The organism is Rhizobium fabae, from assembly GCF_003985135.1.
Lineage (GTDB): Bacteria > Pseudomonadota > Alphaproteobacteria > Rhizobiales > Rhizobiaceae > Rhizobium > Rhizobium pisi.
This window is the reverse complement of sequence record NZ_ML133647.1, coordinates 343,482-457,668: the sequence shown is the minus strand read 5'-3', so window position 1 is coordinate 457,668 and position 114,187 is coordinate 343,482. Positions and strand designations below refer to the sequence as shown.

110 protein-coding genes, 1 pseudogene and 1 riboswitch (2 of these 112 only partly in view) are annotated in these 114,187 nt (G+C 61.0%); of the genes and pseudogenes, 57 read left to right on the top strand and 54 right to left on the bottom strand.

The features are described 5' to 3' along the window. The 3 genes from EFB14_RS08080 to EFB14_RS08070 all read left to right on the top strand — a co-directional run. Positions 1-155: the final stretch of an ABC transporter ATP-binding protein gene (locus EFB14_RS08080; RefSeq protein WP_126824336.1), read on the top strand. 661 nt of this gene lie to the left of the window's left edge; only the last 155 of its 816 coding nucleotides appear in the window; its start codon lies beyond the left edge, outside the window; it ends in the stop codon at positions 153-155. Next, positions 152-1,072: an ABC transporter ATP-binding protein gene (locus EFB14_RS08075; RefSeq protein ID WP_126824333.1), complete on the top strand. Its 921-nt coding sequence runs from the start codon at positions 152-154 to the stop codon at positions 1,070-1,072. Before EFB14_RS08080 ends, EFB14_RS08075 begins: the two co-directional genes overlap by 4 nt. 80 nt (positions 1,073-1,152) lie before the next feature. Further along, positions 1,153-3,174: a beta-N-acetylhexosaminidase gene (locus tag EFB14_RS08070; protein ID WP_126824330.1), complete on the top strand. Its 2,022-nt coding sequence runs from the start codon at positions 1,153-1,155 to the stop codon at positions 3,172-3,174. A gap of 100 nt (positions 3,175-3,274) precedes the next feature. Here EFB14_RS08070 and EFB14_RS08065 read toward each other — a convergent pair whose 3' ends face one another. Then, entirely contained in the window at positions 3,275-3,736 is a 462-nt protein-coding gene (locus tag EFB14_RS08065; RefSeq protein WP_125845560.1) for a winged helix-turn-helix transcriptional regulator, read from the bottom strand. Between the two features lie 90 nt (positions 3,737-3,826). Here EFB14_RS08065 and EFB14_RS08060 point away from each other — a divergent pair, with 90 nt between their 5' ends. Both EFB14_RS08060 and EFB14_RS08055 read left to right on the top strand, forming a co-directional pair. After that, a complete protein-coding gene (locus EFB14_RS08060; protein ID WP_126824327.1) occupies positions 3,827-4,642 on the top strand; it encodes an oxidoreductase in 816 nt (271 codons plus the stop codon). Positions 4,643-4,691: 49 nt separating this feature from the next. Further along, positions 4,692-5,693 carry an NADP-dependent oxidoreductase gene (locus EFB14_RS08055; protein ID WP_126824324.1) on the top strand — a complete coding sequence of 334 codons (1,002 nt, stop codon included), beginning with the start codon at positions 4,692-4,694 and terminating at the stop codon, positions 5,691-5,693. Positions 5,694-5,823: 130 nt separating this feature from the next. Here the strand turns inward: EFB14_RS08055 and EFB14_RS08050 are convergent, their stop codons facing one another. Continuing rightward, a complete protein-coding gene (locus EFB14_RS08050; protein WP_483475589.1) occupies positions 5,824-6,687 on the bottom strand; it encodes a helix-turn-helix domain-containing protein in 864 nt (287 codons plus the stop codon). A gap of 154 nt (positions 6,688-6,841) precedes the next feature. Between EFB14_RS08050 and EFB14_RS08045 the strand changes: the two genes are divergently transcribed. Continuing rightward, positions 6,842-7,750 (top strand): DMT family transporter, encoded by a 909-nt coding sequence (locus EFB14_RS08045; protein ID WP_126824321.1) that lies wholly within the window; start codon positions 6,842-6,844, stop codon positions 7,748-7,750. A 59-nt stretch (positions 7,751-7,809) separates the two neighbouring features. Here the strand turns inward: EFB14_RS08045 and EFB14_RS08040 are convergent, their stop codons facing one another. The 5 genes from EFB14_RS08040 to EFB14_RS08020 all read right to left on the bottom strand — a co-directional run bounded on the left by EFB14_RS08040 (position 7,810) and on the right by EFB14_RS08020 (position 12,450). Beyond that, positions 7,810-9,012, bottom strand: coding sequence for an ROK family transcriptional regulator (locus EFB14_RS08040; RefSeq protein ID WP_126824318.1), 1,203 nt, complete (start codon positions 9,010-9,012; stop codon positions 7,810-7,812). A 57-nt stretch (positions 9,013-9,069) separates the two neighbouring features. After that, positions 9,070-10,308 (bottom strand): MFS transporter, encoded by a 1,239-nt coding sequence (locus EFB14_RS08035; protein ID WP_126824315.1) that lies wholly within the window; start codon positions 10,306-10,308, stop codon positions 9,070-9,072. Between the two features lie 65 nt (positions 10,309-10,373). Continuing rightward, entirely contained in the window at positions 10,374-11,150 is a 777-nt protein-coding gene (locus EFB14_RS08030) for an SDR family oxidoreductase (protein WP_126824311.1), read from the bottom strand. Between the two features lie 25 nt (positions 11,151-11,175). Further along, positions 11,176-12,039, bottom strand: coding sequence for a MurR/RpiR family transcriptional regulator (locus EFB14_RS08025; protein ID WP_126824308.1), 864 nt, complete (start codon positions 12,037-12,039; stop codon positions 11,176-11,178). Between the two features lie 21 nt (positions 12,040-12,060). Then, a complete protein-coding gene (locus EFB14_RS08020) occupies positions 12,061-12,450 on the bottom strand; it encodes a RidA family protein (protein WP_126824305.1) in 390 nt (129 codons plus the stop codon). Positions 12,451-12,561: 111 nt separating this feature from the next. On the opposite strand from EFB14_RS08020, the gene EFB14_RS08015 reads away from it, so the two are divergent. The 3 genes from EFB14_RS08015 to EFB14_RS08005 are packed head-to-tail and all read left to right on the top strand — an operon-like array spanning position 12,562 to position 15,651. After that, entirely contained in the window at positions 12,562-13,044 is a 483-nt protein-coding gene (locus tag EFB14_RS08015; protein ID WP_126824302.1) for a hypothetical protein, read from the top strand. 30 nt (positions 13,045-13,074) lie between these two features. Beyond that, complete coding sequence (locus EFB14_RS08010; RefSeq protein WP_126824299.1) at positions 13,075-14,550, top strand: M81 family metallopeptidase; 1,476 nt, start codon at positions 13,075-13,077, stop codon at positions 14,548-14,550. Next, a complete protein-coding gene (locus EFB14_RS08005; RefSeq protein WP_126824296.1) occupies positions 14,551-15,651 on the top strand; it encodes a D-TA family PLP-dependent enzyme in 1,101 nt (366 codons plus the stop codon). A 356-nt stretch (positions 15,652-16,007) separates the two neighbouring features. Here EFB14_RS08005 and EFB14_RS08000 read toward each other — a convergent pair whose 3' ends face one another. From EFB14_RS08000 to EFB14_RS07965, 8 genes are all read right to left on the bottom strand, one after another. After that, positions 16,008-17,867, bottom strand: coding sequence for a DUF3732 domain-containing protein (locus tag EFB14_RS08000; protein ID WP_126824292.1), 1,860 nt, complete (start codon positions 17,865-17,867; stop codon positions 16,008-16,010). After that, complete coding sequence (locus tag EFB14_RS07995; protein WP_245438218.1) at positions 17,864-18,340, bottom strand: three component ABC system middle component; 477 nt, start codon at positions 18,338-18,340, stop codon at positions 17,864-17,866. The genes EFB14_RS08000 and EFB14_RS07995 overlap by 4 nt, the downstream gene beginning before the upstream one ends. Continuing rightward, complete coding sequence (locus EFB14_RS07990) at positions 18,307-19,521, bottom strand: hypothetical protein (protein ID WP_126824289.1); 1,215 nt, start codon at positions 19,519-19,521, stop codon at positions 18,307-18,309. Before EFB14_RS07990 ends, EFB14_RS07995 begins: the two co-directional genes overlap by 34 nt. Before the next feature lie 546 nt (positions 19,522-20,067). After that, complete coding sequence (locus EFB14_RS07985; RefSeq protein WP_126824286.1) at positions 20,068-21,201, bottom strand: ABC transporter ATP-binding protein; 1,134 nt, start codon at positions 21,199-21,201, stop codon at positions 20,068-20,070. Between the two features lie 196 nt (positions 21,202-21,397). Further along, positions 21,398-22,603: an ABC transporter substrate-binding protein gene (locus tag EFB14_RS07980; RefSeq protein WP_126824477.1), complete on the bottom strand. Its 1,206-nt coding sequence runs from the start codon at positions 22,601-22,603 to the stop codon at positions 21,398-21,400. 73 nt (positions 22,604-22,676) lie between these two features. Then, positions 22,677-23,534, bottom strand: coding sequence for a carbohydrate ABC transporter permease (locus EFB14_RS07975; protein WP_125845573.1), 858 nt, complete (start codon positions 23,532-23,534; stop codon positions 22,677-22,679). Next, positions 23,531-24,415 carry a carbohydrate ABC transporter permease gene (locus tag EFB14_RS07970; protein ID WP_125845574.1) on the bottom strand — a complete coding sequence of 295 codons (885 nt, stop codon included), beginning with the start codon at positions 24,413-24,415 and terminating at the stop codon, positions 23,531-23,533. Before EFB14_RS07970 ends, EFB14_RS07975 begins: the two co-directional genes overlap by 4 nt. A gap of 13 nt (positions 24,416-24,428) precedes the next feature. Further along, positions 24,429-25,586, bottom strand: coding sequence for a Gfo/Idh/MocA family protein (locus tag EFB14_RS07965; protein ID WP_125845575.1), 1,158 nt, complete (start codon positions 25,584-25,586; stop codon positions 24,429-24,431). 330 nt (positions 25,587-25,916) lie between these two features. Between EFB14_RS07965 and yghX the strand changes: the two genes are divergently transcribed. After that, positions 25,917-26,804: a YghX family hydrolase gene (gene yghX, locus EFB14_RS07960; protein WP_126824283.1), complete on the top strand. Its 888-nt coding sequence runs from the start codon at positions 25,917-25,919 to the stop codon at positions 26,802-26,804. Positions 26,805-26,867: 63 nt separating this feature from the next. On the opposite strand, the gene EFB14_RS07955 is transcribed toward yghX, so the two are convergent. Both EFB14_RS07955 and EFB14_RS07950 read right to left on the bottom strand, forming a co-directional pair. After that, positions 26,868-27,308, bottom strand: coding sequence for a DMT family transporter (locus EFB14_RS07955; protein ID WP_126824280.1), 441 nt, complete (start codon positions 27,306-27,308; stop codon positions 26,868-26,870). Continuing rightward, the gene (locus EFB14_RS07950) at positions 27,305-27,787 is read right to left on the bottom strand and encodes a DMT family transporter (RefSeq protein ID WP_126824277.1); all 483 of its coding nucleotides are present in this window, start codon (positions 27,785-27,787) and stop codon (positions 27,305-27,307) included. The genes EFB14_RS07955 and EFB14_RS07950 overlap by 4 nt, the downstream gene beginning before the upstream one ends. 509 nt (positions 27,788-28,296) lie before the next feature. Between EFB14_RS07950 and EFB14_RS07945 the strand changes: the two genes are divergently transcribed. Continuing rightward, positions 28,297-28,515 carry a hypothetical protein gene (locus EFB14_RS07945; RefSeq protein ID WP_126824274.1) on the top strand — a complete coding sequence of 73 codons (219 nt, stop codon included), beginning with the start codon at positions 28,297-28,299 and terminating at the stop codon, positions 28,513-28,515. Positions 28,516-28,762: 247 nt separating this feature from the next. On the opposite strand, the pseudogene EFB14_RS33345 reads toward EFB14_RS07945, so the two are convergent. After that, positions 28,763-28,977 (bottom strand): annotated as a pseudogene (locus tag EFB14_RS33345) (Curdlan synthase); the annotation flags it as partial. A 94-nt stretch (positions 28,978-29,071) separates the two neighbouring features. Continuing rightward, positions 29,072-29,272 carry a hypothetical protein gene (locus EFB14_RS07935; RefSeq protein ID WP_126824271.1) on the bottom strand — a complete coding sequence of 67 codons (201 nt, stop codon included), beginning with the start codon at positions 29,270-29,272 and terminating at the stop codon, positions 29,072-29,074. Positions 29,273-29,916: 644 nt separating this feature from the next. Here EFB14_RS07935 and EFB14_RS07930 point away from each other — a divergent pair. Next, positions 29,917-31,059, top strand: coding sequence for an AraC family transcriptional regulator (locus tag EFB14_RS07930; protein WP_126824269.1), 1,143 nt, complete (start codon positions 29,917-29,919; stop codon positions 31,057-31,059). 220 nt (positions 31,060-31,279) lie between these two features. Here the strand turns inward: EFB14_RS07930 and aspA are convergent, their stop codons facing one another. The 12 genes from aspA to EFB14_RS07870 all read right to left on the bottom strand — a co-directional run bounded on the left by aspA (position 31,280) and on the right by EFB14_RS07870 (position 45,407). Further along, positions 31,280-32,707: an aspartate ammonia-lyase gene (gene aspA / locus EFB14_RS07925; protein WP_126824266.1), complete on the bottom strand. Its 1,428-nt coding sequence runs from the start codon at positions 32,705-32,707 to the stop codon at positions 31,280-31,282. 109 nt (positions 32,708-32,816) lie between these two features. After that, the gene (locus tag EFB14_RS07920) at positions 32,817-33,911 is read right to left on the bottom strand and encodes an asparaginase (protein ID WP_126824263.1); all 1,095 of its coding nucleotides are present in this window, start codon (positions 33,909-33,911) and stop codon (positions 32,817-32,819) included. 74 nt (positions 33,912-33,985) lie between these two features. Continuing rightward, positions 33,986-35,458: an amino acid permease gene (locus EFB14_RS07915; protein WP_126824260.1), complete on the bottom strand. Its 1,473-nt coding sequence runs from the start codon at positions 35,456-35,458 to the stop codon at positions 33,986-33,988. A 162-nt stretch (positions 35,459-35,620) separates the two neighbouring features. Continuing rightward, entirely contained in the window at positions 35,621-36,328 is a 708-nt protein-coding gene (locus EFB14_RS07910) for a FadR/GntR family transcriptional regulator (RefSeq protein ID WP_126824257.1), read from the bottom strand. Between the two features lie 53 nt (positions 36,329-36,381). Then, positions 36,382-37,101 carry a FadR/GntR family transcriptional regulator gene (locus tag EFB14_RS07905; protein ID WP_126824254.1) on the bottom strand — a complete coding sequence of 240 codons (720 nt, stop codon included), beginning with the start codon at positions 37,099-37,101 and terminating at the stop codon, positions 36,382-36,384. A gap of 175 nt (positions 37,102-37,276) precedes the next feature. Then, positions 37,277-38,098, bottom strand: a complete 822-nt coding sequence (locus EFB14_RS07900) for a bifunctional allantoicase/(S)-ureidoglycine aminohydrolase (RefSeq protein ID WP_126824251.1) — start codon at positions 38,096-38,098, stop codon at positions 37,277-37,279. 84 nt (positions 38,099-38,182) lie between these two features. Next, positions 38,183-40,015, bottom strand: a complete 1,833-nt coding sequence (locus tag EFB14_RS07895) for an ABC transporter ATP-binding protein (protein WP_126824248.1) — start codon at positions 40,013-40,015, stop codon at positions 38,183-38,185. A 21-nt stretch (positions 40,016-40,036) separates the two neighbouring features. Next, on the bottom strand, positions 40,037-41,233 hold the full coding sequence (locus tag EFB14_RS07890; protein ID WP_126824245.1) for an aminotransferase class V-fold PLP-dependent enzyme: 1,197 nt from the start codon (positions 41,231-41,233) through the stop codon (positions 40,037-40,039). A gap of 68 nt (positions 41,234-41,301) precedes the next feature. Then, positions 41,302-41,814, bottom strand: a complete 513-nt coding sequence (locus EFB14_RS07885) for a RidA family protein (protein WP_126824242.1) — start codon at positions 41,812-41,814, stop codon at positions 41,302-41,304. A gap of 33 nt (positions 41,815-41,847) precedes the next feature. After that, positions 41,848-42,717 (bottom strand): ABC transporter permease, encoded by an 870-nt coding sequence (locus EFB14_RS07880; RefSeq protein ID WP_126824239.1) that lies wholly within the window; start codon positions 42,715-42,717, stop codon positions 41,848-41,850. Then, the gene (locus tag EFB14_RS07875; protein WP_164737503.1) at positions 42,717-43,658 is read right to left on the bottom strand and encodes an ABC transporter permease; all 942 of its coding nucleotides are present in this window, start codon (positions 43,656-43,658) and stop codon (positions 42,717-42,719) included. Before EFB14_RS07875 ends, EFB14_RS07880 begins: the two co-directional genes overlap by 1 nt. A 222-nt stretch (positions 43,659-43,880) precedes the next feature. Further along, the gene (locus EFB14_RS07870; protein WP_126824236.1) at positions 43,881-45,407 is read right to left on the bottom strand and encodes an ABC transporter substrate-binding protein; all 1,527 of its coding nucleotides are present in this window, start codon (positions 45,405-45,407) and stop codon (positions 43,881-43,883) included. Positions 45,408-45,636: 229 nt separating this feature from the next. Between EFB14_RS07870 and EFB14_RS07865 the strand changes: the two genes are divergently transcribed. Beyond that, a complete protein-coding gene (locus EFB14_RS07865) occupies positions 45,637-46,221 on the top strand; it encodes a DUF1349 domain-containing protein (RefSeq protein WP_126824233.1) in 585 nt (194 codons plus the stop codon). Here the strand turns inward: EFB14_RS07865 and EFB14_RS33940 are convergent. Continuing rightward, positions 46,218-46,442: a MafI2 family immunity protein gene (locus EFB14_RS33940; RefSeq protein WP_483475588.1), complete on the bottom strand. Its 225-nt coding sequence runs from the start codon at positions 46,440-46,442 to the stop codon at positions 46,218-46,220. The two genes, EFB14_RS07865 and EFB14_RS33940, sit on opposite strands and share 4 nt — an antisense overlap. 580 nt (positions 46,443-47,022) lie before the next feature. Between EFB14_RS33940 and EFB14_RS07855 the strand changes: the two genes are divergently transcribed. From EFB14_RS07855 to EFB14_RS07795, 13 genes are all read left to right on the top strand, one after another. Further along, a complete protein-coding gene (locus tag EFB14_RS07855; protein WP_126824230.1) occupies positions 47,023-48,687 on the top strand; it encodes a S8 family peptidase in 1,665 nt (554 codons plus the stop codon). An 8-nt stretch (positions 48,688-48,695) separates the two neighbouring features. Further along, positions 48,696-50,021 (top strand): hypothetical protein, encoded by a 1,326-nt coding sequence (locus EFB14_RS07850; protein ID WP_126824227.1) that lies wholly within the window; start codon positions 48,696-48,698, stop codon positions 50,019-50,021. A gap of 88 nt (positions 50,022-50,109) precedes the next feature. Next, positions 50,110-50,206, top strand: a riboswitch (TPP riboswitch). A gap of 49 nt (positions 50,207-50,255) precedes the next feature. Then, positions 50,256-51,059, top strand: coding sequence for a hydroxyethylthiazole kinase (gene thiM, locus EFB14_RS07845; protein WP_126824224.1), 804 nt, complete (start codon positions 50,256-50,258; stop codon positions 51,057-51,059). Then, positions 51,056-51,691: a thiamine phosphate synthase gene (gene thiE / locus EFB14_RS07840; protein WP_126824221.1), complete on the top strand. Its 636-nt coding sequence runs from the start codon at positions 51,056-51,058 to the stop codon at positions 51,689-51,691. Before thiM ends, thiE begins: the two co-directional genes overlap by 4 nt. Next, positions 51,688-52,497, top strand: coding sequence for a bifunctional hydroxymethylpyrimidine kinase/phosphomethylpyrimidine kinase (gene thiD / locus EFB14_RS07835; protein ID WP_126824218.1), 810 nt, complete (start codon positions 51,688-51,690; stop codon positions 52,495-52,497). The genes thiE and thiD overlap by 4 nt, the downstream gene beginning before the upstream one ends. A gap of 218 nt (positions 52,498-52,715) precedes the next feature. Beyond that, positions 52,716-53,195: a GNAT family N-acetyltransferase gene (locus EFB14_RS07830; RefSeq protein ID WP_126824215.1), complete on the top strand. Its 480-nt coding sequence runs from the start codon at positions 52,716-52,718 to the stop codon at positions 53,193-53,195. 24 nt (positions 53,196-53,219) lie between these two features. Continuing rightward, positions 53,220-54,242: a glycoside hydrolase family 3 N-terminal domain-containing protein gene (locus EFB14_RS07825; RefSeq protein ID WP_126824212.1), complete on the top strand. Its 1,023-nt coding sequence runs from the start codon at positions 53,220-53,222 to the stop codon at positions 54,240-54,242. A gap of 41 nt (positions 54,243-54,283) precedes the next feature. Beyond that, a complete protein-coding gene (locus EFB14_RS07820) occupies positions 54,284-55,930 on the top strand; it encodes an ABC transporter substrate-binding protein (protein WP_126824209.1) in 1,647 nt (548 codons plus the stop codon). Between the two features lie 58 nt (positions 55,931-55,988). After that, positions 55,989-56,966 carry an ABC transporter permease gene (locus EFB14_RS07815; protein ID WP_126824206.1) on the top strand — a complete coding sequence of 326 codons (978 nt, stop codon included), beginning with the start codon at positions 55,989-55,991 and terminating at the stop codon, positions 56,964-56,966. Position 56,967: 1 nt separating this feature from the next. Continuing rightward, positions 56,968-57,846 carry an ABC transporter permease gene (locus EFB14_RS07810; RefSeq protein WP_126824204.1) on the top strand — a complete coding sequence of 293 codons (879 nt, stop codon included), beginning with the start codon at positions 56,968-56,970 and terminating at the stop codon, positions 57,844-57,846. Continuing rightward, a complete protein-coding gene (locus EFB14_RS07805) occupies positions 57,843-58,646 on the top strand; it encodes an ABC transporter ATP-binding protein (protein ID WP_126824201.1) in 804 nt (267 codons plus the stop codon). Before EFB14_RS07810 ends, EFB14_RS07805 begins: the two co-directional genes overlap by 4 nt. Beyond that, complete coding sequence (locus EFB14_RS07800; protein ID WP_126824198.1) at positions 58,643-59,542, top strand: ABC transporter ATP-binding protein; 900 nt, start codon at positions 58,643-58,645, stop codon at positions 59,540-59,542. Before EFB14_RS07805 ends, EFB14_RS07800 begins: the two co-directional genes overlap by 4 nt. Before the next feature lie 71 nt (positions 59,543-59,613). Further along, positions 59,614-60,291, top strand: coding sequence for a spermidine synthase (locus tag EFB14_RS07795; RefSeq protein ID WP_126824196.1), 678 nt, complete (start codon positions 59,614-59,616; stop codon positions 60,289-60,291). A gap of 146 nt (positions 60,292-60,437) precedes the next feature. Here the strand turns inward: EFB14_RS07795 and EFB14_RS07790 are convergent, their stop codons facing one another. From EFB14_RS07790 to EFB14_RS07780, 3 genes are all read right to left on the bottom strand, one after another. Then, a complete protein-coding gene (locus tag EFB14_RS07790; protein ID WP_126824193.1) occupies positions 60,438-61,232 on the bottom strand; it encodes an HpcH/HpaI aldolase family protein in 795 nt (264 codons plus the stop codon). A gap of 62 nt (positions 61,233-61,294) precedes the next feature. Next, entirely contained in the window at positions 61,295-61,495 is a 201-nt protein-coding gene (locus EFB14_RS07785; protein WP_126824190.1) for a hypothetical protein, read from the bottom strand. A gap of 91 nt (positions 61,496-61,586) precedes the next feature. Beyond that, a complete protein-coding gene (locus EFB14_RS07780) occupies positions 61,587-62,492 on the bottom strand; it encodes a choline sulfate utilization transcriptional regulator (protein ID WP_126824187.1) in 906 nt (301 codons plus the stop codon). A gap of 95 nt (positions 62,493-62,587) precedes the next feature. Between EFB14_RS07780 and betC the strand changes: the two genes are divergently transcribed. Beyond that, positions 62,588-64,102 (top strand): choline-sulfatase, encoded by a 1,515-nt coding sequence (betC, locus tag EFB14_RS07775; RefSeq protein WP_126824184.1) that lies wholly within the window; start codon positions 62,588-62,590, stop codon positions 64,100-64,102. 8 nt (positions 64,103-64,110) lie between these two features. Here the strand turns inward: betC and EFB14_RS07770 are convergent, their stop codons facing one another. Next, on the bottom strand, positions 64,111-64,971 hold the full coding sequence (locus EFB14_RS07770; protein ID WP_126824181.1) for a sugar phosphate isomerase/epimerase family protein: 861 nt from the start codon (positions 64,969-64,971) through the stop codon (positions 64,111-64,113). Positions 64,972-65,036: 65 nt separating this feature from the next. Further along, entirely contained in the window at positions 65,037-66,407 is a 1,371-nt protein-coding gene (locus EFB14_RS07765; RefSeq protein ID WP_126824178.1) for an amidase, read from the bottom strand. Between the two features lie 273 nt (positions 66,408-66,680). Between EFB14_RS07765 and EFB14_RS07760 the strand changes: the two genes are divergently transcribed. Further along, entirely contained in the window at positions 66,681-66,959 is a 279-nt protein-coding gene (locus EFB14_RS07760) for a hypothetical protein (RefSeq protein WP_126824471.1), read from the top strand. Between the two features lie 71 nt (positions 66,960-67,030). After that, entirely contained in the window at positions 67,031-67,468 is a 438-nt protein-coding gene (locus EFB14_RS07755) for a DUF1810 domain-containing protein (RefSeq protein ID WP_126824175.1), read from the top strand. A 48-nt stretch (positions 67,469-67,516) separates the two neighbouring features. Here EFB14_RS07755 and EFB14_RS07750 read toward each other — a convergent pair whose 3' ends face one another. After that, positions 67,517-67,705 carry a hypothetical protein gene (locus tag EFB14_RS07750; protein ID WP_126824171.1) on the bottom strand — a complete coding sequence of 63 codons (189 nt, stop codon included), beginning with the start codon at positions 67,703-67,705 and terminating at the stop codon, positions 67,517-67,519. A 66-nt stretch (positions 67,706-67,771) separates the two neighbouring features. Continuing rightward, positions 67,772-68,395, bottom strand: a complete 624-nt coding sequence (locus EFB14_RS07745) for a TetR/AcrR family transcriptional regulator (RefSeq protein WP_126824167.1) — start codon at positions 68,393-68,395, stop codon at positions 67,772-67,774. 127 nt (positions 68,396-68,522) lie between these two features. On the opposite strand from EFB14_RS07745, the gene EFB14_RS07740 reads away from it, so the two are divergent. Together EFB14_RS07740 and EFB14_RS07735 are read left to right on the top strand one after the other, a co-directional pair. After that, entirely contained in the window at positions 68,523-68,738 is a 216-nt protein-coding gene (locus tag EFB14_RS07740; protein WP_097616360.1) for a hypothetical protein, read from the top strand. A gap of 292 nt (positions 68,739-69,030) precedes the next feature. Continuing rightward, complete coding sequence (locus EFB14_RS07735; protein ID WP_126824468.1) at positions 69,031-69,879, top strand: IclR family transcriptional regulator; 849 nt, start codon at positions 69,031-69,033, stop codon at positions 69,877-69,879. A gap of 22 nt (positions 69,880-69,901) precedes the next feature. On the opposite strand, the gene EFB14_RS07730 is transcribed toward EFB14_RS07735, so the two are convergent. Both EFB14_RS07730 and EFB14_RS07725 read right to left on the bottom strand, forming a co-directional pair. Then, a complete protein-coding gene (locus EFB14_RS07730) occupies positions 69,902-71,119 on the bottom strand; it encodes an amidohydrolase/deacetylase family metallohydrolase (protein WP_376772341.1) in 1,218 nt (405 codons plus the stop codon). Between the two features lie 262 nt (positions 71,120-71,381). Beyond that, the gene (locus tag EFB14_RS07725) at positions 71,382-72,251 is read right to left on the bottom strand and encodes a sigma-70 family RNA polymerase sigma factor (protein WP_126824161.1); all 870 of its coding nucleotides are present in this window, start codon (positions 72,249-72,251) and stop codon (positions 71,382-71,384) included. Between the two features lie 108 nt (positions 72,252-72,359). Between EFB14_RS07725 and EFB14_RS07720 the strand changes: the two genes are divergently transcribed. Continuing rightward, positions 72,360-72,818: a carboxymuconolactone decarboxylase family protein gene (locus EFB14_RS07720; protein ID WP_126824158.1), complete on the top strand. Its 459-nt coding sequence runs from the start codon at positions 72,360-72,362 to the stop codon at positions 72,816-72,818. A gap of 51 nt (positions 72,819-72,869) precedes the next feature. On the opposite strand, the gene rhaI is transcribed toward EFB14_RS07720, so the two are convergent. Both rhaI and EFB14_RS07710 read right to left on the bottom strand, forming a co-directional pair. Then, positions 72,870-74,162 carry an L-rhamnose catabolism isomerase gene (gene rhaI, locus EFB14_RS07715; protein WP_126824155.1) on the bottom strand — a complete coding sequence of 431 codons (1,293 nt, stop codon included), beginning with the start codon at positions 74,160-74,162 and terminating at the stop codon, positions 72,870-72,872. A gap of 194 nt (positions 74,163-74,356) precedes the next feature. Further along, positions 74,357-76,453: a bifunctional rhamnulose-1-phosphate aldolase/short-chain dehydrogenase gene (locus tag EFB14_RS07710; protein ID WP_126824152.1), complete on the bottom strand. Its 2,097-nt coding sequence runs from the start codon at positions 76,451-76,453 to the stop codon at positions 74,357-74,359. Positions 76,454-76,652: 199 nt separating this feature from the next. Here EFB14_RS07710 and EFB14_RS07705 point away from each other — a divergent pair, with 199 nt between their 5' ends. From EFB14_RS07705 to EFB14_RS07670, 8 genes are all read left to right on the top strand, one after another. Further along, positions 76,653-77,465: a DeoR/GlpR family DNA-binding transcription regulator gene (locus EFB14_RS07705; RefSeq protein WP_125848447.1), complete on the top strand. Its 813-nt coding sequence runs from the start codon at positions 76,653-76,655 to the stop codon at positions 77,463-77,465. A gap of 47 nt (positions 77,466-77,512) precedes the next feature. After that, positions 77,513-78,508: a rhamnose ABC transporter substrate-binding protein gene (rhaS, locus tag EFB14_RS07700; RefSeq protein ID WP_126824149.1), complete on the top strand. Its 996-nt coding sequence runs from the start codon at positions 77,513-77,515 to the stop codon at positions 78,506-78,508. Between the two features lie 72 nt (positions 78,509-78,580). Further along, complete coding sequence (locus EFB14_RS07695) at positions 78,581-80,116, top strand: sugar ABC transporter ATP-binding protein (protein WP_126824146.1); 1,536 nt, start codon at positions 78,581-78,583, stop codon at positions 80,114-80,116. A gap of 10 nt (positions 80,117-80,126) precedes the next feature. Continuing rightward, positions 80,127-81,116: an ABC transporter permease gene (locus EFB14_RS07690; RefSeq protein ID WP_126824141.1), complete on the top strand. Its 990-nt coding sequence runs from the start codon at positions 80,127-80,129 to the stop codon at positions 81,114-81,116. Then, positions 81,113-82,138: an ABC transporter permease gene (locus EFB14_RS07685; RefSeq protein ID WP_126824139.1), complete on the top strand. Its 1,026-nt coding sequence runs from the start codon at positions 81,113-81,115 to the stop codon at positions 82,136-82,138. The genes EFB14_RS07690 and EFB14_RS07685 overlap by 4 nt, the downstream gene beginning before the upstream one ends. Further along, positions 82,135-82,455, top strand: coding sequence for an L-rhamnose mutarotase (rhaM, locus tag EFB14_RS07680; RefSeq protein ID WP_126824135.1), 321 nt, complete (start codon positions 82,135-82,137; stop codon positions 82,453-82,455). The genes EFB14_RS07685 and rhaM overlap by 4 nt, the downstream gene beginning before the upstream one ends. Continuing rightward, positions 82,452-83,831, top strand: a complete 1,380-nt coding sequence (locus EFB14_RS07675; RefSeq protein WP_126824132.1) for an FGGY-family carbohydrate kinase — start codon at positions 82,452-82,454, stop codon at positions 83,829-83,831. The genes rhaM and EFB14_RS07675 overlap by 4 nt, the downstream gene beginning before the upstream one ends. Positions 83,832-83,907: 76 nt before the next feature. Then, a complete protein-coding gene (locus tag EFB14_RS07670; RefSeq protein ID WP_126824129.1) occupies positions 83,908-84,669 on the top strand; it encodes a fumarylacetoacetate hydrolase family protein in 762 nt (253 codons plus the stop codon). A 21-nt stretch (positions 84,670-84,690) separates the two neighbouring features. Here the strand turns inward: EFB14_RS07670 and mmsB are convergent, their stop codons facing one another. From mmsB to EFB14_RS07635, 7 genes are all read right to left on the bottom strand, one after another. Further along, positions 84,691-85,572 (bottom strand): 3-hydroxyisobutyrate dehydrogenase, encoded by an 882-nt coding sequence (gene mmsB / locus EFB14_RS07665; protein ID WP_126824126.1) that lies wholly within the window; start codon positions 85,570-85,572, stop codon positions 84,691-84,693. A gap of 10 nt (positions 85,573-85,582) precedes the next feature. Further along, on the bottom strand, positions 85,583-87,178 hold the full coding sequence (locus EFB14_RS07660) for a GMC family oxidoreductase (protein WP_126824123.1): 1,596 nt from the start codon (positions 87,176-87,178) through the stop codon (positions 85,583-85,585). 132 nt (positions 87,179-87,310) lie between these two features. Next, positions 87,311-88,300, bottom strand: a complete 990-nt coding sequence (locus EFB14_RS07655; RefSeq protein WP_126824120.1) for a branched-chain amino acid ABC transporter permease — start codon at positions 88,298-88,300, stop codon at positions 87,311-87,313. Between the two features lies 1 nt (position 88,301). Further along, positions 88,302-89,189 carry a branched-chain amino acid ABC transporter permease gene (locus tag EFB14_RS07650; RefSeq protein ID WP_126824117.1) on the bottom strand — a complete coding sequence of 296 codons (888 nt, stop codon included), beginning with the start codon at positions 89,187-89,189 and terminating at the stop codon, positions 88,302-88,304. A 4-nt stretch (positions 89,190-89,193) separates the two neighbouring features. Next, positions 89,194-89,895, bottom strand: a complete 702-nt coding sequence (locus tag EFB14_RS07645) for an ABC transporter ATP-binding protein (protein WP_126824114.1) — start codon at positions 89,893-89,895, stop codon at positions 89,194-89,196. Further along, a complete protein-coding gene (locus tag EFB14_RS07640) occupies positions 89,895-90,677 on the bottom strand; it encodes an ABC transporter ATP-binding protein (RefSeq protein ID WP_126824110.1) in 783 nt (260 codons plus the stop codon). The genes EFB14_RS07645 and EFB14_RS07640 overlap by 1 nt, the downstream gene beginning before the upstream one ends. 5 nt (positions 90,678-90,682) lie before the next feature. Further along, positions 90,683-91,888: an ABC transporter substrate-binding protein gene (locus EFB14_RS07635; RefSeq protein WP_126824107.1), complete on the bottom strand. Its 1,206-nt coding sequence runs from the start codon at positions 91,886-91,888 to the stop codon at positions 90,683-90,685. 174 nt (positions 91,889-92,062) lie between these two features. On the opposite strand from EFB14_RS07635, the gene EFB14_RS07630 reads away from it, so the two are divergent. Continuing rightward, the gene (locus EFB14_RS07630; protein ID WP_126824104.1) at positions 92,063-93,016 is read left to right on the top strand and encodes a LysR family transcriptional regulator; all 954 of its coding nucleotides are present in this window, start codon (positions 92,063-92,065) and stop codon (positions 93,014-93,016) included. Here the strand turns inward: EFB14_RS07630 and EFB14_RS07625 are convergent, their stop codons facing one another. Then, positions 93,017-93,355, bottom strand: a complete 339-nt coding sequence (locus tag EFB14_RS07625) for a cupin domain-containing protein (RefSeq protein WP_126824101.1) — start codon at positions 93,353-93,355, stop codon at positions 93,017-93,019. It abuts the gene before it with no gap. A gap of 174 nt (positions 93,356-93,529) precedes the next feature. On the opposite strand from EFB14_RS07625, the gene EFB14_RS07620 reads away from it, so the two are divergent. The 5 genes from EFB14_RS07620 (at position 93,530) to EFB14_RS07600 (ending at position 99,532) form a co-directional block, all read left to right on the top strand. Next, on the top strand, positions 93,530-94,717 hold the full coding sequence (locus EFB14_RS07620) for an acyl-CoA dehydrogenase (RefSeq protein ID WP_126824098.1): 1,188 nt from the start codon (positions 93,530-93,532) through the stop codon (positions 94,715-94,717). A gap of 240 nt (positions 94,718-94,957) precedes the next feature. Then, positions 94,958-96,931, top strand: coding sequence for an acyltransferase family protein (locus tag EFB14_RS07615; protein WP_164737501.1), 1,974 nt, complete (start codon positions 94,958-94,960; stop codon positions 96,929-96,931). Between the two features lie 183 nt (positions 96,932-97,114). Next, positions 97,115-97,576 (top strand): DUF4126 family protein, encoded by a 462-nt coding sequence (locus tag EFB14_RS07610; protein WP_126824091.1) that lies wholly within the window; start codon positions 97,115-97,117, stop codon positions 97,574-97,576. Continuing rightward, positions 97,573-98,940 carry an FAD-containing oxidoreductase gene (locus tag EFB14_RS07605; RefSeq protein WP_126824088.1) on the top strand — a complete coding sequence of 456 codons (1,368 nt, stop codon included), beginning with the start codon at positions 97,573-97,575 and terminating at the stop codon, positions 98,938-98,940. Before EFB14_RS07610 ends, EFB14_RS07605 begins: the two co-directional genes overlap by 4 nt. A gap of 22 nt (positions 98,941-98,962) precedes the next feature. Next, a complete protein-coding gene (locus tag EFB14_RS07600) occupies positions 98,963-99,532 on the top strand; it encodes a DedA family protein (protein ID WP_126824085.1) in 570 nt (189 codons plus the stop codon). Positions 99,533-99,547: 15 nt separating this feature from the next. On the opposite strand, the gene EFB14_RS07595 is transcribed toward EFB14_RS07600, so the two are convergent. Beyond that, entirely contained in the window at positions 99,548-100,591 is a 1,044-nt protein-coding gene (locus tag EFB14_RS07595) for an NAD(P)-dependent alcohol dehydrogenase (protein ID WP_126824082.1), read from the bottom strand. A 498-nt stretch (positions 100,592-101,089) separates the two neighbouring features. Here EFB14_RS07595 and EFB14_RS07585 point away from each other — a divergent pair, with 498 nt between their 5' ends. The 8 genes from EFB14_RS07585 (at position 101,090) to EFB14_RS07545 (ending at position 110,629) form a co-directional block, all read left to right on the top strand. After that, the gene (locus EFB14_RS07585) at positions 101,090-101,452 is read left to right on the top strand and encodes a copper resistance CopC family protein (RefSeq protein WP_126824076.1); all 363 of its coding nucleotides are present in this window, start codon (positions 101,090-101,092) and stop codon (positions 101,450-101,452) included. A 312-nt stretch (positions 101,453-101,764) separates the two neighbouring features. Next, positions 101,765-101,854, top strand: coding sequence for a K(+)-transporting ATPase subunit F (locus tag EFB14_RS07575; protein ID WP_003547774.1), 90 nt, complete (start codon positions 101,765-101,767; stop codon positions 101,852-101,854). Positions 101,855-101,922: 68 nt separating this feature from the next. Then, the gene (kdpA, locus tag EFB14_RS07570; protein WP_126824073.1) at positions 101,923-103,626 is read left to right on the top strand and encodes a potassium-transporting ATPase subunit KdpA; all 1,704 of its coding nucleotides are present in this window, start codon (positions 101,923-101,925) and stop codon (positions 103,624-103,626) included. A 209-nt stretch (positions 103,627-103,835) separates the two neighbouring features. After that, complete coding sequence (gene kdpB, locus EFB14_RS07565) at positions 103,836-105,896, top strand: potassium-transporting ATPase subunit KdpB (protein ID WP_126824070.1); 2,061 nt, start codon at positions 103,836-103,838, stop codon at positions 105,894-105,896. Positions 105,897-105,932: 36 nt separating this feature from the next. After that, the gene (gene kdpC / locus EFB14_RS07560; protein ID WP_126824066.1) at positions 105,933-106,502 is read left to right on the top strand and encodes a potassium-transporting ATPase subunit KdpC; all 570 of its coding nucleotides are present in this window, start codon (positions 105,933-105,935) and stop codon (positions 106,500-106,502) included. A 217-nt stretch (positions 106,503-106,719) separates the two neighbouring features. Next, positions 106,720-109,428, top strand: a complete 2,709-nt coding sequence (locus EFB14_RS07555) for a sensor histidine kinase (protein WP_126824063.1) — start codon at positions 106,720-106,722, stop codon at positions 109,426-109,428. Beyond that, the gene (locus EFB14_RS07550; RefSeq protein WP_126824060.1) at positions 109,425-110,117 is read left to right on the top strand and encodes a response regulator; all 693 of its coding nucleotides are present in this window, start codon (positions 109,425-109,427) and stop codon (positions 110,115-110,117) included. Before EFB14_RS07555 ends, EFB14_RS07550 begins: the two co-directional genes overlap by 4 nt. A 56-nt stretch (positions 110,118-110,173) precedes the next feature. After that, positions 110,174-110,629: a PTS sugar transporter subunit IIA gene (locus tag EFB14_RS07545; protein WP_126824057.1), complete on the top strand. Its 456-nt coding sequence runs from the start codon at positions 110,174-110,176 to the stop codon at positions 110,627-110,629. A gap of 58 nt (positions 110,630-110,687) precedes the next feature. On the opposite strand, the gene EFB14_RS07540 is transcribed toward EFB14_RS07545, so the two are convergent. Together EFB14_RS07540 and EFB14_RS33740 are read right to left on the bottom strand one after the other, a co-directional pair. Then, positions 110,688-111,704 (bottom strand): porin, encoded by a 1,017-nt coding sequence (locus EFB14_RS07540; RefSeq protein WP_126824054.1) that lies wholly within the window; start codon positions 111,702-111,704, stop codon positions 110,688-110,690. 108 nt (positions 111,705-111,812) lie between these two features. Beyond that, positions 111,813-111,947: a hypothetical protein gene (locus EFB14_RS33740; RefSeq protein WP_281015387.1), complete on the bottom strand. Its 135-nt coding sequence runs from the start codon at positions 111,945-111,947 to the stop codon at positions 111,813-111,815. Positions 111,948-112,064: 117 nt separating this feature from the next. On the opposite strand from EFB14_RS33740, the gene EFB14_RS07535 reads away from it, so the two are divergent. The 3 genes in view from EFB14_RS07535 to cysW are tightly spaced (at most 8 nt apart) and all read left to right on the top strand, a layout consistent with a single transcriptional unit that may run on beyond the window. Then, on the top strand, positions 112,065-113,090 hold the full coding sequence (locus tag EFB14_RS07535) for a sulfate ABC transporter substrate-binding protein (RefSeq protein WP_126824052.1): 1,026 nt from the start codon (positions 112,065-112,067) through the stop codon (positions 113,088-113,090). Between the two features lie 8 nt (positions 113,091-113,098). Beyond that, positions 113,099-113,956 carry a sulfate ABC transporter permease subunit CysT gene (cysT, locus tag EFB14_RS07530; protein WP_126824049.1) on the top strand — a complete coding sequence of 286 codons (858 nt, stop codon included), beginning with the start codon at positions 113,099-113,101 and terminating at the stop codon, positions 113,954-113,956. Continuing rightward, on the top strand, positions 113,946-114,187 hold the 5' portion of the coding sequence (cysW, locus tag EFB14_RS07525) for a sulfate ABC transporter permease subunit CysW (RefSeq protein WP_126824046.1). 631 nt of this gene lie beyond the right edge of the window; the window shows 242 of its 873 coding nt (coding positions 1-242); the start codon lies at positions 113,946-113,948; its stop codon lies beyond the right edge, outside the window. The genes cysT and cysW overlap by 11 nt, the downstream gene beginning before the upstream one ends.

The window sequence follows — 114,187 nt, the reverse complement described above, 5'->3', positions numbered from 1 at the left end:
GCCAGCGCATCGGTGTCATGCTGAAGGGTGAACTCGTCGAAGTGGGAGACGTTCGCCAGGTCGCCCAGGCGCCGCGGCACGAATATACGAAGAAGCTCTGGAATGCCATTCCGCAGCTTCCCGGCAATCCGCATCTATCGGGAGTCGTGGCATGAAAGCGGAGGCAAGTCCCGTCGTCGCCGAAGCCGTGATCCGGCTTGAGGACATCACGCGCAATTTCGGCCCGGTACGCGCGCTGAAAGGCGTATCCTTCTCACTCGTTCCCGGTCGGGCCTTGGCGCTCGTCGGTGAATCCGGCTGCGGCAAGACGACCTGCGCCCGCATCATCGCCCGTTTGGACAAACCGACAGGCGGCAGGCTGTTTTTCCGCGGGCAGGAGCTCCGCGGCGAGGCGAAAGACGAGCATCGGTACCGCCGGGAGGTGCAGATGGTCTTCCAGGATCCGTTCTCCTCGCTCAATCCGGCCTTCACGGTCAGCCATCATCTGGCGCGGCCTCTACAACTGCATCGACAGAGCGGCTCCAGGGCGGATCTTGCCGGAGAGATCGCCCGCCTGCTGGCAAGCGTCGGGCTGGAGCCTGATCTGACCCGGCAGAAATTCCCGCATGAACTTTCGGGTGGGCAGCGCCAGCGCGTCAACATCGCCCGTGCGCTTGCCGTAGCACCCAGCGTGTTGGTTGCCGACGAACCGACCTCGATGCTCGATGTCTCTATCCGCAAGGATATTCTCGATCTGCTCGCCAGAGTGAAACGCGAGAACGATCTCGCCATGCTCTACATTACCCACGACATCGCAACGGCAGCGCATGTGGCCGAGGAGATCGTCGTCATGTTCGCCGGCCAGATGGTCGAATGGGGCGACACCGATACGGTTCTCTCCGATCCCCGCCATCCCTATACGCGGCTGTTGCTTTCCGCCGTTCCCGACGGCAGCCGGCCGTTCGTGACGGGCGGGAGCGCGCGTTTCCTCGAACAGGCGGAAAAGGTACGCTCGCTGAGCCGTCCTGAATCGACCGTCATCGAGCAGCTCGGCCCCAATCATTTCATACGCGCGCTCGGCGTTCCCGGTTGAAGGATGCCGGAATGCTCAAAACCTGACTTTCAAAGGACCCGATCGTCCAAAGGCCCAATCTTCAAAAGGAAAGAGTGACCATGTCCACACCGCGACCGAAAGCCCTGCGGCTTGAAACCCTTTGGAACCCGCCTGTTGACGGCAAGGAATTTTCCTATGTGCTGCGCCTCAAGAACCTCGGCGCCGAGCCGCTTTCGAATTTCTCCCTCTGCGTGAGCGGCCCGGGTCGCGTCGATCCGGCCGGGCGGGTCGAAGGCGCCAGCGTCTCGCAGCGGCTGTCGAATTTTACCGAATTCCAGCCCCCCGCCAATTTCGTTCTCGGCGCCGGCGAGACCTGGACAATATCGGTCTATGCGCTCAGCTGGCAGTTCCGCCACTGGACGGACGGTGCGACGAGCGCCTATCTGGCACTCTCCGACGGCAGCACCATCGTTCTCTCCATCGAGCCGACGCGATCCTCGGTCAGCAACGCGCCGCTGAAGCGTGGTGCCGAAATCTATCCTGTTCCCGCCAATGCGCCGGTTCAGGTGTCGATCGTTCCCTGGCCGAACCGCGTGGCGGTCGCCTCGCGCCGGCCGTTGCCGGCCGGTTTTGCGCCGCAGACGCAGAGCACCGAAGGGGAGGCCGCAGCCCGAAGCTTCGCGGCTCTGGTGAATCATCTCTTCGCCGTTGAAGGCATCGTGCGGGACGAAGCGGAAGGCGCTGTTCGGGTTACTCTGAAAGATGCCGCCAGCTTCGGGCCGGAAGCCTATCGGCTGAGCTTCGACGAAGAAACGATCGCGATCGAGGCGAGTAGCCGGACCGGCTTCCTCTACGGTCTCGTGACACTCGGCCAGATCTGGCGCGGTGCAAGGCTGCATCCTGGGGTCTTCCAGTTTCCCGGCTCCGGCGAGATCGTCGACCAGCCGTCGATGGGCTGGCGCGGGCTGCATCTCGATGTCGCCCGCCAGTTCTATGCCGCGGCCGAAGTCAAGAAGCTGATTGCGGTGCTTGCCTGGAACAAGCTCAACCGCTTTCACTGGCATCTTTCCGATGACGAAGCCTGGCGCGTGGAAATCGAGGCCTATCCAGCGCTGACGGAGATCGGCGCCTGGCGCGGCCACGGCCTTGCCGTTCCGCCGCTCTTAGGCTCGAGCCCGGCCCGGACGGGCGGTTATTACACCAAGGCCGCCATCCGCGACATCGTCGCCTATGCAAAGGGCCTCGGCGTGGAGATCGTGCCCGAGATCGACATGCCCGGCCATTGCTACGCCATGCAGAAGGCCATACCGGAGCTGCGCGATCCTGATGAAATCGGCAGCTACTATTCAGTCCAGGGTTTTCCCGACAATTGCATCAATCCGGCCCGTGAAAGGACTTACGAGATCGTCGAGACGATCCTTTCCGAGCTTATCGAACTTTTTCCGTTCAAGACGATTCATCTCGGCGCCGACGAAGTGCCTCTCGGCGCATGGTCGGGTTCGCCGGAAGCGCTCAGCCGCCTGCGCGCCGTCGCCGGCGACGAAGTTGCCGATGCGCATGCCAAACGGCTGAACGTCGTGACCAATACCCACGGCGCCGACGACATTCACGGCTCGGGCGCCGCCATCCTGCAGGCGGAGTTCCTGAACCGCGTCCAGCGCTTCCTTGCAAGCAAGGGCTGTGTCACCGGCGGCTGGGAAGAGGCGGCCCACGGCGACGTCATCGACAAGGCGAAGAGCTATCTCTGCAGCTGGCGCAATGTCGAGGTCTCGGCTGAACTCGCCGAGCGCGGCTACGACATGGTCGTCTGCCCCGGACAGGTCTATTACCTCGACATGGCACTCAGGCCCAACTGGGATGAACCCGGCGCCAGCTGGGCAGGAACCTCCGACGCGGAAAAACTCTACAATTTCGACCCGGTCGGCGGTTGGACGGCGGCGCAAAAACAGAAGCTCCTCGGTATCCAGGCCTGCATCTGGTCTGAACCGATGACGGATCGCGCCGTTTTTGACCGCCTCGTCTTCCCGCGCCTTTCGGCCCTTGCCGAAACGGGCTGGACGAAGCCGTCATCCAAGTCGTGGGAGCGTTTCAAGGCGCTCGCAGGGCTGATGCCGCTGCTCTACGGGCTGCAGGAGTCGTAAGACTTTGATTTGAGTATCATCCCTGCCATCGCCGAAGGCGGTGATGGCAAGGATACTCAGTCGCTTTAAGCTACCCCGCCAAACAGGCCTGCACCCGGCGTCAGTCCTGCTGATCCTGTGGCGGGGCGGCACATCCGGGTTCGGCGATGCGAATGGGGCGGGTTCCCACAGGAGCGCCGGTCGCGCGGTCGATGGTCACCGGATCGATCTCGGTTCCGGTCTCGGCGTCGAAGAACCGGGTGACTTCACCGCCGCCGCGATGCTTGCGGCCCCAGGCGCCGATCGCAAACAGGACCGGCAGAAAGTCGCGGCCGGCCTCCGTCAGTACATATTCGTCGCGCGGCGGGCGCTCGGAATAGCGGCGTTTTTCCAATAGCCCTTCCTCGGTCAGCGATGACAGCCGCCCCGTCAGCATCGTCGGGGCGATGCCGAGGCTTTTTCGAAAATCATCGAAGCGGGTCAGCCCCGCATGGGCGTCGCGCATGATCAGCATGCTCCACGCATCGCCCACGAGCGCCAGGCTGCGGGCGATCAGACAGGGCTGGTCCGAAAGATTCTTCATGTCGATATCTTTTTAATAGTGACTCGCTATCAATTTGATAGTAACAGGATGCGCATGGATGTTCCATGCCAAAAACGAAGGCAGATATTGATGAGCAAGAGAGAACGCGGCATTGCCCTGGTCACCGGGGCTTCATCCGGCATCGGGCTGGTGACGGCGAAGGCGCTGCGGCGCGATGGTTACCGTGTGTTCGGCACCAGCCGAAAGCCGATGCCGGACACCTCGGATGGAATCACCATGCTGGTCTGCGATGTCATTGACGATCAATCCGTGCAGGGCGCCGTCGACGAGGTTCTGAAACGCACGGGACGGATCGATCTTCTCGTCAACAATGCCGGGATCGGTCTGCTCGGCGGCGCCGAGGAATCGACGACGGCACAAGCCAAAGCCGTATTCGACGTCAACGTCTTCGGCACCATACGGATGACGAATGCGGTACTGCCGGTGATGCGACGCCAGCGCAGCGGCCGGATCATCAACCTGAGCTCGATCCTCGGGCTGATCCCGGCGCCCTTCAACGCGCTCTACGCCGCGACCAAACACGCGATCGAAGGCTATTCGGAATCCCTCGACCATGAAGTGCGCACGCAGGGCATCCGCGTCGTGCTCGTCGAGCCTGGCGTCACCCGCACCTCCTTCGAGGAGAACATCACGCGGCCGGACCGGCCGCTCGCCATCTATGATACGGTACGTGCCGACGCCGAAAAACTGATGCGTGAAATCGTCTCGAAGGGCGATGCACCCGAAGTGGTCGCCGCAACTGTCGTCCGAGCCGCCAATGCGCCATCGCCGAAGAGACGCTACACGGCCGGAAAAGCTGCAGGACAGGTCCGCTTCATCCGCCGCTTCCTGCCCGAGTCCTTCGTCGACAAGAACCTCCGGAAATTCAACAGGCTTCCCGACTGAGCCTGCCTTGCCGCTGCGCCGGCTCACCACAGAAACGAAAGTTCGTCCCATGAAAGCATTCCTGATCGATCGCTACAAGAAAGGCGGCGCCCTCAGGCTCGGCCACAGCCCAGAACCGCAACTGCGTGAAAACGACGTGATGGTCGAGATCCATGCCACCAGTGTGAACCTGCTGGATGCCAAGATCCGGGATGGCGAATTCAAGCTCATTCTGCCCTATCGGCTTCCCCTAGTGCTCGGCAATGATGTCGCGGGCGTCGTGGTCCGGGTCGGAGCGAATGTCCGGCAGTTCAAGCCGGGCGACGAGGTCTACGCGCGGCCTGGCCAGGATCGCATCGGGACGTTCGCCGAGTATATCGCCATCGATGTGGCCGATGTCGCACTGAAGCCCGCCAATCTCAACATGGAAGAGGCCGCATCGATTCCGTTGGTGGCGCTGACCGCATGGCAGGTTCTGGTCGAGCGTGCCAAATTGCAGAAGGGACAGAGGATACTGATCCACGCGGGCTCCGGCGGCGTCGGAACGGTCGCGATCCAGCTTGCCAAACATCTCGGCGCCCATGTGGCGACGACCACGAGCACTGTTAACATCGATCTGGTGAAAAGCCTCGGCGCCGACGTGGCGGTCGACTACAAGAAGGACGACTTCGAAAAGGTACTGAAGGGCTACGATGTCGTGTTGAACAGCCTGGGCAAGGACACGCTGGAGAAATCGCTCGCCGTTCTGAAGCCGGGCGGCAAGCTGATCTCTATATCAGGTCCGCCCGATCCTGATTTCGCCAAGGCGAATGGCTCGGGCTGGCTGCTGCAGCAAGTCATGCGCCTTTTGAGCTTCGGCATCAGGCGGAAAGCGAAACGCCGGGGGATCGGCTATTCTTTCCTCTTCATGACCGCAAACGGCGCTCAGCTCGGCAAGATCACCTCGCTGATCGAGGCAGGCGCCATCCGCCCCGTCATCGACCGGGCCTTCCAATTCGAGAAGACCAACGAGGCGCTGAACTATGTGGAAACGGGACGCGCGAAAGGCAAGGTCGTCATCGCGGTGAAGTGAGGTCTGGAAGGCCGAAGAGCCCTCGGTTTAGCCGAGCGGCTTTTGCAGGCGTCGAGGCCAGCATTATCGGTCAGATGTCAGGGCTGTCGTCCCGCCTACAACGAACAAACGTTTATCGAGCGAAGGTACTTCATTGTCGTTGCCGGTAGACAGAGGGTGTGACGCCTGTGCCGAGCTTAAATGCCCGTGTCATGTGGCTCTGGCTGCTGAAGCCGCAGGCCGAAGCGATCTCTGCGATTGAGTCCGTGCCGCACAACATCGATTTGGCGCGCTCGACACGCCGGTGGGCCACCCAGCCATGCGGGGAAACGCCATAGCTTGCCCGGAACATCCGCTGAAAATGAAAGGCGCTGAGCTGCCCGATCGCCGCCAGATCCTGCAAGCGGATTGTCTCATCGAGATGGGCCTCGATATATTCCAGACTCCGCCGCCGCACATGAGGGGCAAGCCCGCCGCTGATTACGCAGGGACGCATCCCGCCATAACGCGGATCAACGAAGAAATCATTGATCGTCTGCGTCATCGCTTCTTCAGCCTGCAGATGACTGCCCGCCACCATCGCTTTCGTCATCTGCCAAAGCCTGCGCGCCAAGGCGGGTGCCTCTGCGAAGGTCACTTCGGGAAGAGCCATAAGCCGGGCATCGCGGTCAAACGTCTCCGCAAACATCCGGCGCATCTGATCATCGGGAACATACAGATGGGCGAATTGGGAGAAGTCGGTGATTTCCCATTCGGACGAATGCTCCTGTGGCATGATGCACAGGACTCCCGGACGGCCGCGCGCGGCGGGGTTGCCATCCAGACGACGCGTTCCAGCGCCGCCCCTGAGATAAAGACTGAACGTGTGACCGTTCGGCCGCTGATAGCTCATCCTGTCGTGTGCATTGCTCCAGATAGCAGCTGATCGCCCGAACCCCAAATCGATGGACTGCGACATCCGCGCGGTGGGAGATGCGGACAAAAATCTGAAAACCGAGGGGTGACTATATTTCACCAATTCTTCCCCACACCTGACCATGCCGTGCGAACAATACCGGCGGACAACCCTCATGGCGAGCCGGAAGTCCGGGCAGATCGATTTCATAGCAAGAATCTGCAAGAGGCCTGCTCACGGTTCGCCTATTGGTCGGGAAAACGAGGATCACTCCATGGCAAATGCCGCTCTCTTCATCGCGACCGTCCTTATATGGGGGACGACTTGGATCGCCATAGCGATGCAGGTCGGTCCCGTACCGGTCTTGGTCTCGGTCTTTTACAGATTTGGGGTCGCGGCAGTAATCCTCGTCGCCATTCTGGCTGTCATGCGGCGGCTCAAGCTCCCAGCCTTGCGCGATCAGCCTTTCATCCTTGCGCAAGCGCTCTGCCTGTTCAGCCTCAATTTCATCTGCTTCTACAACGCAGCCGCCTCTATCCCGTCCGGGCTGATCTCCGTGATCTTCTCGCTCGCAACGATCTACAATGCCGTCAATGCGCGTCTCTTCTTCGGCGACCGCATTACAGGCCGCACGCTTCTCGCAGCCGCGCTCGGAGCAACCGGCCTTCTCCTGCTTTTCGGACAGGATGTTGTCGTCGATTTCGATATGGGCACGTTGAAAGGGATCGGGCTCGCAGCGCTTGGCACGCTGTTCTTCTCGCTGGGCAATATGGCATCGCGTCGAAACAGCGCGGCCGGAATCTCACCGCTGACCGCCAATGCCTGGGGGATGACCTATGGCGCGATCATCCTCCTCTTCCTCATTGCCGTGACGAAAACGCCGATCGTGGCGCCGCCCGACATCACCTATCTTGCCGCCCTGATCTATCTCGCGGCGATCGGATCGGTGATCGGCTTCACCACCTATCTCATGCTGGTGTCGCGCATCGGCTCCTCACGCGCGGCCTATGCCACCGTCCTGTTCCCGATCGTCGCCCTCTCGCTATCGACTGTTTTCGAGGGGTACCATTGGAGCGGTCTAGGTCTGATCGGCCTGGCGCTGACGCTTCTCGGGAACGTGGTCATCTTTGCCCGACCTCTGGCCCGTCGCCCGCAAGCCGATGCGGGGCTGTCTGCCTCCTGAGAGGCAACATCTTCTTTTCGAGCGGAGTTAGGACGGTGACGTGACCCGTGAGCCGCGGCTCAGCCGAGCGGCTTTTGCAGAACGTCAAAGCGCGGATTGGTTTCGGAAAAGATCGGCAGGGCGGCGGCGCCAAGGATGGCCGTATCCTTGCCGGTCATGCCGATCATGACGCGGGGAATGGTCCGCTTCTGGCTGGGGTCGATCGGGATGTGCAGCGGCTCCAGCCGCTCCGCGAGCCGCTGCATCAGGGGTGTCGATATGCTGCCACCGAGCACGATGGTCTGTGGATCGAAGGCCAGTTCCAGAAAGTCGACGGTCTGCCGCAGCGGCTGGACGGCCTGATCGAGCCAGGCGTCCAGACCTTCGCCGCCCTTGGCAACCAGCGCATCGAGATCGTCAGGCGAAAGCTCCTCGGCATTCGCAATGCCCATGAATTCGTAGGCGACCGTCAGCGAGATGTAGCGGTCCAGGCAGCCGCGTTTGCCGCAGCTGCAGAGCTTGCCATGCGGCTCGACGATGATATGCCCGATCTCGCCGGCATTGTTGCGGCTGCCCTTGTAGAGGTGGCCGTCGAGGAACATTCCGGCGCCAATGCCGCCGCCGCCCGCGAGGAAGAGATAGACGAAGCTGGCAAAACCGCGGGCGACGCCGTGAAGGCGCTCGCCGATTGCTGCCGCCGTCGCATCGTTCTCGACGAGCACCGGCACCTTCACCCGCTGTTCCAGCTCTTGCCCGACAGGAAAGCCCTGCCAGCCCGGCAGGTTCAGCGGACTGAGGGAGGTGGTGCCGCCGTCGGCATAGCGGCCGGGCAGGGCCATTCCGACGCCGAGCAGCCTGTTTCGGTCGAAGGCGAAGGCCTGCTGAAGATCTTCGACGATGGATTGCAGCACCGGCATGGCCCGTTGCGGATCGGGGTGCTCGACGTGGCGCTCGATACGTGCACAGACCACGCCGGAAAGATCCGTCAGGACTCCGCTGGCGCGCTGCCGTCCGAGCTCCAGGCCGATCGAATAGGCGCCGCGCGGATTGATGCTGTAGGGGATGATCGGCTGGCCCCGCGCCAGCTTCTGCGCCTTGGCCGCAACGAGAAGGTGCGACCTCTCCAACTCCTCTACGATGTTGGAGACGGTCTGGGCGGTGAGCGCCGTCATTCGGGCGATCGCGGCGCGCGACAAAGGGCCGTTCGTACGCACAGCCTCGATCACCACACGCCGGTTGTGAGACTTGGCCTGTTCGAGATTCGTGCCGGAGATCGCCTTCATGTCGCCTTCAAAGGAAATGGTGCATCACCCTTGTCACAAGACGAACGCTGAAGAAAGCTACATTCTTCGTTGCGCCTCATTTGCGATGGCGTCAGCTCGGCGGACATTGCGTCTGTGCAGGAAGCCGAGAATCGTGATCCCGGACAGGCCCGCAACGGCGCTCAGAATGGCGGTTCCGGAATAACCCGTCATGAACGTGCCGCCGGCAAAGATCAGCGCGCCGATACCGGCGCTCGCAAAGATATTGACGGAGATGAGCGCACTGCCGAGGCCCGGCCGGTCGGCGATGAGATCCTGCAGATAGGTGATCGGAATGCTGATGATCGCGGCCGCGCCGATACCGGCGATCAAGGTGAGGGCGTAGAGGTGCCACGGCTCAGAGGCAAAGCCGAGAAGGCTGAGGAACACGGCGTAGATGATGGTGCCGGCGGCAAGCGCCGTCATCTGGCCGGTTTTCCGCGCAATGCGCGACCAGACGATGATGAAGACGACCTCGAGCAATGCGACGATGCCGACGAGGATGCCGACATCGCTCAGTGCTCCATGTGCCGCGCCGGTGGCGATCAGCGGCAGAAGGGCGTCGTTGAGATGAAGCGTGCTGGTGATGAGCGCCACCCCGCAGATATGCGTCGAAATCCGCGGCGAAACCACCTGGCGAAGGGCGCCGAGATAGCTGAGATGGTGAGCCGCGGCCATCTCCTTTGCTGCCCGTCTTGGCAGGGCGAAGACGATGATGCCCTGGCATATCAGGCACGAGATGCCTGCAAAGAGGTAGGCCGGCAGCATGCTCGCCCCACCCGAGAGCAGCAGGCCGGTGACGCCGGGGATCAGCACCCAGGAGAGCGAGATCATGGCGCGCACGCCGGAGTTGGCCGTCACCATCTCGCTTCGGCTCATGCCGTGCATCGCCGCGCGCGCATTGGCAAACAGCAGCGAGTTCAACGCCCCGTAGATCGGCAAGGGCAGCAATCCGCTGATGATGAAGACGGCCGCTGTGGGAAAGGCGTAGACCATGCCGTAGCCGACGATGCCGAAGAGGCAGGCGCCGATCATCGTCGACCGGTACTCGCCGAGGCGATCGGCGAGATTGCCGAGCAGGACGCTGATGACCACGTTCACCGCCGCCGAGACGAAACTCAGAGAGGAATAAAGGCCGTCGCTCAACCCCAGTTCACGGATGCCGATAACCGAACGGTAGGGTGCGGTCATCGCCCCCGCCATTCCAAAGGTGAAAATGGCGATCATGCTGGCGCGGATCGCCGGATTGCGGAAGACGTCGGGAAAGAGGCGGCTCATGCGGTCAATCAATCGTCAGGGAAATTGGCAAGAGCGGCCGGGACGGGCAAGTCCTGCAATGATTTTCAGTAATGTTCCGATTGGGAGAAAGTCCGCGCAAGCTCGGCCTGACCTGCCGTGAGGCCGCAGTCGACGGGCAGGCAGACACCTGTAATGGCTGCGGCCAGCGGACCTGCAAGGAAGGCCACGGCATTGGCGACGTCCTTGGGATCGACCACGCGCTGCAGCGGATACCAGCGGCGCGCCTCCTCGAAAACATTCGGATTGGCGGCGGCGCGCGCTTCCCAGGCCTGCGTCTTCACCGTGCCGGGCGCGACGGCATTGGAGCGGATGCCGAACTTCCCGTATTCCACCGCGACCAGCCGAGTGAAGTGCAGCAGGCCCGCCTTGGCGGCGCTATAGGCCGGGTGTCCGAAGACATGCAGGCCGTTGACCGAGGCGATGTTGATGACGGAACCCTTCGAGGCCTTCAGCATGGGCTCGAAGGCCCGGAAACATAAGAATGCCGCTTCGAGATTGAGCGCATTGTCCGCCCGCCAGATATCGGGCGTCGTATCGTGCAGGCTGGTCGCGCGGGCAGCACCGGCATTGTTGACAAGGGTTCGGACCACGCCGATATCCGCGGCGCGTTTCGCCAATTCGGCAATGCTCGCCTCGCTGGTCACATCGCAGCCGACGGCCACGAAGCGATTGTCCGGTCCGAGCTTCGAAGCCACGGCGGCTGCGGCTGCCGCATTTATGTCGGCGAGCAGCACGACATCATGGTCATCTGCGAGCCGGGCGGCAATCGCTGCGCCAATATCGCCTGCGGCGCCCGTCACGATGGCTGCCGATTGGGTCATTTGCTGTCGCTCCCGTTCATGAGATTCAATCTCCAAGCAATTGCCGGTCGTCGCCGTCCCGGTGAATGACGAGCTGCTGCTTGATGCGCCGAAGCGTGGTCGTCGCCTTCGGCTGAACGGCGTAGGCGACCAGGCTCGACAGGATATCGACCGTCGCGATGTAGGCGATGCGCGTTGAGGTCGGGCGATAGATGTTGCTGCCTTCCGGAAGATCGATCGGCACGACGACTTCGGCGGCCTTGGCAACCGGGCTTGCCGTCTGGGTCAGAGCGATCGTCTTTACCTTGGTGTCGCGGGCCAGCTCGAAGGCTCGCACCAGCTCCATGTTGCGCCCGGAGAAGGACGAGCCGATCAACACGTCGCCCGGCTTTGCCGCGGCGGCCATCATCAGCTGCATGCTGTGGTCGGAGCTTGCCGTGATGCGCAGCCCAAGGCGAAAGAGGCGGTTTTGAAGCTCGTCGGCAATCATCGACGAATTGCCGCCGGAGCCGAAGGCATAGATCATGTCGGCCTTGGCGATATGCGAAACGGCGGCTTCGATCGCGGCAAGATCGAGCGACCTGTGCAGGAGAAAGAGCGCGTTCTGGGCCTTGGTGATAATATCCTGGGCGACATCGGCCGGATCGGTGCTTTTCGATTCCGGCTTCAGATAGCGCACGCCGATATGGGCGGTCCGGGCGAGCTGCACCTTGAAATCGGAAAAGCTCTCGCAGCCCAGGCGGCGGCAAAAGCGCGTGACGGTCGGCGGCGAAACCTCGGCCCGTTCGGCAAGTTCGATGATCGAGGCATTCACGGCAAATTCGAAGTCGTTGACGATGATCTCCGCGATGCGGCTCTCGGAGGGAGAGAGCCGGCCCTTGTCTTCCTGCAATGTCGAAAAGATATCCAAACCCGTCCCCCCGATGGCTCTCTATCCATCCTTCTTCTTATAGGCCACACAGTCGATCTCAACCTTGCAATCGACCATCATCGACGATTGCACACAGGCGCGTGCCGGCGGATGTTCGCCGAAATACTCCTGATAGATCTTGTTGAAGGTCCAGAAGTCGCGCGGGTCATCCAGCCAGACGCCGACACGCACGACATCCTCGACGCCGTATCCGGCCTCCTCGAGGATCGCCAGAACATTGGCGATCGTCTTGTGGGTCTGGGCGATAATGTTGCCGTCGATGATCTCGCCATCTTCCATTGCAACCTGTCCGGAAACATAGAGCCATCCGTCAGCTTCGACGGCGCGCGCGAAAGGCAGCGCCTTGCCGCCGGCGCCCGTTTGAACAGTGCCATAGCGCTTGATAGGCATTCTCAAGTCCTTGCAAATTATTTTCTTGATAAGTTGACAAGTGACCATAGAAAGCAGAATTTGACCAGTGAAAAACGTGTTTTATGAAAAGAATTTCAATCCGGGGCTGACATGCGCGATCCCTTCAAGAATCCTTTCCCCTCCGACAGCGCCCGCCACGCCATCTGGGAAATGCTCGTTCCCCGCGATATCGATGCCTTTCTCGCCGCCGATTGGTCGATGGTGGAGCATGACTTCGTGGAAGAAGGTTTCATCGGCATCGACGGCCGGAAGGAAGTCAGCCCCGACAAGTGGCGCCTGGCTTTCCCGACACTCTCGGCCTATCGCCAGGAATGGCTGAGGCAGGCCAAGGATTTCGGCGAACAGAGTTTCGCGGAGGATGCGCGCGCAGCGATTTTCACCACGACGACGCTTGAGGATATCGAGATCGAAGGCGACACGGCGCTCGTCCGCAAGAAATTCGACGGCGGCATTACCAAGAGCGACGGCACCCGCGACGTCCTGCAATGGCAGACGCTCTATTATTGCAGACTTCACGAAGGACGCTGGAAGATCTCCGGTTTCACCGGCTACCTGCCGAACCCCATGGGTTGAAGCGGGGCCGATAAGAAGAAGGCCACTTTCTTGCGCATTTTCACGGCAGCACTGGCGACCGAGACCAACACATTCTCCCCGATCTGCGTGGATCGCCGCGCATTCGAAGCCTCGCTTTATGCTCCGCCCGGCCAGCATCCGGAAACACCGACGCTCTGCACCGCGCCGATCACCGTCGGAAGGCGCGTCGCCGCGGAAAAGGGCTGGGAGCTGATCGAGGGAACGGCCACCTGGGCCGACCCCGCCGGCCTCGTCAACCGGGCGACGTACGAGGAATTGCGTGATGAGATCCTTGGCCAGCTCAGCGCGGCAATGCCGGTCGACGCCGTCGTCATGGGCTTGCATGGCGCCATGGTGGCAGCCGGATACGAGGATACGGAAGGCGATCTTCTCTCGCGCATGCGCGAGATCGTCGGACCTGACGTCCTCATCTGCGCCGAACTCGATCCGCACAGCCACTTGACCGCAAAGCGCGTCGCGGCACTCGACTTCGCAGTCTATTTCAAGGAATTTCCGCATACGGATTTCGTCGATCGCGCCGAGGATCTCTGGCGCATCGCGGTCGACACGCTCGAGGGCCGGGTCAAGCCTGATATATCGGTGTTCGACTGCCGGATGATCGATGTCTTCCCGACATCGCGCGAGCCCATGCGCTCCTTCGTCGACAAGATCATGCAGATCGAAAAGGATGATCCTGACATTCTGTCGATCTCGGTGATCCACGGCTTCATGGTGGGCGACGTTCCCGAAATGGGAACGAAGCTGCTTGTCGTAACCGACAACAAGCCGGAAAGAGGCGGCGCTCTGGCGCGCGAACTCGGCCTGGAACTCTTTTCCAAGCGCGGCACCTTCATGGTCCCGCAAATCGACGAGAAGGAAGCTGTCTCGCGCGCGATCGCGGCAACCGCATGGCCTGTCGTCATCGCCGACGTCTGGGACAATCCGGGTGGCGGCACGGCGGGAGATGCAACCGTCGTTCTCGGGGAACTCATGGCGCGCGGCGTCACGAGCGCCGCGATCGGCACCATCTGGGATCCGGTGGCCGTGCAGATCTGTTTTGCGGCAGGCGAGGGGGCGGACATTCCGCTGCGCTTCGGCGCCAAGTCGGCGCCTGGCACCGGCAATCCCGTCGACGGCACCGTGAGGGTCGTCAAGCTGGTGAAGAATGCCGAAATGCAGTTCGGCGAGAGCCTCGCACCTTTCGGCGATGCCGCCCATATCGTGCTCAACGGCATCGACATCATCCTCAACTCGACACGCGCCCAGAGCTTCGACCCGAGCCTCTTTTCGGTCATGGGTATCGATCCCGTAAGGCAGAAGATCCTGGTGATCAAATCCACCAATCACTTCTTCGCGTCCTTCTCGAAGATTGCGGCGGAGATCCTTTACTGCTCGGCTGGAACGCCGTATCCCAATAATCCGGCGACGACGGCTTACCGGCGGGCGCCAAAGACCATCTGGCCGATCGTGGCCGATCCACATGGGACAGTACGCGGAGCCGCCTAGATGCATAATGCCAGCTTTGCCGTTGTCGCCAAGGCGGGTGACAGGATCGCCGATCTCTCGACACCGCGTCCTGTCATCGACGAAGACCGGCTCGCTGCAAACATCAGCCGCGTCCAGTCCTATATGGATCAACACGGGCTGAACTTCCGCCCGCATATCAAGACACACAAGATTCCCGCCCTGGCCGTCGCGCAGGTCGCCGCAGGCGCCAGGGGCATCAATTGCCAGAAGGTCACGGAAGCCGAGGTCTTTGCCGAGGCCGGCTTCGGAGACATCCTCATCACTTTCAATATCCTCGGACAGCAGAAGCTCGACCGCCTGGCCAAACTGAATGAGAAGACCTCGGCCCTCAAGGTCGTCGCAGACAGCGAAGTGACGGTCGACGGCCTCGCCGCGCATTTTTCCGGCCATAAGCCGCTTATGGTGCTTGTCGAATGCGATACCGGCGCCGGCCGCTGCGGCGTGCAGACGCCGGAGGAGGCAGTTGCGCTCGCCAAACGCATCGCCGCCGCTGACGGCCTCACCTTCGGCGGCATCGTGACCTATCCGAAGCCGCAATCGGCCGCCACCGTGGAAGCCTTCATCGCCGAAACGGTGAGCCGCCTGAAATCGGAAGGCATTGCCTGCCCGATCGTCAGCAATGGCGGAACGCCAAGCCTTTTCGAGGCGCATCTCGTCACGTCGGCCACGGAACACCGCGCCGGCACCTATATCTACAACGATCGCCAGATGGTGCGCATGGGCCATTGCACCGAGGATGATTGCGCCATGCATGTGCTGGCGACCGTCGTGTCACGGCCGAATGCCGACCGCGCCGTCATCGATGCCGGATCGAAGGCGCTGACCTCGGATCTTCAAGGCTTCAGCGACTACGGGCTGATCGTCGGTTATCCCCAAGCACGCATCACCAGCCTCTCGGAAGAACACGGCGTGATCGACCTGTCGAACTGCACCGACCCCCGGCCTCAGATCGGCGAGAAACTCTTCATCATCCCGAACCACACCTGCGTCGTTTCCAACCTGTTCGACACGATGGTCTTCCATCGCAGCGGTGTCGTGACCCGCGTCGAGAAGGTCGCGGCCCGCGGTCTCGTCTGGTAGGTCGGTCCCAGTTGGGGGCGAAATGACACCGATTACCGAAAGCCGCAGTTGCCGATGGATCACCCGCGATCTCGGTATCGGCAAATACAGTAGCTGATATCGTAAGACGTGCGCGCAAGGGATGACTTGGTTGCGCCAAGAGCGGACACGGGCTTGACTTAGAGGATTGACCTAATGGGGGCCGGATGCGGTCAGTCCGATTCTGTCGAAAGGCATTGAAGAGCAGCCGTACCGCTCCCAGCCTCGCTACGGTCGAAATGGCAGCGCTGATCTCATCAAAAACGTCAGAATAGGTTGCTGATATGGCGGTTTCAGATCAATTGCGGACATTGGCAAACGTTCGCGACCGATACGTCCTAGCCCGGCCTGGAAACCGGGATCAGGGCGTTTCCATCTCGGAAAATTTCTACTAGGTGCACGTTCTTGAGCCCGTCCCAATACCGCGGATTTATGTGTTCGAAGACGATCATCTGGAACTCTTTTCCAATGTCATTCGCCGTAGTGATGAACTGGTCCAAAAGCTCCAGTGCCAACTTAACCTTCGCGACGTCGCTTTCATCGACGTCCTTCTCGCCAGCTCCGTCTTTTTGATCATCTTCGCCCCAGTATGGCCTGGAGAACTGATCGACAATCAGGAACGGAGCCACGTGAATGCCATCGTTCCGCATAATCAATTCATGCAGGCCCAGGAACAAGAAGAGGTGAAGGAACATATGATTGGAACTGCTACCGACATTTTCGGTCGAAGCGGTCTTAGGCTTGCGCAGATGGAGCTTCTTCTCCGAATAGTTGAACGCGGAACGATAATCGCCATAGTTCCCGAGCGCTGCCTTCGTCAGTGTGATGTAATCCTGGATCGCCTCATCCAACGCCCTGGTAAAAAGCTCTTTCCGGTCTTCGACGGGTGATACAGTAAGGTCTTCGATTTGAGCTTCCAGGCTTGCGATCAACTCGCTGTTATCTGGAGCTTTGTCTGACTGTGGGTCGCTATACAGCTCAAGCTTGGCCTTCGTCTCGCCGATGAAGATGTACTTATCTTTGTCGCTTTCGAAACTTTCCATCTCGGCAGGCAGGGCTTGAAGGTCCTTTTCGAGCTTCTGGCGCTGAGATTCCAATCCTTTCATGATTTCGGAGATGTTGCTGTCTAGCGGCGTCTTTCGAGCAGTAGCGTCCTTGATCTCCTGTAGCCCTTGGGAAAGGTTTTTGAGGATGTCATCGAACACGGATGTCCGAACTGTCTCCTCGAAGTTCCCTAGCAGATACTCGACAGGCTGCAGGCTATCCGCTGTTTCCTTGAGGGTCGCCTTATGGTTCCCATATTCCGACGCGAACCTGCGGAGCCCCCTGATTTTCCGGGAAACGCGGTATATCTGTGAAGAAATTTCTTCATATTGCGCCGACACATACTGGTCGGGACCACTCTCCCGCTCTGTTACCATTTGCCTCAATGCGGTGACTGAAGCATCAGGGTCAGTATTCTCGGCAACGAGACCGTACCCCTTAGCCCGAGCGACGGTTTCCGTCAGCTGAGCATTAAACTGCTCGCGCTTTTCCTCCGTCTTAGCCGCTAACTTTTGCTGGCGGGCAAGGTTACGCTCCAACTCTGCGCGCTTCTCCCGCTTCAAGATGTTTTCGACTGTGTCGATCCCTACAGCGATGTCGAATATGCGTGGTAACGCTTCTTGGTAGCGAGCCTGGTTCTGTTTGTCGAAAAACTGGTCGCTATGCGTGATGATGTCTTGCGAGATGGTGTTGAAGAGCAGGAAATATCGAAGCGACACCCGAGAATTGGCCTGCAAAGTTCTCCCGCCAAATGGAATTTTGACGTCCTGATCGATGCCGAAATCAGCGCTTAATAGCTTCTTCAATACGCTTTCGCTGATATTCGGGCTTGGCGCGGTATTCGGAACTTCTCCCGTCGAAGAGAAGTAGTAATCGGGCGACGGTGCCGTCCCCTCTGGCGCGCGTCTCGCAAGCATGTAGATTTTGTCATTCACATGAATGCGCAGCCCGTACCAGGCGACATTTTCATTGATAATGCTCTCTGAAATCCGATGGTTACTCGCGAACATGCAGTAATCGACGATGTCCAAGATGGCCGTCTTGCCAGTGTGGCTTTCGCCGGTGATCACATTGATCTTGTTCGGCAGGAACGTAACGGACCGTCTCTGTTCGGTCTTCAGCCAGAGTTGCAGGCTTTCAATATGAAACTTCACAGCTCGATCCTCGCATTGAGGTAGAAAACTTCAGCATTGCCCGAGACCAGCGCAGCTATGTTGGCTGAGGCGCGCTGGACGCGCTCGGCGCGTTTGCCCATGGACGTATCGAAGGGTAAGGCAGACGCGATCACCGCCCCGTCATCTTTCAATTTAACTACACCAATTTCACACAAAAACTGGAGAGCATTCAGAGTCGGAGTCAACGATGCCAAGTACCGTTCATTGAAATTGTAGAAATGTTCGATGTTGTCGATCAGATACTGCTCAAAGCTGACGAAGCGAAATCTGCGGTCCGCAAGCTTTTTCACCATCTCGCGATGCGCAACAACGGGCAAGATCAACGCGGTCTTGGGAAGCGTTAGAAATTTAGCCTCTTTCAAGACAGAAGAGATAGAAAACGCGTTGATCCCAAGGTTATTGTAATAAGAGCTGAATTTCACTTGTAGCGATCTTCCCAGTTGCTCAGCCAACCGATCACCGGACGATCAGATAGATCGTAGAATCCGCCATTGCTCATGGATAACGGAAGCTCCTGCGAAGCGAGCGTGAGCTTTCTCGACCGCAAGTCTCCGAGGATCGCGCGGGCAGCTGCGTCCTCATCAACAGCGGCCGGTTGACCCGAATATGTTTGGAGGAACTTGCCTTCCCACATAATGGCAGCTTCCTCCTCCAAAGCGTCGATATCGGATTGAGTGATTTCTCCGTCTTGGATCAGTCGCTCTAGGTTATCGCGAAAGTGCAGACGCCTCGTGGTAAACTTGGTATGAAACTCGATGCTATTCGCTGCGATATCATTGATATCTACCAACTGCCTGATGAACGTCTGGTCGGATAGATTGTCCGGCAAAACGGGCGGAAACTCTCTGAAAAGCAGAGAGCCGCTCCGGGCCTTATCGAAATGCCGTCGGTATTTTTGATTAAACTCGTCAAAGCTGATCGTGATCTTGCTCCCTGCCTTGACGGTGGCGAAGGAGTTTTGCCGCACCTCGGAGTCGACGGCGCTGAAAACGTCGTCAATTCGTGACTGGTGTATCTGTTTTTCAGCGATGGACGCTTTGCATAGATTGATGATTTCGTCCTTGCCCAGGGCGAATGACAGGTGCTGAAAAAACCTCTCTGACACGGCGTCGTCGAGTGAGAGCACATCATCGATGTAGCCCTGGATGACCAAGTCTTTGCTTTTCGCCTTAAGTGACGTGATATCAGCGACAAGCTCTGCGTGACTCTTGGCGGCAGACTTAAAGGCTTCAACGGATATCAGGAGAGCGTTTTTGTCGTTCTCCGACTTGTTGGACGCAAGTAGGAAGCTGGTCTTTTTAAGATAGGCAAGCTGAGAATTCACCAGCGCCCGCCCATCCGCCGGATCGATGATCAGTTTGCACCAGTTCGAAATCGATTTCCAAAGATCACTGTCCAACGTCGTAAGGTTGATAGGAACTCCCTGTGCGCTCGTCTGAACCGTGTGCTTCAACTGGACAAGTAGATTAGTGCCGTCGGGTCGCTCGACGTGAACATCATCAAGAACTTCCAAGCCTACAACTTGGCCGCTCTTCAGATTCAACAACTCATTGAGAAAATAATAATACTGGTAGTCGAATCCGATTGATTTATCTTCTGCGCTAGTCGTATCGACACGCGACCGTCCGCTCATGATCTACCTACACAATTAGCGAATAATTACCCCAAGTTGTTACCCCGATAACTAGCAGCTGCAAATCGATATTTCAATTTACAAACAATGGAATTTCGAGCTTATATCCATTTCAATTTAAGCGGTTCAGTCGCTGACTTCACCTTCTCGGGTATTGAGAAGGCAGGACTGGAGATTATCGCTCGGTTGAACGATTCTCGTCCCGACTGGAACCGGCAGGACTCTCGAACTTTCTGTCTAACTCAGCCTGTGCGGAGGTGGCCAGTATGTCTGCTTTCAGCGGAAGGTTCCGACCGTCCGAAATGACCGATAAGAGGGCGCGCGAAGCCGCCTTGCAGCAATCGAACTTTCTATGTCCGCTTGGGGCCAACGACTGCCATGACGCAAATGGCCGGACTCTGCCATCTACAGAAGATCGCCAACATCGTTCGTGGAGTGAAAATCACCCGAACCCCTACCGGCAAGCAGCCGCAATTGCTGAGGGGGTCGTTTGGCCCCTATCCGGAACCGCCCCCCGGTAGGAAAAACGACGACCTGGCGGGCGGTTCAGGCCGCCGTCGGATTGATCACGTTCATATCGATTTCGGTCAGTTCCACGCGCCGCTCGAAGGCAATGCCCGCCTCGTCGAAGAGATGGCAATCGGCGGCATTGATTCCGGTCGCGACCGGAATGTCCGTACGGATGCCGACGCTGCCGGGCAGCATGGCGCAGAAGTTCTCGGCTTCTCCGTTGAGGGAGGCGTAAGCGACGGTATTTGCCCCGAGGCGCTCGATGACCGTCGGCGTCACGGTAAAGACGATATCGCCACCGCCGAGTTGAATATGCTCCGGCCGGATGCCGAGCGTCAAAGGCTTGCCCACCATGCCGTCACGTGGCGTCACCGGCAAAACCGCCGTCTGACCCTGATAATCCACCTCGACGCCATCGGCGCTGACGCCCTTGCAGATCACTGGAAGAAAATTCATTTTCGGATTGCCGATAAAGCCGGCGACGAATTGGTTCGCGGGCTTGTGATAAAGCTCGAGCGGGGCGCCTGTCTGGGAGATATTGCCCGCATCAAGCACGACGATGCGGTCGGCCATCGTCATGGCCTCGACCTGGTCGTGCGTCACATAGATCATCGTCGCCTTCAACTGCCGGTGCAGCTTGGCGAGCTCGATGCGCATGTCGGCGCGCAGCGCCGCATCCAGATTGGAGAGCGGCTCGTCGAACAGGAATATCTTCGGTTCGCGCACGATGGCGCGGCCGATCGCGACACGCTGGCGCTGGCCGCCGGAAAGCATGCCGGGTTTCTGCTGCAGCCGCTGTTCGAGGTGCAGGATGCGCGCTGCATTTTCGACCTTAGCCTTGAGCTTTGCCTCTTCCATCTTTTCGACGCGCAGCGGGAAGGCGATGTTCTCGAAAACAGTCATGTGCGGGTAGAGCGCGTAGGACTGGAACACCATGGCGATTCCGCGCTTGACGGGCGGCAGGTCGTTGACCCTGACGCCATTGATGACGATGTCGCCCGCCGTCGTCGCGTCGAGACCGGCGATCATGCGCAAGAGAGTGGACTTGCCGCAGCCAGACGGGCCGACGAAGACGACGAACTCGCCATTCCTCACCTCGAGCTGCACGCCCTTCAGGACTTCATAGTCGCCGTAGAACTTCTGAACTTTGTTGAGAAGAAGCTGTCCCAAAAATCTGTCTCCGCCGGCGACCTGTGTCGCACGTTCGATCGTCGTTCCCGCATAATTCCTTAAGTCGAATTCGATTTAAGGAATTATGCAGCAATTCAAAGTGTTGCGGCGTTCTGCACATCTGAACAGACACAGGGCGCCGTGGGGGAGGGATCGCGGATTGTTGCCTCCGCGATCCCGAAGAGCCGAAGCGGGCTTACTTGAAGGCCTCGATTTCGCCGGCAGCCTTCTTGAGCGCGGCCTCAGGCTCGGCCTTGCCAGTCACCACGGACTGGATCATCTCGATCACCGAATTCTGGAAGCCCTTGTAGTCGGTGAAGAGCGGCTCGGGACCGCCGTAGCTGATACCGTCGATCAGCGGCTTCCAGTAGGGATCCTTGGCGACGAATTCGTCGACCTTTGCCGAAGGACGCAGCGGGGTGAGGCCGGCGCCGCCCTGCAATTCGTATTCCGACTGGACCTCCGGCGAGGTGATGAACTTGGCGAATTCCGTCGCCTTGTCCTCGACCCCGGAACCCTTGAAGATTGCAAGGCTGTCGGTGATCAGGAGCGTGCCGGGACCCTTGGCGTCGGGGCCGAGCGGCAGCGTCGTGATGCCCCAGCTGATCGTCGTCTTCTTCAGACGATCGGCCGCACCCGAGCCTGCCTGGATCATGGCGACCTTGCCGTCGAGGAAGATGGCGCGGACTTCGTTCTGCTCGTAGGCGGTCGGGCCTTCTTCGGCATAGGCCGAAATGTCCTTATAGGCCTTCAGCGCTGCAAGGATCTGCGGGCTGTCGAGCGTGACCTTGCCGTCGGCATCGGTGACGGCGCCGTTGTTGGTGTAAACCCAATGCATGAACTGGTGCATCGTGTTGTCGAAGGTCTTGGCAGAGAGACCGAAGCCCGGGATGCCGGTCTTTTCCTTGATGGTCTTCGCCATCGCGATTTCTTCAGCCCAGGTCTTCGGCGGAGTTTCCGGGTCGAGACCGGCCTGCTTGAAGAGATCCTTGTTCCAGTAGAGCGCCTTGGTGGAGAAGGCGATCGGAACGCCCCACTGGTTGCCCTCGAAGGTCACCGTGTCGACGATATGAGGATAGTAGCTCTTCTTTTCGTCATCCGTCATCGGCACCGGAACGATGAGATCGTTCTGCGCGAATTCCTTCAGGGTGCGCGAACCGACATAGGCCATCGCAACAGGCGTGCCGGCGGCTGCGAGCGTCGTTGCCTTGTCCTGGCACTGCGCCCACCCGACGACCTCAGGCGCGATCTTCCAGCCTGCGTTCTTTTCTTCCCACTGCTTGATAAATTTGGTGTGGACCGGGTCGATCGTGTCGCCGCAATAGATCCAGCTGATTTCCTTGTCGGCCGCCTGGGCAGTGACCGCAGTCAGTGCCGTTGAACCGAGCAAGGCGAGTGCCATGAGGCCTGTCTTGATTGATATGCTCACGTCGTGACTCCCATTCTTGTGTTAGCTGTTCACTCGTTTTTTGCTCTTATTGTTTCACCGCACCGGCGGTCAGGCCGCCGACGAGGTAGCGCTGAAGGAAGAAGATGACGACCATTGCCGGCGCAATGCCGACGAAGGAAGCCGCCATCAGCTCGTTCCAGATGACCTCCTGCTTGCCGAAGTAAGCAAAGAGCCCCACTGGCAAGGGCATGTATTCGGTCTTCGAGTTGAACGTCAGCGCGAAGATGAATTGCTGGGCGTAGGCGCCGATGAAGGTGGTAATGGCGACGACGATGATCCCCGGCATCGCGATAGGCAGGATGACGCGGCGAAGCGTGTAGAAATGGCTGGCGCCATCCATGTAGGCCGCTTCGTTGAGTTCCTGGGGAATGCGGATCATGTAGGTGCGCAGCAGCCAGATCGCCGAAGGGATCAGGAACGCGACACCCGGCACGATCATGGCGAGATAGGTGTTGAGCACGCCCATGCTGCGCATCAACCGGAAGAGCGGGATCAAAAGCACGGCACCGGAAAACATGTTCACCGTCAGGAATGCGCCGAGCAGAATGCCCATACCCCTGAATTCGAACTTCGCAAAGGCGTAGGCCGCCGGGATGACGAGGCAGAGCACGATCACCGTCACGATGGTCGAGATGAAGAACGAGTTGAAGATATAGCGCGCAAAACCCGGCACGCTGATCCACATCGTCCGATAGGCTTCGAACGAGCCGTTTTCCGGCCAGAAGCGGTAGGGCGAGGAGAAGAGCTGGCTGAGCGGCTTCAGCGAAACCAGGAAACCTTCGAAGAAGGGCGCCAGCACGAAGAACAGAAACACGGCGATGCCGCAATAGATCAGGATGATTTCCCACCAGCGGTAGCGATCGATCATGGCCGCATTGCTCATGCGCGCTTCTCCGGATTGAGACGACGGGTGACGCGGAAATAGGCAAAGCAGAAGAGCGACAGGAAGATGCAGATCAAAACGGCGCGCGCCGCCCCTTCACCGTATTTCTTCGAACCGATCGCGGTCTGATAGGTATCGATGATCATCGTCGTCGTCTCGCCGCTCGGCCCGCCCTGCGTCAGAATCCAGATGATGTCGAACGAGTTGAAGGTGGCGATCAGCGATAGCATCGACATGGTGATGATGGCGGGAACCATAAGCGGCAGCGTGATGCGGCGGAAGCGGTACCAGCGGCCGGCGCCGTCCGTCCAGGCAGCCTCATAGAGATCCTTCGGAATGGATTGGATCGCCGCCAGGAAGTAGATCGTCACAAGCGGCACGCCAATCCACACGTCGGTGACGATCGTTGCCCAGAAGGCGGTGCTTCCATAGGCGAGGAAGGCAACCGGACCGTCGACGAGACCGAGGCGCTGCAAGACCCCTGATATCATCCCGAACTGGCCGTTATACATCCAGCCCCACATGAAGATGCCGATCGCCATCGGCACGATCCATGGCGGCATGGTCAGCAGCCGGAACAGGGAGCGGCCGGGCACGGCGGCATTCAGCATGGTTGCGCCGAACGTGCCGATCACCATTTTCAGGGCGACCGAGAAAAACGTCCAGATGAAGGTGCGGATGATGACCTCCGCAAACCGTTCATTGAAGATCTTTTCGTAATTGATCCAACCGACCCATTCCGTGGTCTTCTTCAGCGACGCGTCGGTGAAGGAGAGTATGAACGTATCGACCAGCGGATAGGCGACGATCGCGAGAACATAGAGGACTGCCGGAAGAAGAAGGATCCAGGCGAAGATGATCGTGCTTCTTTGAACACTCATCTTGCCGCCCTCCTCAAGCCGCTTTTGCGTGGAGGGCTTCGTCGAAGCGGTCCCAGACGGGGCGCAGGTCGACGACCGTTTTCTTCATCCTTGCTTCGTCCATCGCCAGAGCAAGAATCCCGGCTTCGAGCGCGTTCAGCGTGGACACGGGAAGTTCGAGCCCGGTGCGCACGCTTTCGAGCAGGTCGCCCGCCATCTGCTCATCGGCGCCGTAATGCTGGGAGAGCTCCGTGGCGGCGTAGGTGTTCTCGACCACTTTGTTGCCCGTCAGCTGTTCGTGCACATTGAGGTAGCCGCGAACGAAATCGCCTTCGGCCATGCCGCGCGAGCCCATGATGGCGAAACGACGGAACTGGTCGGGCACATTGAGATTGGTATGGAAGTTCATCCCCACGCCATTGGCATATTCGACGATCGCCACCTGATAATCGATGATGTCGGCATCGCTGTCGAAGACCTTGTCCGAACCCATCCATCCGCTCGGCTTGCGATGGAAAAGCTCGAGATCGTTGATGCCTTCGCGCGCCGGGTCATTGGCCGGGATGAAGCTCTTGCGGCCGCCGAAACTGGCGACACGTTCCGGCCGTGCGCCGACGACACCATTATAAAGATCAAGGTCGTGGCAGCACTTCTCCAGCATGAAGCTGCCGGAATAGCGCTCGTAGCGGCGCCAGTCGCGCATGAAGAAGGCGCCGTGATAAGGTTCGATGTGTTCGGACGCCTCGATCGATACGATCTGACCCAGCTTGCCCTCGGCCTGGATAGCGCGCAGATCCCGGTAAAGAGGAGAATAGCGCAGCACGAGACCGACCATCAGCCGCTCATGACCGAATTTCGCCATCAGATGGGCAAGCTCGATGCTTTCTGCGATCGTCGTGACGATCGGCTTTTCGCAGAAGACCTTGAGACCGGCCTGAAGCCCGAGTCTGATATGGTCGAGATGCATGTGATTGGGCGAGCCGATCATCAGGAGATCGAGCTTCTCGGAGGCAAGGAGTTCTTCTGGCGAACCATAGGCTTTGCCGACCGAAATTCCCTTTTCCGTCAACCCGGGAAGTCCGGCGGGATCCGGGTCCACATAGCCTACGATGTCGAAACTGCTGTCGATTGCCTTGAAGACATAGCCGAGATAACCGAGCCGGAATCCTAGCCCTATGATTCCCACTTTCATGCCGATCAGGTTCCCATTTAAGTAATTTATTTTCTTTAAGTTGGGACAAAAAACGAGGGGCGTCAATAGAAAACGGGCCTCAAAGCAGAAGTATGAAATTAATTTTCATAGATCGATAGGCGGCTGCCGATTCCGAGCCTCCAGCTGCCTTCGCCACCGACAGATGGCACCGGGCGCACCGTCAGGCAGAGGACCGGCGAATGCGAGGGGCCAGTTGCCCCGAGCCTCGATCGCCCCGGCAAGCTCACGCAGAACTCGCGAAATGTTGAAAAGAGTCGCGGGCTTACGTGTGTAGGATGGCCCGAGGACCCGAGGCAAGGAGGAGCCATCATGACCCGTATGACAGCCAAGGATTTCCCTCAGGAACTTCTCGAACTCTACGATTATTACGCACATGGGAAAATCACCAAGCGCGAGTTTCTCGACCGGGCCGGCAAATTTGCCGTCGGCGGCGTGACGGCAGCCGCCATTCTTGCGTCGCTCAGCCCCGATTATGCGCTGGCGACCCAGGTCGAGTTCACCGATCCCGATATATCAGCCGAATACATCACTTATCCCTCGCCGAAAGGAAATGGAGATGTGCGCGGCTATCTCGTGCGCCCTGCGAAAGCCGCCGGCAAGGTCGCGGCCGTGGTGGTCGTCCACGAGAACAGGGGCCTCAATCCCTATATCGAAGACGTGGCACGGCGCGTGGCGAAAGCGGGCTTCATTGCGCTTGCGCCCGACGGCCTCACTTCGGTCGGAGGCTATCCCGGCAATGACGAAAAGGGGCGGGACCTCCAGCAGAAGGTCGATCCGGAAAAGCTGATGAACGACTTCTTCGCGGCGGTCGAGTTCCTGATGCACAGCGACCTCACCACCGGCAAGGTCGGCATCACCGGCTTCTGCTACGGCGGCGGCGTTGCCAACGCTGCGGCGGTCGCCTATCCCGAGCTTGCCGCCGCCGTGCCCTTCTACGGCAGGCAGCCGCCCGCCGAGGACGTGCCGAAGATCAAAGCGCCGTTGCTCCTTCACTATGCCGGGCTGGACAAGGGGATCAATGAAGGCTGGCCGGCCTATGAGGCCGCGCTGAAATCAGCCGGAAAAACCTACGAGGCCTATATCTACCCCAACGTCAACCACGGCTTCCACAACGATTCCACGCCCCGCTATGACGAAGCGGCAGCCAAGCTCGCCTGGCAGAGAACGGTCGACTGGTTCACGAAATATCTCGCCTGAGAAGGCCGCGGCTGAAGATCACACGGCGGGAAGGCGTTCCCGCCGCCCGGCAACGTGGCGCAGCTATTGCGAACCGTCGACCTTGCGTCTTCCCCGACTGACCACCATGCCGCCGACGATAAGAGCAATGCCGGCCGCGTTTGCCCAGAACGATGCTGGGACGGCGCGCACATAGTCAAACGCCACCCCCGTTACCATCTGCCCGCCGATGATCAGCAGAGCCGAATTGACCGCGCCTATTCGCGCAATCACCCAGCTGCCGGCTGCCACGAAGATAACGCCGATGGGGCCGCCCAAATAGATATACCAGGGCGCCTCGGCGGCGCCGGCAGGAAGCAGGCCTCCGACGAAGAGACCGAGGCAGGTAAGGACGACAAAACCAACGGCGTGGTTCCAGAAAGATGCGATCAGCGGCGTCGTGGAGATGCTCAACCTTCCATTGAGCTGGCGGCTGAGACCGACGAGCACGCCGCCCAGGCAAGCGAGGAGAATGAAGACCGTCATGCCACACCTCGCCCGAACAGAATGATGAGCGCAGCCCCCGTGACGACCAAGCCTAGCGCCGCGACGTCTCGTGTATCGGGATGCCGCTTTTGCAGGCCGAACAGTCCCCAACTGTCGGCCGCGACGCTGAAAGCGACCTGGCCGGCCAACCCCAAAGCCAAAGTGCCGGAGAGCCCGAGCGGTGAATTGACCGCAGTCGAGGTCAGAATGACCGTTGCCGCGCCGGATACTCCGCCAAAGTAGGCCCACCAAGGGGCGCCGGGGGGCTTTCCCGTCGTTGCTCGCCGGCGGCGGACAACCAAGAGAAGAATGATGGCTGCGATGATGCCTGTGCCGTGGGCGGTCCATGACGAGAAGAGGGGATTTCCATAACGCGCCAGCTCCCCGTTGAGGTGCACCATGAACGTCAGGAGCCCACCCGTGGCAAAGGCTCCGGCAAAGTAGATCGGATGCGGATTTCGTACTCTTTCGATGGTCATTGGAAGTCCCGTTAAAGAATCGCTTTGCGACGGATATTATTGCCACTAAGGCCATTCATCGGCATTTTCAGCAAGATGATGACCGTCGTCCGTCTGCCTGTTGTCGGCGCCCGACGTCCCGCGTCGCCAAGCAGGGGACCGTCGGCGACCACAAGAAAATGCCGCCGGCCACCGTCATCGGGGCGTTTCTGAAATAGAGGAAAATTCGGCAGATGTGGCGGTGTGCTTCATAGGCGCGCTTCCTTCGACATCTGCGATACAAGCCGCAACAGCGCGATTACCACAAGTCGCTTCCGCTTTTGGCAATTGTGCGGTAGCCTGTTTTTTCGTTTACATCGAGCGAAGATTTTTCGCCGCGACCCCAAAAGACGCCGAGGACGGAGAAGTTTCGACCGTCCCGAGTTTCGGAACAGTTTCCGCCAGCCGTGATACGGCAATAATGCGATGTGAACGGAACAATGATGCCTGCACTTGGGTTTCGAACCTTAGCGTTCAAAAGGAGGAGCATTATGCCTACGGTTGCTGCGACACCCATCACTCCGCCCGATCAGCATGTCGTAACCGCCCGCGAAGCCATCGAGCCGCTTTACGAAAAGCTCGAGCTTCAAACGGAGTCGCTCGTTCTCTCTGCAGCGCTGGAAGCAGGATGGTCTCCGGACGAGGCAACGGAAGCGCTGGCCGCGCTCAGACTGCAGGACGCACTTTCCATCCTCGGACCAACTATCTAGCCAATCCTTTCGAGAACAAATCGACGAGCTTCGACAAATCCGAGAGATCGGGTGGCAGTATCTTAAGATCGCGGTGCCGGCTTCGTCGATCTCCTCGTGTGCGGACGATCAATCCCGGTCGTGTACGACCAGACCAATAGTATGCCCATCGACCGGTGAACGCCCCTTGTCTGTGGTTCGATCCCCGTCAAGAGCGATCAATCGAGGCCAACTTCGTCAAAGACGCGACAAAGGCTCTTACGCGGGACTACAACGTGCACGTTCGCCCGAAAGTCCGCAACACAGATTGAGAGAGACGGCAACCTTGTCGATGTCGCGAATGTCTCGCGAATATTGACCGGTGTAGAGTTTTACAATCATGCTGTCGCGAGCAGAGCCGCTGAGTTCGAAATACAGGTGCAGGTAATAGTCTTGGTTGTCGCCGCTACGACTTATACTCCGCCGTCGTTGAGGGCCTAATTCCACGCGACCTTTTCTAGAGCGGTTCAGCTTTTCCCGGAAGCACAGAACCGCTCTCATCTTCTGTATTTGCGCAATTCCGGACGCCCGGATTGCCCTAATTCGGTCGAAGCCTTTTGGTCGCGATCAGCATCACGAGATCTTCGGAGGCATCGGCGAGCGCCAGTGCCAGTTCCGCAGCCTCCCATCCACGTTTCTGCAAACTAACGAGCATTTCCACCATCGCGACTTCGACTTCTCGTCTGCAGCTCGAAATCGGCTTCAATTCGATAACTTTCTCATCACATGCCGTAGTCATCTTAGCCTCCGTTCTGCCATATGAAAGGCAGCGTCCACAAATTCGACAATGGGTGGATATGATAGGGGTTGCGTGCAGGCCTCGGTCGTTACGCATCGACACAGATGGCCTCGGCTGCGCGCAACCCCTTGCGCGCCATTATTTGCCGATGTCCGGCCTCAGGAGCGTCTCGCATGAATTTTCACGACACAAGGTAAGCATTTTTCCTGACGCCAGAGGGCCTCTCGCAGAATAATTTCCGTTGCGGGCCGCGCTCGCGCAAAGAGCGCACGAATATTTCTCCGATAGTTCACGACCTATCCTCCTGTGTTTTCATGTTTTGTTTTGAATAAGTGTCGTTTTACGTTGCCGGCGCTTCGAAACTACATTGCACCAACAAATGAGGATTTTGGATTTTCCGAACTTCCTCAGGAATTAACGATTGCTCATTTAAATATATGAACAGCACGCAATTGTCGTTATCGCCGCATCCTGAAAATTATCGGTCCGTCCATTTCTGCTCGTCAGAGAATATGATAGGTAGCTTATGCACGTAGAGCTTTAGCCAATTCGGCTTTGTCGGATGGCTGTGCGGTTCAGCCGCGAAAACGATTGTTTGCTTCAGTTTCAACAGCCCGGATCGGCTTATGCGCTGGAGGAATTGGATGGTTACGGGTTCTGGAGATGACCCCGCTTCGGGAAAGGAATGGCCGACTCACCTCGAGCGGCGGCGCTGGCCGCGCGAACCGTCCCCCCAGAAAGAACATCGGGTGGACGTTGCACCGGCACTGGTCCCCTTGCGATTTTCGACGCACGACCTGCCACCGAAGGAACAGTTCCAGTCCTGGCGATCACATATGGCGCCGCTTGTGGATGTTCATCTGCCGGATGGAAAATCAGAAGGCGACGGTTTTCTTGCGGAACAGACCGGCTGGCATCTCGGCGAGATCCTCATCGTTCAGCAGCGCGCGCAGGCATGCAGCTATATTCGCGATCAGGCCATGCTGCGATCGAGCCCAATCGACCACTGGAACGTCGGCGTACTGCGCAGCGGTCGGGCCTGGACCGAGGCCAATCGGCATGTAACGGCGACCGGCCCGGGTGAGATATTTTTCAGGTCTCTTGGTTATCCTTACCGCGGGCGGATGACCGATTCAGCCGCTGTGCTCGTCTTCTTGCCATATGAACTGTTGACCCGTGATGCAGGTCTTCTGCAGAACGCCAACAATATCGCCCTGTCCGGTAGCCTGGCTGAATTGCTCGTCAGCTATATCAACGGCCTGGAAGCGAACCTGGGCAATTTGACGGTGGAGGAGGTGCCGCGGATCATACGGACGATCGGCGATATGGTCGTTGCATGCGCTGCATCGTCCACAAGTTTGGATCGCGGTCAGGAACAGACCAATATGGGGCTTATGGAGCGGGCGCATCGCTATATTCACCTCAATCTTCATTCAGATAGCTTGACGCCTGACGTCATGTGCCGTGCGCTGGGCATCTCGCGGACGCGACTCTATCAATTGTTCGAAACGAGCGGGGGCGTCTTCAACTACATTCGCAAACATCGATTGCTGCAGGCATATGCGGATCTTACTAACCCGACCGACAACAGGCCGATCTCGGAGATTGCCGAGGCCGCCGGCTTCGACGTTGCGGCCAATTTCACGCGCGCGTTCAGCCATGAATTCGGGCTCAGCCCGCGTGAAGTCCGAAAGACAATAGCAACTGAGCGCCCGGCCATCCCCGCGACACGTTCCATGCGACGTTTTGGGACAACGATCGGCGATTGGCTGACGCTCGCACGTTGATGTGGGAAAGCACCAAAAGCCGTTGATATTGCTGCATAGTTTTCAAAGAATTATGCAGCGACGTTTGCGTGACACTTTCAAGTTCCATAAGATAGATTACGCCACTTTACACTTATAACGTGTGCATATTACCCTTCAACACAACCATTTTTAGATCATCGTGCAAGACACGCTTATCGCATTCGGTCTGGATGAGCCCCGCCAGGTCACCCCGCGCGGGCTATGAGAACGTGAGCTTCTCGCTCGGCCGCGTGAGAGTTTCGGGACGCAGAACCGCATCCAGATGCTCCTTCTGCATCAGGCCCCGTTCGAGAAGGATTTCATATACACCCCGTCCCGAATGGTGCGCCTCCAACGCGACCTCGGTGGCGTTGCGATAGCCGATATAGGGGTTTAGCGCCGTCACGATGCCGATCGACTGCTTGACCGTTTGGCGCAGCCGGTCGCGGTTGGCGGTAATGCCTTGAATGCAATTCGCCTCGAGCGTCAGGCAGGCGTTGGTCAGGTGGCTCAAGCTGCGATAGAGGCTGTAGAAGATGATGGGCTCGAAGGCATTCAACTGAAGTTGGCCGGCCTCTGCGGCCATGGTGATCGTCACGTCATTGCCGATCACTTCGAAGGCGACCTGGTTGACGACCTCCGGGATCACGGGATTGACCTTGCCCGGCATGATCGAGGAGCCGGCCTGCCTTGCGGGCAAATTGATCTCGTTCAATCCGGCGCGCGGCCCCGAGGACAGAAGCCGCAGGTCGTTGCAGGTTTTGGACAGCTTGACCGCCACGCGCTTGAGAACGCCCGAAAGCTGGACGAATGCCCCGCAATCCTGCGTGGCTTCCACCAGATCCGGCGAGGTCACCAGATCGACGCCGACGATTTCCGACAGGCGCTCGCGGACCACAGCCGCATATCGAGGATGGGCCGTAATGCCGGTCCCGATGGCCGTCGCGCCGAGATTGATCTCGCGGATCAACGAGACCGCTTCGGAAAGGCGCGCTTCGTCTTCCGCAAGCATCAGCGCATAGGTTCCGAATTCCTGCCCCAGCGTCATCGGCACGGCATCCTGCAATTGGGTGCGGCCCATCTTGAGGACGTCGGAAAACTCGATCGCCTTGGCCTCGAACGACCGGCGTAGGATGCCCATGGCATCGACGAGACGATGAACGCCGATCCATGCGGCTAGCTTCAAAGCCGTCGGATAGACGTCGTTGGTGGATTGCGAGAGATTCACATGCTCGTTCGGATGTAGGTGTTGGTAGTCTCCTCGGCCATATCCCATGATTTCGAGCGCCCTGTTCGCAATCACCTCGTTGGCGTTCATGTTGGTCGAGGTACCGGCCCCGCCCTGGATCAGATCGACGACGAAGTGGTCGTGCAGTGCACCGTCGCGGATCTCGACGCAGGCCGCGATGATGGCGTCGGCTCGTTCCCCGTCCAGAAGGCCGAGGCTCGCATTGGCCTGGGCCGCCGCCTGCTTGATCGCAGCCAGGGATGCAATCAGGTCTGCCGATTCACGAAGGGTTTGACCGGTGATGGCAAAATTCTCGACCGCTCGCAGCGTATGCACGCCGTAATAGGCCGAGGCCGGCACCTCGCGATCGCCGATCAGGTCATGCTCGATGCGGATTTTTGTAATATCGGATGCGGTCATAGCGGGACCTTCGAGAAGAGGCGCTGCGGGCTGGAACTTGAGGCGGCAGGCCGGAGAGGATGATGTGTGGAGAGGCGGCAATTGCCGCCACCCGGGATGTCTGTTCAAGTCAGGGCCGCGAGACGAGGTTGGCCCCGTCCGGCGTGAATCCACGCAGCTTGAACGGAAAAGACACGCCGCCTGTCGTGACGCCCATCGTGTTCACGCGCGTAGGACGATGGAACGTCGCGAGCTGCCTGCGGATATCAGGCGAACCGATTCCAAGCTGCTCGAGGATTTCGGTCACAACGGCGTAGAGGATTTCGACGTTGCCATCCTCGACTTTAACCGAGATGCCGAGCGCACCATCCGCTGCCAATCGCCTGGTTTCATCCGAGGCTCGCACGCCGATCGCGTAGCTGGCATCGGCCCCGAGCTTGCCAATCATTGCGCCTTTGAATGCTTGCATGAGCACCGTGCAATAGCGCCCCTCGCCCGCGACCATCTCAGGATAACGTGCCATCGCATGGAAAATGCGAGCCAGCGCGGTGCTGCGCACCGACTGGTCTTCGCGCGCATCGTTCCCATCCGCAGCCGCAGCAAGCTTGGCATAGATGCGCGCCAGCCGATCCAATGGAAAAGCAGGGGTCGGAAGATTGCATCCGTCGATCCCCCATTTGACGTCCCGTGCTTCCAAATCGCAGAGCTCGGCAATCGTACGCTTGACCACCACCTGCATCGGATGATCCGGCAGGTGGTAGCCTTCCACGCCTGCTCCGATCGCGCGGGATCCGGCAATCATCCCGACGTGTTTTCCCGAACAATTGCTGCAAACCGCCGTTGGCGTGTAATCCTGCTTGATCCAGGAACGGTTCACCGTTTCGGACAGGGAAGGATGGCCGCCGCAACGAAGATCGGCCTCCTCGGCCCGAACCTTCGACAGCATGGTCCGTGTTCGCTCGATATGCCGCTCTTCGCTGCTGTGGGAAGCGCACATCAGCGCAAGGTCGGCATCGTCGAACCCGTAACGCTCGAAACCATGCGTTTCCAGAATGGCAAGCGCCTGGGCCGGTTTTGCCGCAGACCGGGCAAGTGTCATGCGTGTCGGATTTCCCAGTGCATAACGCAGGCTGCCTTTTGCATCGACAACGGCCACGTGGACGCGGTGACTGTTCTCGACGATCCCGCCACGGTCGGTAACGACGACATCCTCATTCGAGGTCATTTCTCTCTCCATTCATGCCGCGCCATGCACCAGCCCGGCGGCGAGCTTCGCCGCCGGGGCAATGCTTGCTCACATCAAGCCAAATCGAAACCGTCGCGATCTTGGCCCTGTTCGGCCGCGATCATGTGGATGCGCTCCCGCATGAAAAGCCAACCGAGCACCAGCGCCGGAATGATCAGGACCAGAGAGGCAACGGTGTAGGTGCCGACGGGATAATCGAGGGCCATCAGGACCACGACGACCGCAAGGAACCCCAGCGTCAGCACGCCGGTGTAAGGAGCGCCAAACATCCGGAATTCAGGGCGCGCCAGTTTGCCCTGACGCGACAGTTTCCACAGCTTGAGCTGGCACAGGACAATCACCCCCCACGCTGCGATAATGCCGAGGGCGGCGACATTCAGCCCAATTTCGAAAGCCTCCGCCGGAACCAAAGCATTCAGCACGACGCCGAATGCGGTCACGACCGCCGTCACCGCAATGCCCCCATAGGGCACGCCGGACCTGTTCATCTTCGCCAGCGCGGCCGGAGCCGATCCTGAAATCGCCATGGAATGGAGGATACGGCCCGTCGAATAGAGGCCCGCATTGAGCGACGACATAACGGCGGTCAGTACGACGAGATTCATGACGACGTCGGCGCCATGGATGCCGATCTTGCCGAAGAAAGTCACGAACGGGCTCTCGCCACCCTTGTAGGCGGTATAAGGCAGCAGCAGCGACAGCAGCAGGACCGAGCCGACATAGAAGACCACCAGACGGAGCACGACGGTCCGGATCGCGCGGGGCATGACCTTGCGTGCATTTTCGGTTTCGCCTGCAGCAGTGCCGATCAGCTCGATGGAGGCATAGGCAAACACCACGCCCTGTATCACCACCAGTGCCGGCAGGATTCCGTTCGGGAACATGCCGCCGAAGTCGGTTATCGTATTCAGGCCCGGAACGTGACCGTCGATCGGCGTGCCAGATACCACGAAGTAAACGCCCACGATCAGGAAGACGACCAGGGCGAGAACCTTGATGAGACTGAACCAGAATTCCAATTCGCCGAAAACCTTCACCGACAAAAGGTTCATGGCGAGAACGATGATCAGCGCTGCCAGCGCAAATACCCACTGATCGATCATGGCGATCCACGGGACATAGGCCTTGAAGAAATTCATGTAGAGGGCGACGGCGGTGACGTCGGCGACCGCAGTCATCGCCCAGGTCAGCCAATACAGCCAGCCGACCGCAAATGCGAGCTTTTCGCCATAAAATTCACGGGCGTAGGACACGAACGAGCCCGAGGTCGGGCGATGCACGATGAGTTCGCCCAGAGCCCGCAGAACGAGAAATGCAAAAAAGCCGCACAGCGCATAAACCAGCACAAGCGCCGGACCAGCGGCAGCAAGCCGGCCGCCCGCACCAAGAAACAGCCCTGTGCCGATCGCTCCGCCGATGGCGATCATCTGGATCTGCCGCGGTTTCAGCGCTTTTTTGTAACCGAGATCTTCCTCGGCGAAAACCTGGCCATCGGCCTCGGTTCTGGTGGATTCCATCACTGTCATTTCTCCTCCCTATCCACGGTTCGGCAACCTCCAGGCCCCCCGTCCGCGCAGATTTCTGTAAAGATGCTAATCTGCCATGCGGTCTGACAGGTTAGCGTTTAAATTGAATAATACGATCCCGTCAAGGATTTTTCGCTCGTTTGTGGCAGATAGATCGCCGGCTTAGCGCGGCTCGGAGCCGATGATGCGGCCTAGCGCCGCCTCGACTTTTCTCAGATGAATTTCCATCGCAAGCTGAGCCTCGACCTCCGACCCTCTGCGGATGGCTTCGATGATCGCCCGATGTTCCTCGTTCGACTCCTGACGCCGCGGCCCCAAAATCGTCAGCAGCCCGGATTGCTGGGCCATCGCCTCGCGGACGTCATCGATGATATCGCAGAAGACAGCATTCTTGGATGCCTCGGCGATCAGCCCATGAAAATCCGAATCCAGCTGCACCCAGATCTCGGTATTTTCTTCCTGCTCCATCCGGTCGCAAAGTGCCAGCAACCGGGACAGATCATCATCGCTTCGACGCAGAGCCGCCCAACCGGCGGCGGATACCTCAACGAAGGCGCGCGCCTCCATCAGATCACGCGCCGAATAATTGCCGTAGCGAATATCTCTGTTGCCGCTGTCGGCGAGCACGTAGGTCCCGCTCCCGGTCCGCGTCTCCGTCAATCCCAAAATCTGCAGCGAGCGCAGCGCTTCCCGCACGATCGGACGGCTCACTCCGTATTTTCCCGCCAGCTTGGCTTCCGACGGAAGCTTGGAGCCAGCAGCGAACCGGCCGGAAAGAATGAGATTGCGCAGCTCCTCGAAGACCAGTTCCGAGGCGCTTTTGCGACTGAGGATCGCGGGGTCTGAAAGCCAGCTTTCTAGATCGTTCATCGCTTCGCATTCAATCGGCAGCGCGCCCAGACATCCAGGCGCAAAATTAGAGATTATACCTTAAGTGGAGTTCGCTTTTCATCGCCAGTCCCGATGATGGACCGCTTCACCTCGAGCAGGTGCTCTGCCATGGCGCCACGCGCATCCCCTTCCCTGCTTGCGGCAATTGCCTCCAGTATTCGGCGATGCTCCGCATTGGACGCTTTCCGCCGTCCGCGAACATGCTCCACGAGTTCCGATTGCGTCGAGAGTGCACCGCGAACACCGGCAACGACTTTCCGGAAGATCGCATTGCCCGAAGCTTCCGCGATTTCTCCATGAAACTCAGCGTCCATCCGCACCCATTTCTGGACATCCTCCTCATCGTCCATCCGGTCGCACAAGGACCTCAGGGAGGCCAGTTGCTCGTTGGAGCGACGCAATGCCGCCCAGCCCGCAGCCGGTATCTCGATGCAGGGACGCGCTTCCATGAGATCGCGAGCGGAATATGCCCCTCCGCCGAGTTGCCGCGCCGGGCTCTCCGAAACGATGAAGGTGCCCCGACCGGTTCTGGTTTGCGTGAACCCCAGCGTCTGCAGCGAGCGAAGCGCTTCACGCACGATAGCCCGGCTGATGCCGTAGCGTTCGGCCAGTTGCACCTCGGAGGGAAGCCGGGTACCGAGAGTCAGTTTATGATCCACAATGGCCGTGCGGATATCTTCGAAGACCGCTTCGGCAGCGTTTCTTCGGCCTATCTCTTTCTTCTCCGACAGCCATGAATCCATATCCCGCATCGAACGACGATGCGTGCAATCGCTAGAGGTGTCAAGCAACCGGACAGGTTCGCCGAAAATGCGCAGACCGCATTCCGGCTCGCCTCAAGCGCCTGTTATACCTTGTGAAAGGATCGATTGGCCGAGAGCCTCGCCGCCTTCCGGCGCGCAAGCTTGCACCGGCTCGCGAGGCCGCCTACCAGAGCGTCATGTGGCGGTTGACATCCTTGTAGAGCAGGTAGCGGAACCGGCCGGGGCCGCCGGCGTAACATGCCTGCGGGCAGAAGGCGCGCAGCCACATGAAGTCGCCGGCCTCAACCTCGACCCAATCCTGGTTCAGGCGGTAGACGGCCTTGCCCTCCAGCACATAGAGACCATGCTCCATGACATGGGTTTCCATGAAGGGGATCACCGCGCCCGGCTCCAGGGTCACGATGGTGACATGCATATCGTAGCGAACGTCGGCGGGATCGATGAAGCGCGTCGTCCCCCAGCCCCCGTCGGTGTCGGGCATTGCCGCCATGGGATGATCGTCCTCATGCGTGAAGATCGCCGGTGGCGGCTCCAGCCCCTCGACCTCCTGAAACGCCTTTCTGATCCAGTGGAATATCGCCGCGGTCGAACCATCGTTTTTCAGGCGCCAGACTGAACCGGCCGGAAGATAGGCGAAGGAACCGGCGCGCAGCGCGTGGCTGACGCCATCGAGCTCCACCGTCATGCCGCCCTCGACGACGAACAGCACCGCTTCGGCCCGCTTGTCGGACTCCGGCCGATCGCTTCCGCCACCCGGCTGAACTTCCATAACATATTGCGAGAAGGTCTCGGAAAAGCCGGAGAGCGGACGGGAGAGAACCCATGCCCGTGTCCCCGTCCAGTGAGGCAGAACGCTGCTGACGATATCGGTCAGGACGCCGCGCGGGATGACCGCGTAGGCGGTGGTGAAAACGGCCTTGCTTGAAAGCAGCTGGGTCTGCGGCGGCAATCCGCCGAGCTTCGAATAATAATCGCTGTTGTTCATCGGTGCAGATTCCGGGCATTTGGCTATGCCTCTGCTTTATGCGCCGCCGGCCCGTTAGGCAACTCCCATTGGACGGTGCAGGGGCTAGCGATCCGCCATCACCAGATGGCCCGGACCGACCTCGCGATACGAAACGGCAGGAGGCTGATAATCGACTGATCGCATTGGGCTCTTGATCTCGTCGTTCGCCACCATCCGTTTTTCGTGGCGACGGTCGGGATCGGGCACCGGCACGGCCGAAATCAGCTTCTTCGTGTAGGGGTGCTGCGGATTTTCAAAGACGGCGGCACGCGGGCCGATCTCGACGATCTCGCCGAGATACATCACCGCCACCCGGTGGCTGACGCGTTCGACGACCGCCATATCATGCGAGATGAACAGGAAGGCGAGATTGAGGCTCTGCTGCAGGTCGAGCATCAGGTTGATGACCTGCGCCTTGATCGAAACGTCGAGCGCCGAGACACTTTCATCGGCGACGATGACCTTCGGCTGCAAGGCCAGCGCCCGGGCAATGCAGATGCGCTGCCGCTGGCCGCCGGAAAATTCATGCGGGTAACGCGAAGCCATGTCAGGCGACAGGCCGACCTTCACCAGCAGGTCGTCCACGACCTCCCTCGCCTCTCTCGCATTGCCCATCCTGTGCTCGAGATAGGGTTCGCCAATCGCAGCACCAACCGTCATGCGCGGATTGAGGCTGGCAAACGGATCCTGAAAGATCATCTGCACGGATTTGCGCATCTCGCGCAGATCCTTCCTGTCAAGGCTGAGCACCTCCCTGCCCTCGACGAGAACGGAGCCGGACTGCGGTTCGATCAGACGCGTGATGGCGCGGCCGGTCGTCGATTTGCCGCAGCCGGACTCGCCGACGAGCGACAGCGTCTCGCCGGCATGAAGATCGAAGGAGACATTTTCGACCGCGTGCACCCGGCTGGTCAGCCGGTTGAAGAGGCCGGAATGAATATCGAAGCGCTTGGTGAGGTTCTTCACCTCAAGCACAGGCTTTGCCGCCACCGTATCGGCCGCCTCGGCCGGAACGTCCGATTCACCCGTCGCCGTATTGACCACGGGAAAACGCAGCGGCCTTTGCCGGCCCTGCATCGAGCCGAGCACCGGCACGGCTGAAAGCAGCGCTCTCGTATAGGGATGTTTGCCGCGGTGGAAAATATCAGCGGTGGCGCCGCTTTCAACCTGTTCGCCGCGATACATCACCACCGTCCTGTCGGCGATCTCGGCGACGACGCCCATGTCGTGGGTGATGAAGAGAACTGATGTTCCCTCCTCGTCCTGCAGCATCTTGATGAGATCGAGGATCTGGCCCTGGATCGTCACGTCGAGCGCCGTCGTTGGCTCGTCGGCGATCAACAGTTTCGGCCGGCTGGCGAGTGCCATGGCGATCATAACCCGCTGGCGCATGCCGCCGGAGAAGCGATGCGGATATTCGTCGAAGCGCGAAGCGGCCGAGGGGATGCGGACCTTTTCCAGGAGCCTTATCGTCTCGGCTTTCGCATCCGCTCTGCTCATATCGGAATGGCAGAGCAGCGCTTCTGAAATCTGGTCGCCGATGGTGAAGAGCGGGTTGAGCGATGTCATCGGCTCCTGGAAGATCATCGCCACTTCGTTGCCGCGCACCCGCCGCATGGCAGGTTCGGGCAAGGCCAGAAGATCGCGTCCGCCGAGCATGACGCGGCCCTCGATGCGGCTCGTGTCCGCCTGCAGCAGCCGCATGATCGAGAGGGACGTGACGCTCTTGCCCGAGCCGGATTCACCGACGATCGCCACCGTTTCAGCCGGCGCGACGGTGAAGGAAACATCGCGCACAACAGGTTTCCAGGCCCCGTCGACCAGAAAAGACGTCGTCAGCCTGTCGACGGAAAGAACGGCTGGTGTCTCAATCGGTTGCGCCTGGACGCTGGCCATATTGTTTCCTCTTCCGACGGTTTAATCAGGCCAGCGCAAGAGCCCGTCGAAGCGGTGCCGGCTGCGGTTTTCGATGGGTGTCGCGATGATCTCGTTGGAGGCGCGGGCCTTGTCGAGTTCCTCGCCAAGGCGGTTTGCGACGATCTCTTCCTGGCCCGGATGCAGGTTACAGGGGTCGAGATAGAAATAGCGGTGCTCCACCTCATGGTCGCGCACGATGATCGGCGGGCTGCCCTTCGCCAGCGCATCCGCCAGATCCCAGGCGGTGATATGCGCCTGCTCGGGATCGATGATGAGGCGCAGCCGATCGAGCGGATTGCCTGTGGGATCGGGCTCGATCAGCGCGGTGACGCCGGGACGGCCGTCAAGCGTTCGCTTCCAAAGATTGAGATAGCTGGTCTCGCGTTCGCGAATGCCGGCGTGGTCGCGTTTTTCCCAGGCTTCGAGTGCGGCCATAACGCCAAAGATGCTCTCCTTGCCGACCTTCATGCCCCGGCCGATGCCCATATTCTGCAGGAAGGCATGACGCACCAGTTCCTTCCTGCCCGCGACGATGCCCGAGGTCGGGCCGCCGAGGAATTTATGGCCGGAATAGAGCGCGATATCGGCCCCCTGCTCCAGGAAGATCCCGAGATCGTATTCCGAGGCCGCATCGACGATGACGGGCACGCCTCTCGCATGGGCGATCTCGACGAACTCCTTGAGGTTCAACAGGCCGTAATCGACGACATGGTGGGAGACGACATAGACGGCGGCGGCGGTCTTGTCGGTGATGGCGTTTTCCATGTGGAAGCGATGGGTCGAGGTCGCCTGGCCGATCAGCACGACCTTGCCGCCGGCAAGCCGGATCGCCTGGTCGACGGGTGCGCCGTAGCTCACCACATGGCCCATCTGCACCAGCACCTCGTTCTTCTCGGATGTCGTGTCCGGCAACTTTTCGATCGCCAGCAGATTGTCGCCGGTGATGGCGCCGGCGACGGCGAGCGAAATGCCGGCCGAGCAGGAGGCGGTGACGAAACCCGCCTCGCCGCCAGTCAGCCGGGCGATGATGGCGCTTGCCTTGCGCTGCAAATCGTTGATCTCGACGAAGTGCGGCAGGATCGATGCCATCGCGCTGGCCGCTTCGGGCACCCCGATCGAGGCGCCGAGGCTCGTCATCGTGCCCGATACGTTGATGACGGGACGAAGGCCGATCGATGGTCTTATATCAGTGGGCATGAAGTTCTCCAGAATTCTGGCTCGGGAAGAGGATAAGTGGAGCGCTGCTCAAAATATGAAAGTTCTCGTCAGCCGTGCAAGGCGACGATCGCCTCGATCTCGACGGTGATGTTGCCGGGCAGCGAGCCGAAGCCGACCGCCGAGCGGGCATGTTCGCCGGCCGGACCGAAAACTTCGATCAACAGGTCCGAGCAGCCGTTGATGACGCTTGGATGATCCTCGAAATCGGGCACGGCATTGACCATGCCGAGCAGCTTGACCACTCGCTTGACCCGGGAGAGATCGCCGAGCGCGTCGTGCATGACCGACAGCAGGTTGATGCCTGTCAGCCGCGCATGGCCGTAGGCCTGCTCGATGCCGACGCCACCCGCGCCGACCTTGCCGGCATGCAGGAAGCCGTCGGCCTCGCGCGGGCCCTGGCCGGAGAGATAGAGCATGTTGCCCTCAAGCACATGCGTCACGAAATTGGCGATCGGCGGCGGCGGCGGTGGAAGCTCGATGCCGAGCGCGGCAAGCCGTTCATAAGGCGAGTTCTCAACCGTGCCTGCGGCGGGAAACTGATTCACGCTAACTCCTGTCATGCGAATTCGATTGGCCGACATTTCGTCGGCGGATTAAAGGTCCTTGCGAAGTCTTGGATCGAGCATATCCCTGAGGCCGTCGCCGACCATCTGCAGCGACAGCACCGAGAGAATGATCGCGACGCCGGGAAATAGCGTCATCCAGTCGGCCTGGCCGATATATTGCCGGCCGGCGGCGATCATCGTTCCCCAGGTCGGGATTTCAGGGCTGACGCCGAGGCCGAGGAAAGACAGGCCGGCTTCGGCAAGCATGGCGCTGGCGAAAAGGAACGTCGCCTGCACCAGGATCGGCGATAGCAGATTGCGCAGCACATGCCGTGTCATGATGTGGAAGGTCGAAATCCCGAGCGCCCTCGCCGCCTCGACATAGGGAAGCTCGCGAATAACAAGTGTCGAAGCGCGGACGATGCGGGCAAGGCGCGGCGCATAGACGATCGACAGCGCGATGATGACGGTCGTCAAGGATGGGCCGAGGGCTGCGACGAGCGCGATCGCCAGCAGAATATCCGGGAATGCCATCATCGCGTCGATCAGCCGGGCGATCGGCGTGTCGAGCTTCCGGAAAAAACCGGCAAGCAGGCCGAGCGTCACGCCGATCACAGCTGACAGGGTCACGACCGCAGCACCGACCAGCAGCGACAGACGGCCGGCAAAGATCGTGCGTGAAAAGACGTCGCGGCCGAACTCATCCGTGCCGAAGAAGAAGATGCCGCTCGGCGGCTTCAGCCGGTTGACGATCGAAAGCTTGGACGGCGAATAGGGCGCGACGACAGGCGCAAAGACCGCCAGAAGCACGAAGATCACCAGGATCAGCAACCCGCAGGCGACCGTCTTGCGCTTGAGCAGGCGCCGGACGAACTTGCCGCCCTCGCGTTCGATGGGCTTGATCGCAATATCGGCCATCAGTAGCGCACCCTCGGATCGATCAACAGATAGAGCATGTCGATCGCAAAATTGATCAACACATAGAGCGCGGCGATGACGAGCAGGGCCCCCTGGATGACAGGGTAATCGCGGCGCAGAACCGCCGAGACGACGAGATTGCCGACACCCGGCAGGCCGAAGACGGTCTCGGTGACGACCGCGCCCGAAATCAGCACCGCCGCCGTCAGGCCGATCACCGTCAGGATCGGGATCAGCGCATTCTTCAGCGCGTGTTTGAGGATCACCCGGCGCTCGGCCAGCCCCTTGGCGCGCGCTGTGCGGATATAATCGTCGCCGAGCACATCGAGCATCGAAGCGCGGGTAAAACGCAGGATCAGCGCGGAGGAAACGATGCCGAGCGCAAAGGCCGGCAGCGTCAGGTGATAGATGCGCTCGAAGAAGGTCGAGCCGGGACCGCCATAACCTGAGACCGGGAAGAGATTGAGCCTGACGGCGAAGAACTGAATCAGGATGAGGCCGAGCCAGAAGCTCGGGATGCTGGCGGCGAACATGGCGAGCGTCGTTGCCGCCTGGTCGACGAAGGAACCACGGCGATAGGCGGCATAGATGCCGATCGGCAAGGCGATGATGCTGGCGATGGCAAGCGAGAACAGCGTCAGGAAGAAGGTCGGTTCGGCGCGGTCGAAGAGGGCCGAGGTGACAGGCATGTTGAGAAAGATCGACTGGCCGAGGTCGCCCTTCAGCAACTGGCCGATATAATAGACATACTGCAGGCCGAGCGACTGATCGAGACCGAGCCGGGATCTGAGATCGGCAATATCCTGCGGCGTCGCATCCGGCCCGAGCATGACGGCGGCCGGATCTCCAGGCGTCACGCGCACGATGACGAAGGCGATCGTGACGACGAGAAACATCACGACGATCATGCCGAACAGGCGCTGGAGGATGTAGCGTATCATCCGAACCTTGCTCCTGCGCTTGGTCCGTGTCCGTGTCGTAGCGGAATCCGCCGCCCTCCTTCATCCCTGTGCTTGTCAGAGGGATCCAGCCACGGCGCGTCGGCGCCGTGATTGACTCTTATTCGGTCAAGAGGTCCTCCGCGCCCAAGGACTTGGGCGCGCTGGATTCCTGTGACAAGCACAGGAATGAGGGAGCAAGCGGTGGCCACCAAAGTCACTCCATCACTTCTTGATCGAAGCATTCCAGAAATATGGCCAGGGAGCAGGATCGACGCCTTCGAGCTTGACCGATTTCGCCGAGACGGCATTGAAATCGCCGATCTTCATGAAGGGTGCGTCGGCATAGATGGCCTTCTGAACATCGGCCCAGAGCGCCACGCGCTTCTTCGGATCGACTTCCGAGGTAAAGGCATCGACGGCGGCCTTGCGGGCTGGCGTATCCCACCAGCCGGGCGAGCTGGTCGAGAGCGAGCCGATGAGAGCCGGCTCCGGCAGGAAGGGGCTATGGGTGATGTAGATATCCCAGAGCTTCGGATCGGTGCGGCGCTGCGTCAGCGTCGCCCAGTCCACGACCTGCATATCGACGGTGAAGCCCGCAAGTTTCAGATATTCGGCGGCAACCTGCGCCATCTTGTAGTGGAACTCATACTGGCGGCTAGTCAGGATGCGGATCGGCTCGCCATTGTACCCGGCCTTCTTGGCGGCAGAGGCCGCCCCTTCCGGATCAGCGACGTTGTAGGCGCCTTCGACGCCGGCATCCGTATTCCAAGCAAAGGTCTTCGGATAGATGGCGCCATCGAGCGCGTAGAAATCCGTGCCGCCGAAGGCAGCGGCCAGCATGTCTTCCATGCTGAGCGCCTGGCGGATCGCCTTGCGGACCTCGACATTGCTAGCAGCACCTTCCTTCGTGTTGAAGACGAAGACTGGATAACCGAAGGGCTTCAGCATGACCGGCTGCGAGGCGGTCGAAGCCTTCAGCTTGTCGTACGATTCCACAGGGATCGAATCGACATAATCATACTGGCCGGAAACGGCGGCTTCGACACGGGTATTCGGGTCCGGCACCGGCACGAAGCGGATCTCATCAAGATACTGATGGCGGGCACCGCCGTAACCATTGCTGTCGCCCTCGCGTGACTTATAGCCATCAAAGCGGACGAGCTGGATATACTGGTCGGCCTTGCGCTCCTTCAGCATGTAGGGACCGGTGCCGATGAATTCCTTCATCGGCTCGTCCTGCTTTTCGGAGGGGATGATGATCGCGGCCGAATTGTTGAAGGCGAGCAGCGAGGTCAGCGGCGCATAGGGCTGCTTCAGCGTGATCGTAACGGTCGCCGGATCGGCGGCGGTGATCTTGTCGATGAAGCCGGCCACCTGCTTGCCGCGCGAAGCGATCTTCATCCAGCGGGTGAGCGAAGCGACGACATCCTCAGATGTCATATCGCTGTTGTCGTGGAACTTGATGCCGGTCCTGAGCTTGATCGTATAGGTTTTGCCGTCTGCGCTGATCTCGGGCAGGCTCTCGGCCAGAAGCGGCGTGACGTTCCAGCTCTTGTCGAAGGTGTAGAGCGTTTCGAAAATGTGCTGTGTGACGATGCCGACGAGATCTGCTGTCGACGACATCGGATCGAGCGTCGGCGGTTCGCCGATCGTCGCGACGTTGATGACACCGCCTTTTTCCTGGGCAAGCAAGGTCGAAGGCAGGGCGACAAGCGCGGTGCCGAGCAGGAATGCGACCAATGTTTTCATATGAGGCTCCCCGTTAAGTTCCACAATTATGTAATTCATATTTTTGTAAGAGAATATGAGATGGAGCAATCGTGTCAAGCCGAAGCCGCGGATTATGTCATCGCGCCGATATCGGCAGATCGCAAAGAGCGCGGCATCTCCGGCTGCGACTGGCCGCCCGCGCGAAGGTTGCGCATTATGCCCAAGCGAAGAATCGTCAGCGCCGGAGCTTCAATAAAGGGAGGATGGAATGAGCATCGATTTCAACGACGGAACATGGCTGAACGAGCCAGCCAACTGGCGCGCCGACGAAACCGGCCTGACGATGACGACAGGCGAAAAGACCGATTTCTGGCGGGAAACCTATTACGGCTTCACCCGCGACAGCGGCCACTTCCTCGCCTTTCCCACCGGCGACAGCTTCACCGCCCAGATCCGCATCCAGGGCGAATTCCGCACCCTCTATGACCAGGCCGGCCTGATCGTGCGCATCGACGAGAGACGCTGGGTAAAGACAGGCGTCGAATTCACCGACGGCGAACCCCTCCTCAGCACCGTCGTCACCGACGGCAGGTCCGACTGGTCCGTGGCACAGCCGTTCAGGGAATTAGAGGATTTCCGCATCCGTGCGACGGTCGCAAACGGCGCGATGCGCATCCAGGCTTCCCGCGATGGGCGCCGCTGGCCGCTGCTGCGATTAGCGCCCTTCCCTGCAGCAGAGCACTACGAGGTGGGGCCGGCTGCCTGCACACCGGAGCGTAGCGGGTTGCGGGTGCGGTTTTCGGAGTTTTCGGTTGGGGCGGCGATTACGACGGGGCTGCATGATTTGAGTTAAGGTATTTCGATATCGTATTCTCGACGACAATATACAAATCCTGACAATGGATCCAAGTCTTTGAAGGGCTGAGTTGCGCAGAAGCATTCTAAATTAATACGCTCTATTAGTGCCGATCCGGCGGAGGCATAGATGTTTGTAGATAATACTTCCATGCTCTCTACGTCAAACTCGGCTGGCTCGCGCTCTAAGTAGTATCTTATGAGAAGAGGTTTCGCCAAATACTTAGGATTAGCCAGTCTGGGAGTTTGTCCACAGGTATCCTCCAAGCGTTATGGGGTTTGAAGACGATGTGCGCGCCGCTTTTACCCGAATGAATGCTGCCAAATTGAGTGGACGAACCCGAAGCACCATGAACCAATTGGTCTTCCAAAATCAACGATTGGCTGCCCACATCAAATAGGTTCCTTGGAGATGAGATCCTGCCGCCGTCACGACTCCTCGAATGGAATCGGCCACAAATTTCGCTGTCCTGTTAAAACTGAATGGCGAAACCCATGAGACGACACGCAACTTACGCGGGGCTGCTCACGTACTCTCTTGCATTGAAAATGCATAAACACAAACGTATAGGATGAATAATTTATCACTATACAGGCGCAGAAGAAGTCTGCTCGAAGATCAGCGCGCGCCGTCGAAGAAAAGAGCTTTTTCGACGTTCCCACCATTCAAGGTTAATCAGCAAACCTCCGACAAGCTGTGTATGCAGCCACTTCCCACGAATACAGAGATGTATTTTAGAAATGCATTGCACCCACGGTTGCCGCTGCTATTCTTCCCGAAAAGGGAGAGGACAGCCGCATGGCGAAACGGCAGCGACCGGCCCAGCCCCGAACCGAAACCGGGGACAGCATTCAGGAAAACCTGGTCAAGACCCGAATCGGGGGCGATCTCTCGTCGTTCATGAAAGGCGATCCGGACCGCCCCAGGAGAGCCAGCAAAACTCCTGAGCGTTTCGATGTCGTCGTCGAATTCAATCGCGATTTTCCCGGCGGCGTGACGGCAGCGCGGCAGCTTTTGTTCGAGGCATATCTGCTCTACCTCGACAGGATCGGCGCGACGGATGAAAGCAGCAATCTGCGGCGTTTCGGCATGTCGGCACCGCTCGGCATGCCTGCGGTCTCCGATGACAGCAGGCTCGATCTCTCGCAGATCTTTTCGAATGGCAGCAGGATTGCCGCCAAATCGCTCTGGACCGACAGCTACGTTTTCGCGACGCTGACGCGGGACGCCATCGGCCGGCTGTCGATCTGGACAATGCCCAAGAGCGACGACAAAAAGAAGAGCGACGGCAAGCAGAGAGATATCCCGCTCGTCTACAAGATCTGGCTCGATCACGAGATATCTCGCTGCGTCTATGAATCCATCAGGACGATCAAATGCGATGCAGCGCAGGCCTCTTTTGCGGCCAGCGGAAAGGGCGTCGTCTGGGCGGTGGCCGATACCGGCATCGACAAGAACCATCCGCATTTCTCGACATTGAAAACGCTCGAATTGCCGGATGGCCTCAGCCATTGGGATTTTACATCTGATAATCCCGATCCGGCCTCCGCACCCGCAACGGCGCTGACCGACGCCGCCGGGCATGGGACTCATGTCGCCGGCATCATCGCAGGCCGCACGTCCATATCGGAAAACCCGACGACGCAAGGGGTGGAGAAAATCTCTGTCACTTCGGAAATACGCAACGAGGACGATACGAAATCACAGGTCACCGACGAATATCAGGGCGTGATCTCCGGCATGGCGCCCCATTGCAAGCTGATGAGCCTGAAGGTGCTCATCAACGACAGGCAGGGGAGACTGAGCAACCTGCTGGCCGCCATCAATTACGTCCAGCGTTCGAACGATTACGGGCGCAACATCAAGATTCATGGCATCAACCTCAGCCTCGGCTATCCCTTCAACCCGGTGTGGTTCGCGGCAGGGCAGAGCCCGCTCTGCGTCGAGGTCAACAGGCTCGTCCGCTCGGGCGTCTGCGTCGTCGTTGCGGCCGGCAATGCCGGCTATGGCACGGTGTTGCAATTTTCCGGAGCGCCGGAGCGCGCCGCCCATAGCGGCACGATCATGGACCCCGGCAATGCGGCGCTCGCCATCACTGTGGGGTCGACACATCGCGATATGCCGCACACCTATGGCGTCTCCTATTTCTCCTCGAAGGGACCGACCGCCGACGGTCGCATGAAGCCCGATCTCGTCGCTCCAGGCGAGCGCATCATTTCCTGCGCGCTCTACGACCGCGACAAGCCGGGAGAGGCACCGTTCCGGGAGGATACCGGCACGAGCATGGCCGCGCCGCACGTTTCCGGCGCGATCGCCGCCTTCCTGTCCGTCCGGCGCGAATTTCTCGGCCAGCCGGAGCGCGTCAAGGAGATCTTCGTCGGCGCTGCGACCGACCTCAAGCGACGGCCGGAGTTTCAGGGCGCCGGCCTGCTCGATCTGATGCGAACGCTGCAAGCTGTGTAGGAGGACACATGGAAACGCTTGGACCCTCGCCACTTCTATGGCTCGAATTCGACAAGAACGGCGCGATCGATCCCGCGTTGACGGCAAAGCTCGCTGTGCTGCTGAACCAGCCCGATATGACCGATCTGGTGGTCATGTCGCATGGCTGGAAGAACACCAAGGACGATGCCCGCACGCTCTACGGAACGCTCTGGGCGAATGCCTGTAAAAATCTTACGCCCGACAAGGCGCGCCGCACCGCGATCACCGGCGTCGTTTGGCCGGCCAAAACCTATCGCACCGATTTCGACGAAGAAACGCTGGTGACGGCTGGCGGCGGAGCCCAGGCAGCCGACGGGACAGCGGCAGCCCTCAAGGATCTCGACGACGAGGCTTTCAACCAGGTGCTGGCCGATTTCGAGGATCTCTTCGGGCCGGATGGCGTCGCCACGGCCGAAAAGGCGCGGGCCGCAGCCAAGACTCTCGATGAAACGACGTCGCTCTTCCTCGTCAGGAAAGGCAATGAGGCGCTCGGTTCTCCCGGAGCAGACACGGAACTCCAGGCGGATGTCGAACCGATTGCGCTCGCGACCGACGATGCCACCAGCGCCAGGGTGCTGATGGAAGGCCTCGTCCCGGCGCCGACCTTCAATCTTGAAAGCCCGGTCGGCCAGGCGCAGGGCCTAGGCGACGTCGTCTCCAGCCTGATCTCCGGCCCAAGAGCCGCCGTGGCGCGGTTTCTGAACCAGTTGACCTATTACGAAATGAAGAACCGCGCCGGCATCGTCGGCGAGGCGTTGACGAAACGCGTGCTGTCGAAGCTCGTGCTGCAACGGCCGATCCGCCTGCATCTCGTCGGCCACAGTTTCGGCGCCCGGCTGGTCTCGGCGGCGGCGAACAGGCTCGCGCCGGTCCCGAAGCTGGAGTTCTTCTCGCTCACCCTGTTGCAGGGCGCCTTCTCGCACAATGGCTTCGCCAAAGAGATCAAGCCGGGCCTTGCCGGCGCCTTCCCTGAGGTCGTCGGCAAACCGACCGGCCCGATCTGCGTCACTCACACCCACAACGATCTCGCCTGCACGCTTGCCTATGCGCTGGCTTCGCGCCTGTCGCGCGATATCTCCAAGAGCATCGGCGATGCGAACGACGCCTTCGGCGCGATGGGAGCAAACGGCCCCCAGCACCTGAAAGCCGGACAGGCCGTCGCGGACGATACGGACACCGTCTTCGCGCCGCAGGCCGGCAAGGTGAACACCTTCTTGGCGGACAAATACATCGTCAAGACGGCGACCTCGGATGCCCATAACAACGTGAAGAACGAGGATGTCGGACGGTTGCTGGCAAAGATCGTCGGCTGATCGCCTTTCGCAAATTAGCCGCACTGCACGGTCGCAGAATTGTCGTTTTCGGGGTGACATGCGCCCCGTTCTCTGCAAAATAGAGCCTGATGAGAGACAGGGGCGTCCGTCGAAAGACGGGCTGAGAAGCACCCTTCGAACCTGAACCGGATCATGCCGGCGGAGGGAGTCGCTCGGGGTTGCGGCTTGCCCGCACGAAGCGCCCCGTGCCTGCCCCCGCCTGAAAGGGGCAATATGCAGACCGAGACCACGCCAGGAATGATGCTGAAGGCGATGCGCGAAAAGCCGCCGCTCGTTCAGTGCATCACCAATTACGTCGCCATGAACATTGCCGCAAACGTCCTGCTTGCATCAGGCGCCTCGCCGGCCATGGTGCATGCTGCGGAGGAAGCCGGCGAATTCGCCGGGATCGCAAACGCGCTGACCATCAATATCGGCACGCTCTCGACGCAATGGATCGCAGGCATGCACGCGGCTGCAAAGGCGGCGAACGCAGCCGGTAAACCCTGGGTTCTCGATCCGGTCGCGCATTACGCCACGGCGTTCCGCCGCAGCGCTGTTGCCGGTCTCCTGGCGCTCAACCCCGCCATCATCCGCGGCAACGCCTCCGAGATCATCGCACTTGCCGGCGGAGAGAGCCGCGGCCAGGGCGTCGACAGCCGCGATCCGGTCGAACAGGCGGAAGAGTCTGCGCGGCGGCTCGCCGAGCGGCAGCGGGCGATCGTCGCCGTCACCGGCGCGGTGGATTTCGTGACCGATGGTGAAAGGGCGGTCCGCGTTGCGGGCGGATCGGCCTTGATGCCCCAGGTCACCGCACTCGGCTGCTCGCTCACCTGCCTCGTCGGCGCCTTCGCTGCGACCGCGCCCGAGGATCTCTTCGGCGCGACTGTCGCAGCTCTCGCAACTTTCGCCGTCGCCGGCGAAGATGCAGCGCTGGGTGCCGCCGGCCCCGGCTCCTTCTCCTGGCGCTTCCTCGATGCGCTGGCTGCAATCGACGCCGAAACGCTCGACGCGAGGGCAAGGATATTGCCCGCATGAAGCGTTTCGACCTTTCGCTCTATCTCGTCCTCGATCCTGATCTCTGCGCCGGGATCGGCATGGTCGAAACGGCGCGCCTTGCCGCTGCCGGCGGGGCGACGATGGTGCAACTGCGCGACAAACATGCCGGCACCGCCAGCATGATCGAGACCGGCCGTGCCTTGAAACAGGCGCTCGATGGGACCGGCGCCCTCCTGATCGTCAACGACGATGTCGAGGCGGCGATCGCCATCGGCGCAGACGGCCTGCACATCGGCCAGGAGGACATGGATGCGCGCAGAGCGCGAACGATGATCGGCCCCGATATGATCCTCGGCCTCTCGGTCGAAACCGAACCGCTTGCCGGCGCCGTCGATCCCGATCTCGTCGATTATACCGGCGTCGGGCCGGTGTTTGCGACACCGACCAAGGCCGACCACAAGCAGCCGATCGGTTTTGATGGCCTTGCAAGGCTGGTGAAGACCTCGCCGGTGCCGTCGGTTGCCATTGGCGGGCTCAAGGCGGGCCATGTGGAGCAAGTGTTTGCCGCAGGCGCCAGGGGACTTGCGGTCGTTTCCGCCATCTGCGGCGCGCCCGACCCCGAAGCGGCCACGCGCCGCATCGCTGCCGAAATCCGAAAGGTTCGTCCATGATCCGCAACGTTCTCTCCATCGCCGGCTCCGATCCCTCGGGCGGCGCCGGCATCCAGGCCGATCTCAAGGCCTTTTCCGCCCGCGGCGTCTATGGCATGGCGGTGGTGACGGCGCTGACGGCGCAGAATACGCAAGGGGTGAGCGGCGTGCATCTGGTGCCGCCGCAATTCGTCGCCGACCAGATCAATGCCGTCTTTGCCGATGTGCGAGTCGATGCCGTCAAGATCGGCATGATCGCCAATGCCGGCATTGCCGAAGCCGTCGCCGCGGCACTCGCCGGCCATCGCGACATTCCGATCGTTATCGATCCCGTGATGATCGCCAAAGGTGGAGCTGCCCTGCTCGCGCCGGAAGCCGTCGACGTGCTGACCCGCCGGCTGTTGCCGCTCGCAACCCTTCTGACCCCGAACCTTCCCGAAGCCGCCGCCCTGCTGCACCAGCCGGTTGCGGCCAACCGCGCGGAGATGGCAGCGCAGGCCGAACAGCTGCGGGCGCTTGGCCCGGCCGCCGTGCTGGTCAAGGGCGGCCATCTCGAAAGCGATGAAAGCCCCGACGTGCTGGCCACGGCCGACGGCTTGCATTGGTTCGAAGCCCGACGCGTGCCGACCAAGAACACGCACGGCACCGGCTGCACGCTCTCCAGCGCGCTGGCCGCCGAACTCGCCAAGGGCGCCTCGGCCCGGGAGGCTGTCGCCATCGCGAAGGAATACCTTGCCGGCGCAGTCGCGGCTGCCGGAAGTCTCTCGGTCGGCTCCGGCCACGGCCCGGTGCAGCATTTTCATGCGCTGTGGAAAGACGGCGAATAAGCGCGCGCCCAGCAAACATACCGCCAATCGAAAACGGCCCGGCCCTCCCGGGCCGTTTTTGCGTTCGGCACCTACTTTGCGTTGAAACTGCAGTTGCAGCAGCGGGTAGTCCCTTTGACCCTTTGAAAAACCTTGTTGACAAGCCCGGTCAGATGGCCAAGTCTATAACATTAAAAGGGGATACATTCCGCAATAACGGAATATCGGAGGAGTGACAGGTGCCAGACCTGCTTGTGAGTTTATATTCCACCAAGCTCGCCGAACTGAAACAAAAGGCCGACGATGTCGGCGCCTCCATCCGTCCGGCGCTGCCCCCGGAACTGCATCTCGTCGTCGGCTGGGTTCGCGAACGGTTCAGCGAGAACTGGGCGAGCGAAGTCTCGGTTGCTTTCTCCCGCCAGCCTGTTGCCTGCCTGATATCAGTCGAAAGCGGCAAGCTGCTGGGCTTTGCCTGCTATGACACCACCGCACGGGGCTTCTTCGGTCCGACCGGAGTCGCCCCGGAAGCACGAGGCAAAGGTATCGGACTCGCCCTCTTTTCAGCCTGCCTTCAGAGCATGAAGACGCTCGGGCATGCCTATGCCTTCATCGGCGATGCAGGCCCGGTCGATTTCTACGCCAAGACCGCAGGCGCAATCGTCATCCCCGCCCCCGACAGGGGCATTTACGAAGGCATGCTGAGAAGCGCGCCGAAATGATCATCTGATACCGGAGTTACAGAATTGTCCTCGACCCCGCTCGCCCTTTTCGTCGGCCTTCCGAACCCTGTCATCTCGGATGATGAATTCGCTCTCTTTCGCGACACCAATCCGCTCGGCCTCTTCGTCGGCCGGCGCAATCAGCGCGAACCCGAGCAGACGAGGCGTCTGATCGACCGCTTCCGCGAAGCCGTCGGCCGCGACGACGCACCTGTCTTCACCGACCAGGAAGGCGGCCGCGTCCAGCATCTCGATGCCGGCCCCTGGCCGCTCTTCCGCAGTTTCGGCCAGTTCGCCGAACTTGCGCGCCGTGATTTCGATCTCGGCAAAAAAGCGCTGCGCCTTTCCTCCCAGGCCATGGGCGCGATGATGACGGAACTCGGCCTATCCAGCGGCTGCTCACCCGTTCTCGATCTCGTCTTCGAGACGACGAGCGCGGTCATCGGCGCCCGCTCCTTCGGCCCCGATCCCGACTTCATCGCAGCCCTGGGCCGCGAGGTGGTCGACGGCCTGCTCGAGACAGGCAACATGCCCGTGATGAAACATATTCCCGGCCATGGCCGTGCGACGCTCGACTCTCATAAGGAACGCCCGGTCGTCGATGCCAGCCGCGAGACGCTCTCCGCCACCGATTTCAAGCCTTTCGTCGCGCTGAAGGATACGCCCTGGGCCATGGTCGCCCATGTCGTCTATTCGGCTTACGACGCGGAGCTTCCCGCCTCGATCTCGCCCGTCATGCGTGACGTGATCCGCAAGGACATGGGCTACGAGGGTGTGCTGATCTCCGACTGCATCTTCATGGAATCGCTGCAGGGCACCCTGCCGGAGCGCGTCCGCCAGGTGCTCGACGCAGGCTTCGACATCGCCCTCCACAGCCATGGCGACGTGAGGGAAAGCGAAGCTGCCGCCAAGGCCGCAAGCCCATTGACGGACGCCGCCCTCAAGCGCATCGCCGCCGGCAAGGCCCGCCTCGGCAATCTCAAGATCGATGTCCGCGCCGCGCACCGGCAAGTTGAAGCCATGTTTGCAAGCGCTCTGGTCTCCTGACCGGCACCTCATCTCTCACCACATAAAAAGGGGAATAAGACATGAAAAAATATCTTCTTGCCGCCGCCGCGCTGACGCTGCTTTCGGGGTCCGCCTTGGCGCAGACGGTCCTGACGGCGAATATCGAACCGGCGACGACCTGGGTTCGCAACTTCAACCCGTTCAACCAGACCTCGGCGCGCCAGTCGACGCTCGACTTCATCTACGAGCCGCTGGTCATTTTCAACCGATTCGACAGCAACAAGCCGGTCTATCGCCTGGCCGAAAGCTTCAAGCTCTCCGACGATCTGAAGAGCATCGAATTCAAGCTGCGCCCGAACCTGAAATGGTCTGATGGCAAGCCGCTGACTTCTGAAGACGTCAAGTTCACCTATGACTACCTGAAGAAGTTCCCGGCGCTCGACTTCGTCAGCATCTGGACCTTCGTCACCGACGTCCAGGCCGTCGACGGCCAGACGGTGCGCTTCACGCTCGCCAATCCGAGCTCGCTTGCCGCCGAGCAGATCTCGCAGTTGCCTATCGTTCCGGAACATGTCTGGAAGGATGTCGCCGATCCCGTCACCTTCGCCAACGAGAACCCGGTCGGAAGCGGCCCGCTGACGGAAGTGCCGCGCTTCACCGGCCAGACCTACGATCAGTGCCGCAACCCGAACTATTGGGACAACGAGCATCTGAAGATCGATTGCATGCGCTTCCCGCAGCTTGCCGACAACAACCAGATGCTGACGGCAACGGCCGACGGCACGCTCGACTGGGGCGTCTCCTTCATTCCCGATATCGACAATGTCTATGTCTCCAAGGATCCGGAGCATTTCCACTACTGGTATTCGCCGAGCAGCATGGTCGCCTTCCTGTTCAATCTCGAAACATCGAACGAGAACAACAAGAAGGCCTTCAACGACCTGAAATTCCGCCGCGCCGTCGGCATGGCGCTCGACCGCAAGACGATGATCGATGTCGCAGGCTACGGCTATCCGACGCTGAACGAAGATCCGGGGCTGATGGGCGAGCTTTACAAGAGCTGGGCCGACCCGTCGGTCAAGGCAGACTTCGGCAAGTTCGCGACCTATGACGCCGACGCCGCCAAGGCGCTGCTCGACGAAGCGGGCTACAAGGACAAGGACGGCGACGGTTTCCGTGATAACCCGGATGGTTCGAAGATCTCATTCTCGATCATCGTCCCGAACTCCTGGACGGATTGGATCGACACCGTCAACATCGCCGTCGAGGGCATGCAGGCGGTAGGTATTGACGCCAAGATCGAAACGCCGGAGGAAGCCGTCTGGACCGGCAACCTCATCAACGGCACCTTCGATGCGGCGATCAACAGCCTGCCGGCATCGGCCTCGCCTTACTATCCCTACAAGCGCGCCTTCAGCGCTTCGGACAAGGGAAAGACGCGCTTCACCGCGCAGCGCTGGTTCAATCCGGAGGTCGAGAAACTCGTGACCGAGTTCACCCAGACCGCCGACCTTGCCAAGCAGAAGGAAGCGATGAACAAGGCGCAGCGTATCGTCGCCGAAAACATGCCCGTCATTCCGGTCTTCAACAATCCGAACTGGTATCAGTACAACACCAAGCGTTTCACCGGCTGGTCGACCAAGGAGAACCCCTTCGTCAATCCGTCGATCTCGCGCACCAATCCGGCACGCCTGCTGAACCTCCTGGCCCTGGAACCTGTAAAGTAAGCAGCATGATCTCCGGAAGCGGCGTAGAAAACGCCGCTTCCGTTACGACGGAGTTCCTATGGCTTTCCTGCTTCGCCGCCTCGTCTTCTACATGGCAGCCTTTATCGCGGCAGCGACGATCAATTTCTTCCTGCCCCGCTTGATGCCGGGCGATCCCGTACAGATCATGTTTTCGAGCGCCGGCACCGAATTGCCGCCGGAAAGCCTGCAGGCGCTGAAGCTCGCTTTCGGCTTCGTCGATGGCCCGCTCTGGCAGCAATACCTCACCTACCTCGGCAGCATCTTCACCGGCGATCTCGGGCGTTCGATCAAGTATTTCCCGCTGCCGGTCACCTCGGTGCTCGGCCATGCCCTCGTTTGGACCGTCGCCCTGATGGGAACGGCGACGATCGTGAGCTTCGCGCTCGGCACCTTCCTCGGTATCGTCGCCGCCTGGCGCCGCGGCAGCCGGTTCGACGTCGTCGTCTCCGTCGGCGCGATCTTCGCGACCTCGGTACCGGCAGTCGTCACCTCGCTGATCGTGCTCTTCATCTTCGGCTTCACGCTCGGCTGGTTTCCGAGCGGTTATGCGGCCGATCCCTCGCTCGATCCGGCCTTCAGCCTCCAATATATCGGCAGCGTCGCCTATCATGGCATCCTGCCGATGGTGACGCTCTGCACCGTGCTGATCGGCGGTTTCACCGTCACCATGCGAAACAACATGATCAACCTGCTTGGCGAGGACTATATCGTCATGGCCCGCGCCAAGGGCCTGTCCGACCGCCATGTGATGCTCTGGTATGCTGCCCGCAACGCACTGTTGCCGACCGTTTCCAGCCTTGCCATCGCCATCGGCACCATCCTCGGCGGCTCGCTGGTGACGGAGGTCGTCTATAACTATCCCGGCCTCGGCAACATTCTCTACCAGGCGATCCTCGCCCGCGACTATCCGGTCATCCAGGGCCAGCTCCTGATCATGACGGCGACCATGCTGATCGCCAATTTCATCGTCGACGTCAGCTATATCTTGCTCGACCCTCGGCTGAAGGGAGCGTGAGATGAAGAGCCTGCTTCGAAACCGCAAGGCGCTCACCGGCCTCGTCATCATCGCCTTCATTCTTATCGTCGCGATCGCAGCCCCGCTGCTCACGCATTACGATCCCGCCGCCCGCACCGGGCGGCCGCACCAGCCGCCATCGCTCGACCACATCCTCGGCACGACCCGCATCGGCCAGGATGTATTCGCCCGGCTGATCTATGGCGCCCGCACCTCGCTCGCCGTCGGCTTCGGCGCTGGCCTGCTGATCACGGTGGTCGGCACCGCGCTCGGCATCATCTCCGGCTATCGCGGCGGCAAGACGGACGAGGTCATCAGCTTCTTCACCAACATGGTGCTCGTCGTTCCGAATCTGCCGCTGCTGCTGGTGCTCGCCGCCTTCATCGGCCAGGCAAGCCCCCTCGTCATCGCCCTCATCCTCGGCGCCACCTCCTGGGCCTGGGGCGCACGCGTCACCCGCGCCGAAACGCTCTCCGTCAAGCAGAAGGATTTCGTCAAATCCGCCGAGATGATGGGCGAGCCGCAATGGCGCATCATGACATTCGAGATCTTTCCCAACGTGATTTCAATCGTCGGCATCAATTTCATCGGCAGCGTCATCTTTGCTATTATCACCGAGGCGACACTGGAATTCCTCGGCCTCGGCGATCCCCGAGCCATCTCCTGGGGCACCATGCTCTACAATGCGCAGAAGGCTTCGGCGCTTTCGGTCGGCGCCTGGTGGGATATTCTGACTCCCTGTTTTGCCCTCGCCTTTCTCGGCATCGGCATGTCGCTTCTTAACTTCGCCGTCGACGAGATCGCCAATCCGCGTCTGCGCACCGGCAATCATTTGAAGCGCTGGTCCTTGCTCGTCCGTTCCGGGGAGGGCCGCCTGTGACGCAGCCGCTGCTTTCGGTGAGAAACCTCACCATCGACTATATCGGCGAAGAGAAGGATTTCCGCGCCGTCAACGATGTCAGCTTCGACGTCGCGCCCGGCGAGGTCTTCGGCCTTGCCGGAGAATCCGGCTGCGGCAAGAGCACCATCGCTTTTGCCATCAGCCGCCTGCACAAGCCGCCGGCGCTGATCCGCAAGGAGAGCCGTATCCTGCTCGACGGCCGCGACGTGCTCGGCCTTAATCGGGAGGCGCTCGCCGCTTTCCGCTGGCGCGAGGTCGCCATGGTCTTCCAGAGCGCCATGAATTCGCTGAACCCGGTGCTGCGCATCGAGGCGCAATTCTCGGACATGCTGCGCACCCACAAGAACATGAGCCGCGCCGAAGCCCGCGAACGCACCGCCGAGATGCTGCGGCTCGTCGACATCGCGCCGGACCGCATGCGCGATTATCCGCATCAATTTTCCGGCGGCATGCGCCAGCGCATCGTCATCGCCATCTGCATGGCGCTCGATCCGAAGCTTGTTGTCATGGACGAGCCGACGACGGCGCTCGACGTCGTCGTCCAGCGCGAGATCCTGCAGCGCATCAACGAGCTGCGCCGCAGCTTCGGCTTTTCCGTACTCTTCATCACCCATGATCTCGGGCTGATGGTGCAGTTCTGCGACCGCATCGGCATCATGCTATCAGGCCGGCTGGTGGAGCAGAACTCAGCCGAGGCGATCTACAGGACGCCTGAGCACGATTACACCAAAAAGCTCTGGGCCTCCTTCCCCTCGCTGCATGGAGGCGTGCTGCTATGACCGACGCCATTCTTGCGCTCGACCAGGTGACCAAGACCTTCGGCCATGGTTCCGGGGCCGTGCATGCGGCGCGCGGCATATCGTTTTCCCTGCATGCCGGCCGGGCACTGGCGCTCGTCGGCGAATCCGGCAGCGGCAAGACCACCTGCGCCCGTATGGCGATGCGCGAATATCTGCCGACCTCGGGCCGGATCCTCTACAAGGGCCGGTCCGTGGAGGCAGCGAAATCCGCCGAGATCGCCCGCTACCGCCGCTCGGTGCAGATGATTTTCCAGGACCCCTTCGCCTCGCTCAACCCCGCTCATACCATCGCCCATCATCTCCGGCGGCCGCTGAAGCTGCATCGCCCGGAAATCAAGGGAGCCGAGATCGACGTCGCGGTCCGCGAACTGCTGCAGCGCGTCAGGCTTGATCCCGATCTCGTCGCGCCGAAATATCCGCATGAGCTTTCCGGCGGCCAGCGCCAGCGCGTCAACATTGCGCGTGCCTTGGCTGTCAAGCCGGAAGTGATCGTAGCCGACGAACCGACTTCGATGCTCGACGTCTCGGTGCGCCTCGGCGTGCTGAACCTGTTGAACGAGATGAAGCAGGAGATGAATCTTGGCCTGCTCTACATCACCCATGATATCGCCACCGCCCGCTACGTCGCGGAGGATATCGCCGTGATGTATGCCGGCCAGATCGTCGAATGGGGCAGCGTCGGCAAGGTGATCGACAATCCTCTGCATCCGTATACCAGGCTACTGCTCTCGGCCGTGCCCGATCCCGACGTCCGCTTCGAAGACCCAAAAGCCCGGCTGAGGCCCGACGAGGTCGAGGATATCCGCCGCCGTTCGGCCACGCCGCAGGACGAGATCGTCGAAGTGGAGCCGGATCATTTCATGCGGATGGTCTGAGGCCGCGTTGCTGGCCTCGCTCTTTGCCCTGTGCTAGGGCACGGTTCCTTCTCACACGAGGCCAAGCCGTCATGCTGCCCTGGATACAACTCGATTCCGCGATCATTCCCGGCGAAGACGGAGAATTGCGGCTGAAACGGCGCGGCGACGAGTTCTCGATTATGCTCGGCGCCAACGAGCTTATGAACAGCCGCCTCAGCGGTTCCGAGGAAGCGCTGGCGACCCTTTCCTGGGAGCGGATCAAAACACATCCGAAGCCGAGGGTCTTGATCGGAGGGCTCGGTATGGGCTTTACCCTGCGCGCCGCTCTCGCCGTTCTTCCCGAAGATGCCGGCGTCACCGTCGCCGAATTGGTGCCAGCCGTCGTCGCCTGGGCACGCGGGCCGATGGCCGAAGTCTTCAAGGGCTGTCTCGACGATCCCCGCGTCGGCATCCACCAGGGCGATGTCGGCGAAGCGATCCGCGCAGGCAAGGCCGCCTATGACGCCATCCTGCTCGACGTCGACAACGGCCCGGACGGCTTGACCCGCAAATCCAACGACCGGCTCTACGACTTCGCAGGCCTTCGCGCCGCCCGCGACGCCCTGCGCCGCGGCGGCGTGCTCGCGGTCTGGTCGTCCGGCCCCGATCCCGATTTCACGCGGCGGCTCAAGGACAGCGGCTTTTCTGTCGACGTCATCAACACCCGCGCCAACCGTAAACGCGGCGCCCGCCACGTCATATGGTTCGCCGTCAAATCGGGCGGCTGATGGGCTGCCCTGAGAGACGTTTCAGGCGGCGTCTGTCTGCGGCTCGCCGCCCGCGTCCTGTCCTCGGAACGCCTGCAGCATGAGGTCGAGAAGCTCTTTGGTCGGCTCGCTGCAGAAGATGGCAGTTTCACTCAGTCGGGCATTGCTCAGCTTCCTGAAGCGATCCTGCGCGCGGCATTGATGGCGCGGCGGGCGCCGGCGCGCAGTTGCACTGTCTCGGCGCCGGCGATGACCAGATCGAAGCCGAATTTCAGCAGTTCGCCGGCCCGCTCGCCGTCACCGGCATAGGCACAGGCGAACTTGGCGTGGGCGCGGCAACGTGCGACGGCATGCTGCATGGCGCTGTCGATTTCGGCGGCGTTCGGCGCTACCTGATCACCATTCGACAACGCAATCGAAAGGTCGGCAGGACCGATGAAAATGCCGTCGATGCCGGTCACGCCGAGAATGCCGTCGATCGCATCGAGCGCGGCGCGGGTTTCGACCATGGCGATGGCGACGGTGAGGTCGTTGGCGCCCTTGAGATAGTCATCGGCCGAGAGGCCCATATGGTTCAGCGCCAATGACGGCCCCCAGCTGCGCTCGCCGAGAGGCAGATATTTGGTGGTCCTGACCAAGGCTCTCGCGTCCTCGGCCGAATTGATCATCGGCGCGATGATGCCCGAGGCACCGGCATCGAGCAGCCGAGAGGCGGATGCGAAATCGCCGACGGGAATGCGCGCGATAGCCGGCTTGCCAGCAAGACGCACCTGAGCCACGGCGTTTGCCGCCGCCGGCATATCCCACATGCCATGCTGCATATCGAGCACTACGGCATCGAAGGCCTCCTGCGCAAGATGGTTGACGAGCATGGCGTCGGGAATACCGACCCAGGCTGATATCATGCCACCCTGGTGCTTCCTGATCCGGTCGGCAAAACCATCGATTTCAGCTGCGCTCATGCCATTCTCCTTAATTCGACTGGCCATCAACGGCCGGATTGCTGCCAGACGGCAGCAACAATTCATCCTCTTCGGCGCAGCCGTGAGATTATGACCATCACGGCGATGCCCGCCGCCGCCAGGATAGAGCCCCAAAGCATCCAGATCGTTTGGGCGATCATGAAAGACGATGCCGGATAGGGAAAATAGCCGCTTCCCTGTCCGATCCAGATCAGCCCAAGAATGACCATAAGCAGGCCGATGACAGATCCGATCGTTCCCATGTTCAAGCCGCCTTCGCTGTAGATTCGCTCCCACAATGTCGGTCACCGTCGTCGATGACAAGGCTTCTTCTGTGGGGAAACGCATCTGGCCCTAAGCGCTCCTTCCCATCTCATCGACCAGCCAGGCGCTCAGCCTTTGGCTCTGAGCGCTTGGAGATCGCGGCGGCATCAACCAGTAGCCGCGATCGCTCGCCGCAAGCGGCGGACCGGCTTCCACCAGCATGCGCGCAGAAAGAAGCATATCGACGAGACCCATCCAGCCGAGCGCCACGCCCTGCTCGCTCAAAGCGGCCTGAACAACCAGCGAGTAGGTGTTGAAGCTGATACCGCCGCCGGTGGCGTAGGCGCCTGGGATAGCCGAGAATTCGGCAAAATAACTGCGCCAGTCGAACCAGGGCGACGGCATCGATGTGTCGAGATGGATCAGTCTCGCCTCGGCAAGCTGCGCTGGATTTTTGAATGGTCCGTTGCGATCGAGAAAACCTTGCGTGCAGACGGGTACAACCTTTTCCGGCAGCAGAAGCCTACCGACAGCACCGAATTCCGCCCGCGTCCCGAAAACGATCGCGACATCCGCATCGTCGCGAAATCCGACCTCGACCCTTTGCGTTGCGACGATCTGTATATCGGTTTCGGGATGCACAAGGCGAAAGCCGTCCATGCGCGGGATCAGCCAAAGTGCTGAAAAGGCATAGTCGGTTCTGAGCCTGATGACCGGCCTTTGGGCCTCGAGACGGAAACTGCGGGCGAGCGCATCGATGTTGCCCACCGCTTTGGCGGCGACGTCTAGAAGCCGCTCGCCCTCCGCAGTCAGCTCAACGCCGCGATGCCGGCGGTGCAGCAGGCTGACGCCGAACTGCTCTTCCAGCCGGCGGATCTGATAGCTGACGGCAGGTTGCGTGAGCCCGAGACGCGCTGCCGCCGACGAAAAGCTACCGCGGGTTGCGACCTCGACGAAGATGCGCATCCATCCAAGCTCGGGCTGATGGTCTGGCATAAAAATTCCTTTAGTCACCCATCGAAAAAAGCTGTCTTTACAGCCGTAATAATAGGCGCTTCAATAAATTCCTCAAATAGTAAAAGAGGAATTCCATGACGCGTCCCAATATCCTCATCCTGATGGTGGACCAGCTGAACGGGACGTTCTTTCCGGATGGTCCTGCGGATTTTCTTCATGCGCCGCATCTGAAATCATTGGCGGAGCGCTCCGTGCGTTTCACGAACGCCTATACGGCAAGCCCGCTCTGCGCACCGGCGCGGGCGTCCTTCATGTCCGGGCAATTGCCGAGCCGGACGCGCGTCTATGACAATGCGGCAGAATTTGCCTCCGACATCCCGACCTATGCGCATCATCTGCGCGCAGCCGGATACCAGACGGCACTATCAGGCAAGATGCATTTCGTCGGCCCCGACCAGCTTCACGGTTTCGAGGAACGCCTGACGACGGATATCTACCCGGCTGACTTCGGCTGGACGCCCGATTATACCAAGCCCGGCGAGCGCATCGACTGGTGGTATCACAATCTGGGCTCGGTCACGGGCGCCGGCATTGCCGAGATCACCAACCAGATGGAGTATGACGACGAGGTCGCCTATCACGCCGCGCGCAAGCTCTTTGATCTCTCGCGCGGCCACGACGAACGCCCCTGGTGCCTGACCGTCAGCTTCACGCATCCGCACGACCCTTATGTCGCGCGCCGCAAATTCTGGGATCTCTACGAGGACTGCTCGGCGCTCGATCCGGCGGTTGCGCCGATCGCCTTCGACGAGCAGGATCCGCACTCGCAGCGTCTGATGAAAGCCTGCGACCACGATGCTTTCGACATCCGCCCGGAAGAGATCAGGCGGGCAAGGCGGGGCTATTTCGCCAATATCTCCTATGTCGACGAGAAGATCGGCGAAATCCTCGCCGTCCTGGAGCGGACCCGCATGGCCGAAAACACGATCATCCTCTTCGCGTCCGACCATGGCGATATGCTCGGCGATCGCGGTCTCTGGTTCAAGATGAACTTCTTCGAAGGATCGGCCCGCGTTCCGCTGATGATCTCAGTTCCCGGCTGGAAACCCAAACGCATCGATCAGCCCGTCTCCACCCTCGATGTGACGCCGACACTCGCCGGCCTTGCCGGGATCGATATCGCCTCGTTGAAACCGTGGACCGAGGGCTGGGATCTCGCAGCACTCGCCGAAGGCACCGGCAGTCGCGGTCCCGTGCCGATGGAATATGCGGCAGAAGGCTCCGAAGGGCCGCTCGTCTGTATCAGGGACGAGCGATACAAGCTCTCGCTCTGCGAGAAGGATCCGCCGATGCTGTTCGATCTCGAGGCCGATCCTGAAGAACGCGACAATCTGGCGACCGATCCCTCGCATGCCGACACCTTGGCGCGGCTCACCGAACAGGCAAGCCGGCGCTGGAACCTTGCCGATTTCGACGCAGCCGTGCGCGAGAGCCAGGCGCGCCGCTGGGTGGTCTATGCGGCGCTTCGCAACGGCGCCTATTATCCGTGGGATTATCAGCCGCTGCAGAAAGCCTCGGAACGCTATATGCGCAACCACATGGACCTGAACGTGCTCGAGGAAAACCAAAGGTTCCCGCGTCAGGAATAGCCTTCCGACTAAGCCGTCCTGACTGCCGGCGCCTCTCGCAGGAAATCCTCGATGAACTGCTTTTGCAGCAGGATGCCGTCCCATTCATCGGGGAAAAAGGGCGAGTCGTAGATCAGCGTGAAGGGGCCGGCGTAGCCGGCCTTTTCGCACATCTCCAGGCACTTGCGGTAATCCTCGGCATCGAGGCCGGCAGTACCGTAATCAGCCTTGGCGTGACAGATTTCCGCCCGGCGCATGATATCGGCGAGGCCTTGATATTTCGCAGGCGCCGCCCAGTTGCCGAGGTCGCCGTTGAGCCCGACCTTGCCGTCCAGCCGGTCCAGCAGCCAGTTCATTTCGACGGGCGACGGCAGCAAATCGAACCAATTCTCGACGACGACGCGCACACCGCTGCCTTCTGCCTTTTCACCGAGCCAGCGCAAATGGCGGGCGGCGCGGGTCAGATTTTCCTCCGTCGGCTTCTGCTTGCCGGCGATGACCCGCATCTTCTGCGCCCCGAGGGTAGCCGCAATGCCGATCCACTCTGCCATCCACTCGACGTCGCGTTCGGCCGTTTCGGGATGACTGGGATCACCGTCCTCGACGAGCAGCGTCTGGAACAGCACGTTCGACGCCGCCATCGCGTCGCGCAGTTTACTTATATAGGCGGTGTCGAGGCTCGGCAGATGGAAGGAGCAGACCTCCAGCCGGTTGATACCGCGGGCCGCAAGCGCCGCCGGCACGTCGATCAGCGCAGCCGCACCGGGACCATAAGGTTCTTTCGGCGCGGCACTTTTGTCAGGATCGGGACTATAGGCATAAACGGCGCCGAGCAGCCGATGCAGCGACCATGTCGAAACCGCGAAACGTCCGTTTTGCAAAACCTGCACGTGCTGTCCTCCGAGATCTCCTCATGCCATCAATGGCCACTAAATCCCGGCGGTCAATTGCAAATTCAGGCAAAATCGTCGCGGATGATCGCCTCGGCGGCAAGCGCCGTACCGAGCAGCGCTTCGTCGCGACGGGCAGTCGCTGAAAGCAGCAGGCCGACCGGCATCCCGGCCTCACCGGTGCCGCAGGGAATGGAGACGCCGCACCAGTCGAGGAAATTACCGAGCGCGGTGTTGCGCAGCGTCTTGTTGTTCGTCGCGAAGAACAGTTCATCGTCCTGCGCCAGCGGTTTAATCGGAGGAGCGACATGGGCAACTGCGGGAAAGGCGATCAGGCGGTCGCCGACGAGACGCTCGACATCGACGATGAGGCGGCTGCGCGCTTCGAGGATTCTGAGGTAATCGGGCAGCGTCGTCTTGCTTCCAAGCCGGGTGCGCATGACGACGCGGTGGTCCATGCGGTCGGCATCCGGTCCCGCCAAGCGTTCGCGGTGAAGCGCAAAAGCCTCCGCCGTCACCAGCGGACCATATCTCGTCATCAGATCGAAAATCTCGTTGAAGGCCGGGATGACGATGCGGGCAACATTGGCACCGGCCTTTCGAAGACGTTCCAATGCTGCCTCGAACGCGGCGACGACGCCGGGTTCGGCCCCGTCGAAAACGATATTCTCAGGCACGACGAGTTCCAGCCCCTGCAAGGGACGTTCGGCGACAACAGGCGCCGTCAGCCCGCGCATCGCCGCGTCGATACAGACTGCGTCCCTGACGGCACGGCAGAGCGGCCCCAGCGAATCCAGGCTTTTTGCCAGCGGATAGACGCCTTCCATCGCATACCGGCCGCGCGTCGCCTTGTAGCCGACGATGCCGTTCAAGGCGGCGGGAATGCGCACAGAGCCGCCGGTATCCGTTCCCATGGCAACCGGCACCAGCCCGGCCGCAACGGCGACGCCCGCACCGGAGGACGAACCACCCGGAATGCGCGGGAGATCGGTGCTGCGCGGATTTACCGGCGTGCCGTAGTGCGGATTGATGCCGAGGCCGGAAAAAGCGAATTCGCTCATATTCGTGCGGCCAACGGCGACCATGCCCGCCTGCCTGAGCAAACCGACGACGGCCGCATCGTGCCTTGCCGGCGCATCGCCGGCAAGGACAATGGAACCGGCCGTCGTCGCCAGGCCTTCCATGTCGAAAAGATCCTTCCAGGCGATCGGAATGCCGTCCAGCAATCCGAGCGAGCGCCCTTCCCGCAAACGCTTCGAGGAGGCGAGCGCCTCCTCCATAGCCCGGCTTTCAGTGAGCGTGGTGAACACGGCCTTGTCGGCATAATTTGCGATGGATTCGAAGACCGCCTCGGCCACATCGACCGGATCGGCCGCACCGCCTTGAATGAGAGTGGAAAGCTGCGCGACCGACATCGCGCCGAAGGATTTGCTCATGGGACGATCCAGACGGAAGGTGATCTCCTGACCTACCCCGGATCGTTCCAACGAGCCAGAGCTTCACGATATTTTGCATTTATTAGGACGATTTTTTGAACACTGAGTTTGCAGATCGCCCCTTCAATTGCCGCGATCGAAGACACACATGCTGCTCGCATGAGGAGTGGGCTCGGCATGAGGGTAAGAGGTTTGCTCTTAGGAACCGGCTCCGCATGCGTTGCAGGAGTAATTGAAATGACAGATCGTGAAAATTTGACCCGTCGCCAGGATATGGTGACCCTCCATGTGAAAGAGGATGAGACCACCGGCTTGGGCGAGCGCGACTATGTGGAACATGTCAGCGCCCAGAAACTTTCGGGCTTCGAGCGAATTGTCGTGGTCGGAGCGCTGCTTGTCTTGAGCTTTGCCGGGTTTGCCGCATATTCATCCGGCAATACGGATCCGATGACGACATCGGCCATTGCGGCCACATCAGGCGACAACACGCCGCATCATCAGACCTACGGCCATTGCCGTGACAGCAGCCCTTACGCCGAAAGGGTCTGCTGACCGCAAAAAGTACCGCCGGGCATGGAAACCTTGGCCCAGGCTGCATTGACAGCAGAGAAGGGAAAAGGACCATGGCCGGTGATGTCGACTACAATCTTCACCGCTTCATCGACGCCCAGAACGGCGTCTATGAGCGGGCGCTCTCCGAGCTGAAGGCCGGACGCAAGACCTCCCACTGGATGTGGTTCATCTTCCCGCAGATCGCCGGTCTCGGCACCTCGCCGATGGCCGAGAAATATGCGATCCGTTCGGCCGAGGAAGCGGTCGCCTATCTCGCCGATCCCATTCTCTCGAGCCGGCTGCTGCGCTGCGTCGAAGCAATTCTGTCCGTTACCGGCCGATCCGCGCATGAGATCCTGGGCTCGCCCGACGACCTCAAATTACGCTCGTCGATGACCTTGTTTGCCGCGATCAGCGATCACGGCTCGCCCTTTCACCGGGCGATCGAGCGTTTCTATCAGGGAAAATTCGACGAGCGGACGATGGAGATCCTCAGCGCCGGCGATTAAGGTCTTGCGCAATCCTGACGCAAAACCGCCGCACGCCTTTACATTGCATTAGCGGCCCGGCCGGCTCTCCAACGCGGCAATTTCCTCGGAAATCTCGCTCAACCGCTGGCGCAGATCGCTGTCGGTGCCGTCATCAACCTCCTCGTCGCCGAAGCAATAACGCGCATCATGAAGCTCCAGCTTGGCTTCGAGCTCCGCGCGTTTGGCATACAGGTGCTTGAGATAGACATAATTCATCTCTCTGCCTCCATGTCACTCCCTCACGGGAGAACGACGCCGAAACGGTAAGGTTCCCGAAACGGTTCAGGCGAAAGAGGCGATCGCCGCCCTGCAGGCCTTGGCGAAATGCCCGCAGCATCCATCGGCGCCCATGGCCTGGCGGCTGACGCGCGCACCTTCGAGGAGCAGCGTCAGAGTATCGGCAAGCAGTTGGGGTTCGCGCGCACCGGCCGCCGAACAGAGCGCGACTAGGCGATCACGCTGCTCGGCCTTGTGCCGCTCGATCATCTCATGGGCGGGATGACCCTCACCCTTGAGCTCGATGGCGGCGTTGGCGAGATCGCAACCGGCGGGCTCGCCGTTCAGACATTGCGCCCGCATATCCACCCAGGCATCCAGCTGAGCGCGTGGATTGCCGGGATGCTCTGCCTCCAGCTCGCGCCAGATTGCGCCCGCCTTGTCGGAGGCCCGGCGCAGTGTCTCGCAGACGAGTTCGTCCTTCGAGCCGAAATGCCGGTAGAGTGTCATCTTGTTGGTGAGAGCCGCGTCGGCGATGGCATCGACGCCGATGCCGCGGATGCCGTGCTCGCGGAAAAGCTCCAGGGCGGTCGAGACGATACGCTCCCGCGGCGGGATGCGATCTTCTGAAACGGCTGCGGAGATTTCATTCGAAGTTTCTGATTTTTTTGCGGACGAAGTCCTTGACATCAATGTGACCGATCGGTAACAACTATATTGTTACTTACCGGTAACACCACACACCGCGAAAGTCAACGCCAAGGGCGTGACGGCGGGAGTGGAACACGGGCGACCGCCCACGAAAGGAGGACAAGCCATGAGAAAGACCAGAGACGACCTGACGATATCCGAAGCCCTCCGCGACCCCCTGATCGCCATGGTGTTGCGCGCCGACGGCGTGAAGCTTGAAGACTTCAAGCAACTCCTGGAGACGGCCGCCGGTAAACGCGAACCGCGCCCGACGTCAGTGGGCAACATGATCGGCGCGCTTGCTAGCCGCGCCAATCTGCCGGCGATGCCCTGCTTCGGCTGATAACGCCGTCTGAAAGTTTGGGGATCTCTCCCTGCCCCCGTCAAGGGCTGCCGCCTTACGAAGCGGCGGCCTTTGTCGTTTGATGGCAACGTCCCGATACGCGAGGGAACAATAGATTCCATTCCCTCCTCAAATCGCGGGATCAGCCTTTCAGCGGTGTGCTCGCCACCGACGACGGCGCGATCGTCACGACGCCGACCCGCGTTAGAGGATCGGGCGATCAACCTACAAGATGTTGCGATTTGCCACAGCGACCGCTATGCCATAGTAATGTAACATGACCGCAGTTTTCATGAGGTGCGTGGAATTGGACGGAAAAACATCACCTGAAGCTTACTCCGAAGATGAGGGCCTTGCCGATGAAAGCGGCGGCAAGGGCACGCGGCGTGCGCGCGTCAGCGGTATCGACCGCGCGCTTCAGGTGATCGATCATCTTTACGAGACGGGGTCGCCGGCCGGCGTCTATGCCATTGCCAAGGCGGTCAAGGCGCCGCTGTCGACTGTCTATGTCATCGTCGACGATCTCGTGGAAAAGAACATGCTGACGCGCCAGGTGGACGGCTCGGTCTGGCTCGGCGCGCGGCTCTATCATTACGGCCTCGCCTATGCCCGATCGCTGGATTTCATGAGCATCGCCACCCACGAAATGCACGATCTCTGCCGCCAGGCCGGAGAAACCGTGCAGGTCTGCGGCCGCGACGGCGACTATATGCTGGTGCTTGCCATGGCCGACGGCCCGAGCCACTTCCAGGTGGCCTCCCGCGTCGGCACGCGTGTGCCGCTGAATTGGACAGCCTCGGGCCGTCTGCTCGTCGGCCACCTGCCCGAGGATGAGCGCATCGAGCTCTTCAAGCGCTGCGCCCGCTCGTCACCTACCGGCCGTGCCGAGATCGACCCGGGCACCCTATCGGAAGCCGCCGGCAAGGCCTTTGAGTCGCGCCTGTCGATCCAGGCGGGGGAATCGGATTATGCGGTCGCCTGCATCGCTTCGCCGATTTGCGATCGCGACGGCCAGTGCGTCGCCACCATCTCCATCGTCCTGCCGGAGCAGAAGGCCTTTTCCGACGAAACCCACTATACCGCGCATGTGCGCAGTTCGGCGGAACGGATTGAAAAGCTGATGGGCTGGCGCAACCGTTGAACCCTGCCCCTCCCAGCGGATCCTACCGGTAGGAATAGCCGTGGCTATGGCGCACGAGCTTGCGTGCCCGCGGCACATAGCGGCTGGCGGCGAAGGCATCGGCGCCGATAACCGCGTAGCGCGGCTCGAACAGCTTGTTGAGAACCGAGACGTCGCCGTTGGAATCCGTGGCCTCGAGCTCGGAATCGACAAGGTCGAAAATGGTGAATTCCGCTTGCGAGCCGACCGAAAGCCGGTCCTCCATTGACAGCTTGATGACGGATGCCGGCGCATGGGTGACGGCCTCCACCACTTTGTCGATGGGCATGCCGACGCTGAGCAGCTTCGACATCGTCGTCGCCAGATCCCAGACCGGAAAATTCATCGAATGGCCGTGCAGGTCGGTTGAGATCGAGAACGGCAAAAGCCCACGCGCAATCGCCGCTTCGGCGACCTTGAAGGAGAAGGAGGCGCCGCCGTGGCCGATGTCGAGACGGATGCCCTCGGAGGCGCAGCGCTCGGCGAGATAGAAGAGGTCCTCGTCCTCCATGATGCTCGAACCGGCCTTGCCATTGAAACAATGGGTGACAACGTCGCCGGGGCCGAGGATCTCCAGCACTTCGTCATAAAGCGCCGGCGGCTCGCCGACATGCACCATCATCGGCACTTTTAGGATCTTGGCGATTTTCTTGCCGAGCTTTACCGGCGTGACGCCCCAGGAACCCGTGATGACATGGCTGGCGCGCACCTTGATGCCGACGATGTGCTCGCTGTTTTCGGCATAGACTTCGAGGATGCGGTCGAGATCGATATCCCTTATGTCCCTGAGTTCTGCAACACGGTTGCAGGCGACGAGACCGATCGAGCCGAGGTTCAGGAAGGCCTTGATACGCTCGCGTGAGCGCTCGATGATATATTCGCGGAAACCGTGGAAATTCGCCTCACCAGCCGAACCGGCATCGACCAGCGTGGTGACGCCGCGCTCGACGCCGCATTCGGACGGACGAATGGAAATGTCAGTGCCGCCGTGCCAGATATGCACGTGCAAATCGACCCAGCCGGGCGAAATGAAGGCGCCCTTGCCGTCGATGCGTGTCACATCCTGCGAGACTGCAAACGACGGACCGATCTCGGCGATCCTACCGTCGGCATTGACGAGAATGTCGATTACCCCCTCGGATGTGCCCGCGCCGAAAGCCATCGGTTTGAGATTGGTGAGGAGAAGCGGCTTCTTCGCCTGATCGCCGGACATGGCATGCATTCCTTTCGAAGTCTCGGACGGGATCACTCCTCGTCATCCGTGTGCGGGTCGTTATGGAAGGATGTTGGAGAAGTTAGATAGGGCTCAGGGAACCGCATCACTGCAATTCCATAGTTATGCTATACAAATCTTTATAATAGAATAAAGCGGAGGGCGACGCTGTCAAGGAAAATGACGCAGCCTATCGCCGTGGGAAAATGTAAGCGGCGCGCTCCTTCCGAAGCGCGCCTGTTTCGAAGATCGGGTAAATTCGCCTTTATTTTCAATCCCGAAGGATTGAATAGTCAAGCTGTTCCAGGTGATCCGGATCGGCAATGGCATCGATCGCGGCGATCCTGCCATCGGCGATCGTCAGCGCCACCACAACGCGAAGCTGGCCCGCGATCTGTACGACGAATCCGAGCCCGCCGTCGACGATGGCGATTTCGGCCGCCTGCGCCCGGCCCTTGAAGGCTTCGGCCACCTGAGCTGCGCCGCGCATTTCACCAATGGTGCCGAAGCGGGCCGCCGTCGCATCCGGCCGGAAGACGACGTCAGGAGCAAGCACCACGAGCAAGCCTTCCAGATCACCATTGCGCGACGCCGTCAGAAAGGCCTCGGCGATCGTCCGCTTGCGCCCGAAATCGACATCAGGCGCTTCGTCCAAGCCCTGCACCCGGCGGCGGGCGCGGCTTGCCAGCTGACGGGTGGCAGCGGACGAACGGCCGATGATCGGCGCGATCTCGTCGAAAGGCAGATCGAACATGTCATGCAATACGAAGGCGACACGTTCGACAGGCGCCAGCGTCTGCAGCACGACGAGCAGCGCCAGCCCGACCGAATCGGCAAAAGCCGCCTCGCGCTCCGGATCCCTGGCCGGATCGGCGATCCCGGCATGAGTGGGCAACTCCAGCGGCTCCTCACGCCGGGTCTTGCGCGCCCGGAGCATGTCGAGGCAGATGCGCGCCACCACGGTCGTCAGCCAGCCGCCGAGATTGCCGACATCGGTCGTATCGGTGCGGCTCAGCCGCAGCCAGGCCTCCTGAACGGCATCATCAGCCTCGCTGCGCGAGCCGAGCATGCGATAGGCGGCAGCCCTCAGATGCGGCCTGTTCGCCTCGAACTCATCGGCCAGCCATTTTTTCTCGTCCATTTGTCACATTCCTCCGCTGCGTTCCGTCAAAGCCATGACGAATGAAACCCGGCCGATGTGACGACGCCGGCGGATCGTCAAACGATAAACGTATCAAGGAGACATATCATGCAGGAGAGAATGGGAAATCCCGCCCTCGTCCTTCCCGCGGCCATGCAGGCGCTCAATGCGCTCAGCCAGGTGCCAGCCGAAACAGGCCTTTCGCCAAAGCTGCTCGAACTCGTCAATCTGCGCGCCAGCCAGATCAACGGCTGCAGCGTCTGCATCGACGGCCATCCCCGCATCGCAAAGAAGCTCGGCGAGACGGATGAAAGACTTTTCGCCGTCAGCGCATGGCGCGACACGCCCTATTTCAGCGACGCCGAACGGGCGGCCCTTGCTTTGACCGAAGCGGTGACCCGCGTCAGCGACCGCGCCGACCCGGTGCCGGACGAGATCTGGGACGAGGCGACGCGGCACTATGACGGCAGGAGCCTTGCCGCACTCGTCATTGCCATCGCCAATATCAACGTCTGGAACCGGCTGAACATCGCCACCCGCCAGATCGCCGGCGCCTGGAAACCGTGAGCGGCGATTGCCGGCAGCGTTTCACCCCCGCGCTGCCGGCAAGCATATTTCTCAGATGATGCCGCCGCCACCGGCAACGGAAACCGGGCGTTCGGCCGCCACCTTCTTGCGGTAACCGCTGGCGCGGTAGACGGCGATCGGGTCGATCGCGCCGCTCGCCCGACGGCGGGCTTCGGCGAGGATCGGCTCGACATCCGCGCGATAGGCACGCTTCAGCGTTTCAGACGCCATCAGCGCGTCATTGTCCTGCTGGTAGCCATCGAGCGCCTTGCGGTCGACGATCAGCGCCTGCGCATAGGCGCGGCGGATTTCGTTGGCGCTGTTGATCAGGCTTTCGATCGGGTCGGTGACATTGTGCGACTGGTCGATCATGTGCGCCGGGTTGAAATCATTGACACCACGCTGTTCGGCATCGACCAGTTCGTTGAAGACGAGGAACAGCCGATAGGGATCGATCGCGCCGGCATCGAGATCGTCGTCGCCATATTTCGAATCGTTGAAATGGAAGCCGCCGAGCTTGCCGAACTGGATCAGCCGGGCGACGATCATCTCGATATTGGTGTTGGGCGCATGGTGGCCGAGATCGACGAGGCAATAGGCCTTGGGGCCGAGTGTCTGGGCAATCAGATAGTTGGTGCCCCAATCCTGCACGATGGTGGAATAGAAAGCCGGCTCGTACATCTTGTGCTCGGAGAACAGCTTCCAATCGTCGGGGAGCGCCTTGTAAATGTCGGCCATCGAGGCGAGGTAGCGCTCGAAAGCTTTGGTGAAATGGCTCTGACCTGGGAAATTCGAGCCATCACCGACCCAGACCGTCAGCGCCTTGGAACCGATCGCCCTGCCGATCTCGATGCATTCGAGATTATGCTCGACCGCCTGGGCGCGTGTCGCCGCATCGGTGTGGCTGAGCGAGCCGTATTTGTAGGAATGGGCCTGGCCGGGCGCATCGGAAAAGGTGTTCGAATTCATCGCGTCGAAGCCGAGGCCGAGCGCATCGCCCTTGGCCTTCAATTCCCGTGCATCCGCCTTGTCCCAGGGGATATGCAGCGAAACATTCGGCGTCGCCTGCGTCAGCTGGTTGATGGCGGCGCAATCGTCGAGCTTGTCGAAGATGCCGCGCGGCTCGCCGGTGCCGGGAAAGCGGGCAAAGCGCGTGCCGCCGGTGCCCACACCCCAGGAAGGAACAGCAACGAAGAACTCTGCCACCTTGCGGGTGACCGCCTCGATATCGACGCCGCGACGGGCAAGGTTCGCACCCAGCGCCTCGTAATCGGCTTTCAGCGCGGCTGCCCGCTTGTCGTTTTCACTGGCGATCAGATCCTGCGCGATCCTGAATTCGGCCATTTCTTCCTCCCGATTGTTTCTTTCTTCCCTTCTCCCCAGTCGGGAGAAGGTAGCCCGAAGGGTCGGATGAGGGGGCTACACGGCAGGACGCTAATCGTCCTTCGCCTCCCGCTCAGAACACGCATCGCTTCGCTCTGCGTCCCCCTCATCTGCCTGCCGGCATCTTCTCCCCGTCGGGGAGAAGAGACCAAGCCTTACCGCGTAAAGCTCTGCACGTTGCCGGCATCGACGTTGATGATGTTGCCGGTCGACTTGGCCGAAAGATCAGACGCCAGGAAGTAGATCGCCTCGGCGATATCCTCCGGAAACACGTTGAGTTTCAGCATCGAACGCTTGCGGTAATGTTCCTCGAGCTCGTCCACCTCGATCTTCGAGGAGGCGGCGCGCTGTTCGCGCCATTCCCCGCTCCAGATCTTCGAGCCGCGCAGAACGGCGTCCGGGTTGACGGTATTGACGCGGATGCCGGCATCCGCGCCTTCGAGCGCCAGGCAGCGGGCGAGATGGATTTCGGCAGCCTTTGCCGTGCAATAGGCGGACGCGTTCGGCGAGGCGGCGAGACCGTTCTTCGAAGCGACGAAGACGACATTGCCGCCGAGCGCCTGGCGACGGAACAGCCGGAAAGCCTCGCGCGAGACGAGGAAATAACCGGTCGCGAGAATATCGATATTGCGGTTCCAGGTCGATAGCTCGGTTGCTTCGATCGGCGCGGAGGAGGCAATGCCGGCATTCGAGACGAGGATGTCGATGCCGCCGAATTCGACGCAGGCTTCCGCGAAGGAGGCAATCACCGCATCTTCCTTGGTAACGTCGAGCCGCACGCTGCGGACGGCGTCGGCGCCGTATCTCTTGACGAAATCGGCCTCCGTGCTCTCGAGCGCCGCCTGGTCGATATCGGCAAGCACGACGCAAGCGCCCTCGCCGACCAGACGCGCAGCCGTCGCCCGGCCGATGCCACCGGCGCCGCCGGTGACGAAGGCCACCCGGCCGGCAAGGCTCTTCGGCTTCGGCATGCGCTGCAGCTTCGCCTCTTCGAGCAGCCAGTATTCGATGTCGAAAGCTTCCTGCTCCGGCAAGCCCTGATATTCCGATACGGTCGAGGCGCCGCGCATGACGTTGATAGCGTTGACGTAGAATTCGCTGGCGATGCGGGCCGTCGCCTTGTCGCGGGCAAAGGAGAGCATGCCGACGCCGGGAATGAGGAAGATGACGGGATTGGCGTCGCGCATGGCGGGCGAATTGTCATGCTTGCAGTCGTTGTAATAGCGGGCGTAATCGGCGCGGTAATCCTCCAGCGCCTTGTCGAGGCCAGCGACAATCGCGTCGATATCCGGCTTGGCCGGGTCGAAATCGACGATCAGCGGACGGATCTTGGTGCGCAGAAAGTGATCCGGGCAACTGGTGCCGAGTGCGCCGAGCGGGCGCAGATCCCTGGAATTGACGAATTCGAGCACGGCGTCCTGATCGTCGAAATGACCGAGCTTGCGCTCCTGCTTGCCGATGCGGCCGCGGATCTCCGGCATCAGCCGAGCGACAATGGCACGGCGTTCGGCGACCGGCAGGCTCTGCGTGACCGCGCCGCCGAAAATCGTCTTGCCTTCGGTCTGGCCAGCAAACCAGACGATCGCCTTGTTGATGATATCGAGCGTCAGTTCGTAGCAGGCCTTGGCGTCATCAGCCCAGGTGAAGAGACCATGGCTTTCGAGCACGACCCCCTTAGCGTTCGGGTTCGCCTTGACGAAGGCTTCGAGGTCGAGGCCGAGCTGGAAGCCCGGACGGCGCCACGGCAGCCAGCCGATCTCGTCGCCGAAGATCTGCTGCGTCAATTCCTTCGAATTCTTCGACGCGGCGATGGCAATGATCGCGTCCGGATGCATGTGGTCGACATGGGTGAAAGGCACGAAACCGTGCAGCGGCGTGTCGATCGAGGCGGCGCGGGCGTTGAGGTTGAAGGTGCAGTGCGGCAGGAAGCCGACCATGCGATCCTCGTCCTCGACGCCCTTGTAGATGGCCTTCAGTGATTCCAGCTTGTCCTGGTAGAGTGTCGCGAAACCGTCGAGCTTGATGGTGCCGACATCGCCGCCGGAGCCCTTGACCCAAAGCACCTTGACCTTGCCGCCGTCAAGCGGATCGGTTTCCATCACCTTCGCCGAGGTGTTGCCGCCGCCATAATTAGTGATGCGCTTGTCGGCGCCGAGCAGATTGGAGCGATAGAGAAGTTTGCCGGGCTCGTCGAGACCTGCCGCGTAACCATCATCCCACCGGTTTTCCAGAAGCCGGACGTTCGCCGCCATGTCATCCTCCCATATATATCATCATCGGGACGCGAGGTTCGCGCCCCTTTTCGTTGACGGTATCGCTCATCAAAGCCAAACTTGTCAATCGAAAACGATCAAATTCGATTATTGTGCAACGCAATATGAAAATTTGTGATCGTTTATGATTGACAGCCTTTAACGGATACGAAATAAATATGACAAGAGGAGGAGCCCAATGCACGAACGCGAACGCCATCGCATCATCCTAAGCGCCGTTCAGGAAAAGTCTGTCGTTACGATCCAGGACATTTCCGAGCTGACGGAAGCCTCTGAAGCGACCATCCGGCGCGACATTGCGGCTCTTCATGTGCAGGGCAAGATCCGTCGTGTCCGCGGCGGCGCGGAAGCGGTGCACCCGCCGCAACTCGGCAATCTTGCCGGCCGGCCCTTCAGGGTTTCAGAATCGGTCAACATCGATAAAAAACGCGCAATTGCACGCGCAGCCGTCGATCTCTGCGAAGCGGGCGACGCAATTATCATCAATGGCGGCACCACGACCTTCCAGATGGTGCATTACATGGCCGGCCACCGCTTGCAGGTCATGACCAATTCTTTCGCGATCGCCGAGCATCTGGTGAAGCATTCCAAAAATACCGTGACGGTGCCGGGTGGCGCGATCTACCGCGAGCAGAGCCTCATCCTGTCGCCTTTCGACAATGACGCGATCCGCAACTTTTATGCGCGGCGGATGTTCATCGGCGCGCAGGGCGTCGGCCCGCTCGGCATCATGGAGGCGGACGCCCTCATCATTCAGAGCGAGCAGAAACTGATGCACCAGGCCGACGAGCTCGTCGTCATGGTCGATTCAAGCAAATTCAATCGCCGGTCGAGCCTCATTCTCTGCGCGCTCGACCGCGTTTCTGTGGTCATCACCGATGACGGAATCTCGGAAGAGGCAGCTCGTATGATCGAGAATGCCGGCGTCCGGCTCGTCGTCGCAAGCCCGGTGGCTCAGGCTGTGAAGGAGGATTCCTCGTCGGTCGCATAAGGCGCCGCCGAGGTGTGGAAGTCTAATCTTAATGGGAGGAAAATGACATGAAACTCGCAAAGACACTTGCGCTCGGCGTAGCGCTGGCCGTCGCCATGATGGCCGGCACGGCAAGCGCCAAGGACATCAAGATCGGCCTCGTCGTGAAGTCGCTCGGCAACGGTTTCTTCGATGCCGCCAACAAGGGCGCCCAGGAAGCAGCCAAGGAACTCGGCGGCGTGGAAGTGATCTACACCGGTCCGACGACCACGACGGCCGAAGGCCAGATCGAAGTCATCAACTCGCTGATCGCCCAGGGCGTTGACGCTATCGCCGTTTCGGCCAACGATCCGGATGCGCTCGTTCCGGCCCTGAAGAAGGCTGCCCAGCGCGGCATCAAGGTCATCTCCTGGGATTCCGGCGTCGCGCCGGAAGGCCGCATCCTGCAGCTCAACCCGTCGTCCAACGAGCTGATCGGCAAGATGTGCCTGACGCTCGCCAAGGACCACCTCGACGGTGGCAAGGGTGACTTCGCCATCCTGTCGGCAACGACCACTTCGACCAACCAGAACATCTGGATCGACCAGATGAAGAAGCAGCTCAAGGATTTCCCGGGCCTCAATCTCGTCACCACGGTTTACGGCGACGACCTCTCGGACAAGTCCTATCGTGAAGCCGAAGGTCTGCTGAAGTCGAACCCGAACGTCAAGGTCATCGTCGCTCCGACGACGGTCGGCGTTCTCGCTGCCTCCAAGGTCGTCGAAGACAAGGGCCTGGTTGGCAAGGTCTACGTCACCGGTCTCGGCCTGCCCTCTGAAATGGCTGGCGCGATCAAGTCGGGTGCCACCAAGGAGTTCGCTATCTGGAACCCGATCGACCTCGGCTACTCTGCAACGCAGATCGCCTATCACCTGGCAAAGGGTGATGCCGACGGCAAGCCGGGCAGCGAAATCGCAGCCGGCCGCATGGGCAAGATCAAGATTGGCGACAATGGCGAAGCCGCTATGGCCGACCCCTTCGTCTACAATGCCTCGAACATCGACCAGTTCTCCAAGGTCTTCTGATTGCAGAGATCATGAACGGACACCCGGCGGCTCTGCCGCCGGGCTTCTCTTTCGATGGTGGTAAGCTTGCTGATGACCCCTGCCCTTCAACACCCCGTCTCGGATCCAAAACCTGACGACGCAACTGCCATTCTGGAAATGCGCGGCATTTCGCAGATTTTCCCGGGCGTGAAGGCGCTCGATAATGTCAGCATCGCGCTCTATCCCGGCAAGGTGACGGCGCTGATCGGCGAAAACGGCGCCGGCAAATCGACACTCGTCAAGATCCTGACCGGCATCTACTGGCCGAACGAAGGCGAGATCCTGGTCGACGGCCGGCCGGTGACCTTTGCCAGCGCCCAGGCCGCGATCGATGCGGGCGTCACCGCCATCCACCAGGAAACCGTGCTTTTCGACGAGCTGACGGTTGCCGAAAACATCTTCCTCGGTCATGCGCCGCGCACGCGTTTGCGCACCATTGACTGGCAGGCGATGAACAGCCGCTCCAGGGCTTTGCTGACCGCCCTTGAAAGCAATATCGATCCGACGATCCGGTTGAAGGACCTCTCGATCGCGCAGCGCCATCTGGTGGCGATCGCGCGCGCTTTGTCGATCGAGGCCCGCATCGTCATCATGGACGAGCCGACCGCCGCTCTCTCCCGCAAGGAGATCGACGATCTCTTCCGCATCGTCCGGGGCCTGAAGGAACAGGGTAAGGCGATCCTCTTCATCAGCCACAAGTTCGACGAACTTTATGAGATTGCCGACGACTTCGTGGTCTTCCGCGACGGCCGCGCCGTCGGCCAGGGCCGGCTCAAGGAAACGCCGCAGGACGAAATCGTCCGGATGATGGTCGGCCGCGACGTCGAGAACGTATTTCCGAAGACCGAGGTCGCCATCGGCGGCCCGGTGCTCGAAGTCGAAAAATACTGCCACCGCACGGAATTCCGCGATATTTCGCTGACGCTGCGCAAAGGCGAGATCCTCGGCGTTTACGGCCTGATCGGCGCCGGACGCTCGGAGCTCGCGCAATCGCTCTTCGGCATCACCAGGCCGCTCTCCGGCAGGCTTGTTCTCGAAGGACGGGAAATTTTGATCAACTCGCCGCACGATGCCATCAGAGCCGGCATCGTCTACGTGCCGGAAGAACGCGGCCGCCATGGCCTGGCGCTGCCGATGCCGATCTATCAGAACATGACGCTGCCGTCCCTGACGCGCACCTCACGCAAGGGCTTTCTGCAGGCGGCGCAGGAATTCGCGCTCGCCCGCAAATATGCCGAGCGGCTGGATCTGCGCGCAGCTGCCCTTTCCGTGCCTGTGGGTACACTGTCCGGCGGCAACCAGCAGAAGGTCGTCATCGGCAAATGGCTTGCCACCATGCCCAAGGTCATCATCCTAGATGAGCCAACCAAGGGCATCGACATCGGCTCGAAGGCCGCCGTCCATGGCTTTATCAGCGAACTTGCCGCAGAAGGCCTCTCCATCATCATGATCTCTTCCGAACTGCCCGAAATCATCGGCATGTCGGATCGCGTTCTGGTCATGAAGGAAGGCCTGTCGGCCGGGCTCTTCGAGCGCAATCAGCTTTCGCCGGAAGCGCTCGTGCGCGCGGCGACCGGAAATGCATGAGGTGATGGGCATGGCCAAACTGATCAGAAAACGCGAAACCCTGCTCTTCGCCATCATCGTTGTGATGATCGCCGTCTTCTCGACGCGCGCTGCCGATTTCGCCTCACCTGATAATCTCGCCGGCATCTTCAACGACACGGCGATCCTCATCATCCTGGCGCTTGCCCAGATGACGGTCATCCTGACGAAATCGATCGATCTCTCGGTTGCCGCCAATCTTGCCTTTACCGGCATGGCCATTGCGATGATGAACGCCGCGTTTCCCGGCCTGCCGCTGATCGCGCTGATCCTTGCTGCGATCGTGATCGGCGCCGCCCTCGGTTCGATCAACGGCTTCCTTGTCTGGCGCCTTGAAATCCCGCCGATCGTCGTGACCCTCGGCACGCTCACCATCTATCGCGGCATGGCCTTCGTGCTCTCCGGCGGCGCCTGGGTGAATGCGCACCAGATGACGCCGATCTTCCTCTCGGTCCCCCGCACGCCGATCCTCGGCCTACCGGTCCTTAGCTGGGTTGCGATCATCATCGTCGCGCTGATGTATATGCTGCTGCGCTACAGCCAGTTCGGCCGCTCGGCCTATGCGACCGGCGGCAATCCGACGGCTGCCGTCTATGCCGGCATCGATACGGGCAAGACCAAATTTCTCGCCTTCGTGCTTTCGGGGGCGCTTGCCGGTCTTTCCAGCTATCTCTGGGTCTCGCGTTATGCGGTCGCCTATGTCGATATCGCCAATGGTTTCGAGCTCGATAGCGTCGCGGCCTGTGTGATCGGCGGCATTTCGATTGCCGGCGGCGTCGGCTCGGTCGCCGGCACCGTGCTCGGCGCACTCTTCCTCGGCGTCATCAAGAACGCCCTGCCCGTCATCGGCATTTCGCCCTTCACCCAAATGGCGATCTCGGGAACCGTCATCATTCTCGCCGTCGTCTTCAACGCCCGGCGCGAACGCAATCGCGGCCGCATCATCCTGCGTGACCGCGCAGCAGCGGAGGTTGCAGCATGAGCATGGTTTCCGCCCCTCCAGGCAAGCAGACATCCGAAAAGCGCATCATCCCCGACCGCCTCGGCACGCCCTTTCGCCGCATCCTCGCGAGCTGGGAAGTGCTGCTCTTTGCCGTGGCCGTGCTGATCTTCATCTTCAATTCGCTGGCCTCGCCCTACTTCCTCGACGCCTGGAACCTCTCGGACGCCACCTTCAACTTCACCGAAAAGGCGATGATCGCTTTCGCCATGGCGCTGCTCGTCATATCAGGCGAGATCGACCTCTCGGTCGCCGCGATCATCGCGCTCGCCTCGACGGCAATGGGGGCGGCAGCGCAGGTCGGCATCGGCACCCCGGGCCTCGTCCTCATCGGGATCGGCACCGGCCTTGCCTGCGGCATCTTCAACGGCGTCCTCGTTTCGGTGCTGAAGCTGCCGTCGATCGTCGTCACCATCGGCACGATGAGCCTGTTCCGCGGCATTTCCTACATCGTGCTCGGCGACCAGGCCTATGGCAAATACCCGGCCGATTTCGCCTATTTCGGCCAGGGTTATGTCGTCTGGGTGTTCTCCTTCGAATTCGTGCTGTTCATCGTGCTGGCGATCCTCTTCGCGATCCTGCTGCATGCGACGAATTTCGGCCGGCAGGTCTATGCGATCGGCAACAATGATTTTGCCGCCCGCTTCTCCGGCATCCCCGTCGAGCGCGTCAAATTCATCCTCTTCCTGCTGACCGGCATCATGAGCGGCGTCGCCGCCGTCTGCCTCACCTCCCGCCTCGGTTCGACGCGGCCGTCGATCGCGCAGGGCTGGGAGCTCGAGGTCGTCACCATGGTCGTGCTCGGCGGCATCTCGATCCTCGGCGGTTCCGGCACGATCGGCGGCGTCGTCATCGCCGCCTTCGTCATGGGCCTCGTCACCTTCGGCCTCGGCCTCTTGAACGTGCCCGGCATCGTTATGTCGATCTTCATCGGGCTGCTTCTCATCATCACCATCGCCATTCCGATCATCGCCCGCCGTATCAAAGCCATGAGCTCCCGATGACGCTAGAAAAACACGCCTTCAAGATGCAGCTCAATCCCGGCATGGAAGCCGAGTATCGCAAGCGGCATGACGAGATCTGGCCGGAACTGGTCGATCTCCTGCACCAGTCAGGCGCCAGCGACTATTCCATCCATCTCGACCGCGAGACCAACACGCTGTTCGGCGTGTTGACGCGGCCCGCCGACCACACGATGGCGAGCCTGCCGGAACATCCGGTCATGAAGAAATGGTGGGCTCATATGGCCGATATCATGGCGACCAATCCCGACAATTCGCCTGTTCAAGGCGAACTCGTCACCCTCTTCCACATGCCATGAACGCCCCCTCCTATCGCCGCATCGCCGTCCTCGATATCGGCAAGACCAATGCCAAGGTCGTCGTGCTCGACAGTGGGACGGGCGCCGAGATCGCTGTCCTGAAGCGGCCGAACGTTGCGATCAAGACCGGCCCTTACCCGCATTACGACATAGAGGCTCTCTGGTCCTTCGCACTCGACGCGCTGAAGAACCTTGCGCGGGAGCCCGGTTTCGACGCCATTTCGATCACCACCCACGGCGCCGCCGCCGCGCTCATCGGCGAGGACGGCACGCTTGCCATGCCTGTGATCGATTACGAACACGAATATCCGCAGGAGATCCGCGACGCCTATGCACAACTGCGTCCCTCCTTCGACGAAACCTTCTCGCCGCGCCTCTCGATGGGCCTCAATGTCGGCGCGCAGCTGCATTACCAGAAAACCGCCTTTCCCGAAGAATTCGCCAGAGTCGCTGCCATCCTCACCTACGCGCAGTATTGGGCGGCACGGCTGACCGGCGTTGCCGCCAACGAGCTGACCTCGCTCGGTTGCCACACCGACCTCTGGAATCCGAAGGTCGGCAGCTATTCTTCGCTGGTCGACAGGCTTGGCATCCGCGACCTGATGGCGCCGATCCGTTCCGCCTTCGATGCGCTCGGCCCGGTCCTGCCTGATATCGCCGCCGAACTCGGCCTTGCAGCGCCGGTGCCGGTCTATTGCGGCATCCATGATTCCAACGCGTCGCTGCTGCCGCACCTCGTCCATCGCGAGGCGCCCTTCGCCGTCGTCTCCACGGGCACCTGGGTCATCAGTTTCGGCGTCGGCGGCGATCTCGATCATCTCGATTCGAAACGCGATGCGCTCGCCAATGTCGATGCCTATGGCCGCGCTGTTCCCTCCTCTCGTTTCATGGGTGGGCGGGAGTTCGAGATCCTCTCAGCCGAGATCGGCAATGTCGACGAAAAGAATGCTCAGGCAGCGATCGGGGCTGTGATCGCAAAGGGCATGATGCTGCTGCCGAACATCGCTCCCGGTTCCGGACCTTTTCCTGACAAGGCAGGCCGCTGGGAGGGCGCGGAGGAAGCAAGCCGCGAGGAACGCCATGCTAGCGCCTGCCTTTATCTTGCGTTGATGACTGACGCCTGCCTCGGGCTGATCGGCGCCAAAGGCCCAGTGATCGTCGAAGGGCCTTTTGCCCTGAACGAGATCTATCTCAAGCTGCTTGCGGCGCTGGTCGGCCGCGAGGTCCTGGCCCTTCCCGGGACAACCGGCACCAGCCAGGGTGCAGCGCTTCTCACCGGCATCCGGCCGGTATCAGGCAGCGAGACGCAGTTTCCGCCGGCCGATATCCAGGGACTGGCCGCTTATCGCCATCGCTGGTACGCGGCGATGGAGTAGGATTCTTTCCAAAACGATCTTGCTCGGCCGGACCTTGCGGTTAGTGTGCACCTCGAAAATCACTCGAGGAGATGCCATGACAGACACATTCGATCCGCGCGCCCTTGCGGCCAGGCTTCACGGCCTGCGCCAAGCCGGCAGGCAGGAGACAACGAGCACGTTCACGCTGCCGGCCGACCTGCATCAAGCGATGGAGACGCAGAATTTTCTCGCCGCCGCGGATGGCATTTCCAGCAATGCCTGGAAGGTGACGGCCTCGCCGCAGGGCCAGGGGGTCGCCGGACCGCTGCACCCCTATGTCGAAGCTGTCTCGGGCGCCAGCATTCGCTGGTATCCGGGCCTGAAATTCGAAACCGAGGTCGCCGTGCGCCTCGGCAAGGATCTGCCCATCCGCCCCGAGAGACCATACAGCCGCGCCGAAGTGGTCGAGGCCATCTCCGCTGTCCATCTCGGCGCCGAACTGCTGGTCAGCGCCGTCAGGGAAAGCGGCGGCATCTCCTTTCCGCTGTTCCTCGCCGACCGCCTCGGCAATAGCGGCTATGTGCTCGGCCCCAAGGTCGACAAAAGCGTCGTCGATACTGCCGGCGGCACGCCCCTCAGGGTTACCCATGCCGGCCGCACGATCTATGATGGTCCGGCGCAGCATCCGAAGGGCGATGTTCTCACCTGGCTCGTCGACTACGCCAATAACGGCTCGCGTCCCGAAGCATCGCTGAAGGCAGGCGCGCTCGTCACCACAGGCACGTTGAGCGGCGCGGTCGAACTGACCGGACCCGGTGAGATCGACATTCTCTTCGGCGACATCAGGCTCGGTTTTTCGGTGTCCAAGGTCGATTGATGGCGGCTCGACAGCCGTCGGTTACACCTTCTCGCGGAACATCTCGATGATGGCTGAAAAATCCCTGCCGCCATTGCCCAGCTTTTCGAAGAGCGCGTAAAGCTGAGCGGCCTCCGCACCGAGCGGCGTGGAGGCGCCGCTTGCGAGCGCCGCTTCCTGCGAGAGCCTGAGATCCTTCAGCATCAGTGCGGCGGCAAAACCTGGTTTATAGCCATTGTTCGCAGGCGAGGTCGGCACGGGTCCCGGCACCGGGCAATAGGTATTGATCGACCAGCACTGCCCCGATGAGGTGGAGGCGACGTCGAACAGCGCCTGATGCGACAGGCCGAGTTTCTCGGCAAGCACGAAGGCTTCGCAGACGCCGACCATCGAAATGCCGAGGATCATATTGTTGCAGATCTTCGCCGCCTGGCCGGCACCCGCCTCGCCGCAATGGACGATCTTCTTTCCCATGCCCTCGAGGATCGGCTTCGCCTTGGCGAACGCCTCTTGCGAGCCGCCGGCCATGAAGGTCAGCGTGCCCGCGCTCGCCCCGCCCGTGCCGCCGGAGACGGGCGCGTCGAGCGACAGGCAGCCTGCAACCTTGGCCATCTCGTGCGCCTTGCGGCTGCTCTCGACATCGATTGTGGAGCAATCGATGACCAGCGTGCCTTGCGCGGCGGACTGCAGAATATCGGTCCAGGCCGTCAGCACGTGTCTGCCTTGCGGCAGCATGGTGATAATGATCTCAGCGTCCTTGACCGCCTGGCTGACATGGCTCGCCGGCTTGACGCCGCTCTCCTCGGCCGCCTTCAACACGGAAGCCGCGAGATCGAAGCCGAGAACCTCGTGACCTGATTTGACGAGATTGGCCGCCATCGGGCCACCCATGTTGCCCAATCCGATGAATGCAATCCTTGCCATGGTCTTCTCCCTATCGATTGTCTTCGAGGATCATCGCGGCCGCCTTTTCGGCGATCATGATCGTCGGCGAATTGGTGTTGCCCGACGTGATCGACGGCATCACCGAGGCATCGGCAATCCTGAGCTTGCCGAGCGCCCGAAGTTTCAGCCTGGGATCGACGACGCTGTCCCTGTCGGCGCCCATGCGGCACGTGCCGACGGGATGGAAGATCGTGGTGCCGATATCGCCCGCCGCGCGCTCCAGATCGGCCTCCGTCTGATAGGCCGGCCCCGGCTTGAATTCTTCGGGCCTGAAACGAGCAAACGAGGGCTGCGCCACGATCCTGCGCGTCAACCGTATCGAACGGACAGCTATGTCACGATCGCGCTGCGTCGAGAGGTATTTAGGGCTGATCGTCGGCTGGGCGGCGAAATCCGGGCTCGATAGGTGCACAGAACCCCGGCTTTCGGGCCTGAGATTGCAGACGCTCGCCGTGATCGCCGGGAAAGGGTGGACGGGATCACCGAACTTTTCCAGCGATACGGGCTGCACGTGATATTGCAGATCAGGCGTTTCCCGGTCCGGACCCGAGCGGGTGAAGATACCGAGCTGGCTCGGCGCCATCGCCATCGGCCCGGAGCGGCGGACGAGATATTCGAGCCCGATCGCCGCCTTGCCGATCAGTTTCGTCGCCTTCTCGTTCAGCGTCGGAACGCCCGTCACCTTATAGGCGAGGCGCAGTTGCAGATGGTCCTGCAGGTTCTCGCCGACACCCTTCACCTCGGCGACGACATCGACGCCCGCCTGGCGCAGCACTTCGCCCCTGCCGATGCCGGACAGTTCCAGAATATGCGGCGAACCGATCGAACCGGCGGAAAGGACGGTTTCTTTCGCCGCATAGGCGCGTTTGGCCACGCCGTCATGCTGGAACTCGACGCCGGCGACGGCACCCTCCTCCACCAGAAGCCGTCGAACCTGCGCCTTGGTGAGCACGGTCAAATTGGCGCGCTTAATCGCCGGGCGCAGGAAAGCCTTCGAGGTATTCCAGCGGACGCCGGAACGCTGGTTGACGTCGAAATAGCCGGACCCCTCATTGCTGCCGCGGTTGAAATCCGCCGTCTCCGGAATGCCCGCTTCCTTGGCCGCCTGCTGGAAGGCGTCGAGCACGGCCCAGCGCACGCGCGCCTTCTCGATGCGCCATTCGCCGCCCGCGCCATGCATGTCGTCCGCGCCGCGATAGAAATCCTCGGACTTCCGAAAGAAGGGCAAAATATCGTCCCATCCCCAGCCGCTGCAGCCCATCTGCCGCCAGAGGTCGTAATCGCGGGCCTGGCCGCGCATGTAGATCATGCCGTTGATCGACGAGGAGCCGCCGAGGACCTTGCCACGGGGATAACTCAGCGCCCGGCCGTTCAGCCCCGCTTCCGGCGCCGTGGTGAAGCACCAGTCGGTGCGCGGATTGTTGATGCAATAGAGATAACCCACGGGAATATGGATCCAGTGGTAATTGTCGCTGCCGCCGGCTTCGAGCAGCAGCACACGGCTCCGGCCATCCGCCGACAACCGGTTGGCAAGCACGCAGCCGGCGCTGCCCGCCCCGATGATGATGTAGTCGTAACGATCCATGCCCCGCACGAACTCCCAATGCTTCCGTTCCCTTTCCCCGCAGGACGGGGAAAGGGAGAGTCGCAGCGCCGCCGCCCGTCTCTTTTATCGGGAAAGAGAGATTCTTTCCCGATAAAAGAGAGGTCCGCCCGTTCAGCGGCGATAGACGAAGCCCAGTTTGCGTCCCAGCCGCGAGGCATAGAACTCGCCGATGATGCCGCGGCGGAAGATCAGCACGCAGACCATGAAGACGATGCCGGTGATGATCGTCACCGGGAATTCCGACGTGGCAAGGTAGTTTTCCAGCGCCACCACCAGCCCGGCGCCGAAGAGCGGGCCGATCAGCGTGCCGATGCCGCCGAGCAGCGTCATCAGGATCACCTCGCCCGACATCTGCCAGGCGACATCGGTCAGCGTCGCGAACTGGAAGACGATCGATTTCACTGCACCCGCGAGCCCTGCAAGGGCAGCCGACATGACGAAGGCGCCGAGTTTGTAGCGCGCCACGGAATAGCCGAGCGAGATCGCTCGCTGCTCGTTTTCGCGGATCGATTTCAGGATCATGCCGAAGGGCGAATTGATGAAGCGCCAGATGATCAGCACGCCGATGATGAAAACGGCCAGCACGAAATAATACATGTTGGTCGAGCTGTTCAGATCGATGAAGCCGAAGAGATGGCCGCGGGGCACGGACTGGATGCCGTCCTCACCTTCGGTGAATTTCGCTTGCAGGCAGAAGAAGAAGAACATCTGCGACAGCGCCAGCGTGATCATCGCGAAATAGATGCCCTGACGGCGGATGGCGAAAAAGCCCATGACGAGGCCGAGAAATGATGCCCCCGCCACCCCGATCAGGATACCGAGTTCCGGCGGCAGACCCCATGATTTCACCGTATAGGCGGTGAAATAGGCAGCACCGCCGAAGAAGGTGGCATGGCCGAAGGAAAGCAGGCCGGTATAGCCGAGCAGCAGGTTGAAGGCGCAGGCAAAGAGCGCGAAGCAGAGCAGCTTCATCAGGAAGATCGGGTAGAAGAAGAACGGCGCCAAGAGCAGGAGCAGCAGCCCCACGAGCAGGAAACCCGCCTGCACCGAAAAGGCGGTGCGGCTTTTCTCCGTTTGAATGGTGTCTGTGATGTCGGTCATATCAGGCATCCCGGCCGAAGAGGCCCGCGGGCCTGATGAGAAGCACGATCGCCATGATGACGAAGATCACGATGTTGGAGGCCTCGGGATAGAAGACCTTGGTCAGCCCTTCGGCGATGCCGAGCACATAGCCGGTGATGATCGCGCCCATGATCGATCCCATGCCGCCGACGACGACCACGGCGAAGACGACGATGATCATGTTCGAGCCCATCAGCGGCGAAACCTGGTAGATCGGCGCCGCGAGCACCCCGGCAAAAGCCGCAAGGCCGGCGCCGAGCGCGTAGGTGAGCGTCAGCAGCACCGGCACGTTCACGCCGAAAACCTGCACCAGCACGGCGTTTTCTGTGGCCGCCCTGAGATAGGCGCCGAGCTTGGTTTTCTCGATCAGTAGCCATGTGCCGATGCAGACGACGAGCGAGACGACGACCACCCAGCCGCGATAGATCGGCAGGAACATGAAGCCGAGGTTTGCCCCGCCGGCAAGGGCTGATGGCGTCGCGTAAGGCTGGCCGGACGAGCCGTAGAGATAGCGGAAGGTGCCCTCGACGGCGAGCGCCAGGCCGAAGGTGAAGAGCAGGCCGTAGAGCGGGTCGAGATCGTAGAGCCGGCGCAGGAACAGCCGTTCGATGACCGCGCCGGCAAGGCCGACAATGACAGGCGCCAGGATCAGCGACGGCCAGTAGCCGATACCGGCATAGGTGAGCAACAGGTAGGCCACGAAGGCACCGAGCATATATTGCGCGCCGTGGGCGAAGTTGATCGCCCGCAGCAGGCCGAAGATGATGGCGAGGCCGAGGCTGAGCAGCGCATAGAACGAGCCGTTGATCAGTCCGATCAGCAGCTGGCCGAGCAGCGCCTGCAGGGGAATGCCGAAGATCATCGTCATCTGGTCACACTCCCAGAACCTTGTGCAGCGTATCCATGCGCTGCGGCAGTTCGCCGACCGGGAATTCCGACACCATCTGCCCATGATCCATCAGATAGAAGCGATCGGCAATACGGCTGGCGAAACGGAAATTCTGCTCGACGAGCAGGATTGTCATGCCGCGCTCCTTGAGTTTCTTCAGCACCTCGCCGATGCGCTGAACGATGACTGGGGCAAGCCCCTCCGTCGGCTCGTCTAGAATGAGCAGCCGAACGCCGGTGCGTAGGATTCGAGCGATCGCCAGCATCTGCTGCTCGCCGCCTGACAGTTTGGTGCCCGGGCTGCCGCGGCGCTCGTAGAGATTGGGAAAGAGCTCGTAGATCTCGTCGAGCGTCATGCCGCCGCCGGCCACCACAGGCGGCAGCAGCAGGTTTTCCGAAACGGTGAGCGTGGAGAAGATGCCGCGCTCCTCCGGCACGAAGCCGATGCCCCGATGCGCCGTCTTGTGCAGCGGCACCTGCATCATGTCGCTGCCGGCAAAACTGATCCTGCCCTTGCGGGCGCGCACGATACCGGTGATGGTGCGCAGCGTCGTCGTCTTGCCAACGCCGTTGCGGCCGAGAATGGTGATCGTCTCGCCTTCGCCGACGCGCATATCGACGCCGTGCAATATGTGGCTTTCGCCATACCAGGCATTGAGACCCCGAACTTCGAGGAGGGCGGCCATCAATGCTCCTCCGTGCCCATATAGGCCACGCGCACGCGCTCGTCCTGGCTGACTGTGGCATAATCGCCCTCGGCGAGGATCTCGCCGCGCTGCAGCACGGTCACATGCTGGCAGATATCGGCGACGACGGAGAGATTGTGCTCGACCATCAGCACCGCCCGGTCGCGGGCAACCTCGCGGATGATCGATGAAACGACGCCGACATCCTCATGTCCCATGCCGGCCATCGGCTCGTCGAGAAGCAGCACTTTCGGGTCCAGCGCCAGCGTGGTGGCGATCTCCAGCACGCGCTTGCGGCCGTAGGAAAGATCGGCGGCGATATGATCGCGCTCTTTGGACAGTCCGACGCTTGCAAGCAGCTGCTCGGCGCGCTCGTTCAGCCGGTCGAGTGCGGAGAGCGGCCGCCAGAATTGCGTTGAGAGGTTGTTCGGCCGTTGCAGCGCCACGCGCACATTGTCGAGAACGGAGAGGTGCGGGAAGACCGCCGAGATCTGGAAGGAGCGCACCAATCCCATGCGCGCCACCCGGTCGGGCGGTGTCCCGGTGATATCGGTGCCCATTAAGGTGATCGTGCCTGCCGTCGGCTGCAGGAACTTCGTCAGCAGGTTGAAGACCGTCGTCTTGCCGGCGCCGTTCGGGCCGATCAACGCATGCACGCTTGCATCATGCACGTCGAGATCGACGTTCTTGACGGCCGTGAAGCCGCCAAAGTCGCGGCGCAGGCCGCGGGCGGACAATACCACCCGCGGCTTTGCCTGAGTTTCAATCGCGGAAACCGCCATGGTGATTACTTCACCAGATCGCAGCCGCTCTTGGCGGGATCGATATAGGCTTCCTTGCCGGGGATGGTGGCGAGAACGTTGAAATAATCCCACGGTTCCTTGCTTTCCGCGGGCTTCTTGACCTGCAGCAGGTACATGTCGTGGATCATTCGGCCGTTGGCGCCGACCGTGCCGCCGCGACCGAAGACGTCATCAACAGGCATTTCATGCAGCAGCTTGGCGACGGCATCAGTATCGTCCGTACCGGCCTTCTGCACCGCCTTCAGATATTGCGTCACTGCCGAATAGGTACCAGTGTGGATCATGTTCGGCATCTTGCCGGTGCGGGCGAAGAATTTCTGGGCGAAGGCGCGGCTTTCGTCGTCGCGGTTCCAGTAAAAACCTTCCGTCAGCGTCAGGCCTTGAGCCGCCTCGAGGCCGAGGCCGTGCACTTCGGCCAGCGTGAAGAGCAGTGCCGCCAGATGCTGGCCGCCCTGGGTGATGCCGAATTCGGCCGCCTGCTTGATGGCGTTCGAGGTGTCGAGACCGGCATTGGCAAGGCCGATCACCTTGGCGCCTGATGATTGCGCCTGCAACAGGAAGGACGAGAAATCCTGGGTCGACAACGGATGGCGAACCGAGCCGACGACCGTGCCGCCGCTCGCCTTGACGTAATCGGTGGTCTGCTGCTCCAGCGAGTAACCGAAAGCATAGTCGGCGGTCAGGAAGAACCAGCTGTCGCCGCCTTGCTTGACGAGCGCGCCGCCGGTGCCAACGGCCAAAGCGTGCGTGTCGTAGGCCCAATGGAAGCCATAAGGGGAGCAGGCCTTGCCGGTGAGATCGGTCGTCGCAGCACCCGTGACGATGTCGATCTTCTTCTTCTCCTTGGCAATCGCCTGCACGGCGAGCGCCACGGAGGAGGTCGTCAATTCCATGATCGCATCCACCTGCTCGGTGTCGTACCACTGGCGGGCGATGTTGGAGGCGATATCCGCCTTGTTCTGGTGGTCGGCGTCGACGATCTCGACAGGAACACCCAGCACCTTGCCGCCGAAATCGTCGACCGCCATCTTGGCGGCTTCGACGGAGGACTTGCCGCCGAAATCGGCATAGACACCCGACTGATCGTTGAGAATGCCGATCTTGACCTTGCCGTCGGTCGCGCTCTGCGCGAACACCGCCGTGCTGCTTGCAAGCAGAAATGCAACGGATGCAACGAGATTCTTTCGCATACTCTCTCCTCCCAGAGATTAGCCAGATTACGGATCTGTTCAGATTTGGCCAGCCGCACTCCTCAGAGCGACCGACCCTTAGCCTACGATCAAGGAAATTCCGCCTTGAAGCAACCGGTGGTTTACAATTAATTCCAAACAGTATCTGTTCGTTTTTGAACAGATGGGACCGCGATGAGCAATCCACCGCAGTTTACTTGGGACGATCTCCAGTTTTTTCTAGCCGTCGCCCGCACCGGACAGCTGTCGACGGCAGCCCGCCAGCTGCGCTCCAGCCATGCCACCGTTTCACGCCGCATCGACCGGCTGGAATTCACCCTCAAGGTCAAGCTCTTCGAGCGCAATCCGCGCGGCTATGTGCTGACTGCCATGGGCACGCGTTTCATCGAGACGGCCGAGAGGATGGAGCAGGAAACCGAGCGGCTGCGCGCCGACCTCGCCGACGGTTCGATGGCGCAACGCGGCCTGGTGCGTCTCAGCGCGCCGGAGGGTTTTGCCAATTTTTTCTTTGCAACCGTGCTGCCGCGCTTTGCCGCCCAGCACCCGCATCTCTCGCTCGAGCTGGTGACGATCCAGCAGATCATGTCGCTTTCGCGCAAGGAGGCCGATCTTTCCGTCGTGCTCGACGAGCCGAAGGGCGGGCCTTATTTCGCCGAGAAACTGACGGACTACCATCTGCAGATCTACGGCTCACGCGAGTATCTGGCAAAGGCGCCTGACATCACCTGCCGGGAAGACCTGCTCAACCATCCCTTCGTCAGCTATATCGAGGAGATGATCTTCGCGCCGGGCCTGGACTATCTCGGCGACGTGCATCCGCGCATCAAGCCGCAGTTCCAGAGCTCCAGTATCTTCGCGCAGCTGACTGCCACCCGAAACGGCCTCGGCCTCTGCATCCTGCCCTATTTCTTCGCCAGCCGTTACCCCGAACTCGTGCGCGTCCTGCCCGAGGAGATCGACCTCAAGCGCCATTACTGGATCACCTGCCACCGCGACCTGAAGCAGGCGCCGCGCGTGCGCGCCGTCATCGATTTCCTGCGAGAGGCCGTGCGCAGCGAGGATGCGCGCTTCGTCCCGCCCTATGTTACCGCCGCCGGCCCAGTACGCAGAGGAAAGCCGGAAGCCTAGTTACTTCAGGAGTTCGGCCCGGTGCGGGGTAAATGCATCGATCAGCCGGCCCTTTTCCAGCGCCTTGACGCCGTGGACGAGATTGGGGGGCACGATGAAGCTGCCGCCCTGCCGCAGCACCTCGGTGCGGCCATCGATCGTCACTTCGAAGCTGCCCTCGGCGACATAGCTTGCCTGGATGTGCGGATGCGAATGGGCAGCACCCACCGCACCACTCTCGAAGGCCACTTCCACCATCATCATCTCGGGCAGATAGGTCATGATGCGCCTGACGACGCCGGGCTCCGGATTGACCCATTCGGCGCCTTCGGCCGATACGAACAGATCGCTTGATGACATTTCCGCCTCCTCGTTGCAGACTCGATCGCGGGCAAAGTGGATCATGCGGCCGCCTTTGAAAAGATCACGCGTCTCGTCTTTTCGCCAGATCGCCCTCGGTTGACGCGGTCGACTGGCGGGTCTATCCCGACCGGGAGACAAGCAGGCTTGAACCGGGGATGAGGAGACGCCGCCATGCAGCACACGCGCGAGGTTTTCGATTGGGCCGATCCGTTCCGGCTGGTGGAGCAACTGACCGACGAAGAGCGCATGGTGCAGGACACCGCCCATTCCTATGCGCAGGAAAAGCTCGCGCCCCGTGTTCTCGATGCCTTCCGCCACGAAAGGACCGATCCCGATATCTTCCGGGAGATGGGTGCGCTCGGCCTGCTCGGCCCGACGATCTCACCTGAATACGGCGGCGCCGGCCTCGGTTACGTCGCCTATGGTCTGATCGCCCGTGAGGTCGAGCGGGTCGACAGCGGCTACCGCTCGATGATGAGCGTCCAGTCCTCGCTCGTCATGGTGCCGATCGAGACTTTCGGCTCCGAAGAGCAGAAGCTGAAATACCTGCCGAAACTTGCGAGCGGCGAATGGATCGGCTGCTTCGGCCTAACCGAACCAGATCACGGCTCCGATCCCGGCTCGATGGCGACGCGCGCCAAAAAGGTCGATGGCGGCTACAGCCTCACCGGCTCGAAGACCTGGATCTCCAATGCGCCGATCGCCGATATCTTCGTGGTCTGGGCAAAGACCGAGGATGGCCTCATTCGCGGCTTCATCCTCGAAAAAGGCTGGAAGGGACTTTCGGCGCCCGCCATCCACGGCAAGGTGGGCTTGCGCGCATCTATAACAGGCGAAGTGGTGATGGACGGGGTCTTCGTGCCGGAGGAAAACCTGCTGCCCGGCGTCACCGGCCTCAAAGGCCCGTTCACCTGCCTGAACTCGGCCCGTTTCGGCATCGCCTGGGGTGCGCTCGGCGCGGCCGAGGATTGTTATGCGAGGGCGCGGCAATATACGCTGGAGCGCAAGCAGTTCGGCCGGCCGCTCGCCGCCAACCAGCTGATCCAGAAGAAGCTCGCCGACATGGCGGCGGAAATTTCGCTCGGCCTGCAGGGCTGCCTGCGGCTCGGCCGCATGAAGGAGGAAGGCCATCCCCCGGTGGAGCTGACCTCGATCCTCAAGCGCAACAGCTGCGGCAAGGCGCTGGAGATCGCGCGCGCGGCCCGCGACATGCTCGGCGGCAACGGCATCTCCGACGAATTCGGCATCGCCCGCCACCTCGTCAATCTCGAAGTGGTCAACACCTACGAGGGCACGCACGATATCCACGCGCTGATTATCGGACGGGCGATAACAGGCATTGCCGCCTTTGCGAACTAGAGCATTGGCCCGAACATCGGAATCGATTTTCGGAAAGCGCTGTGGATTCAAATCGTTATAAAGTCTTTTGCGTCTCCGAAAGGACGCGCAGCGCTGTCGGTCCTGTTGACAAAATACGGGCGCCAAATTTTTGCGACAGCTGAGACTGTGAACGCTGCGTATGCGGTTCTCGGGCGCTTCAGGCCTTGGGCGTAGCCTGATTCTACTATATGGCTGCTCGAAATGGATGCGCATGTGAGAATGAACTACCGCCCCGATTTGGATGGACTCCGCGCCATAGCCGTGTTGGGCGTTCTTCTGTTCCACTTTTCTATCGGACCATTCCCCGGCGGATTTGCGGGCGTCGACATTTTCTTTGTCATCAGCGGGTATCTGATCACCAAGCTGATCGTCGAGGAGGTGGAACAGGGGCGGTTTTCGTTCAAGCGGTTCTATGTGAGACGTATGCGCCGGCTGTTCCCGGCATTGCTCTTCATGCTGCTCTGCTCTCTCGTCGCTGCGGCGCTGATCTTCCCACCGGAGCAGATGACAGGCTTCGGCGCATCATTGGCGGCATCGGTGTTCTCTGGCTCGAACATTCTGTTCTGGTCGGAGCATGGCTATTTCGATGTCAGTTCGCACCTGAAGCCTCTGTTGCATACGTGGTCGCTGAGCGTCGAGGAGCAGTTCTATCTGGTCTGGCCGTTCGCGCTGGTGTGGCTTTTGCGGTTCGGACGGAAGGCGGCAATGGCGGCATTGGCTCTGGTCTTTGTCGCAAGCCTTGGCGCGAACCTGGCGCTTGAGCCCTATCAATCGACGCTCTTCTATCTGTCGCCATTTCGGTTCTTCGAATTCGCGATAGGTGCAGGATTGGTATTCGCACCCGTCGCACAATCGAATGCCGCAATGGAGGCAGCATTGCTGGCCGGCTTGGCGATGATCGGCTATGCCTATCGGTATTTCACGGAAGCCACTCTGTTTCCGTCTTATCCGGCGCTGGTGCCGACCGTCGGAGCGGCCCTGGCTATCTGGGGCGGACAGGCACGGTGGTCTGGGCTGCTTCTGCGCAACAAGGCAGCAGCCTCCGTCGGATTGATCAGCTATTCGCTATACCTGGCGCATTGGCCGTTGCTGGTGTTCTGGCAATATGGACGTGCGGAGCCACTGGTTCCCCATGAGAGCGTTGCTCTTCTGATCCTGACGTTTGCAATCGCCTGGGCCATGTACGTCTTCGTCGAGCGGCCATTCCGGAAAAGAAACGCCGCGGGCTATTTGATTTTGCCGCGGGTCTACATGCGTGGTGCTGTGGTAGCAGCGCTTGCCGTATCGGCGATCGGTCTCCAGGTCTTGGCATCCCACGGTTGGCTATGGCGCCTCGGTGAGCGTGGAGAGTTTATCGGAGAGTTCGTTCGTGGAGGAGATCGGAGAGCGGACGCGCAATATGGGGGTAGCGGTTGCAGCACGCCGTGCAGCACTTCGACAGAGAGCCGGAAGCCCGACGTCATATTCATCGGGGACTCACATTCCCGTCAGTATTATCGTGGCGCAAAGGAAGCGTTGGTCGGGCTCAAAGTGGACTTCTACGCCTTCCCCAGTTGCCAGTTCTTTTCCCTGGAATACACGCGAGACTACACCGGATATGACGATCCGGTACTCTATGACAGCCAATGCCGTGAAGCGCGGAAACAGGCATTCGAGGGTATTCGCAAAGCCCCCGACGCTTTGATCGTGCTGGGCGAGTATTGGTATCCTGTGCGGATGCTATCGGAGGCTGGCAGGGCTCCTTGGGCGGTCACGACGCCGGAAGCCTATTATCAGTTCGTGGGTGCAGAAGTGTCGCGGCTCCGGAAGTCCTTCGGGAATCGTCAGATGGTTGTTCTCGGCAGCGTTCCGACATCTGGCGGCATCGGGTCTCCGCTCGGTTGCTTCGGCAAGCTTTACCGGGTTGACCCGGGATGCCTGAAGCAACCAATTTCCAACCCGGCTATTTCGAAAAGAGCTGAGATCAATGAGCTTCTGGCGGAAAATTTGTCGCCTGCAGTGACGTTCGTGGACCCATTTGATGCCCTTTGCGCCCGAAAAGAGTGCACGGTTATGAGCGACGGACCTCTGTATTCCGACGACACTCACCTGTCGGGGCTCGGTGCGAAAAAGGTAATGGCTGAAGTCGCCATGACTATCAAACGAAAGCTTGCTGTTCGTGGGGCGGAAGTAAGCAGGCAAGTGATTCAATAGGCCTAAAGCAGGCCTGATGCGCTCTCATAATCAATGCATGTTGCCTAAAAGTATGCGGCGGTTTCGGAGCTCCGACGCGACGTGCTTTAGCCTGATGACGCGACAGGGCGAATTGCCACACGCCTGACAATGTGCAACCTTCCCTAGCGACGGCCCAAAAGCCGGCAAAGAGGGGGATCGCGCATGTTTCTGCTTCTTGCATTGCTGATCGGTGTCATTGCTGGCCTTCGCGCCATGACCGCGCCGGCCGCCGTCGCCTGGGGCGCGGCGCTCGGCTGGTTCGATGTCTCGCAGACGCCGCTTGCCTTCATGGGGTACCAGTGGACTCCGTGGATCCTGACGCTTCTCGCCGTCGTCGAGCTGATCACCGACCAGCTGCCCTCCACGCCGTCGCGCAAGGTGCCGGTGCAGTTCAGCGCCCGCATCGTCACGGGGGCGCTGTCGGGGGCAACGATCGGGGCGGTCAGCGGCCTGCTCTTCGGTGGGCTGATCGCTGGCGTGATCGGCGCAGTCATCGGCACATATGGCGGCGCTGCCGTTCGCGGCAGGCTCGCAACCTCATTCGGTAAGGACCTGCCGGCCGCCCTCATTGAAGATGCCGTCGCCGTCATCGGGGCGGTGCTGATCGTGGGGGCCGTCTCATGAAAAGCTTCGACGCCATCGTTATCGGCGCCGGCCAGGCCGGCCCGTTCCTCGCAGCCCGCATGGCCGAAAAGGGCATGAAGGTGGCGCTCATCGAGCGCAAATTCCTCGGCGGCACCTGCGTCAATGCCGGCTGCATGCCGACGAAGACGCTGGTCGCCAGCGCCCGCGCCGCCCATGTCGCAAGAAGCGGCGCCATCTACGGCGTGAAGATCCGGGGCGAGATCGGTATCGACATGAAGGTGGTGAGAGCCCGCGCCGAGGCCGTGACCATGAATGCCCGCAACGGCCTGATCGGCTGGTTTAACGGCATGGACGGCATGAGCGTGATCTACGGCCATGCCCGTTTCGAGGGACCGAAGACCGTCAGCGTCAACGGCGAGACGCTGACCGCCCCGCGCATCTTCCTCAATGTCGGCGCACGGCCTGTCATCCCCGAGCTACCGGGCATCGACGAGATCGAATATCTCACCAGCACGTCGATCATCCATCTCGACACCCTGCCGCGGCACCTCGCCGTGATCGGCGGCAGCTATATCGGGCTGGAATTCGCCCAGATGTATCGCCGCTTCGGCGCCGAGGTCAGCGTGATCGAGCATGGGCCGAAGCTGGCATCGCGCGAGGACGAGGATATATCGGACGCGATCGCCGATATCCTGCGCTCGGAGGGCATCGGCGTCCACACCGATGCTGGCAGCATTGGCTTTGCACGCAACGGCAGCGGTGTGAACGTCAGCGCCGGCTCGGCGCAGATCGATGCGAGCCATGTGCTGATCGCTACCGGCCGCAAACCGAACACCGACGATCTCGGGCTCGACGCTGCCGGCGTCGCCACCGATAAACGCGGCTACATCACCGTCGACGACAAGCTCGCCACCAATGTCGAAGGCATCTTCGCGCTCGGCGACTGCAACGGCCACGGCGCCTTCACACATACCTCCTACAACGACTTCGAGATCGCCGCCGCCAACCTGCTCGACGGCGACGACCGCAAAGTCTCAAGCCGCATCCTGGCCTACGCGCTCTATATCGACCCGCCGCTCGGCCGTGTCGGCATGACGGAGAAGCAGGCGCGCGCCTCGGGACGCAGGATCATGGTCTCGACCCGGCCGATGAGCCGTGTCGGCCGCGCCAACGAGCGCGGCGAAACCAAAGGCTTCATGAAGGTGATTGCTGACGCCGAGACCAAGGAGATCCTCGGCGCGGCGATCCTGGGCATCGAGGGAGACGAGGTGATCCACGGCATCATCGATGCGATGAACGCGGGAACGACCTATCCAACGCTGCAGTGGTCGGTGCCGATCCACCCGACGGTGTCGGAGCTGATCCCGACGCTGCTTGCCGATTTGAAGCCGGTTCAGCTGTGAATGCGGCCGGAGGCGGACCCGCGTGTCTATTGAACTGCTGATCGAGCATTACGGTCTGCTGGCAATATTTCTGGGCGCCGCCTTCGAGGGCGAAACGGCGGCTTTCCTCGGCGGCGTGATATCCCACCGCGAGTTGCTCACCTATTGGTCGGCCTCGTTTGCGGCCACGGCAGGCTCCTTCGCCGCCGATCAGATGTGGTTTTTTGCCGGCCGCTACGCCGGGCAATGGGGCTTCGTCCGCCGGCTGATGGAAAGGCCGGCGCTGACACGCGTGACCAGGCTTCTGGAAAACTATCCGACCGGCTTCATCCTGGCGTTTCGCTTCCTGATAGGCTTGCGGACGATCAGCCCTGTTGTCATCGGGACGACGCGCATACCAACCGGAAAATTCGTCGTCCTGAATGCCGTGGCCGCGCTGGTCTGGGGACAGCTTTTCACGGCGCTCGGCTACCTGTTCGGACATGGCATTCAGCAGACGATGGGGCACCTTCCCCTTCAGCACCACCTGCTCATTGCCGCCGGAGCCGCGGCTGTCGTCGCAGCCGCCGCCTTTGCCTTTCGCAAGATGAAGCCGAGAGCCGGGCACTCATAGAAGAAGCGCGGCTTCCTACTCCATCACGATCTGCAGCTTGACGTCGCTCGGCCGCGCTTCGACGGCGCGATCGAACGCCTTGATCGAATCCTCAAACTTGAACGTCTCTGAGATCAGCGGCTTGAGATCGACGCGACCCGACGCCAGCAGAGCGATCGAGCGCTCATACTGGTGTGCATAACGGAACACCGTCTCGATGCGGATTTCCTTGGTGGATGCCGTCGAGACGTCGAAACCGACAGGGTTGACCGGCAGGCCGACGGCGACGATGACGCCGCCCGGGCGCGGCAGCGCCATGACCGTCTCCCAGGCTTTTGGCGAGCCGGAGCATTCGAAGACGACATCGGCGCCCCAATCGTCGGTCAGCCGGCCGACTTCCTCGATCAGGCTCTTCTCGCGGATATTGACCGGGATCACGCCCTGATACCGCGCAGCGATATCGAGCTTCGGCTGGGCGAGATCGGCGATGATGGCACGGGCGCAGCCGCCGGCAAGGGCAGCGATTGCCACCATCGTGCCGATCGGACCGGCGCCGAGGACGACGGCGGTATCGCCTGGCGCGATCTTCGCCTTGGATGCCGCCTGCATGCCGACGGCGAAAGGCTCGACCATGGCGCCTTCGGCGAAGCTGACGTTATCGGGCAGCTTGAAGGTATAATTTGCCGGGTGCACGACCTCAGGCGTCAGCACGCCATGGATCGGCGGCGTTGCCCAGAAGGTGACATCGGGATCGATATTGTACATGCCGAGCCGGCTTGCCTTCGAATTCGGATCAGGAATGCCGGGCTCCATGCAGACGCGGTCGCCGACCTTGAGATGCATCACACCCGGCCCGACCTCGACCACCGTGCCCGCCGCCTCGTGGCCGAGCACCATCGGCGCATTGACGACGAAAGGACCGATCTTGCCATGGGTATAATAGTGCACGTCGGAACCGCAGACGCCCACGGTATGAATCTTGATCTTCACCTGCCCCGGTCCCGTTTCCAGCGGCAGATCGATATCGCGAAGCGCGAGCTCATGCTGGCGCTCCAGCACCAGCGCACGGACTTTGGTCATGATCGGTTTCCTTCCCTATGGCCCCCTGCGATTCATGGAGCGCCGTTGAACCGACTATAAGACCGTTAGGGTCGACAATACAATCCTCTCAAGCTTTTGCTCAAGATGCGATGAAATGCCCATTTTCCATAACCCGAAAGATTCAGGTCCCAAGACCTCTGGATGATTCCAGCAGGGGCCATTGGGGAGTATATTCTAAAGTCTAAATCGCCATCAATAAAGAAAGACAAAGAGATGAAGCACGATAACGATAATATCGTCAGGAATATCTCTCGCGGCGCGACGATATCAAAGCAATTCCGGGACCTCTGGCGCCGGCTCGTGGACAACTGCATCGCCGCGTTCGAAGAAGACCGCTCGCCGAAGCCGGTGCGCGTTATTGTCAAGCCAATGGATCGAAATCGTCCCCTACAGCGTTAATAGCAGGCGCCGGCATGGCGTCGCGGAGACATCACGGCTCCCGGCACCATGCGGATCGGCAAGAGAAGGAAGACCATCATGAAGTCGATCGTGTCATTTTGCCTGTTCGCATCCCTTCTCCTTGCAGCAAATGGAACGTCTGCCGCAATCGAGGAAGCATCGCTTCCACCGCAGCAGCAGGAAGAAAAGCTGGTGCCGGCCAATCTCGAACTCACTTTCACCGGCCCTGTGGATCTTGCCCGCTCGACGGCCATCCTGCTGGATGCCCAGGGCACACCGCTTCCGACAGGCAAGCCGTTTCTCGCCGGCCCCGAAGGATCCATATTCAAGATCCCGCTCGACCCGTCGATGGCGCCAGGCCTCTATACCGTCGACTGGCGCGTCCTCTCGATGGACGGCCGTAGCGCCGAAGGCCAGTATCAGTTCCGGGTCGATCCTTAACACCGAACCGCCGCTTTGGCCCATAAAAGCATTTATAGGATTTTTATATTGATGGCCGCCGGCCCGTCTCGATCCTTTATGCCCTCCGGCTCCATATTGATGCCCGAGAGATCAAGGCGATCATCTCCACGCCAGAAAGCATGAAAGGCGGCCTCCATCGAGATGCCGGCCCTTTGTCTTGTCTGACTCCAAGAAAAACAACAGGAGTCACGATCATGATGGATATCATTTTACTTGGCACGACGATCATATTCTTCGTGCTGTGCTTTGCTTACACCAGAGCCTGCGACAGGCTCTAACCGGAGAACCGCAATGACCCTCGATTATGTCTTGAGCGGTGCGGTGACCGTATTTCTCACCGTCTACCTCACCTACGCTCTCCTTCGCCCAGAACGCTTTTGAAGAAAACTGGCGCTTCTGAGGTCGCGATGCGCGACCGAGAAGCAGCCGGGTATTGAAAGTTTACCTCCATGACCCTCAACGGATGGCTTCAGATCCTGCTTTACTGCGGGATCGTCCTCATGCTCGTCAAACCGCTCGGCGGCTATATGACGCGCGTCTTCAGCGGCGAGCGCACGTTCCTCTCACCGGTCCTCGCTCCGCTCGAACGGGGACTTTACCGTCTTGCCGGCACCAGCGAGCGCGAGGAGCAGCATTGGACCTCCTATGCCTTCGCCATGCTGATGTTCAATCTGCTCGGCGTGATCGTACTTTACGCGCTGCAGCGCCTGCAGGCCGGTCTTCCCTATAATCCGGCCGGCATGACAGCCGTCCCACCGGAGCTTTCCTTCAACACCGCCGTCAGCTTCGTCAGCAACACCAACTGGCAGAACTACGGCGGCGAAAGCACGATGTCGTATCTGACTCAGATGGCCGGCTTCACCGTCCAGAACTTCGTTTCCGCGGCGACCGGCATTGCCATTGCGCTCGCCTTCATCCGCGCCTTCTCGCGCGCCTCGGGCAAGGCGATCGGCAATTTCTGGGTCGATATGACTAGGGCCACCTTCTATGTGCTGCTGCCGATCTGCATCGTGCTGACGCTGGTCTTTGTCTATCTCGGCGTGCCGCAGACGCTTGGGCCTTACGTCAATGCGACGACGCTCGAAGGCGCGCAGCAGACGATCGCTATCGGCCCTGTCGCCTCGCAACTTGCCATCAAGATGCTCGGCACCAATGGCGGCGGCTTCTTCAACGCCAATTCCGCCCATCCGTTCGAAAACCCCGACGCCATCTCCAACCTCATCCAGATGGTCTCGATCTTCGCGATCGGCGCGGCTCTCACCAACGTCTTCGGCCGCATGGTCGGCAACCAGCGGCAGGGCTGGGCGATCCTCGCCACGATGGGCATCCTGTTCGTCGCAGGCGTCGGCATCACCTATTGGGCGGAAGCCGCCGGCAATCCGCTGATGCATGCCTTCGGTCTTGGCGGCGGCAACATGGAAGGCAAGGAAGTCCGCTTCGGAGTCGCCCTGTCCTCGCTCTTTGCGGTCATCACCACCGCGGCCTCCTGCGGCGCGGTCAACGCCATGCATGGCAGTTTCACTGCGCTCGGCGGCCTCGTTCCGCTCATCAACATGCAGCTCGGCGAAGTCATCGTCGGCGGCGTCGGCGCGGGCTTCTACGGCATCCTGCTCTTCATCATCGTCGCCGTCTTCGTCGCCGGCCTGATGGTCGGCCGCACACCGGAATACCTCGGCAAGAAGATCGAAGCGAAGGAAATGAAGATGGCCGTTCTCGCCATCCTCTGCCTGCCGCTCGCCATGCTCGTTTTCACCGCGATCGCCTCGGTGCTGCCAAGCGCCGTCGCCTCCGTCGGCACTTCAGGCCCGCACGGCTTCTCCGAAATCCTCTATGCCTATACGTCGGCTGCCGCCAACAACGGCTCGGCTTTCGGTGGGCTCACAGGCAATACGCCCTGGTACAACATCACCCTTGGCCTCGGCATGCTGATGGGCCGCTTCCTGGTCATCATCCCGGCCCTTGCCATCGCCGGTTCGCTGATCGCCAAGAAGTCGGTTCCTGCCTCGGCAGGCACCTTCCCGACGGACGGCCCGCTCTTCGTCGGCCTGCTTGTCGGCACGATCCTGATCGTCGGCGGCCTGACCTTCTTCCCGGCGCTGGCCCTCGGTCCCGTCGTCGAGCATCTGGTCATGATCGCAGGCCAGACCTTCTGAGGTGATGCCATGATCCTCCGCCACAGGCTTCGCCACGCTTCTCATCCACGTCCCGGCGCGCCGGGACGTGGAAATGGCCCGGAACCCCAAGCCTCCGACATCATCCTGGTGATGATGGCAGGCCTCCTCGTCATCGCCGCCATCGTCAAAATCTTACAGGGCTGACCGGCTTCCGGTTCGCCATCCTCGTTTCAAAGCTGGAGTCTCTTATGAGCCAGGCAAAATCCGCGAGTATCATGGATAGTCGCATCCTCATTCCGGCCGTGGGCGCCGCTTTCAAGAAGCTCGACCCCCGCGCGCTCGCCAGAAACCCGGTCATGTTCGTCGTGGCCACGGTTTCGGTGCTCACCACCGTGCTCTTCCTGCGTGACCTCATCGCAGGCAACGGCAATCTCGGCTTCTCGTTCCAGATCAATATCTGGCTCTGGTTCACCGTGCTCTTTGCCAATTTCGCCGAAGCCGTCGCCGAAGGCCGCGGCAAGGCGCAGGCGGATTCGCTGCGCAAGGCGCGCACCGAAACCCAGGCAAAGCTGCTCACCTCCACTAACGGCAGCGACTACCGCATGGTGCCGGGCACCAGCCTCAAGGTCGGCGACCTCGTACTCGTCGAAGCCGGCGACATTATCCCGTCGGACGGCGAGGTCATCGAAGGTGTGGCCTCCGTCAACGAAGCGGCAATCACAGGCGAATCCGCTCCTGTCATCCGCGAATCCGGCGGCGACCGCTCGGCGGTAACCGGCGGCACACAGGTGCTCTCCGACTGGATCCGTGTGCGCATCACCGCGGCTGCCGGCTCGACTTTCCTCGACCGAATGATCGCGCTCGTCGAGGGTGCGGAACGCCAGAAGACGCCGAACGAAATCGCGCTCAACATCCTGCTCGCCGGCATGACTTTGATCTTCGTGCTCGCCACCGCGACGATCCCGAGCTTTGCCATCTATGCCGGCGGCTCGATCCCGATCATCGTGCTCGTCGCCCTCTTCGTCACCCTGATCCCGACGACGATCGGCGCGCTGCTCTCAGCGATCGGCATCGCCGGCATGGACCGCCTCGTCCGCTTCAACGTGCTCGCCATGTCCGGCCGTGCGGTCGAAGCCGCCGGCGACGTCGACACGCTGCTGCTCGACAAGACGGGCACGATCACGCTCGGCAACCGCCAGGCGACGACCTTCCGCCCGGTCCGCGGCGTTTCCGAGCAGGATCTCGCCGATGCCGCCCAGCTCGCCTCGCTTGCCGACGAAACGCCGGAAGGCCGCTCCATCGTCGTGCTCGCCAAGGAGAAATACGCGATCCGCGGCCGCGACATGGCAAGCCTCAAGGCCACCTTCGTGCCCTTCACCGCTCAAAGCCGCATGAGCGGCGTCGATCTCGAAGGCGCCTCGATCCGCAAGGGCGCGGTCGATGCGGTGCTGACCTATGTCAACGGCGACGCGCCTTCCAAGAACGGCGGCGAGGTCGTGCGCGAACTGCAGTCGATATCGGACGAGGTCGCCAAATCAGGGGGCACGCCGCTGGCCGTCGCGCGCGACGGCAGGCTGCTCGGCATCATCCAGCTGAAGGACATCGTCAAGGGCGGCATCCGCGAGCGCTTCACCGAGCTTCGCCGCATGGGCATCCGCACGGTGATGATAACAGGCGACAATCCGCTGACGGCAGCCGCCATCGCCGCCGAAGCCGGCGTCGATGACTTCCTCGCCCAGGCAACGCCTGAGATGAAGCTGGCGCTGATGCGCGAGGAACAGTCGAAGGGCAAGCTCGTCGCCATGTGCGGCGACGGCACCAATGATGCGCCCGCACTTGCCCAGGCCGATGTCGGCGTCGCCATGAACACCGGCACGGTCGCCGCCCGCGAGGCCGGCAACATGGTCGACCTCGACTCGGACCCGACGAAGCTCATCGAGATCGTCGAGATCGGCAAGCAGCTGTTGATGACACGCGGCGCGCTGACGACCTTTTCGATCGCCAACGACATCGCCAAGTATTTCGCCATCATCCCGGCGATGTTCCTGACTTTCTACCCGCAGCTCGGCGTGCTCAACGTCATGGGACTTTCGACGCCGCAAAGCGCCATCCTCTCGGCGATCATCTTCAACGCGTTGATCATCATTGCGCTGATCCCGCTGTCGCTGAAGGGTGTCCGCTATCGTCCGATCGGCGCAGGCGCGCTGCTCTCGCGCAACCTGCTGATCTACGGTCTCGGCGGTATCATCGTCCCCTTCATCGGCATCAAGGCGATCGACATGGCCGTCGCGGCCCTCGGTCTCGCTTAGCAGAACTCGGCCTGAACACTCCAAGGAGTAAGAACAATGTTTAGAGAATTTCGCCCGGCGATCGTGATGATCATTGCCACCACCGCCATAACAGGCCTTCTCTATCCGCTCGCCATGACGGGTGCGGCCCAGGCGCTCTTCCCGACCCAGGCAAACGGCAGCCTGATCGAAAAGGACGGCAAGGTGATTGGCTCGACGCTGATCGGCCAGGCCTTCGCCAGCGACAAGTATTTCCACGGCCGCCCTTCGGCGGCCGGCGACGGCTACAATGCGGCCGCCTCCAGCGGCTCGAACCTCGGCCCGACCAGCCAGAAGCTGATCGACCGCGTCAGGGGCGACTATGAGGCCGCCAAGGCCGCGAATCCCACGGCCGACGTACCCGCCGACCTCGTCACCGCTTCGGGCAGCGGCCTCGATCCTCATATTTCGCCCGAGGCGGCCTATTTCCAGGTGCAGCGTGTCGCCAAGGCACGGGGCGTGGATGAAGCCAAGGTCAAGACACTGGTCGACGGCGCGGTTCAGGCCCGGGAGCTCGGCATTCTCGGCGAACCCACCGTCAATGTTCTGGCGTTGAACCAGAGCCTCGATGCTTCTATGACTCAGTGAGTTTGGTACGTTGGGCGGGTTTGACGAGAAGGCCAACCCCGCGCTCCGTCATCCTCGGGCTTGACCCGAGGATCCATGACCGTGGCTGCTGACGGATGCGGTTTGGATGCTCGGGTCAGACCCGAGCATGACGTAGGGTGGGGCGGTTGAACTGACTTGACGAGAGTTACGGAGACGCAACGCGTCCCCGGCAGCGATTTGCAGAAAGACCACACGCATGCCAGACGACAATCGCGACCAGGCCGGCAGGCCCTCGCCCGATGCGCTTCTCGAAAAAGCCCGGGCCGAAACACGCGGCCGTCTGAAAATCTTTCTGGGTGCTGCGCCCGGCGTCGGCAAGACCTACGAGATGCTGATCTCCGGCCGTGCCAAGATCGCCGACGGTCTCGATGTCGTCATCGGCGTCGTCGAGACCCACGGCCGCAAGGAGACCGAGGCGCTGCTCGCCGGCTTCGAGATCATCCCCCGCGTCAAGATCGACTATAAGGGCCGGCAGCTCGAGGAAATGGATCTCGACGGCATCCTCGCCCGCAGGCCCGATCTCGTGCTGGTCGATGAACTCGCCCATACCAATGCCGAGGGCAGCCGCCATCCGAAGCGCTATCTCGACGTCAAGGAATTGCTCGGCCGCGGCATCGACGTCTACACGACGCTGAACATCCAACATGTCGAGAGCTTGAACGACGTCGTCTCGCAGATCACCCGCATCCGCGTGCGCGAGACGGTGCCGGACTCGATTATCGACCTTGCCGACGACGTCGAGATCATCGATCTGACGCCGGATGATCTGATCAAGCGTCTACATGACGGCAAAGTCTATATGGCGCGCACCGCCGAGCGGGCGCTGACCAACTACTTCACGCCTGGCAACCTGACAGCACTCAGGGAATTGGCGCTGCGCAAAACCGCCCAGCGCGTCGACGATCAGTTGCTCACCCATATGCAGGCTCATGCCATCTCGGGCCCCTGGGCGGCGGGCGAGCGCGTCCTCGTTTCAGTCGACCACCATCCGCGCTCGGCCTCGCTGGTGCGTTATGCCTCGCGCATGGCCTCGCGGCTGCGCGCGCCCTGGGCCGCCGTCTACATCGAGACCAACCGCTCGATCAATCTGTCGGAAACGGAGCGCGATACCATTGCCGCCACGCTGCGGCTTGCCGAGCAGCTGGGCGGCGAGGCGATCACCATTCCCGGCCGCGAGGTGGCCGAGGAACTCGTCCGCCATGCCACCGCCAACAACGTCACACATATCGTCATCGGCGCGCCGAAGAAGCCGACATGGCGCGACTGGTGGAGCCGCTCGATCACCGACGAGCTGATCCGCAAGACCGGCGAAATCAGCGTCCATGTCATTTCGGGCAACGAGAAGGACGGCACCACGGCGCGCGGCGTCAAAACCGCCGCCACGGCGCAGCCGCTGGATCTCTGGGCCTATCTGCTGGCAACCGCCTACGTCGCCATCGCGCTCGGCGTCAGCATCGTGCTCGACCAGGTGCTCGACGTACGCAACCTCGCCCTCGTCTTCCTGATGGCGGTGCTGACCTCTGCCGTCATCCACGGGCTGCGGCCGGCGCTCTACAGCTGCATCCTCAGCGCGCTGTCCTTCAATTTCTTCTTCCTGCCGCCGCGCTACACGCTGACGATCAGCGATCCGGAAAGCGTGCTCGCGTTCTTCTTCTTCCTGGGCGTCGCCATCATCGCCAGCAACCTGACCGCGACCGTGCAGCGCCAGGCCGCCGCAGCCCGCCAGCGGGCGCGGACCACGGAAGACCTTTACCTCTTCTCGAAAAAGCTAGCCGGCACCGGCACGCTCGACGACGTGCTCTGGGCAACCGCCTTTCAGCTCGCCTCGATGCTGAAGGTCCGCGTCGTGCTGCTGCTGCCCGAGGAAGGTACCATCGCCGTCAAGGCCGGTTATCCCCCTGACGATACGCTCGACGATGCCGATATCGCCGCCGCCCGCTGGGCCTGGGAACACAATCACGCCGCCGGCCGCGGCGCCGACACCCTGCCCGGCGCCAAGCGCCTCTACGTGCCGCTCCGAACGGGGCGCGCCGCCGTCGGCGTCATCGGCCTCGACAGCGACCGTCGCGACGGACCGCTGTTGACGCCGGAGCAACAGCGCCTGCTCGATGCGCTGGCCGACCAGGCGGCTCTCGCCATCGAACGCGTCCAGCTTGTCGCCGACGTCGATCGGGCAAGGCTCGCGGCCGAAGCCGACCGGCTGCGCTCGGCCCTGCTCACCTCGATCTCGCACGACCTGAAGACACCGCTTGCCGCCATCCTCGGCGCCGCCGGCACGCTGCGCGACTATTTCGCCTCCATGCCGGAGGAGGATCGAAGCGACCTGCTTTCCACCGTCGTCGACGAATCGGAACGCCTCAACCGCTTCATCGCCAACCTGCTCGACATGACGAAGATCGAATCCGGCGCGATGGAACCGAACTATGCGCTGCATTTTGCCGGCGATGTCGTCGGCACCGCGCTGCGCCGCGCCGCAAAAATCCTCGAGCGGCACAAGACCGAGATGAGCGTTCCCGCCGACTTGCCGATGGTGCGTGTCGACCCCGTCCTGTTCGAGCAGGTGATCTTCAACCTGCTCGACAATGCCGCCAAATATGCCCCCGAGGGATCGGTGATCCACATCGAGGGCTGGGCCGATGCCGACAATGTCGTCCTGCAGGTCTCGGACGAAGGCCCGGGCATTCCGCCCGCCGACCTCACCCGCGTCTTCGATACCTTCTACCGCGTGCGCAAGGGGGATCAGGTGCGCGCCGGCACCGGGCTTGGCCTTTCCATCTGCCGCGGCTTCATTGAGGCGATGGGCGGCACAATCGTCGCCGGCAATCGGACGGGCCGCCCCGGCGCCGTCTTCACCATCCGTCTGCCGAAACCCAACGACATTCCGAAGCTGGATGAATTGAGATGACCGGTTCAGCCGTCAAACTGCTCGTCGTCGACGACGAGCCTCCGATCCGCAAGCTGCTCCGCGTCGGCCTGACCGCGCAGGGCTACGAGGTGCAGGAAGCGGCAAACGCCGCGGCCGCCCGTCAGTCGGTCGCCGACGACATGCCCGACCTCATCGTGCTCGACCTCGGCCTGCCCGACAAATCAGGTCACGATCTCTTACAGGAGTGGCGCGACGAAGGGCTCTCCATGCCCGTCGTCATCCTCTCCAGCCGTACCGACGAGGCCGGCATCGTCAAGGCGCTGGAAAGCGGCGCCGACGACTACGTCACCAAGCCCTTTGGCATCAACGAGCTTGGCGCCCGCATCCGCGTCGCCTTGCGCCACCGCCTGCAGCAGCAGGGCGAAAAGGCGATCTTCCAGACCGGCGGACTGTCGATCGATCTCGTCAAGCGCATCGTCAAGGTCGACGGCAGGGAGATCAAGCTGTCGCCGAAGGAGTACGACATCCTGCGCGTGCTCGCCCAGCATGCCGGCAAGGTGCTGACGCACCAGTTTCTTTTGAAGCAGATTTGGGGACCGGCAGCCGATGTCCAGTATCTGCGCGTCTATGTGCGGCAGCTGCGGCAAAAGGTCGAACAGATTCCGGATCAGCCTCACTATATTACCACCGAGACCGGCGTCGGCTACCGGCTCAGGGAACCGGATTGATATCCGCTCCCTTCCGCTGCCCGAACAGTATCGAGCCGAACAGCATTGAGAATCACATGAACCTTCCCAACATCATCCGGCCGGAACACACCTTCATCGGTGTGTCGGCGCCAACGAAATGGCGCGCACTGCAAACCATATCGGAGAAGGCGGCCAAGGCTTTCTCCGTCGACGGCCAGACCATCCTGAAGTCGCTCGAAGCGCGTGAGAAGCTCGGCTCCACAGGGATCGGGAACGGCATCGCCATTCCACATGCGGCGATCGACGGCATGACCAGCCCGCGCGGCCTTCTCGTCCGCTTCGCCCAGCCGCTCGACTTCGAGGCGATCGACGATATCCCGACCGACATCGCCGTCGTGCTGCTCTTCGGGGAAAACAATCGCGGCGAATATCTGAATGTTCTCGCCGCCATCGCGCGCCGTCTGCAATCGGACGGCGTGCTTGCCGCCATGCGCAAGGCAAGAACGGTCGACGAATTCTATTCCGACTTCATCGCCGATTCCCGGGTGTGACAGCATAAAAAAAGGCGCGGCCCGAAGGCCGCGCCCGCTCGCCTGCAATGAGACGATCTTAGAAATCGCGCTGGAAGCGCAGGAAGCCGAACACTTCGTCGTCGCCTTCGTCCTCGTCGTGATATTGCACGCTGAGCTTCGTACGCAGGTCTTCGACGATCTGGTAGTCGATCGTTACACCCGTGGTATAGGCGCTGCCGCCGGTGAAGCCATTGCCGTCAGCCTCGAGAGCGATATTTTCGAAGTACTGGAAGCCGGGAGTGATCTTCCACTTGTCGTTGATCTTCAAGGCGTATTCTGCTGCGATCGTCCATTCGGACTCTTCGTAGTAGTAGTTGGCGCCGCTTGCCCATACGCCGGCGATGCCGAGCGTGCCGGGACCGATATCGGCATAGACGATGCCACGGACAGCGACTTCGCTGGTGTCCGTGTCATAGCCGGCGAGCAGGTAAGCGCTGATGGCGCCGGCCTTGTAGGAGACCTGACCTGCGACACCGAAATTGTTCGGGCCTTCGCCCGGCTTGGTGGCGTAGTCGTCTTCCAGCTCGTCGACCGAAATACCGGCCGTGAAAGCGCCGGCCTCGTACTGATAACGGATCGAGTTGTGGGTCGTCTCGTTGCTGGCGAGCGTATCGGTCTCGCCACTCATGTCGTCGTCCCACCAGCTGTACAGCTTACCGACGCGGAAACCGGCGATGTCGATATAGCCTTCGTCCAGAAGAGCTTCCTGATCGGATGCATTGTCGACGTTGTAACGCAGCGTGATGACGCCGGTGAGCGTGCCGTACTCGGTGTCGTTCTTGGCCTGGAAGGTGACCTGACCGCGAGTCCAGAAGTTGACGTCGGAATCGCCGGCGATATTGTCACCGAAGCGCACTTCGGTACGGATATAACCGCCGATCGAAAGGCATGTTTCCGTCCCCGGAATGTAGAAGTAACCCGTGCCGTAGGCGTCGCAAACGCGAACATATTCCACGGGCTCGGGTTCCGCCGCCACGATGGCGTCGGCAGCGCGTGCTCCGGATGCCGCGGCAAGGGCGGCAACGGAAGCAAAAAGGATAGTTCTGATATTCATTTTGAATGGCCCTTAACAGGTTTGGAATGCGAGGCGCATTTCAAGGATGCCCCCACGTAGCGGTCGGCGAATTCGGCCGCACCGACGCGATATAGGAATCCGCAAGTGTCATCGCGGCAAAATCTTGGCAAAAATCAGCATCCGCAGCGCCGCTTGTGGAGAAACTGTGGCAGAAAAAACACGGCTCTGCGGCAGGACGGCGACGACCCTGCGATTGGCCGCGGCCAACTTCGGCACGTCCATTTCAAAATCGGCAGCTAAATGGAATGACATTCTAACGGCAATGAGGGAACAGGAAGAACCTTCGTTTCATTATACGACTGACTTGATAGAGTTAAGGCAGAAAACAGGAGGTTCCCCATGCAGACACAACGGCTCACCCGGCTCCTCGCGGCGGCGGTCATGGCAGGCAGCTTCGCGATCGGAAGCATTGCTCCGGCATTCGCGGATCAGACGCTGCTTAACGTTTCCTACGATCCGACCCGCGAATTGTACAAGGATTTCAATGCTGCCTTTGCTGCCAAGTGGCAGAAGGACAATGGCGAAGCCGTGACGATCAAGGCTTCGCATGGCGGTTCCGGTGCCCAGGCTCGCTCCGTCATTGACGGTCTCGACGCCGACGTCGTCACGCTTGCACTGGAAGGCGATATAGACGCCATCGCCAAGGCGACCGGCAAGATCCCGGCCGACTGGAAGACGAAGTTCCCGAACAATTCGACGCCCTATACCTCAACGATCGTCTTCCTCGTGCGCAAGGGTAATCCGAAGGGCATCAAGGATTGGGGCGACCTCGTCAAGGACGACGTCCAGGTCATCACGCCGAACCCGAAGACCTCGGGTGGCGCCCGCTGGAACTTCCTCGCCGCTTGGGCATGGGCCAAGCAGGCGAATGGCGGCGACGATACCAAGGCGCAGGAATACGTCACCAAACTCCTGCAGCACGTTCCGGTACTCGACACCGGCGCCCGCGGTGCAACGACCACCTTCGTTCAGCGAGGCCTCGGCGACGTTCTGCTCGCCTGGGAAAACGAAGCCTATCTTTCGCTCGAAGAACTCGGTCCCGACCAGTTCGAGATCGTGACGCCCTCCTTCTCCATCCGCGCCGACCCGCCGGTCGCCATCGTCGACGGCAATGTCGACAAGAAGGGCACGCGCAAGGTCGCCGAAGCCTACCTCAACTACCTCTATTCGGACGAAGGCCAGAAGATCGCCGCCAAGCACTTCTACCGGCCGATCAAGCCGGAAGCCGCCGATCCGGCCGATGTCGCCCGCTTCCCGAAGCTGACGCTCGCAACCATCGACGACTTCGGCGGCTGGAAGACGGCACAGCCGAAATTCTTCGGCGACGGCGGCGTATTTGACCAAATCTACAAGCCGGCCCAATAATAGACTTCATGAAAGCACATAGCCCCACGCGGTGGCGGTTCAAACGGCCGAGCGTCATTCCGGGTTTCGGAATGGCGCTCGGCCTTACCTTGACCTGGCTCACCCTTCTGATCCTTATCCCGCTCTCGGGCCTTGCCGTCCGTTCGAGCGCCCTCGGCTGGGAGAAATTCTGGTCGATCGCGTTCGATCAGCGCGTATTGAACGCGCTGCGTATCAGCTTCGGCAGCGCCTTCATCGCAGCAATCGTCAACGCCGTCTTCGGCATCATCCTCGCCTGGGTCCTGGTGCGCTACCGTTTCCCCGGCAAGCGTATCATCGACGCCATGGTCGATCTGCCCTTCGCGCTGCCGACCGCCGTTGCCGGTATCGCATTGGCGGCGCTCTACGCGCCGAACGGCTGGGTCGGCCAGTTCCTGACGCCGCTGGGCATCAAGATCGCCTTTACGCCAGCCGGCATCGTCGTGGCGCTGATCTTCGTCGGCCTGCCCTTCGTGGTGCGCACCGTGCAGCCTGTCATGGAGGAGATCGACAAGGAAGTGGAGGAGGCCGCGGCAACGCTCGGCGCCAACCGCCTCCAGACGATTTTCCGCGTGCTGCTGCCGGGACTTGCGCCTGCCGTCCTCACTGGCTTCGCGCTTGCCTTTGCCCGCGGCGTCGGCGAATACGGCTCGGTCATCTTCATCGCCGGCAACCTGCCGTTCAAATCGGAAATCGCACCGCTGCTGATCATCATCAAACTCGAAGAATATAATTACGCGGCGGCAACCGGCATCGCGGCGATCATGCTGGTGATCTCGTTCGCCTTGCTGCTCGTTATCAACCTCATCCAGAGCTGGAGCAGGCGGAGGTACGGCTATGGCGCTTGATGCGACCGTTCCACCCGCGAAGCTGCGTTCGGTTACCACCGAACACAGGATCGCGCGCTTCACCCTGATCGCCCTTTCGCTCGTCTTCCTGCTGCTGATCCTGCTTCTGCCGCTCGCCGCCGTCTTCGTCGAAGCCTTCCGCAAGGGCGCCGGCCCCTTCCTCGAGGCACTCGCGGATGCCGAGACCTTCTCGGCGATCCGCCTGACGCTGACCGTCGCCGGCATCAGCGT

Coding starts and splice junctions, on each gene's coding strand:
- EFB14_RS08075 (WP_126824333.1), top strand. CDS start 152: ATGAAAGCGGAGGCAAGTCCCGTCGTCGCCGAAGCCGTGATCCGGCTT.
- EFB14_RS08070 (WP_126824330.1), top strand. CDS start 1,153: ATGTCCACACCGCGACCGAAAGCCCTGCGGCTTGAAACCCTTTGGAAC.
- EFB14_RS08065 (WP_125845560.1), bottom strand. CDS start 3,736: ATGAAGAATCTTTCGGACCAGCCCTGTCTGATCGCCCGCAGCCTGGCG.
- EFB14_RS08060 (WP_126824327.1), top strand. CDS start 3,827: ATGAGCAAGAGAGAACGCGGCATTGCCCTGGTCACCGGGGCTTCATCC.
- EFB14_RS08055 (WP_126824324.1), top strand. CDS start 4,692: ATGAAAGCATTCCTGATCGATCGCTACAAGAAAGGCGGCGCCCTCAGG.
- EFB14_RS08045 (WP_126824321.1), top strand. CDS start 6,842: ATGGCAAATGCCGCTCTCTTCATCGCGACCGTCCTTATATGGGGGACG.
- EFB14_RS08040 (WP_126824318.1), bottom strand. CDS start 9,012: ATGAAGGCGATCTCCGGCACGAATCTCGAACAGGCCAAGTCTCACAAC.
- EFB14_RS08035 (WP_126824315.1), bottom strand. CDS start 10,308: ATGAGCCGCCTCTTTCCCGACGTCTTCCGCAATCCGGCGATCCGCGCC.
- EFB14_RS08030 (WP_126824311.1), bottom strand. CDS start 11,150: ATGACCCAATCGGCAGCCATCGTGACGGGCGCCGCAGGCGATATTGGC.
- EFB14_RS08020 (WP_126824305.1), bottom strand. CDS start 12,450: ATGCCTATCAAGCGCTATGGCACTGTTCAAACGGGCGCCGGCGGCAAG.
- EFB14_RS08015 (WP_126824302.1), top strand. CDS start 12,562: ATGCGCGATCCCTTCAAGAATCCTTTCCCCTCCGACAGCGCCCGCCAC.
- EFB14_RS08005 (WP_126824296.1), top strand. CDS start 14,551: ATGCATAATGCCAGCTTTGCCGTTGTCGCCAAGGCGGGTGACAGGATC.
- EFB14_RS07990 (WP_126824289.1), bottom strand. CDS start 19,521: ATGAGCGGACGGTCGCGTGTCGATACGACTAGCGCAGAAGATAAATCA.
- EFB14_RS07980 (WP_126824477.1), bottom strand. CDS start 22,603: ATGGCACTCGCCTTGCTCGGTTCAACGGCACTGACTGCGGTCACTGCC.
- EFB14_RS07975 (WP_125845573.1), bottom strand. CDS start 23,534: ATGAGCAATGCGGCCATGATCGATCGCTACCGCTGGTGGGAAATCATC.
- EFB14_RS07970 (WP_125845574.1), bottom strand. CDS start 24,415: ATGAGTGTTCAAAGAAGCACGATCATCTTCGCCTGGATCCTTCTTCTT.
- EFB14_RS07965 (WP_125845575.1), bottom strand. CDS start 25,586: ATGAAAGTGGGAATCATAGGGCTAGGATTCCGGCTCGGTTATCTCGGC.
- yghX (WP_126824283.1), top strand. CDS start 25,917: ATGACCCGTATGACAGCCAAGGATTTCCCTCAGGAACTTCTCGAACTC.
- EFB14_RS07955 (WP_126824280.1), bottom strand. CDS start 27,308: ATGACGGTCTTCATTCTCCTCGCTTGCCTGGGCGGCGTGCTCGTCGGT.
- EFB14_RS07950 (WP_126824277.1), bottom strand. CDS start 27,787: ATGACCATCGAAAGAGTACGAAATCCGCATCCGATCTACTTTGCCGGA.
- EFB14_RS07945 (WP_126824274.1), top strand. CDS start 28,297: ATGCCTACGGTTGCTGCGACACCCATCACTCCGCCCGATCAGCATGTC.
- EFB14_RS07935 (WP_126824271.1), bottom strand. CDS start 29,272: ATGACTACGGCATGTGATGAGAAAGTTATCGAATTGAAGCCGATTTCG.
- EFB14_RS07930 (WP_126824269.1), top strand. CDS start 29,917: ATGGTTACGGGTTCTGGAGATGACCCCGCTTCGGGAAAGGAATGGCCG.
- aspA (WP_126824266.1), bottom strand. CDS start 32,707: ATGACCGCATCCGATATTACAAAAATCCGCATCGAGCATGACCTGATC.
- EFB14_RS07920 (WP_126824263.1), bottom strand. CDS start 33,911: ATGACCTCGAATGAGGATGTCGTCGTTACCGACCGTGGCGGGATCGTC.
- EFB14_RS07915 (WP_126824260.1), bottom strand. CDS start 35,458: ATGACAGTGATGGAATCCACCAGAACCGAGGCCGATGGCCAGGTTTTC.
- EFB14_RS07910 (WP_126824257.1), bottom strand. CDS start 36,328: ATGAACGATCTAGAAAGCTGGCTTTCAGACCCCGCGATCCTCAGTCGC.
- EFB14_RS07905 (WP_126824254.1), bottom strand. CDS start 37,101: ATGCGGGATATGGATTCATGGCTGTCGGAGAAGAAAGAGATAGGCCGA.
- EFB14_RS07900 (WP_126824251.1), bottom strand. CDS start 38,098: ATGAACAACAGCGATTATTATTCGAAGCTCGGCGGATTGCCGCCGCAG.
- EFB14_RS07895 (WP_126824248.1), bottom strand. CDS start 40,015: ATGGCCAGCGTCCAGGCGCAACCGATTGAGACACCAGCCGTTCTTTCC.
- EFB14_RS07890 (WP_126824245.1), bottom strand. CDS start 41,233: ATGCCCACTGATATAAGACCATCGATCGGCCTTCGTCCCGTCATCAAC.
- EFB14_RS07885 (WP_126824242.1), bottom strand. CDS start 41,814: ATGACAGGAGTTAGCGTGAATCAGTTTCCCGCCGCAGGCACGGTTGAG.
- EFB14_RS07880 (WP_126824239.1), bottom strand. CDS start 42,717: ATGGCCGATATTGCGATCAAGCCCATCGAACGCGAGGGCGGCAAGTTC.
- EFB14_RS07875 (WP_164737503.1), bottom strand. CDS start 43,658: ATGATACGCTACATCCTCCAGCGCCTGTTCGGCATGATCGTCGTGATG.
- EFB14_RS07870 (WP_126824236.1), bottom strand. CDS start 45,407: ATGAAAACATTGGTCGCATTCCTGCTCGGCACCGCGCTTGTCGCCCTG.
- EFB14_RS07865 (WP_126824233.1), top strand. CDS start 45,637: ATGAGCATCGATTTCAACGACGGAACATGGCTGAACGAGCCAGCCAAC.
- EFB14_RS07855 (WP_126824230.1), top strand. CDS start 47,023: ATGGCGAAACGGCAGCGACCGGCCCAGCCCCGAACCGAAACCGGGGAC.
- EFB14_RS07850 (WP_126824227.1), top strand. CDS start 48,696: ATGGAAACGCTTGGACCCTCGCCACTTCTATGGCTCGAATTCGACAAG.
- thiM (WP_126824224.1), top strand. CDS start 50,256: ATGCAGACCGAGACCACGCCAGGAATGATGCTGAAGGCGATGCGCGAA.
- thiE (WP_126824221.1), top strand. CDS start 51,056: ATGAAGCGTTTCGACCTTTCGCTCTATCTCGTCCTCGATCCTGATCTC.
- thiD (WP_126824218.1), top strand. CDS start 51,688: ATGATCCGCAACGTTCTCTCCATCGCCGGCTCCGATCCCTCGGGCGGC.
- EFB14_RS07820 (WP_126824209.1), top strand. CDS start 54,284: ATGAAAAAATATCTTCTTGCCGCCGCCGCGCTGACGCTGCTTTCGGGG.
- EFB14_RS07815 (WP_126824206.1), top strand. CDS start 55,989: ATGGCTTTCCTGCTTCGCCGCCTCGTCTTCTACATGGCAGCCTTTATC.
- EFB14_RS07810 (WP_126824204.1), top strand. CDS start 56,968: ATGAAGAGCCTGCTTCGAAACCGCAAGGCGCTCACCGGCCTCGTCATC.
- EFB14_RS07800 (WP_126824198.1), top strand. CDS start 58,643: ATGACCGACGCCATTCTTGCGCTCGACCAGGTGACCAAGACCTTCGGC.
- EFB14_RS07795 (WP_126824196.1), top strand. CDS start 59,614: ATGCTGCCCTGGATACAACTCGATTCCGCGATCATTCCCGGCGAAGAC.
- EFB14_RS07790 (WP_126824193.1), bottom strand. CDS start 61,232: ATGAGCGCAGCTGAAATCGATGGTTTTGCCGACCGGATCAGGAAGCAC.
- EFB14_RS07785 (WP_126824190.1), bottom strand. CDS start 61,495: ATGGGAACGATCGGATCTGTCATCGGCCTGCTTATGGTCATTCTTGGG.
- EFB14_RS07780 (WP_126824187.1), bottom strand. CDS start 62,492: ATGCCAGACCATCAGCCCGAGCTTGGATGGATGCGCATCTTCGTCGAG.
- betC (WP_126824184.1), top strand. CDS start 62,588: ATGACGCGTCCCAATATCCTCATCCTGATGGTGGACCAGCTGAACGGG.
- EFB14_RS07765 (WP_126824178.1), bottom strand. CDS start 66,407: ATGAGCAAATCCTTCGGCGCGATGTCGGTCGCGCAGCTTTCCACTCTC.
- EFB14_RS07760 (WP_126824471.1), top strand. CDS start 66,681: ATGGTGACCCTCCATGTGAAAGAGGATGAGACCACCGGCTTGGGCGAG.
- EFB14_RS07755 (WP_126824175.1), top strand. CDS start 67,031: ATGGCCGGTGATGTCGACTACAATCTTCACCGCTTCATCGACGCCCAG.
- EFB14_RS07750 (WP_126824171.1), bottom strand. CDS start 67,705: ATGAATTATGTCTATCTCAAGCACCTGTATGCCAAACGCGCGGAGCTC.
- EFB14_RS07745 (WP_126824167.1), bottom strand. CDS start 68,395: ATGTCAAGGACTTCGTCCGCAAAAAAATCAGAAACTTCGAATGAAATC.
- EFB14_RS07740 (WP_097616360.1), top strand. CDS start 68,523: ATGAGAAAGACCAGAGACGACCTGACGATATCCGAAGCCCTCCGCGAC.
- EFB14_RS07735 (WP_126824468.1), top strand. CDS start 69,031: ATGAGGTGCGTGGAATTGGACGGAAAAACATCACCTGAAGCTTACTCC.
- EFB14_RS07730 (WP_376772341.1), bottom strand. CDS start 71,119: ATGCATGCCATGTCCGGCGATCAGGCGAAGAAGCCGCTTCTCCTCACC.
- EFB14_RS07725 (WP_126824161.1), bottom strand. CDS start 72,251: ATGGACGAGAAAAAATGGCTGGCCGATGAGTTCGAGGCGAACAGGCCG.
- EFB14_RS07720 (WP_126824158.1), top strand. CDS start 72,360: ATGCAGGAGAGAATGGGAAATCCCGCCCTCGTCCTTCCCGCGGCCATG.
- rhaI (WP_126824155.1), bottom strand. CDS start 74,162: ATGGCCGAATTCAGGATCGCGCAGGATCTGATCGCCAGTGAAAACGAC.
- EFB14_RS07710 (WP_126824152.1), bottom strand. CDS start 76,453: ATGGCGGCGAACGTCCGGCTTCTGGAAAACCGGTGGGATGATGGTTAC.
- EFB14_RS07705 (WP_125848447.1), top strand. CDS start 76,653: ATGCACGAACGCGAACGCCATCGCATCATCCTAAGCGCCGTTCAGGAA.
- rhaS (WP_126824149.1), top strand. CDS start 77,513: ATGAAACTCGCAAAGACACTTGCGCTCGGCGTAGCGCTGGCCGTCGCC.
- EFB14_RS07695 (WP_126824146.1), top strand. CDS start 78,581: ATGACCCCTGCCCTTCAACACCCCGTCTCGGATCCAAAACCTGACGAC.
- EFB14_RS07690 (WP_126824141.1), top strand. CDS start 80,127: ATGGCCAAACTGATCAGAAAACGCGAAACCCTGCTCTTCGCCATCATC.
- EFB14_RS07685 (WP_126824139.1), top strand. CDS start 81,113: ATGAGCATGGTTTCCGCCCCTCCAGGCAAGCAGACATCCGAAAAGCGC.
- rhaM (WP_126824135.1), top strand. CDS start 82,135: ATGACGCTAGAAAAACACGCCTTCAAGATGCAGCTCAATCCCGGCATG.
- EFB14_RS07675 (WP_126824132.1), top strand. CDS start 82,452: ATGAACGCCCCCTCCTATCGCCGCATCGCCGTCCTCGATATCGGCAAG.
- EFB14_RS07670 (WP_126824129.1), top strand. CDS start 83,908: ATGACAGACACATTCGATCCGCGCGCCCTTGCGGCCAGGCTTCACGGC.
- mmsB (WP_126824126.1), bottom strand. CDS start 85,572: ATGGCAAGGATTGCATTCATCGGATTGGGCAACATGGGTGGCCCGATG.
- EFB14_RS07660 (WP_126824123.1), bottom strand. CDS start 87,178: ATGGATCGTTACGACTACATCATCATCGGGGCGGGCAGCGCCGGCTGC.
- EFB14_RS07655 (WP_126824120.1), bottom strand. CDS start 88,300: ATGACCGACATCACAGACACCATTCAAACGGAGAAAAGCCGCACCGCC.
- EFB14_RS07650 (WP_126824117.1), bottom strand. CDS start 89,189: ATGACGATGATCTTCGGCATTCCCCTGCAGGCGCTGCTCGGCCAGCTG.
- EFB14_RS07645 (WP_126824114.1), bottom strand. CDS start 89,895: ATGGCCGCCCTCCTCGAAGTTCGGGGTCTCAATGCCTGGTATGGCGAA.
- EFB14_RS07640 (WP_126824110.1), bottom strand. CDS start 90,677: ATGGCGGTTTCCGCGATTGAAACTCAGGCAAAGCCGCGGGTGGTATTG.
- EFB14_RS07635 (WP_126824107.1), bottom strand. CDS start 91,888: ATGCGAAAGAATCTCGTTGCATCCGTTGCATTTCTGCTTGCAAGCAGC.
- EFB14_RS07630 (WP_126824104.1), top strand. CDS start 92,063: ATGAGCAATCCACCGCAGTTTACTTGGGACGATCTCCAGTTTTTTCTA.
- EFB14_RS07625 (WP_126824101.1), bottom strand. CDS start 93,355: ATGTCATCAAGCGATCTGTTCGTATCGGCCGAAGGCGCCGAATGGGTC.
- EFB14_RS07620 (WP_126824098.1), top strand. CDS start 93,530: ATGCAGCACACGCGCGAGGTTTTCGATTGGGCCGATCCGTTCCGGCTG.
- EFB14_RS07615 (WP_164737501.1), top strand. CDS start 94,958: ATGAACTACCGCCCCGATTTGGATGGACTCCGCGCCATAGCCGTGTTG.
- EFB14_RS07610 (WP_126824091.1), top strand. CDS start 97,115: ATGTTTCTGCTTCTTGCATTGCTGATCGGTGTCATTGCTGGCCTTCGC.
- EFB14_RS07605 (WP_126824088.1), top strand. CDS start 97,573: ATGAAAAGCTTCGACGCCATCGTTATCGGCGCCGGCCAGGCCGGCCCG.
- EFB14_RS07595 (WP_126824082.1), bottom strand. CDS start 100,591: ATGACCAAAGTCCGTGCGCTGGTGCTGGAGCGCCAGCATGAGCTCGCG.
- EFB14_RS07585 (WP_126824076.1), top strand. CDS start 101,090: ATGAAGTCGATCGTGTCATTTTGCCTGTTCGCATCCCTTCTCCTTGCA.
- EFB14_RS07575 (WP_003547774.1), top strand. CDS start 101,765: ATGACCCTCGATTATGTCTTGAGCGGTGCGGTGACCGTATTTCTCACC.
- kdpA (WP_126824073.1), top strand. CDS start 101,923: ATGACCCTCAACGGATGGCTTCAGATCCTGCTTTACTGCGGGATCGTC.
- kdpB (WP_126824070.1), top strand. CDS start 103,836: ATGAGCCAGGCAAAATCCGCGAGTATCATGGATAGTCGCATCCTCATT.
- kdpC (WP_126824066.1), top strand. CDS start 105,933: ATGTTTAGAGAATTTCGCCCGGCGATCGTGATGATCATTGCCACCACC.
- EFB14_RS07555 (WP_126824063.1), top strand. CDS start 106,720: ATGCCAGACGACAATCGCGACCAGGCCGGCAGGCCCTCGCCCGATGCG.
- EFB14_RS07550 (WP_126824060.1), top strand. CDS start 109,425: ATGACCGGTTCAGCCGTCAAACTGCTCGTCGTCGACGACGAGCCTCCG.
- EFB14_RS07545 (WP_126824057.1), top strand. CDS start 110,174: ATGAACCTTCCCAACATCATCCGGCCGGAACACACCTTCATCGGTGTG.
- EFB14_RS07540 (WP_126824054.1), bottom strand. CDS start 111,704: ATGAATATCAGAACTATCCTTTTTGCTTCCGTTGCCGCCCTTGCCGCG.
- EFB14_RS33740 (WP_281015387.1), bottom strand. CDS start 111,947: ATGGACGTGCCGAAGTTGGCCGCGGCCAATCGCAGGGTCGTCGCCGTC.
- EFB14_RS07535 (WP_126824052.1), top strand. CDS start 112,065: ATGCAGACACAACGGCTCACCCGGCTCCTCGCGGCGGCGGTCATGGCA.
- cysT (WP_126824049.1), top strand. CDS start 113,099: ATGAAAGCACATAGCCCCACGCGGTGGCGGTTCAAACGGCCGAGCGTC.